Source organism: Vibrio sp. 2CM40D (assembly GCF_023161825.1).
In the GTDB taxonomy this organism is placed as follows: domain Bacteria; phylum Pseudomonadota; class Gammaproteobacteria; order Enterobacterales; family Vibrionaceae; genus Vibrio; species Vibrio alginolyticus.
Window position 1 is genome coordinate 382,131 of sequence record NZ_JALNTL010000002.1, and the last position, 115,343, is coordinate 497,473.

Annotated in this window: 94 protein-coding genes, 1 pseudogene and 1 riboswitch (2 of these 96 cut by a window edge); of the genes and pseudogenes, 49 read left to right on the plus strand and 46 right to left on the minus strand. The window is 45.4% G+C overall.

The features are described from left to right. Together MTF70_RS05125 and MTF70_RS05130 are read right to left on the minus strand one after the other, a co-directional pair. A protein-coding gene (locus tag MTF70_RS05125) for a formate C-acetyltransferase/glycerol dehydratase family glycyl radical enzyme (protein ID WP_205461252.1) crosses the window boundary here: on the minus strand, positions 1-1,399 show its 5' portion. The gene continues 1,040 nt to the left of window position 1, outside the view; the window shows 1,399 of its 2,439 coding nt (coding positions 1-1,399); its start codon is at positions 1,397-1,399; its stop codon lies beyond the left edge, outside the window. A gap of 2 nt (positions 1,400-1,401) precedes the next feature. Beyond that, complete coding sequence (locus MTF70_RS05130; protein ID WP_205461250.1) at positions 1,402-2,343, minus strand: glycyl-radical enzyme activating protein; 942 nt, start codon at positions 2,341-2,343, stop codon at positions 1,402-1,404. Positions 2,344-2,598: 255 nt separating this feature from the next. Here MTF70_RS05130 and MTF70_RS05135 point away from each other — a divergent pair, with 255 nt between their 5' ends. Further along, entirely contained in the window at positions 2,599-3,273 is a 675-nt protein-coding gene (locus MTF70_RS05135; protein WP_025768603.1) for a fructose-6-phosphate aldolase, read from the plus strand. Positions 3,274-3,510: 237 nt separating this feature from the next. Here the strand turns inward: MTF70_RS05135 and MTF70_RS05140 are convergent, their stop codons facing one another. From MTF70_RS05140 to MTF70_RS05155, 4 genes are all read right to left on the minus strand, one after another. Then, positions 3,511-3,939: a DUF2809 domain-containing protein gene (locus MTF70_RS05140; protein ID WP_025768604.1), complete on the minus strand. Its 429-nt coding sequence runs from the start codon at positions 3,937-3,939 to the stop codon at positions 3,511-3,513. Next, positions 3,926-5,266, minus strand: a complete 1,341-nt coding sequence (gene creD, locus MTF70_RS05145) for a cell envelope integrity protein CreD (RefSeq protein ID WP_025768605.1) — start codon at positions 5,264-5,266, stop codon at positions 3,926-3,928. Before creD ends, MTF70_RS05140 begins: the two co-directional genes overlap by 14 nt. A 75-nt stretch (positions 5,267-5,341) precedes the next feature. After that, on the minus strand, positions 5,342-6,784 hold the full coding sequence (gene creC, locus MTF70_RS05150) for a two-component system sensor histidine kinase CreC (protein ID WP_025768606.1): 1,443 nt from the start codon (positions 6,782-6,784) through the stop codon (positions 5,342-5,344). After that, entirely contained in the window at positions 6,784-7,494 is a 711-nt protein-coding gene (locus MTF70_RS05155; protein WP_025768607.1) for a response regulator, read from the minus strand. The genes creC and MTF70_RS05155 overlap by 1 nt, the downstream gene beginning before the upstream one ends. Before the next feature lie 259 nt (positions 7,495-7,753). Here MTF70_RS05155 and MTF70_RS05160 point away from each other — a divergent pair, with 259 nt between their 5' ends. Then, positions 7,754-8,266 carry a DUF2799 domain-containing protein gene (locus tag MTF70_RS05160; RefSeq protein WP_005374970.1) on the plus strand — a complete coding sequence of 171 codons (513 nt, stop codon included), beginning with the start codon at positions 7,754-7,756 and terminating at the stop codon, positions 8,264-8,266. Between the two features lie 34 nt (positions 8,267-8,300). Here the strand turns inward: MTF70_RS05160 and MTF70_RS05165 are convergent, their stop codons facing one another. Together MTF70_RS05165 and MTF70_RS05170 are read right to left on the minus strand one after the other, a co-directional pair. Next, the gene (locus MTF70_RS05165) at positions 8,301-8,759 is read right to left on the minus strand and encodes a GNAT family N-acetyltransferase (RefSeq protein WP_005386911.1); all 459 of its coding nucleotides are present in this window, start codon (positions 8,757-8,759) and stop codon (positions 8,301-8,303) included. 24 nt (positions 8,760-8,783) lie between these two features. Continuing rightward, positions 8,784-9,254 carry a GNAT family N-acetyltransferase gene (locus tag MTF70_RS05170; RefSeq protein ID WP_005386917.1) on the minus strand — a complete coding sequence of 157 codons (471 nt, stop codon included), beginning with the start codon at positions 9,252-9,254 and terminating at the stop codon, positions 8,784-8,786. A gap of 132 nt (positions 9,255-9,386) precedes the next feature. Here MTF70_RS05170 and MTF70_RS05175 point away from each other — a divergent pair, with 132 nt between their 5' ends. The 10 genes and pseudogenes from MTF70_RS05175 (at position 9,387) to MTF70_RS05220 (ending at position 20,593) form a co-directional block, all read left to right on the plus strand. Continuing rightward, positions 9,387-10,577 (plus strand): MFS transporter, encoded by a 1,191-nt coding sequence (locus MTF70_RS05175; protein WP_025768608.1) that lies wholly within the window; start codon positions 9,387-9,389, stop codon positions 10,575-10,577. Then, positions 10,552-11,520: an HTH-type transcriptional regulator YidZ gene (yidZ, locus tag MTF70_RS05180; protein ID WP_205461246.1), complete on the plus strand. Its 969-nt coding sequence runs from the start codon at positions 10,552-10,554 to the stop codon at positions 11,518-11,520. The genes MTF70_RS05175 and yidZ overlap by 26 nt, the downstream gene beginning before the upstream one ends. Before the next feature lie 141 nt (positions 11,521-11,661). After that, entirely contained in the window at positions 11,662-12,531 is an 870-nt protein-coding gene (locus tag MTF70_RS05185) for a DMT family transporter (RefSeq protein ID WP_205461245.1), read from the plus strand. Between the two features lie 388 nt (positions 12,532-12,919). After that, positions 12,920-15,097 (plus strand): FUSC family protein, encoded by a 2,178-nt coding sequence (locus tag MTF70_RS05190; protein ID WP_205461244.1) that lies wholly within the window; start codon positions 12,920-12,922, stop codon positions 15,095-15,097. Positions 15,098-15,107: 10 nt separating this feature from the next. After that, a pseudogene (locus MTF70_RS05195) lies at positions 15,108-16,755 on the plus strand (TolC family protein). Next, complete coding sequence (locus MTF70_RS05200; protein WP_005374946.1) at positions 16,755-16,958, plus strand: DUF1656 domain-containing protein; 204 nt, start codon at positions 16,755-16,757, stop codon at positions 16,956-16,958. Before MTF70_RS05195 ends, MTF70_RS05200 begins: the two are co-directional and overlap by 1 nt. Before the next feature lie 12 nt (positions 16,959-16,970). After that, a complete protein-coding gene (locus tag MTF70_RS05205; RefSeq protein WP_033906681.1) occupies positions 16,971-17,861 on the plus strand; it encodes an HlyD family secretion protein in 891 nt (296 codons plus the stop codon). Positions 17,862-17,877: 16 nt separating this feature from the next. Next, complete coding sequence (locus tag MTF70_RS05210; RefSeq protein ID WP_005374942.1) at positions 17,878-18,564, plus strand: potassium channel family protein; 687 nt, start codon at positions 17,878-17,880, stop codon at positions 18,562-18,564. Further along, entirely contained in the window at positions 18,557-19,705 is a 1,149-nt protein-coding gene (locus MTF70_RS05215; protein ID WP_005386936.1) for an AI-2E family transporter, read from the plus strand. The genes MTF70_RS05210 and MTF70_RS05215 overlap by 8 nt, the downstream gene beginning before the upstream one ends. 216 nt (positions 19,706-19,921) lie before the next feature. Beyond that, on the plus strand, positions 19,922-20,593 hold the full coding sequence (locus MTF70_RS05220; protein WP_017634411.1) for a DUF2057 domain-containing protein: 672 nt from the start codon (positions 19,922-19,924) through the stop codon (positions 20,591-20,593). Positions 20,594-20,652: 59 nt separating this feature from the next. Here the strand turns inward: MTF70_RS05220 and MTF70_RS05225 are convergent, their stop codons facing one another. Next, positions 20,653-21,099 (minus strand): RDD family protein, encoded by a 447-nt coding sequence (locus MTF70_RS05225; protein WP_205461243.1) that lies wholly within the window; start codon positions 21,097-21,099, stop codon positions 20,653-20,655. Positions 21,100-21,279: 180 nt separating this feature from the next. Then, positions 21,280-22,044 (minus strand): ferredoxin--NADP reductase, encoded by a 765-nt coding sequence (locus MTF70_RS05230; RefSeq protein ID WP_005374935.1) that lies wholly within the window; start codon positions 22,042-22,044, stop codon positions 21,280-21,282. A 210-nt stretch (positions 22,045-22,254) separates the two neighbouring features. Between MTF70_RS05230 and MTF70_RS05235 the strand changes: the two genes are divergently transcribed. Next, on the plus strand, positions 22,255-22,707 hold the full coding sequence (locus MTF70_RS05235) for a thioesterase family protein (RefSeq protein ID WP_005374933.1): 453 nt from the start codon (positions 22,255-22,257) through the stop codon (positions 22,705-22,707). A 1,480-nt stretch (positions 22,708-24,187) separates the two neighbouring features. Here MTF70_RS05235 and MTF70_RS05240 read toward each other — a convergent pair. Further along, positions 24,188-24,406 carry a VF530 family protein gene (locus MTF70_RS05240; protein ID WP_025768615.1) on the minus strand — a complete coding sequence of 73 codons (219 nt, stop codon included), beginning with the start codon at positions 24,404-24,406 and terminating at the stop codon, positions 24,188-24,190. 132 nt (positions 24,407-24,538) lie between these two features. On the opposite strand from MTF70_RS05240, the gene MTF70_RS05245 reads away from it, so the two are divergent. Next, complete coding sequence (locus MTF70_RS05245; RefSeq protein ID WP_025768616.1) at positions 24,539-25,462, plus strand: LysR family transcriptional regulator; 924 nt, start codon at positions 24,539-24,541, stop codon at positions 25,460-25,462. Here MTF70_RS05245 and MTF70_RS05250 read toward each other — a convergent pair. Further along, positions 25,459-25,749, minus strand: a complete 291-nt coding sequence (locus MTF70_RS05250) for a putative quinol monooxygenase (RefSeq protein WP_005374925.1) — start codon at positions 25,747-25,749, stop codon at positions 25,459-25,461. The genes MTF70_RS05245 and MTF70_RS05250 overlap by 4 nt on opposite strands. 69 nt (positions 25,750-25,818) lie before the next feature. Further along, the gene (locus MTF70_RS05255) at positions 25,819-26,472 is read right to left on the minus strand and encodes an oxygen-insensitive NAD(P)H-dependent nitroreductase NfsB (protein WP_005374924.1); all 654 of its coding nucleotides are present in this window, start codon (positions 26,470-26,472) and stop codon (positions 25,819-25,821) included. Between the two features lie 167 nt (positions 26,473-26,639). On the opposite strand from MTF70_RS05255, the gene MTF70_RS05260 reads away from it, so the two are divergent. Together MTF70_RS05260 and MTF70_RS05265 are read left to right on the plus strand one after the other, a co-directional pair. Continuing rightward, the gene (locus MTF70_RS05260) at positions 26,640-28,103 is read left to right on the plus strand and encodes a helix-turn-helix transcriptional regulator (protein WP_205461242.1); all 1,464 of its coding nucleotides are present in this window, start codon (positions 26,640-26,642) and stop codon (positions 28,101-28,103) included. Between the two features lie 129 nt (positions 28,104-28,232). After that, positions 28,233-30,890 (plus strand): alpha-amylase family glycosyl hydrolase, encoded by a 2,658-nt coding sequence (locus tag MTF70_RS05265; RefSeq protein WP_162497036.1) that lies wholly within the window; start codon positions 28,233-28,235, stop codon positions 30,888-30,890. 85 nt (positions 30,891-30,975) lie between these two features. Here the strand turns inward: MTF70_RS05265 and MTF70_RS05270 are convergent, their stop codons facing one another. Continuing rightward, entirely contained in the window at positions 30,976-32,133 is a 1,158-nt protein-coding gene (locus MTF70_RS05270) for a D-alanyl-D-alanine carboxypeptidase family protein (RefSeq protein ID WP_005374901.1), read from the minus strand. Positions 32,134-32,343: 210 nt separating this feature from the next. Between MTF70_RS05270 and MTF70_RS05275 the strand changes: the two genes are divergently transcribed. After that, on the plus strand, positions 32,344-33,639 hold the full coding sequence (locus tag MTF70_RS05275) for an alpha/beta fold hydrolase (protein WP_205461241.1): 1,296 nt from the start codon (positions 32,344-32,346) through the stop codon (positions 33,637-33,639). Between the two features lie 464 nt (positions 33,640-34,103). Next, positions 34,104-35,084, plus strand: coding sequence for a rhodanese-related sulfurtransferase (locus tag MTF70_RS05280; RefSeq protein WP_005374899.1), 981 nt, complete (start codon positions 34,104-34,106; stop codon positions 35,082-35,084). Between the two features lie 68 nt (positions 35,085-35,152). Here MTF70_RS05280 and MTF70_RS05285 read toward each other — a convergent pair whose 3' ends face one another. Then, entirely contained in the window at positions 35,153-35,458 is a 306-nt protein-coding gene (locus MTF70_RS05285; protein WP_005374898.1) for a DUF6482 family protein, read from the minus strand. A gap of 108 nt (positions 35,459-35,566) precedes the next feature. Here MTF70_RS05285 and MTF70_RS05290 point away from each other — a divergent pair, with 108 nt between their 5' ends. The 3 genes from MTF70_RS05290 to gbpA all read left to right on the plus strand — a co-directional run bounded on the left by MTF70_RS05290 (position 35,567) and on the right by gbpA (position 39,564). Then, on the plus strand, positions 35,567-37,048 hold the full coding sequence (locus tag MTF70_RS05290) for a deoxyribodipyrimidine photo-lyase (protein ID WP_170893945.1): 1,482 nt from the start codon (positions 35,567-35,569) through the stop codon (positions 37,046-37,048). 80 nt (positions 37,049-37,128) lie between these two features. Continuing rightward, entirely contained in the window at positions 37,129-37,629 is a 501-nt protein-coding gene (locus tag MTF70_RS05295; protein ID WP_005384595.1) for a fasciclin domain-containing protein, read from the plus strand. 272 nt (positions 37,630-37,901) lie between these two features. Further along, positions 37,902-38,002, plus strand: a riboswitch (cyclic di-GMP riboswitch). Between the two features lie 98 nt (positions 38,003-38,100). After that, positions 38,101-39,564 (plus strand): N-acetylglucosamine-binding protein GbpA, encoded by a 1,464-nt coding sequence (gene gbpA / locus MTF70_RS05300; RefSeq protein ID WP_205461240.1) that lies wholly within the window; start codon positions 38,101-38,103, stop codon positions 39,562-39,564. A gap of 53 nt (positions 39,565-39,617) precedes the next feature. On the opposite strand, the gene MTF70_RS05305 is transcribed toward gbpA, so the two are convergent. Next, on the minus strand, positions 39,618-40,490 hold the full coding sequence (locus MTF70_RS05305; protein WP_017634445.1) for a patatin family protein: 873 nt from the start codon (positions 40,488-40,490) through the stop codon (positions 39,618-39,620). A gap of 190 nt (positions 40,491-40,680) precedes the next feature. After that, positions 40,681-41,322 carry a MarC family protein gene (locus tag MTF70_RS05310; RefSeq protein ID WP_005374889.1) on the minus strand — a complete coding sequence of 214 codons (642 nt, stop codon included), beginning with the start codon at positions 41,320-41,322 and terminating at the stop codon, positions 40,681-40,683. A 194-nt stretch (positions 41,323-41,516) separates the two neighbouring features. On the opposite strand from MTF70_RS05310, the gene nfsA reads away from it, so the two are divergent. After that, positions 41,517-42,239: an oxygen-insensitive NADPH nitroreductase gene (gene nfsA / locus MTF70_RS05315; RefSeq protein ID WP_025768625.1), complete on the plus strand. Its 723-nt coding sequence runs from the start codon at positions 41,517-41,519 to the stop codon at positions 42,237-42,239. Positions 42,240-42,308: 69 nt separating this feature from the next. On the opposite strand, the gene MTF70_RS05320 is transcribed toward nfsA, so the two are convergent. Continuing rightward, positions 42,309-43,202, minus strand: a complete 894-nt coding sequence (locus tag MTF70_RS05320) for a hypothetical protein (protein WP_025768626.1) — start codon at positions 43,200-43,202, stop codon at positions 42,309-42,311. A 458-nt stretch (positions 43,203-43,660) separates the two neighbouring features. Between MTF70_RS05320 and MTF70_RS05325 the strand changes: the two genes are divergently transcribed. From MTF70_RS05325 to MTF70_RS05335, 3 genes are all read left to right on the plus strand, one after another. Then, a complete protein-coding gene (locus MTF70_RS05325; protein WP_017820139.1) occupies positions 43,661-44,779 on the plus strand; it encodes a polysaccharide export protein in 1,119 nt (372 codons plus the stop codon). Positions 44,780-44,908: 129 nt separating this feature from the next. Beyond that, positions 44,909-45,349: a phosphotyrosine protein phosphatase gene (locus tag MTF70_RS05330; protein WP_025768627.1), complete on the plus strand. Its 441-nt coding sequence runs from the start codon at positions 44,909-44,911 to the stop codon at positions 45,347-45,349. Between the two features lie 51 nt (positions 45,350-45,400). Then, positions 45,401-47,569 carry a polysaccharide biosynthesis tyrosine autokinase gene (locus MTF70_RS05335; RefSeq protein ID WP_005374875.1) on the plus strand — a complete coding sequence of 723 codons (2,169 nt, stop codon included), beginning with the start codon at positions 45,401-45,403 and terminating at the stop codon, positions 47,567-47,569. 65 nt (positions 47,570-47,634) lie between these two features. On the opposite strand, the gene MTF70_RS05340 is transcribed toward MTF70_RS05335, so the two are convergent. Both MTF70_RS05340 and MTF70_RS05345 read right to left on the minus strand, forming a co-directional pair. Beyond that, complete coding sequence (locus tag MTF70_RS05340; protein ID WP_017634450.1) at positions 47,635-48,006, minus strand: hypothetical protein; 372 nt, start codon at positions 48,004-48,006, stop codon at positions 47,635-47,637. A gap of 7 nt (positions 48,007-48,013) precedes the next feature. After that, positions 48,014-48,322 carry a monooxygenase gene (locus MTF70_RS05345; protein WP_005384613.1) on the minus strand — a complete coding sequence of 103 codons (309 nt, stop codon included), beginning with the start codon at positions 48,320-48,322 and terminating at the stop codon, positions 48,014-48,016. Between the two features lie 109 nt (positions 48,323-48,431). Here MTF70_RS05345 and MTF70_RS05350 point away from each other — a divergent pair, with 109 nt between their 5' ends. From MTF70_RS05350 to MTF70_RS05370, 5 genes are all read left to right on the plus strand, one after another. After that, on the plus strand, positions 48,432-49,322 hold the full coding sequence (locus MTF70_RS05350; RefSeq protein WP_042521726.1) for a LysR family transcriptional regulator: 891 nt from the start codon (positions 48,432-48,434) through the stop codon (positions 49,320-49,322). 280 nt (positions 49,323-49,602) lie between these two features. After that, positions 49,603-50,868, plus strand: a complete 1,266-nt coding sequence (locus tag MTF70_RS05355; protein WP_042521728.1) for a DUF1835 domain-containing protein — start codon at positions 49,603-49,605, stop codon at positions 50,866-50,868. A gap of 389 nt (positions 50,869-51,257) precedes the next feature. Then, positions 51,258-52,562: a dicarboxylate/amino acid:cation symporter gene (locus tag MTF70_RS05360; protein ID WP_169628759.1), complete on the plus strand. Its 1,305-nt coding sequence runs from the start codon at positions 51,258-51,260 to the stop codon at positions 52,560-52,562. Between the two features lie 405 nt (positions 52,563-52,967). Continuing rightward, entirely contained in the window at positions 52,968-53,441 is a 474-nt protein-coding gene (locus tag MTF70_RS05365; RefSeq protein ID WP_232284613.1) for a DUF6795 domain-containing protein, read from the plus strand. Then, on the plus strand, positions 53,441-54,634 hold the full coding sequence (locus tag MTF70_RS05370) for a lipase family protein (protein WP_005374861.1): 1,194 nt from the start codon (positions 53,441-53,443) through the stop codon (positions 54,632-54,634). The genes MTF70_RS05365 and MTF70_RS05370 overlap by 1 nt, the downstream gene beginning before the upstream one ends. Before the next feature lie 9 nt (positions 54,635-54,643). On the opposite strand, the gene MTF70_RS05375 is transcribed toward MTF70_RS05370, so the two are convergent. The 4 genes from MTF70_RS05375 to MTF70_RS05390 form a co-directional block, all read right to left on the minus strand. Then, on the minus strand, positions 54,644-55,018 hold the full coding sequence (locus MTF70_RS05375; protein ID WP_042522180.1) for a YkvA family protein: 375 nt from the start codon (positions 55,016-55,018) through the stop codon (positions 54,644-54,646). A gap of 165 nt (positions 55,019-55,183) precedes the next feature. Then, on the minus strand, positions 55,184-56,308 hold the full coding sequence (locus MTF70_RS05380; RefSeq protein ID WP_042522182.1) for a M20 family metallopeptidase: 1,125 nt from the start codon (positions 56,306-56,308) through the stop codon (positions 55,184-55,186). 9 nt (positions 56,309-56,317) lie between these two features. Then, positions 56,318-56,785: a YjiG family protein gene (locus MTF70_RS05385; protein WP_005374849.1), complete on the minus strand. Its 468-nt coding sequence runs from the start codon at positions 56,783-56,785 to the stop codon at positions 56,318-56,320. Next, positions 56,785-57,525 (minus strand): nucleoside recognition domain-containing protein, encoded by a 741-nt coding sequence (locus MTF70_RS05390; RefSeq protein WP_025768634.1) that lies wholly within the window; start codon positions 57,523-57,525, stop codon positions 56,785-56,787. The genes MTF70_RS05385 and MTF70_RS05390 overlap by 1 nt, the downstream gene beginning before the upstream one ends. A gap of 448 nt (positions 57,526-57,973) precedes the next feature. Here MTF70_RS05390 and MTF70_RS24420 point away from each other — a divergent pair, with 448 nt between their 5' ends. Together MTF70_RS24420 and MTF70_RS05400 are read left to right on the plus strand one after the other, a co-directional pair. Continuing rightward, a complete protein-coding gene (locus tag MTF70_RS24420; RefSeq protein WP_049872671.1) occupies positions 57,974-58,261 on the plus strand; it encodes a hypothetical protein in 288 nt (95 codons plus the stop codon). A gap of 96 nt (positions 58,262-58,357) precedes the next feature. Continuing rightward, positions 58,358-59,074, plus strand: coding sequence for a DsbA family protein (locus MTF70_RS05400; protein ID WP_025768635.1), 717 nt, complete (start codon positions 58,358-58,360; stop codon positions 59,072-59,074). Positions 59,075-59,143: 69 nt separating this feature from the next. Here MTF70_RS05400 and MTF70_RS05405 read toward each other — a convergent pair whose 3' ends face one another. From MTF70_RS05405 to MTF70_RS05425, 5 genes are all read right to left on the minus strand, one after another. Continuing rightward, positions 59,144-61,204, minus strand: a complete 2,061-nt coding sequence (locus MTF70_RS05405; protein WP_042522184.1) for an alpha-amylase — start codon at positions 61,202-61,204, stop codon at positions 59,144-59,146. Between the two features lie 180 nt (positions 61,205-61,384). Then, positions 61,385-62,059 carry a monofunctional biosynthetic peptidoglycan transglycosylase gene (mtgA, locus tag MTF70_RS05410; protein WP_025768637.1) on the minus strand — a complete coding sequence of 225 codons (675 nt, stop codon included), beginning with the start codon at positions 62,057-62,059 and terminating at the stop codon, positions 61,385-61,387. Positions 62,060-62,195: 136 nt separating this feature from the next. Then, entirely contained in the window at positions 62,196-64,439 is a 2,244-nt protein-coding gene (glgB, locus tag MTF70_RS05415) for a 1,4-alpha-glucan branching protein GlgB (RefSeq protein WP_042522186.1), read from the minus strand. A gap of 232 nt (positions 64,440-64,671) precedes the next feature. Beyond that, entirely contained in the window at positions 64,672-66,852 is a 2,181-nt protein-coding gene (gene malQ, locus MTF70_RS05420) for a 4-alpha-glucanotransferase (RefSeq protein WP_005374838.1), read from the minus strand. 117 nt (positions 66,853-66,969) lie between these two features. Then, positions 66,970-69,423, minus strand: coding sequence for a glycogen/starch/alpha-glucan phosphorylase (locus tag MTF70_RS05425; protein WP_025768639.1), 2,454 nt, complete (start codon positions 69,421-69,423; stop codon positions 66,970-66,972). Positions 69,424-70,157: 734 nt separating this feature from the next. On the opposite strand from MTF70_RS05425, the gene malT reads away from it, so the two are divergent. The 7 genes from malT to sstT all read left to right on the plus strand — a co-directional run bounded on the left by malT (position 70,158) and on the right by sstT (position 78,884). Next, on the plus strand, positions 70,158-72,866 hold the full coding sequence (malT, locus tag MTF70_RS05430) for an HTH-type transcriptional regulator MalT (RefSeq protein ID WP_005374834.1): 2,709 nt from the start codon (positions 70,158-70,160) through the stop codon (positions 72,864-72,866). Positions 72,867-73,444: 578 nt separating this feature from the next. Then, the gene (locus MTF70_RS05435; RefSeq protein WP_025998607.1) at positions 73,445-74,362 is read left to right on the plus strand and encodes a DUF368 domain-containing protein; all 918 of its coding nucleotides are present in this window, start codon (positions 73,445-73,447) and stop codon (positions 74,360-74,362) included. A gap of 248 nt (positions 74,363-74,610) precedes the next feature. After that, positions 74,611-75,036, plus strand: a complete 426-nt coding sequence (locus MTF70_RS05440) for a hypothetical protein (protein ID WP_017634464.1) — start codon at positions 74,611-74,613, stop codon at positions 75,034-75,036. 9 nt (positions 75,037-75,045) lie between these two features. Then, the gene (locus MTF70_RS05445; RefSeq protein ID WP_017634465.1) at positions 75,046-75,660 is read left to right on the plus strand and encodes an SCO family protein; all 615 of its coding nucleotides are present in this window, start codon (positions 75,046-75,048) and stop codon (positions 75,658-75,660) included. Continuing rightward, positions 75,650-75,958, plus strand: a complete 309-nt coding sequence (locus tag MTF70_RS05450; protein ID WP_017634466.1) for a PTS transporter subunit EIIB — start codon at positions 75,650-75,652, stop codon at positions 75,956-75,958. Before MTF70_RS05445 ends, MTF70_RS05450 begins: the two co-directional genes overlap by 11 nt. Before the next feature lie 275 nt (positions 75,959-76,233). Further along, on the plus strand, positions 76,234-77,310 hold the full coding sequence (gene rsgA / locus MTF70_RS05455; protein ID WP_054574875.1) for a ribosome small subunit-dependent GTPase A: 1,077 nt from the start codon (positions 76,234-76,236) through the stop codon (positions 77,308-77,310). A 356-nt stretch (positions 77,311-77,666) separates the two neighbouring features. Beyond that, complete coding sequence (gene sstT / locus MTF70_RS05460; protein WP_005374821.1) at positions 77,667-78,884, plus strand: serine/threonine transporter SstT; 1,218 nt, start codon at positions 77,667-77,669, stop codon at positions 78,882-78,884. 65 nt (positions 78,885-78,949) lie between these two features. Here the strand turns inward: sstT and pdxY are convergent, their stop codons facing one another. The 6 genes from pdxY to MTF70_RS05490 all read right to left on the minus strand — a co-directional run bounded on the left by pdxY (position 78,950) and on the right by MTF70_RS05490 (position 86,400). Further along, the gene (gene pdxY, locus MTF70_RS05465) at positions 78,950-79,819 is read right to left on the minus strand and encodes a pyridoxal kinase PdxY (RefSeq protein ID WP_025768644.1); all 870 of its coding nucleotides are present in this window, start codon (positions 79,817-79,819) and stop codon (positions 78,950-78,952) included. Between the two features lie 101 nt (positions 79,820-79,920). After that, on the minus strand, positions 79,921-80,109 hold the full coding sequence (locus MTF70_RS05470; protein WP_005458312.1) for an AbrB/MazE/SpoVT family DNA-binding domain-containing protein: 189 nt from the start codon (positions 80,107-80,109) through the stop codon (positions 79,921-79,923). Between the two features lie 147 nt (positions 80,110-80,256). Then, the gene (potE, locus tag MTF70_RS05475; RefSeq protein ID WP_005374814.1) at positions 80,257-81,567 is read right to left on the minus strand and encodes a putrescine-ornithine antiporter; all 1,311 of its coding nucleotides are present in this window, start codon (positions 81,565-81,567) and stop codon (positions 80,257-80,259) included. 61 nt (positions 81,568-81,628) lie between these two features. Continuing rightward, entirely contained in the window at positions 81,629-83,809 is a 2,181-nt protein-coding gene (speF, locus tag MTF70_RS05480) for an ornithine decarboxylase SpeF (protein ID WP_044129606.1), read from the minus strand. Positions 83,810-84,219: 410 nt separating this feature from the next. Continuing rightward, the gene (locus MTF70_RS05485) at positions 84,220-84,666 is read right to left on the minus strand and encodes a helix-turn-helix transcriptional regulator (RefSeq protein WP_025768646.1); all 447 of its coding nucleotides are present in this window, start codon (positions 84,664-84,666) and stop codon (positions 84,220-84,222) included. Positions 84,667-85,203: 537 nt separating this feature from the next. Then, on the minus strand, positions 85,204-86,400 hold the full coding sequence (locus tag MTF70_RS05490) for an SEL1-like repeat protein (protein ID WP_025768647.1): 1,197 nt from the start codon (positions 86,398-86,400) through the stop codon (positions 85,204-85,206). Between the two features lie 546 nt (positions 86,401-86,946). Between MTF70_RS05490 and pulA the strand changes: the two genes are divergently transcribed. After that, positions 86,947-90,936 (plus strand): pullulanase-type alpha-1,6-glucosidase, encoded by a 3,990-nt coding sequence (gene pulA / locus MTF70_RS05495; RefSeq protein ID WP_169628762.1) that lies wholly within the window; start codon positions 86,947-86,949, stop codon positions 90,934-90,936. Positions 90,937-91,035: 99 nt separating this feature from the next. On the opposite strand, the gene MTF70_RS05500 is transcribed toward pulA, so the two are convergent. From MTF70_RS05500 to MTF70_RS05520, 5 genes are all read right to left on the minus strand, one after another. Next, positions 91,036-92,652 (minus strand): endonuclease, encoded by a 1,617-nt coding sequence (locus MTF70_RS05500; protein ID WP_169628763.1) that lies wholly within the window; start codon positions 92,650-92,652, stop codon positions 91,036-91,038. Positions 92,653-92,983: 331 nt separating this feature from the next. After that, complete coding sequence (locus MTF70_RS05505; RefSeq protein WP_054574871.1) at positions 92,984-94,597, minus strand: alpha-amylase family glycosyl hydrolase; 1,614 nt, start codon at positions 94,595-94,597, stop codon at positions 92,984-92,986. Between the two features lie 120 nt (positions 94,598-94,717). Then, positions 94,718-95,224 carry a hypothetical protein gene (locus MTF70_RS05510; RefSeq protein ID WP_005374788.1) on the minus strand — a complete coding sequence of 169 codons (507 nt, stop codon included), beginning with the start codon at positions 95,222-95,224 and terminating at the stop codon, positions 94,718-94,720. A 316-nt stretch (positions 95,225-95,540) separates the two neighbouring features. After that, positions 95,541-96,350, minus strand: coding sequence for a MalM family protein (locus tag MTF70_RS05515; protein ID WP_005374786.1), 810 nt, complete (start codon positions 96,348-96,350; stop codon positions 95,541-95,543). Between the two features lie 100 nt (positions 96,351-96,450). Next, positions 96,451-97,722 (minus strand): maltoporin, encoded by a 1,272-nt coding sequence (locus tag MTF70_RS05520; RefSeq protein ID WP_005374784.1) that lies wholly within the window; start codon positions 97,720-97,722, stop codon positions 96,451-96,453. A gap of 446 nt (positions 97,723-98,168) precedes the next feature. Here MTF70_RS05520 and glgX point away from each other — a divergent pair, with 446 nt between their 5' ends. Next, complete coding sequence (glgX, locus tag MTF70_RS05525; RefSeq protein ID WP_054574869.1) at positions 98,169-100,160, plus strand: glycogen debranching protein GlgX; 1,992 nt, start codon at positions 98,169-98,171, stop codon at positions 100,158-100,160. A gap of 78 nt (positions 100,161-100,238) precedes the next feature. Here glgX and MTF70_RS05530 read toward each other — a convergent pair whose 3' ends face one another. Beyond that, entirely contained in the window at positions 100,239-101,609 is a 1,371-nt protein-coding gene (locus tag MTF70_RS05530; RefSeq protein ID WP_205461239.1) for an L-serine ammonia-lyase, read from the minus strand. Between the two features lie 11 nt (positions 101,610-101,620). Beyond that, positions 101,621-103,162, minus strand: a complete 1,542-nt coding sequence (locus tag MTF70_RS05535) for a sodium:solute symporter (RefSeq protein ID WP_205461238.1) — start codon at positions 103,160-103,162, stop codon at positions 101,621-101,623. Positions 103,163-103,500: 338 nt separating this feature from the next. On the opposite strand from MTF70_RS05535, the gene MTF70_RS05540 reads away from it, so the two are divergent. From MTF70_RS05540 to MTF70_RS05550, 3 genes are all read left to right on the plus strand, one after another. Further along, positions 103,501-104,796: an MFS transporter gene (locus tag MTF70_RS05540; RefSeq protein ID WP_039840592.1), complete on the plus strand. Its 1,296-nt coding sequence runs from the start codon at positions 103,501-103,503 to the stop codon at positions 104,794-104,796. A gap of 101 nt (positions 104,797-104,897) precedes the next feature. Next, on the plus strand, positions 104,898-105,914 hold the full coding sequence (locus MTF70_RS05545; RefSeq protein WP_005374772.1) for a nuclear transport factor 2 family protein: 1,017 nt from the start codon (positions 104,898-104,900) through the stop codon (positions 105,912-105,914). Positions 105,915-106,091: 177 nt separating this feature from the next. Then, positions 106,092-107,177, plus strand: coding sequence for a porin (locus MTF70_RS05550; protein WP_205461237.1), 1,086 nt, complete (start codon positions 106,092-106,094; stop codon positions 107,175-107,177). Positions 107,178-107,246: 69 nt separating this feature from the next. Here MTF70_RS05550 and MTF70_RS05555 read toward each other — a convergent pair whose 3' ends face one another. The 4 genes from MTF70_RS05555 to hisD form a co-directional block, all read right to left on the minus strand. Continuing rightward, a complete protein-coding gene (locus tag MTF70_RS05555) occupies positions 107,247-107,960 on the minus strand; it encodes an alpha/beta hydrolase (protein WP_025768657.1) in 714 nt (237 codons plus the stop codon). A 1-nt stretch (position 107,961) separates the two neighbouring features. After that, a complete protein-coding gene (locus MTF70_RS05560; RefSeq protein WP_025768658.1) occupies positions 107,962-108,966 on the minus strand; it encodes a cupin in 1,005 nt (334 codons plus the stop codon). 65 nt (positions 108,967-109,031) lie between these two features. Then, positions 109,032-109,766 carry an SDR family oxidoreductase gene (locus MTF70_RS05565; RefSeq protein ID WP_005374763.1) on the minus strand — a complete coding sequence of 245 codons (735 nt, stop codon included), beginning with the start codon at positions 109,764-109,766 and terminating at the stop codon, positions 109,032-109,034. 1 nt (position 109,767) lies between these two features. Then, positions 109,768-111,060 (minus strand): histidinol dehydrogenase, encoded by a 1,293-nt coding sequence (gene hisD, locus MTF70_RS05570; protein ID WP_005374756.1) that lies wholly within the window; start codon positions 111,058-111,060, stop codon positions 109,768-109,770. A gap of 289 nt (positions 111,061-111,349) precedes the next feature. Between hisD and MTF70_RS05575 the strand changes: the two genes are divergently transcribed. The 5 genes from MTF70_RS05575 to MTF70_RS05595 all read left to right on the plus strand — a co-directional run. Further along, entirely contained in the window at positions 111,350-112,099 is a 750-nt protein-coding gene (locus MTF70_RS05575; RefSeq protein WP_205461236.1) for an aldolase/citrate lyase family protein, read from the plus strand. Between the two features lie 150 nt (positions 112,100-112,249). Continuing rightward, positions 112,250-113,206: a substrate-binding domain-containing protein gene (locus MTF70_RS05580; RefSeq protein ID WP_205461235.1), complete on the plus strand. Its 957-nt coding sequence runs from the start codon at positions 112,250-112,252 to the stop codon at positions 113,204-113,206. Positions 113,207-113,473: 267 nt separating this feature from the next. Further along, positions 113,474-114,469 (plus strand): TRAP transporter substrate-binding protein, encoded by a 996-nt coding sequence (locus MTF70_RS05585; RefSeq protein ID WP_025768662.1) that lies wholly within the window; start codon positions 113,474-113,476, stop codon positions 114,467-114,469. 58 nt (positions 114,470-114,527) lie between these two features. After that, positions 114,528-115,091, plus strand: coding sequence for a TRAP transporter small permease (locus MTF70_RS05590; protein WP_025768663.1), 564 nt, complete (start codon positions 114,528-114,530; stop codon positions 115,089-115,091). Continuing rightward, positions 115,088-115,343, plus strand: partial view of a TRAP transporter large permease gene (locus MTF70_RS05595; RefSeq protein ID WP_047102426.1) — the 5' end (the start) only. 1,025 nt of this gene lie beyond the right edge of the window; the window shows 256 of its 1,281 coding nt (coding positions 1-256); it begins with the start codon at positions 115,088-115,090; its stop codon lies off the right edge, out of view. Before MTF70_RS05590 ends, MTF70_RS05595 begins: the two co-directional genes overlap by 4 nt.

The following is a 115,343-nucleotide window of genomic DNA, read 5'->3' on the forward strand; positions in this document are numbered from 1 at the left end:
ATGAAGCTAGCAAGATACGGGCGAAGTTAATGAAGCTCATGCCCGTACAACGGTAACCCCATTTGCCCGGAACTGCGGTCTCGATACAGCCGATAGATGCGTAGTTGTAAGCGTCTTCTTTCTCTACACCAAGCTTGATGAATTCAGGAATAACAATCTCATCGTTGTTGAACGCTGGCATACCGAAGCCGCATTTAATCACTTCAATACAGCCCATTAAGAACTCTTGGTTTAAACCTTCATGGTAACGCACACTCAAGTTAGGTTGCGTCGAACGTAACTGACCACAAGATTCCAGAATCACCCAAGAAAGTGGATTCACTGCATCTTCAGGCTCACCTTTTTCATTCAACTTCTGACCGCCGATACACACGTTTTGATACAACGGAGAACCTGCGGAGGCTTTTGAGTGCGCGCCAGAGCGAATCTTGTTTACTTCAAGCAACTTCAACCAGCAGCTTTGTAGCAACTCTAGTGCAAAGTCTTTTTCAATCGCGCCGTTTTCGATATCGCGAACATAAAACTCGTTGAGGAATTGGTCCATACGACCGAAAGAAACCGAGTGACCGTTCGATTCGATTTGTAGCATCAATTGAACAAAGTAGCTCAATTGCAGTGCTTGCCAGAAGTTTTCTGGAGCGTGGCTCGCGACATGACGACAGTTTGCCGCAATGCTTTCTAACTCAGCTTTGCGCAGCGGGCGTGTCTCTTCTAACGCCATTTTTGCCGCCAATTCAGCGTAGCTCACCATGTGATCTTGAATCGCAAGCAGTACGATTTCGACCGATTTGTAGAACTGCTCTTTCTTCAAGCCTTCAAAGGTCGAAACATCATTGTTAGCACGGTGCTGACGAACATCCTCTAACAAGCCGTTCATGCCTAGCTTCAAGATTTTCTCGTTATCCACCGCAAGGTGCGCGTCACCCGAAGTCATGTTGCCTTCAGCTTTAATGATGGTGCTGGCTAAGATTTCTTGCTGCTCATCAGTGAACAAGCCATAACAACGGTCTTGAACAGTTTTACCGCGCCAATACGGTGTGATGCTGTGGATGCTTTGCTTATCTTCTTCAGTGACCGCAAAGCCTGCACCAGGACGGTCGGCTAGCTCATCAATTTCCGCTTCAATCCAACGCACTGTGTATTCTGGGAAAATAGGCGCAGCGCGTACTTTGCTCGCTTGGTTACCGACGATTAGCTCATCGTGTTTAATCCAAATAGTACGAGTGCGTAAGTGCTCTTGCAGTGCTAGCGCACGTTGGACAATTACAGGTTTGTCTTCGTTTGCTTGATAAGCACGAGTGTATGCCTCTGCACGCTCGGTACAGACAGGTGGCGTTACGATATTTACCAGTGCCGATTTGTGCGCTTTGATACGCTCAGGAAGGTAATTCAGGTCCATAGTTAACCTCTTACAATCACGTTAAGTTGGGTGTTTTCGCTTGCGTATTGCATGGCGCTTTCTAGCAGTTCTGGTTTGTTTAGTGGCTTGTCAGAACACTCGTAAGGCATATCGAGCAAACGGTATTTATTGATGCCGAGCGTGTGGTACGGCAGCAAGTGAAGTTCTTGGCAGCTTTCTAGTGAAGCCGCAAAATCGATGATGTCTTTCAACTCTTCGATGGTGTCATTGAACCCCGGCACAACGGGAACACGAATCACAATGCGTTTCGCGATAGGTGCCAGTTTTCGGAAATTGTCTTTGATGCGTTTCAGTGAACCTTTCGCCCAGCTAAGAAACTTTTCTTCATCAGTGTGTTTTAAATCCGCCAACCAGCAATCAATATGCGGCGCGGCTTTTTCGACATTCTTCCACGGCACATGCATGCACGATTCAATGGCGGTAGAGACTTGGTTGTCATGCAGACGCTGCGCGAGTTCTGCCACCAAATCTGCTTGCATGAGTGGCTCACCACCGGAGAAGGTCACACCACCTTGGCTTTGGTCGTAGAAAGGTTTGTCTTTCATCAAGGTGTCGAACAACATGTCTGATTTCGCCTCTTCACCGCAGACAGTCAGTGCTTGCGTAGGACAGACGTCTCGCAGCGCGATCAGCTGGTCTTCTTTGATGGCTTTGCAATTGATGATGATCTGGTTGTCGATGCGTTGAATACCATCGCTCACCGTTTCACTATCCGCTCTGGATTGAGTTGTGGCTTGATAAGCAGAAACGCACAGTTGGCAACCTTCCATACAGCTTCGCTGATCAAACAACAGTGAATGTTTTTCGCTGCGACTTTCTGGGTTTTGACACCAAGGGCAAGACAAGCTGCATCCTTTAAGAAAAAGAATGGAACGAATGCCATCGCCATCATGGGTAGAGAATCGTTGGATATTGAAATACATCTCTGCTTGCCTCTTGGTCTGTGCTACCGCTGTGTACTTAATCCGTTTCTTGCTGGTTAAGTCTTATCAGCGGCTTTTCTTTGTTCGAACTGAAAGCTTCATTTGAGCGTTTACAAGTTTCACTCAACTTTTCATTTAATGAAATTATTATAGTTTCAAATGAAATTTCAATTGATCAAAATCAAGATCTCGTTCGATTGTCAGATCTATAGTGATCCCATCATCAAAACGAAGATTTTGTTTAAGGTAGAAACCATGATTGAACTTTATTTAGATACTGCTGATGTGGCAGAAGTAAAACGCTTTAACCAGTGCCTACCGCTAAAAGGCGTGACGACAAACCCAAGCATTTTGGCGAAGTCAAAACAGGGACTGAATGAAACCCTAGCAGGCATGCAAGAAGCACTTGGCGGTACACCTCGCTTTCACGCTCAAGTCGTGAGTTCAACCGTCGAAGGTATGGTGGCAGAAGCGCGCCAACTGAATGAATTGCCTTACGATATAGTGGTAAAAGTGCCAGCAACAGAAACCGGCTTAGCAGCAATTAAGCTAATGAAAAAAGAGGGAATTCAGGTTCTCGCCACGGCTATCTATTCAGCTCAACAAGGTTTCCTAGCGGCACTGTGCGGTGCTGACTACCTAGCACCTTACGTAAACCGCATTGATGCGATGAACGGCAACGGTGTTGAAGTGGTCGCGGATCTTCAATTGTTACTCGATCAAAACCAACTACCAGCGAAGATTTTGGCAGCCAGCTTCAAGAACACTCAACAAGCGATGGAAGTGATGAAACTGGGCATCGAAGCCATTACATTGCCAACCGATGTGGCGGCACAAATGTTCGCTCACCCAGCAGTAAAACCGGCGGTTGAGCAGTTCGATAAAGACTGGAAAGAGACGTTCGGCGAGAAACTTTCATTTGAAAGCTAATTAAAAGTAGCAGCTAGACGTCTCAATGAATAATAAAGGGAGTCTTAACTCACCTGTGCGCCGGTGAGTTAAGATTCCCTTTTGTATTTCAGATAGAGAAGTAGCGCTACAGTAGTTCTCTATTGGTCAGTGACCAAAGGTACACGCGCTTGAGTAAACTGATTTTGATCCTTTTACGAATACCTCGTTTGGAATGGCGGAGTCGGTTTGGTAGCGCAATGGCTTTCATCTCGGTTTTCATTGCTTTTCCATCCAACAACACAGTAGACCTCCGATGCTATAAGCCAGCAGATCTTTCCAATCAAATGTGGCGCCCAAAATTACAGCCAGAGGCGATGAAGGTTCGATACCAAGCCAAGCTACGACCTGAAGCAATTGCCCCAACTCGACAGCAAACGCAATCAACACCACCAGTGAAACCAGCCAGTTAACGGGCATGGAGAACAAGCTTGCAAGAAAGTAGTAGAGCCAAACCACAACCAGAACATCACCAAATGTCGGACGAATAAAGCTGTCTCGAATATAGAGCGCAATAACGACCAATACGATAAAACACACCAAGCTTTTCAGTCCATTTTTTGCAGAAAATCGCAGGTGGATAGCGCACGTTTCTTCCACCATATCGCTTGGCTGACCAGTGAGAGTTGCTCGCTTAAATATCTTCATGATTCGCCTTTGCACTTTCTTCTTCTTTCTTATTTCGTGCGTACCAATCGATGTTGCGTGTAATGACCATAGTGAAGCTCAAAATCGCGAAACACAGTAATGTCCCCATAACCAATGCGTAGCTTTCTGCTTGTAGCAAGCCAAACAGTAATCCGTAGAGAGTGAGCAAACACACTCCGAATATCGCGCCGTGTTTGGTGTTGCTCAACATACCGCTCACGTACACACTTAAAAGCCCCGTCGATGCGACTGCCGACACCACATATGCCCAGTTAAAGCCCAGATGTTCACTCATCGAAATCAACAACAGATAGAAAAGCGCTAAAGCCAGACCAATAAAACCGTATTGCACAGGGTGAACCGGACGCGCTTGGAACAGCTCCAGTAAGAAGAAACTCGCAAACACTAATGTGATAACCAATAGTGAATAGTTCACAGCTCGGTGGGATTTCAAATAGTGGTCCACGGGATCAATCAAATCTACGCCCATTTGTCGCTGTTCAAGCTCGTGACAAGCGTGATTCGATGACAAACAGCTTTGGAACAGCTGCGCGATATTGGTAGAGAAGTTATTGCTCGCCCATTGTGCATTAAATCCATCCTCAGAGACTTCTGATGACACCGGTAAGTAATCACCGATAAAGCTTGGATGTGCCCAAGTTGAAGAGAGTTCAACCGTTGTTTGACTGCCGATTGGTGTGACTTGAAGCTGCCCCATCCCTTGTAGCAAGAAGTTAAGATCGAATGCCAAAGGTTGTGCTGGGTTTAGGTCTGCAAGTGTCAGATCACTGTGGAAGCCTTGTGGTAACTGATTTAACCCCGTTCCCGGTGCGACTTCGATATCAGAGCTCGCCATGGTCATGTCATCCAAACGAATCAATCCACGGCTGTCTTCAATGCCAACGACTAGGCTCATGTTGTCAATATCAAGCCCCTGCAATGCCGTGAGATCGTCTGCATCGAAAGTGCCTTTCAGTGCCACTTGTGCTTTGTATAAACGCGCGCGGTAAATGCCTCGGTACTTTTCAAAACTGTCCAGATTCGCGCTCATATCAAAAGTGCTAGGTAGGAGGAATTTACGACGCTCTTTAATCTGTACTTTGTCATCTCGGTAACTGGTTTCGGTGTAGTTAACCATGATGAATGGGCCAATGATGCGCTGTTCGCCGCTGCTGCTGCGTGCGATGTCGTTTCTGACTTCATCTTGGCGATATGAGCGTTCTGAGATCAGCCCTGTGACCATTGAAAGCGGGATTTGCAGTAAGACAAACAAAAACAGCACGAAGGCGAACTTCGTGCCGAGTTGGTTATTGAGGATCTTTTTCATGTTTCATTCTCCATTTGCTGATGGAAGTAATCTAAATCAGCAATTTGGAGAACGAATGGAGCTAATGTGGAGTTTCTATGGAGTTGGTAAAATCAGGGTCACTTTCACGCCAGCATCGACGTTTTCGACTTGCAACTGACCTTTGTGCAGCTTGATCACTTGCTCAACAAAATTCAGCCCGAGCCCAGTGCTCTTAACACCATTTTCCCGAGCGAGGGAGTAGAAGCGCTCGGTTAAACGAGGCAATGCATAGTCGGGAATGTGAGGACCTGAATTGAAAATCGACAGGCACACCTTTTCTTTCGTGACCTCAGTTTTCCATTCAATGCATCCCTCTGAATGAACAAAATCCAGCGCATTGTCCATCAGGTTAAAAACGGCTTGTTTCAGTAAGAAGGCATCACCAAGTACGGAGAGATGGTCATCAATTTGGATTTTGGCAGTGACCGACTTAGCACTCAAACGCGCATCCGCCGACTCAACCACTTCATTGACCATTTGTTCTAGCGAGATAGCTTCGACTTGTTCTAACTCGGGGCGCTTTTCAAGACGAGCCAGTTCGAGCAACTTATCAATCAATGACTGCATGCGGTCGCTTTCTCGCTCAATGTTGCCAGCAAAGCGCGTGACCTTTTCTTCAGGCAACGGCATTTGCAATATTTCACTCGCGCCTTTAATCGCTGATAACGGGCTTTTCAGCTCATGAGTCAGCGTCTGTACGTACTCTTCCACATACTGCTTACCATCGAGCTGATTGCGCATTTTCTCTAATGCATCACTTAGCGTGCCGTACTCATAAAAGATACGAAATGTCGGCTTAGAGACCTTTTTGCCCTCACCCATTTTGGTCGCGTAGTCTTCTAGCTTGTTCAATGCCGAGTGAATTCGCCAAGCAAACAATGCCCCTGCCAATAGCACTAAACCACTCATCCATACCATCCAAAACAGCACATTGCGTTTAGAAAGATCGATGAAGGGTTGTACTGAGCGATTGGATTTTGCCACCGTCACGCTGCCAATGATTTCGCCTTTGTGGTAGATGGGCGCAGCAACGTGCATGACGGTTGAAAGCGGATCTTTCGGGTCTTCGATGGTACTGCGCGCGCCGTATTGACCACGCAACGTGAGATAAACATCGTTCCATTGCGAGTAGTCTTTGCCTACGTCTTGCTGCCAAGAATCCGCAATCACAATCCCTTGTTTATCGGTGATGTAAATTCGATGGTTAATCGCTTTTTTACCGATTTCCCAAATGCGCGCTTGAGGTTCTCGCTGCCCATAAGCCGTTAATAGTTTGGAGAAGCGACTCTCAGACAACTTTCCGTTTGCAACGTCTTCTTCCGCCAATACCGCAAGCAAGTTCGCCATATCCACCAGCGTCTCTTCGGTGGTTTGACGCACGGTTGGCTTAAGTTCTTGGACAACCGTTTTGCTCACCATGTAAGCCGTCATTCCGACTAAGATGAAGTAGAGAAAAAACAGTCTGAGTCCAAGAGGGATCTTCGGCCAGCGGTTCATCATTCACCTTTAATGCAGTAAAAGTAACCAAAGCCACGCTTGGTACAGATGCGTTCAGACATCTCAAACGGCTTCAACTTATGGCGAATGGCTTTGATGTGGGTATCGATATTGCGCTCGTATGCAGCCTCTGGCGCCATGTCTGCCGCGACCATGAGCTGCTCTCGGCTCAATACATTGGAAGAGACGGAAATCAGTTTATCGAGAATCTTAAATTCGACCGCCGTTAACCCAAGCATTTGCCCGCCAACACCATAATCGAAGTTTTGCGCAACCAAACCTTGGTTCAATTGAGGCTGTTCTGGAACAGCTACAGGCTCTGGTTTGTGCTCTATCATTGGCGCTTTAGCTTTGATTCGAAGTTTAATGCGCGCCAGCATTTCGCGCGGGCTAAATGGCTTAGTCACGTAATCATCCGCGCCAATCTCCAAGCCCACGACGCGGTCAATTTCATCGCTTCTTGCTGTGAGAAAGATAATGGGAATATCAGAAAACTCACGGATGGTTTTGCATAATTCAAAACCATTGCCATCCGGTAAGCCTACGTCTAAGACAAGTAACGCGGCGGAGTTGTGCTGCAAAAAAGCTAAGCCCTCTCCTGCTGTTGCAAACCACTCTGCGTGGTAGCCATCCATCTCTAATACATGAATCAGGTTCTCTGCGATAGCAGATTCATCCTCGATAATAAGGACGGTGGGTTGTTCGCTCAATGTCTTAGCCTCATTGACGGTGTTTATCTTTATGTTGGTATTATCACTTAATTTGGGGCCAAGGCTAGTGGATTGATGCAGCAAAGGCGCAGTTCATGGATAATACTAATCAAACACACTTCTATTCAGCATAATAAATTTATCACTTAGATTAATGAGTCACCACAATTGTGAATACAATGATTTCAACCATTGATATGAACAGTGTTCATTTTAAACTCAAGTTATCAATTCGATTTTATTTAAAGGACAGTCACTGATGAAAAGAGCGCTAATTCCCCTGGCTTTACTGACTTTGCTCTCAGGTTGCGCCAGCATGTCTCCGGATGAGTGCAAAACGGCAAACTGGTACAACGTAGGTTATCAAGATGGCCGAGATGGCAACGATCCAAACATTATCAATAGCTATACCGAAGACTGTGGTGAAGCGGGTGTGACACCCGACCGAGCGAAATGGAAAGAAGGCTTTGATAAAGGCACTATCCAATATTGCTCACCAGACAATGGGTACACTGTCGGTATCGAAGGCAAAGAATATTACGGTGTATGCAGCAGCAAAGAGTTTATTGAGAACTACCAGTTAGGTCATCAAGAATATCAACGCCAGCAACGCATCCAACAAATCGATACTGAAATCTCGGTCATCGATAATCAGCTTGATGGCAATCCAGACAAAGATAATGCCAAGAGACTGAAAGAGAAGAGAAAGCGATTGGCTGACGAGCGTTCAAGCCTCTTGTCGCCAACCATCAACTTGAATCTGAATTTCTAAATCGATTGGATTTAGCTTCTAAAAATTCATGGCCCTAGCTCAGTTCTAGGGTCATGAATTGACTGTTCGGATCGAGTTCGTAATCCCCGAACGGCTCGCAGTACACAAAGCCATGCTTTTCATACAACAGGCGCGCTGGTTTAAAAAACTCCATCGAGCCCGTTTCTAAACTCAAGCGCTGCAAACCTTTTTGCTTCGCTTGCTCAATCACATGAATCAATAATTGAGATGCCACACCTTGGTTTCTTGCCGTAGGCGTGGTGCGCATGGATTTCAGCTCCGCGTGTTGGTCATCCAACTCTTTAATCGCCGCACACCCAAGCAGTTGCTCACCTTTCCATCCTGTCCAAAATGTCACTTCTGGCGCTTTGAGCTTATCTAAATCTAACGCATGCACGCTTTCTGGTGGTGACGTGGCGTACATGTCCTGTAAATGTCCTTCCAACAGCGCTATCACTTGCGGCCGTTCTAAATTGTCGATTTCAATTCTCATATATCCATCCTTGGTTTTTCATAGCTAAAGCGGCTGTCTCATAATGTGCTGCGGTCCAACTGGGCCGCCGTGGTAAAGCTCATTGGTATCTTCAAACCCTGATTTTAAATAGCACTGATAAGCAGGTATGTTGCGGCAATTCACGGTGAGATAAAGCGCATCAAACTCGGGATAATGGCGTTTGGCGAAATCGGCAAACTGTTGAATGGCTTGCTTGGCGATGCCTTTGCCTTGATGACGGTGATCCACCAGCAAAGCACGTACGCCTAAGCTGTTTTTCGGGCAAAAATCGTATTTCTCACTGTAAGCTGCATCAAATAGAAAAAAGCCAACCACATCATCGTCTGTCAAAATCAGATGCGGAAGTTCTGTAGGTTCAAGACGCGTAAGCATTTCACCCACATCCGCGACCGTAAACTGCGATTGCTCTTCTAGCACGCTAAGTTCGCAAGTTTGTTCATGTCGCTCAGGCGAATACTTTTCAATAGTAATCATAATCTTCCTTGTTGTTTTTATGCTCAATTCATACAGGGTATGTCGTAAATAGAAATACCTAGTGTCGTATTTCCCACTCGCAGGCAAACGTTTAGCACTCTATTATCCTCGCCATTCGATAGAGAGGTTTCCATGTCCCGTTTTTTACTTTGTAGTTTTGCACTCGTTTTACTCTACCCTACTGCCATTGATTTGTATCTTGTTGGTTTGCCTCAAATTGCGTCAGATCTCAACGCCAGTGAATCTCAGTTGCATATTGCGTTTTCGATCTATTTAGCTGGCATGGCTACCACCATGTTATTCGCGGGGAAAATTGCAGACTCTGTGGGACGAAAGCCTGTTGCCGTCGTCGGCGCGATGATCTTCGTGCTCGCGTCTTTTCTCGGCGGGATGGCTGAGCAACCAAACACTTTCTTGATTGCTCGCTTTTGCCAAGGCATCGGGGCTGGATCTTGCTATGTCGTCGCGTTCGCGATTTTACGCGACACGTTAGACGATGAACGCCGCGCGAAAGTATTGTCGATGCTCAATGGCATCACCTGTATCATTCCAGTGATCGCACCTGTGATTGGTCACTTGATTATGCTGAAATTTCCTTGGCCGAGTTTGTTTACCACAATGGCAGGAATGGGCATTCTCGTCAGTGTATTGGCCATTTTTGGTCTCAAGGAATCACTACCCAACCAACAAGGTGAAGAACAGGCTACGCCAGAGAGCCATCATGAGACTTTCCTCGAGCGATTTTTTATCAGTAGGCTGATCATTACTGCACTTGGAGTGGCCACCATCCTGACCTTTGTTAACGCTTCACCAATTGTCGTGATGAGCATGCTTGGTTTTGATCGCGGTGGCTATTCTTCCATCATGGCAGGGACTGCGACGATCAGTATGTTGATTTCGTTCTCTGCGCCATTGGCATTGGGGATTTTTAAACAGCGAACCTTAATGATAACCTCTCAAGTATTGCTCGCTTGTGCAGGCATCGTGCTCAGTGCTGCCTATTTCCATGATGGACAATCTCATTACTATGTGTTCGGACTTGGGCTGATTTGCGCTGGCTTCGCTTGTGGCTTTGGCGTGGCCATGAGCCAAGCGCTCAGCCCATTCTCTCAACAAGCTGGCGTGGCGAGCTCACTACTGGGCATTGCTCAAGTTTGTAGTTCCGCGTTCTATATTTGGTTTATGGGTTTCATCGGCGTTAGTGCACTGAATATGTTGGTGTTTATCTTAGTGTTAGGTAGCGTAATCAGCCTTGCTCTAATACTATTGATTCCAAAGCCTGTTCACGATACCCATTATGAAGAAATCCCTAGCGCCACTTGATTTAAACTTACTGTTCACTCTGCAATTATTGCTGCAAGAGCAAAGCGTCTCGAAAGCCTCGAAAAAGCTGAACGTTACGCCCTCTACCGTAAGTAAGTCGCTCAACAAACTTCGTCATTGGTTCGATGATCCTTTGTTTGTCAAAACACCTAAAGGTCTTGCGCCAACGCCTTTGGCACAAAGCATGGAGCAAGATCTCGCAGAATGGCTGCAAATTGGCAGCCAAATTGCAGAAAAACGCAGCGATATTACGCCTAAAGGAGTGCGTTTTGATATCACGATTGAGTCGCCATTAGTGCTCACAGTGCTGGACAGACTCATCGTCGCTATCCACCAGCGATACCCTGAAGCGAAAGTAAAAACCAGTAACTGGGATTACGATTCACTCGACGCCATCATTCGAGGAGAGGCGGATATCGGTTTTACCGGCCGAGAGAGTCACCCGAGATCGAAAGAGTCGTTGGATCTTCTGCCGTATTTCTTGGATTTTGAGATTCTATTTTATGACCTGCCGATGGTGTATTTACATAAAGATCATCCGGCATTACAGCAAGAGTGGAATCTCGAGACCTTTCTGAGCTACCAACACATCAATATTGTTTGGGAAAAAAGTGAAACTTGGGCGTTGGATGAAGTATTAACGGAACTAGGGCTACAGCGCTCTATCGGGCTGACGATGTCCAACTTTGAGCAATCCCTTTTTATGGCAGCGCAGCCGACGCATGACATGATCACCACCGCGCCGCACTATTGCAAAAGTTACACAGAAAAGCTGCATCTCGATTTGGTGTGCTTGCCAATTCCATTAGACCAAGCTCAACAAGACAAGTTACTGATTCCATTTACCATGATTTGGCATAAACGCAATCCGTACAATCCCAAATTGCTATGGTTGAAAAACACCATTAAGTCATTGTACAAACAACCTTCCCAACCACAGTAAGACTCAGGCTAAGGTCAGGTTTTCTCTGGTTATTTTTAATGACTTTCTTGCTCTGATAGCTATAACTAATCACTTTATCAACTAATAAAAATGTTCTTTTGGATCTACACTAGCTGTTCATTTACACGCTAAGGATCAAGGATGTCGACCTTCTTACTCACTGCTATTGCAATGCTGGCGTTCGCTGCCAATTCATTATTGTGCCGACTTGCCTTGGCAGAAGGGTTAATTGATGCAGGAAGCTTCACGCTCGTTCGATTGATATCTGGCGCGATTACCTTAATCGCAATGCTTGTCGTGAGAGGTCAGTGGAAAACCGATCGGCCAACTTCTCGCTTTCGCTTTTTTGCTGGCGTGGCGTTATTTGGTTACGCTGCCCTTTTCTCTTTCGCGTACTTACAACTGGCGACAGGAACTGGTGCTTTGCTTTTGTTTGGTGCCGTGCAACTTACATTACTGGCGATCTATTGGTTGCAAGGTGAGCGCTTTCAGTTTCTCGAAATCATCGGTATCGGCCTTTCAATTGTTGGATTTATTTGGTTGATGTTGCCATCTGCCACTCGCCCCGATATTAGCTCTGCACTTCTCATGTTGATTTCTGGCGTTTGTTGGGCTGCGTTTACTGCGCTCGGCAAACAAGCGCCTTCTCCAAGTAGTGGGATCACGTGGGGATTCATCGCTGCATCAATAATTGGCGTGCTCCTTTCGCCATTAATCTTGTCCTCAATCCAACTTTCTTTGAGCGGAATGTTGCTCGCTATCGCATCTGGTGCCATTGCCTCTGGCCTTGGTTATACACTTTGGTACCAAGTCGTACGTAAGCTCTCTTTGCTTCAAGCCGCCGTCAGCCAACTTTCCGTGCCAGCCATTGCTTTGCTACTCGGCAGCATCGTACTCCACGAGCCTCTCTCACTGCATATTCTTTTAACCAGCGGCATCATTCTTGGTGGGATCGCTTTGGTTTTTTTATCTCGATCCAAAAAAACAAACGAACAATCGGCAAGCCGATAAAAAGTAATAACTTTCCCTCTCAAATACCCATTCATCATCTATGCTTTTTAAAGCAGTAAAGCTCATTGCAGATGGTACAAGTGGTCTGCTTTGGTACCAGGCGAAGGATATAAGGTGAGAATTGGCTCACACAACACGACTATTTTGTTTCAAAAGTGAGAATCATCACAGATCGCGAATTTGCTCGTTTTAGGCGTTTCACCAATAACGCCAAGGGCTAGCACGAGATCAAGCCAAATACGCACTTTTTGTTTTGACAAAGGGTTTACAAAGCACACTTTTTCACCCGCTATATTCCGCCCCCCGAATTTATTCAGAATAAGATTCTGATTATTCACATAAGAAATTCATCAACTTATAACGATAAGCCTGAGCAAACTTTGACACTATGAACGACAAAATAAAATTCGCTATTAAAGTATCGCTTAGCCTGACTCTGGCTTATCTGATCCCGTTTGCCATGGGTTGGCCGCAAGCATCGACGGCCGCAACCACAGTGATGCTGATTGCATCCACAGGCAGTCGTCGTGAATCCCTCGCCAAAGGTACCTTACGCGTGTTCGGTACGTTGGTTGGCGCCGTCGTTGGCTTGTTACTGGTGGGATTGTTTGCTCAAGACCGCTTGCTGTACATGTTGAGCGTGTCGGTTGTGGTCTCATTCATTTTTTACTTCCGTAATGCCTATCAAAAAGATCCTACGCTACTCATGCTGACCGGCGTGATGACGTTGATGATGTCCAATGGCGGTGACGCAGAAGGTGCGTTTCTTTATGGCGTTGACCGCGCCTATATGACGGTGTTAGGGGTGGTGGTTTACACACTCGTGGGGACTTTCTTATTCCCGACCAAAACAGAACAAAACCTAAGACAGCTCATCGAACAACTCAACCAAGCACAACGCGCGTTGTTCACCTCTATCTTGCAAAATTTCGAGCAAAAATCGGCAGGGCAAATCTCTCCTCAAAAAGGCGGAGAAGAAAATCCAGAAGCGGAAGAGCCACAACCTCCTAGCGTGGACACTCTCATCGAACAGATGTTTGCCGCCCAAAATGCGCTCGAACAGCGTTTTGCCACGGTCAGTGTGGAATGCAGTGACGTGTCGGCCTACATGAAAGAGTGGCGCTTGGCAGTTCATTTGAACAAGCAGGTAACGCAACAATTGACCGTCGCGGCGCACAGCCACTTTAGCCACCAGCAAGACCGTGAAAGCATCAGCAACTTTGATCAAGCCGTGGCGGAAATTGACGCGCTATTTGATACCTGCCAACAAGTCTGGGACGAAAAAGAACCCGCTTATCGTGCCCAGGAATTCAAAGTCAAATACAACCAAGCGTTGCTTGAAGACGCAGCTCACCTAGAGAAAGGCTCTGCGCTTACGCTTGGTCACCTATTGGAACTGATGCATCAAAACTTGTCGCGTTTAGCGGAGAGCATTAGCTGTATTGACTCTGTGACGAACAATGTCTCCTTTGACGTGCCACTGCCGAAACCGAAAGGCAAGTTTCTATGGTGGGACGCAGAAAACTTTAAAACTGCGGTCAAAACCTTTGTTACCTATTGGGTTGCAGGACTGATTTGGATTTACTTCAATCCACCAGGCGGCTATTCATTCGTGGTCTTCTCGACCATGTTTATGTCTTTGCTGTCGTTCGTGCCTGTGCACCCGATTTTGTTGCTAGTGCTTTTCACTTTCGGCTTCTTGTTCGCGGTGCCTTCTTACGTCTTCATTCTTCCGCAATTGGATCTCGGGTTAGAGCTTGGCCTGTTTATCTTTATCTACACCTTTATCGGTTTTTATCTGTTTAACGGGCCAGTGACGATTTTCTATATGATTGGCTTGTTTGTTCTCGGTTTAGACAACAACATGTTTTATCACTTCGGGATCCTCATGACGATCATGCTGTTGTTCTACATGGTGGTGTTCATGATTATTTTCGCGCACTACTTCCCGTTTAGCTCACGACCAGAACACCTCTTTTTGACCATAAAAGAACGCTACTTCCGACATACCCGAGAGCTGTTCACTACCTATCAACAGCAGTCTAGCTCGGTTATTACGCCGCTCAAACGGGCCTTACACTTGGTGACGCTCAATGTCTCATCGAAAAAGCTCAAAGTCTGGGGTTCGAAAATCAACCACAAACACTTTGATAAAACCACGCCAGAAGCGATTGGCGCGTTTAGCAAAGCGTGTGATGTACTCAGTAATCACATCAACATCTTAATGGCCGCCGAGAAAAAGTTGATGACCAATCCACTAATTACTCAGCTTCGCCAACAGCACCGCGATTCCATCATTCCTTTGATGGCGGGCGCTTTAGCCAGCCATCAAGCAACACAAGAACTCGACTCCGTATTCGACCAATACAGTCAAGATTACCAAACATTCGAAGATAAACTGGAAGATTTTTTTAGTGAGTTGGATTTATCTGACTACGCTTATTCAGAGATAGCCGGTTTTTATATCTTGCTGAATTTAAAACGGAACGTGTTCGAAGCAATCAAGCATTGCAAGCAAACCTACGAGGATATCGATTGGGTGAACTTACAACAGAAGCGTTTTTAAAGGTGGGGATATGATGCTTCCAAAACTAACCAAACCAAGCCTCGCCATACTTTCTTTGCTCGGACTCAGTGCGTGTACCACGGTAGGACCAGATTATGTTCATCCAAAGCAGGCGCCACTGCCAAGTGACTGGTCGGTGCAAAAAACAGCAGCCAAAGATACGCAGCAATCAGAGCAACAGCTACAACAATGGTGGCAGCAATTTAATGACTCAACTCTTAATCAGCTGGTTGAGTTGGCGAGCAAACAAAACCTCGATTTAGAAGCCGCAGGGCTACGAATTGTTCAAGCACGTTCATTCCTTGGTATTTCGACTGGCTTGCAATACCCACAAGTTCAAACCGTGTCAGGAAACCTAGCGCGTGCCTACGTAAATGATCAGGGCGTGAATAACGCCACTTTGTCGTTTGATGCTGCTTGGGAAATGGATGTTTGGGGCAAGTATGCTCGCGGAATTGAGTCGGCAGAAGCGGGTTACTACGCATCCATCGCATCGTATCACGACATCATGGTCACCATAACCGCCGAAGTGGCGCGCAATTACATCAACTATCGCACATTCCAAGAACGTATTTTGCTGTCTCGCCGCAATATCGAGATTCAAGAGCGTGTCGTCCGCATTACACAGGTGCAGTTCGACTCTGGCAACGTTACAGAATTGGACGTTCAACAAGCTAAAAACCAACTCTACACCACCAAAGCAGCGCTACCGAGCCTCGAAGTGGCAATGAAGCAATCACGTACTGTGTTGGCTTTGCTACTGGGTCTGTTACCAGAAGAAGTAGATGGACTGCTACAGTCGGATGGGATGCACAAGCAAATCGCTGAGTACGAAGCCCAGTTCAAATCAACGGGCAGAAAATCGGCGCTATCGGGCACCGACGAGCGCTCCATTGTGCCACGTCCACCGCTTTTGGATACGCAAGTGGATGCTAACTTAGTGATGCGACGTCCGGATTTGCAAGTCTCTGAGATGCAAGCTCGCGCGCAAAGTGCGCAGATTGGCGTGGCAGAAACCGCTCTGTACCCAAGCTTTTCGTTGTTCGGTTCCATCGGTATCGACAGTACGGTTCCCGATGGCAGCAGTTTCAGTTTTAGCGATTCGCTCACCATGGTGGTTGGCCCAACGTTCAGTTGGAACATTTTCCAATACGGACGCGTGAAAAATAACATTCGTTTCGAAGATGCTCGCTTCCAAGAAACGCTGACGAACTACAACAAAAAGGTACTGCAAGCCGTTAATGAAGTCACCAATGCAATCGAAGCGTATGACCTGTATTTGCAGCAAAAAGATTTACGCTTGCAATCGGTCAACTCTTCCATTCGTGCGTTCAACATATCCATGACACAGTACGAAAACGGACAAATTTCATTCGAACGTCTGCTTAACTCGGTAGAAAAAATGACCCGCGCAGAAGACAGCTACGCAACGATCAAAGGTAATGTTGCGAACCAAGTTGTCGCGCTCTACAAAGCCCTCGGTGGAGGCTGGCAAACCCAAACAGGCAAGCCTTTCATCAGTGAATCGATTGCCACGCAGATGACAGAGCGCACTGACTGGGGGAAGTTATTTAAATGAAGAAAACCGCGTATTGCCGCCTTTGCGACTCGAAACTCCGGCTGAGACCAGTGATGAAAACAAAACGGAGGATCGGTAATGCCTCATGAACTCTCTTGGGGAGACGTTTACTTTTCTCCTACGCTACTCGTGCTCTTTCTCGCCGTCACGGCCACGTGGATAACGGTGATGATATTGAACAAGACACGTTTGTCTCGCTTCATCGCTTTTCCGTCTCTGACGTTTATTGCCATCATGGTCGGTTATGTGGTGGCCATCGACAGCTTTTATATTCAATTTTAGGTGCCAAACAAGATGAAAAAACTATTCGTAATCGCACTCAATCTTGTCATTCTTGGTGGCGCAGCTTGGCTCGGCTATCAAAAGTTTGAGGAATACTTTAATAACCCATGGACACGAGATGGGCAAGTGCGTGCTAACGTCATCAAAGTGGCTCCTCGCGTATCAGGCCCAATTGTAAATGTCGCGGTGCAAGACAACCAAGAAGTAAAAACGGGGGATTTACTGTTTGAAATCGACCCTGCGACTTACCAGGTTGCGTTATCTCAAGCCGAAGTAGCACTGGAGCGCTCCATTGTTAGCTCTCGCGGTAAAAAAATCGAATATGACCGCTTAAAAGACATTCGTGCCAAAGACCGTGGCGCGGTTTCTCACAAGGATCTGATTCGTCGTGAAATCGCTTACGAAGAGTCGCTACTGCAAATCAAATCTGCAGAAGAGCAACTAAAATCAGCACGCCTTAATCTCAGCTTTACCAAAGTTTATGCGACCGTCGATGGTTTTGTATCTAACCTCGATATTAGAAACGGTACGCAAGCGGTCGCAAACCAACCACTGCTCGCACTGATCGACAAAAACAGCTTTTGGGTATTTGGTTTCTTCCGTGAAAACCAACTTGCGCAAATCGAACCTGGCAGCCAAGCGCGTGTCACTTTGATGTCTCACCCAGACACGCCAATTGACGCGACGGTTGACTCGATTGGTTGGGGTATTGCGCCCAAAGACGGCACGGTCGGCTACAACCTTCTTCCAAACGTAAACCCTGTTTTTCAGTGGATTCGCTTAGCACAACGTATTCCGGTGCGAATCTCCCTACAAGAACTTCCTGAAGATGTTGATCTTCGATTCGGGCTTTCTGCGTCCATCATGGTGATGAAAGAGTCATCCGCAGAAAGTGAACAATAACTAAGTGAGAAGAGCCATGGTCATTGGTAAAAACCTCAAAAATATTAATGAAGAAAACAACTTCTTCTATCTAACCTTAGCACTAGTGATTTTGTTGCTAGGGAGTGCGATGGCACAAGTCGTAGGTGAAGGGACGATTGAACACATACTTCAGGCTTTCACGGTTCTGACGTTTATCGTCTGTTTTGCGAGCCTTCGCTTTGACAAAACCTGGTCTCGTTTCCTCTACAGCCTGTTTGGTATTTGGGTTCTTGTGATTGTGATCAAGACCGTTTTCGACATCAGAGAGATGAATGTGGTGATGCTTGCCCTCACCTTTGCGTTCTTTTTCGGCACTTTTAAATCCATCGCAAGACAGATTCTTTTCACCGGCCATGTCAACAGCAACAAAGTCATTGGCTCGGTCGCGCTTTTCTTGCTGCTTGGTCTGATGTGGGCGATTGCCTACCTCATTCTGCTTGAGTTTTCGCCTGAAGCCTTTACCGGTATGGAAGCGATTTCTTGGGGGCAGAACTTCTCCAATGCAGCGTATTTCAGTTTCGTTACCTTAACCACGCTCGGTTATGGCGACATTAGTCCTCTAACACCACTGGCTCAAGTCGTGGTGTATTTAGAGGCCATCACAGGTGTTTTTTATATGGCGATTGTTGTTTCAAGTCTCGTCAGTTCTAACATTGATCATCAGGTAAACAAAAATGGATAAACAATCGGTAAAAATCGACAGTAAGCTTTTCATCAGTAATATGGTGGAATCAGCAATACGCATTGGCTTGATCTTTGTCTTGCTGATGTTTACGTACGACATCATCAAACCCTTCATACTTCCGGTTATTTGGGGCGCTATTATAGCCGTCGCTTTAATGCCGCTTACCCAAAAATTGCAGCGTGTATATGGTGGTCGCAGAGGTCTGGCAGCCACAACCATTGCTTTACTTGGTATTGCCCTCCTTGTCACGCCACTTGTTATGGTATCAGGCTCCATTGTGGATGGTGCAACGCACGCGCTTGAAGTACTACAAAATGGTCAAGTGAAAATACCAGGGCCAAAACCTTCCGTAGCGGATTGGCCTATCGTGGGTGATAAGCTCTACGAAGTGTGGACCCTATTCGCTACTAATCTTGAGCAAGCGATTCAAACCTTTATGCCACAAATAAAGGCAGGACTCACATCTTTACTGGGTACACTGGGGGGCGTATTGGGAAGTTTACTGCTTTCAATCTTGTCACTTGCTATTGCAGCAGGTTTCATGACGTACTCTGAATCTGCGGCATCAGGCCTAAGAACCATCGCGATTCGTACCGCTGGTGAAAACGCAAAAAGCTGGACCACGCTTATCGCAGCGACAATTAAAAGCGTACTGCTTGGCGTAGTCGGTGTAGCGGCGATTCAAGCACTGTTGATCGGTGCTGGTTTCTTCGTATTTGGCGTTCCGGCAGCAGGTTTACTCACACTGCTTCTAATGATCTTATGTATCGCTCAGCTCCCGGCGTTGCTCGCAGTGCTACCTGTGATTGGCTTCATGTACATGACCCAAGACACCTCAACAGCAACCATGTTTACTGTTTGGGTCGTAGTTGCGGCTCTTTCTGAAAACCTGTTCAAACCAATGTTAATGGGACGTGGCGTCGACGTGCCAATGCCTGTGATTCTGCTCGGTGCCATCGGTGGTATGCTTTTCTACGGCATCGTTGGTCTGTTCTTAGGTGCCGTTATCCTAGCAATTTGGTATGAGTTATTTGTTTGGTGGTTGAGCATTGAGAAAGCACAACAGCAAGAAGAAATGGCAGAACAACAAGACGCTTCTGATGACCAATCAGAACCTGGACACGGTGCTGGCATTTAATAAATCAATAAGTTAGAAAGAAATTTAATCTATAACTTATGATATCAAACCGCTGCATTTCAGCGGTTTGATTCTATTTGGATCACAGTTTCGTCGTAATAAATGCGATAAAAATGACGTTCTTGTTAAATTTTCATACTTATTACACTTGGGAGTTGCAATCGGGCAATGAACGATGCACTCTCGATGACCACTAATTTGCTTAGGATAAAAACAATGAAATTGATCAAGCCTTTAACTTGTGCGCTTGCTCTCGCAATGAGTGGCATGGCATTCGCAGATGTAACCGTGAGTGTTCCTGACAACGTTTCAGTATTGGCGGCTAACGGTGAAAAAGCAGATCTTTCGGGTGGTTTTTTCGCCTCTGAAAGAACACTGACGTTACCTGATGGCCTTAACCAAGTCGTATTTCGTTTCGCCCCTTACTTCAACCAAGGTAATGACCGTTTAAGTGTTGAAAGCGATGTTATCGTTACACGATTTGACGCGACCAATGCCGAACTCACTCTACAAATGCCAGAATACCGCAACCTACGTGATGCGGAAGAGAAGATCAAAGACTTAGATTGGAAACTGGTTGATGATTCAGGCAACGCAATCGCGGTTGACCAGGACAAGTTGCTCAAACCGGGTATGCAAATCGGTCGTGATTACGTACGTGAAATCGAAGATTATAACCAAGCTGGCGGTGCAGCAGCCGTGGCTTTTGCTGGCGCAGCGACCATGCAGCCAGTCACGCTTCCTGCAAAGGTTCCTGCGGATATGAAGCAAGTGAGAGCAACTGCGGTTAAAGCGGATTCGACAGCTGAAGAGATGCTGCACTTCTGGTACCAAAAAGCAGACGCAGAAACCAAAGCTCGCTTTAAGAAATATGTTAATCAACAGTAAATCTGGTTAACTTTATCGATATTAAAAAAGCCACTTCACGTGGCTTTTTTGATCAAAAATTAGGAAACTTGGACAACTTTAGTATTGGCGATCAAGTCATGCAACAAACGTCGCTCCGGATGAAAGAACAACAATGCCAAATTTACCAACGGGATCCCCGGAATGAGCATCTCCAGCAAGTAGCTAATAACAAGCCTTAACCCTGCTGTAACTTTCGTTGCCTTACTATCATTTTTCATTACAACTTTAATACCAATCATGCGCATACCAATGGTTTGCCCATGACTCAATGCATTCCAGTTGATCATTAAAACCGTTGGTAAAGAAAGCAAGTAAAACGCCTGAGTTTCACGAACAAGCATGAGGTTATCTGCTAAAGAGAGCTGAAAGTCGTTAAGAAAAGAGTTAATACTCAATGCAATTATTAACACTACCACCATCGTAAAGAGCAGGTCGATAAAACCAGCAATGATTCTCTGTTGCTTGCTCGCGATAAAAGCATACATGGACTTCAGTCACCTCAATGTAATTGGTTAAGCGAGAATGACTGAGTGTACAGACGCGCAATGGTGAGCGCAGTTTAGGTATTGCCAACATAATATTCAACTAAGAACATACTAAATCGCGGTCGTATCTCAAAAGTAATCATTACATCTTGAGCATAACCGTATCAATTTAACAAAACGCTACCAGTAACGTTCGTAAATGATATTTCCCCCAGTTTGATGGCGATACTTTTCCAAGCCTAGCTCTTGTAAAACGGGCACGGTATCTTTGATCATTTGTGGATTCCCACACATCATGACAAAGCTACGCTGAGCTGAGAATGGCGCATCAGCGGCGTTGGACAGTAAACCCGATTCGATGAGTTCAGGAATTCGGCCTTGTAATTTACCATCAACCACTTCCCTGCTGACTATCGGTATATACTTTAATCTGCCTTCATATCGTTGCTGAAGCTGTTCAATTAGGTATTTATAAACCAGATCTTTTTCGAAACGAACGGCATGAACCAGCACAATGCGCTCATTGTGAGGCGGTAAGTTTATATCATCCAGCAGCGATAAAAACGGTCCAATCCCCGTACCTGTAGATAGCAGCCACAGGTCATGAGCCTGCTTAGGAATAGAATCATGGATTAAATCGCCATGTGCGGTGGCACCGACATAAATGCTATCACCAGATTTAAGCTTTTGGAGCCGTGGAGAAAGTTGTCCTTGAGGGTCGGCTACTATTAGAAACTCCAACCAATCGAATTGCTCGCTTGGCGCATTAACCACAGAGTAAGCGCGGCTGATCGGCTTACCTTCATCATCAAGCAAAGCAAGCTTGGTGAATTGGCCAGCTTTAAAGGAAAGAGGCGCGCCAGATATTCTCAAACTGAACAGCTCACCTGTCCAATCGATGCGTTTCTCAACTCTTGCGAGGTTGAAACCTTTGAGTTCAATCATGAGACACCTCCTATCTGGTTACTCTTAGTTAAACTTACGCCTTCAACTCGATTATGTAAAGTTTCTGGTTTACATAATCAAACCACTATTTCATTTCACATTTTAAAAACAATTTTATTACATATTAAATGATTACATCTAGAATAAATGCTCAAAGTGATAAGTCGTGTCGCAATTTGTGGCAAAGCAGATGAAAAAGGAGCAATAAAAATGGACACACTGTTAAAGGACTTTCCCGTTATCACAGAGATAAAAGTCGCATGGGGTGAAATGGATGCTCTGCAACACGTTAATAACGTGGTCTATTTTCGCTACTTCGAGACCGCACGTTTAGATTACTTCAACAAAATTAACCTGCTGGTCGACCTGCAGACCTCGCAAATTGGGCCAGTACTGAGCGAGACTCAATGCCGCTACAAATTGCCTGTTACTTACCCAGACACGCTATTAGTCGGTTCTCGCGTAATCGACATGCAAGAAGATCGCATCACGATGGAGTACCAAGTGCTGAGTAAGAAGTGGGGTAAAATTGCGACCATCGCGACCGCCACTGGTGTGATGTTTGATTTTAAGAACAACGTTAAAGCTGCGATTCCAGATCACGTTCGCCAGTCGATTTTAGACTTGGAAGGAACCGTGGGTAGTACGCATCACTTGGAGTAGCAAGAAACGAGAGATTAAAGGCGAGGTTCCCGACAGCGCTTCTTCATCGCTATCGGGAATGATGCTGAGGTACCATTCCAACTTACGCAATAAGAAAACTCGCGTCATTCTAATGAGCCTAAAGTGAATCATTCGAAACCTCGCTAAACGTAACAGTAGAGCGACTCTTTCAGCCTACGCGATAAGAAAAGCTACGTCATTCTAGCGAGCCATAGCGAGACTAAGAATCTACTTACCGCTTGCAGCAGACCATAAAGCCATGAATAAACTCAATACAATCTGAGAGTAGATTCTGAATCACGCTCGTTCCTCGCTGTTCAGAATAACAGTTCGAGTTTGGCTCTGATCTCTACAAAACCATCTAAAAAAGCGATTGCAGACAAGCCTATATGACCATCCGGAATTTCGCTTTAGACGTAACAGTAGAGCGACTCTTTCAGCCCACGCGATAAGAAAAGCTACGTCATTCTAACGAGCCAAAGCGAGACTAAGAATCTACTTGCTGCTTGCTGCAGACCATAGAGCTATGAATAAACTCAATACAATCTGAGGGTAGATTCTGAATCACGCTCGTTCCTCGCGGTTCAGAATGACGGTTCGAGTTTGGCTCTGACCTCTACAAAACCATCTAAAAAAGCGATTCCAGACAAGCCTAAGTGACCATCCGAAATCTCGCTTGAGACGCATCAGCAGCGCGACTCTTCCAGCCTACGCGATAAGAAAAGCTGCGTCATTCTAGCGAGCCATAGCGAGACTAAGAATCTACTTACCGCTTGCTGCAGGCCATAGAGCTATGAATAAACTCAATACAATCTGAGGGTAGATTCTGAATCACGCTCGTTCCTCGCGGTTCAGAAGGACGGTTCGAGTTTGGCTCTGACCTCTACAAAACCATCTAAAAAAGCGATTCCAGATAAACCTATGTGACCATCCGGAATCTCGCTTTAGACGTATCAGCATAGCGACTCTTCCAGCCTACGCGATAAGAAAAGCTGCGTCATTCTAGCGAGACTAAGAATCTACTTGCCGCTTGCTGCAGACCATGGAACCATGAATAAACTCAATACAATCTGAGGGTAAATTCTGAATCACGCTCGTTCCTCTCGGTTCAGAATAACAGTTCGAGTTTGGCTCTGAGCTCTACAAAACCATCTAAAAAAGCGATTCCAGATAAACCTATGTGACCATCCGGAATCTCGCTTTAGACGCATCAGTAGAGCGACTCTTCTAGCCTACGCGATAAGAAAAGCTGCGTCATTCTAGCGAGCCAAAGTGAGACTAAGAATCTACTTGCCGCTTGCTACAGACCATAGAGCTATGAATAGACTCAATACAAGCCTGAGGGTAGATTCTGAATCACGCTTTAAACGTAACAGCAGAGCGACTCTTCTAGCCTACGCGATAAGAAAAGCTACGTCATTCTAGCGAGCCATAGCGAGACTAAGAATCTACTTGCCGCTTGCTGCAGACTATAGAGCGGTTAGCAGAATGTCTCGATGTACAGCGCTTCGACTTTGTCTCTTGCCCATTGCGTTTTACGCAAAAACTTCAGAGAAGATTTGATCGACGGATCTTTCTTAAAACAGTTCACTCGAATGCGCTCATACAGGCCATTCCAACCAAAGTGTTCAACTAGTCGGGTGACGATTTTTTCTAAACTCAACCCGTGAAGTGGGTTATTCGGCTGCTGTTGGCTCATGCTATTGATCCGGTAAAGTGAAGTTTCGCGCTAATCTAACTCAAACTCGCCGTGCAACCTAATGTTTTAACCTTGAATTGGCCTACGACTCTCCCCTATAGTAGCCCAAACTTCTTAAAAGCCCTTTTCATTATGAAAGCCCTCAACGACCTCAATATTTTTGTCGAAACCGCGCGCCAAGGCAGCTTTTCAAAAGCCGCTAACAGCATGGACATGACACCTGCCGCCATTAGCGCATCGATTAAGCGTCTTGAAGGGCAAATCGGTTTCCCACTGTTTGTGCGTTCCACCCGAAGCCTGCGTTTAACCTCAGAGGGCGAACTGTTTTTAGACAAAACCACGCAAGCGTTGGCAACATTGCAAGAGGGGTTGGATCAGATCTCAAGTGCGCGCGGGGAGTTGTCTGGTCAGCTGCACATTACTGCACCCTCCGATTTTGGTCGCAATATGTTGCTCGATTGGGTGGATGAGTTCATCGATCTCTACCCAAATGTTTCCATTAAACTAGAGCTGTCCGATAGCTTGACGGATATGTATACCAAGCCTGTCGATATTGCGATTCGCTACGGCGAACCGGCCGACTCCAATCTGGTCGTATTGGCATTGTGTGGGTCAAACGAACGGATATTATGTGCATCGCCAGAGTACGTAGCTACACATCCAGAACTCACCTCTCCTGCCGATTTAACGCAACACAATTGCTTGTGCTACATGGTCGCGGATTCGGTCTACAACAAATGGACGCTCACGCGTGGCAGCGAGAAAGAACAAATCGTGGTCAGCGGTAACTTGTTGAGCAACGATAGTGACTTGCCACACCGGTTAGCGATCAAAGGCAAAGGCATTGCGAATAAATCATTGATGGACATTAGCCGAGACTTAATCGAGGGAAGATTGGTGCGAGTGTTACCAGAGTGGGATTGCGGCCCAGTGCCGCTCTACATGGTATGTGCCGATCGTCGATTATTGACGCCAACGATTCGGACTTTCCGCGACTTTATCCAACAAAAATGCTGCCAGCAACGCGCCAACGTGCTGGCAACCTTCTGTCATTAGGCGATAAATCGAAGAGGACGAATCTGGGTATATTCAACCCAATCATTCTCTTCCAATGTTTCAAGAAACGTCGCCATATGCGGGCTTTGCAAATGCTTATCCAAGGCCTCTTGCGATGCCCAGATTTCTTGGAACATAAATAGGCCATCAACTTTTTCGTCGAGATACAACTCGTATTGGCAACAGCCTTCTTCTTTACGAGTTGGCTCTAGTAAACCAGCAAGCAAATTCACCACCTGATCCTTACTATCTGGATAGGCTTTCACTTCTGCGACTAAGTGGATCATCGTTTTATCACTCTTTTGCGATTTATATATTGATTACGGGGTTCTACGTCACCTGTAAGTAAGCTCGAATTAGATCTCGGTGAATACGGTTTCTGCGTCCCAGCGAGACTTTGGCGTTTTCGCGTTGAAGTCATCTTCCGCGTGGTAGCCAAGCGGCACGATCACAACACTGGTATAACCTTTTTCACGCAAGCCAAATTCTTCATCCAGCACTTTTGGATCAAACCCTTCAATTGGTACTGCATCGATTTCTAACGTCGAAGCACCCAACAGCAACGTACCCACGTTGAGGTAAACTTGTTTCTCCATCCAATGGTTTGCATCTTTCAAATCAAAACGGTGCATGTTCACAAAGTAGCTACGACCACCGCGCACAGCCGCTTTCGCTTCTTCAGTTGGGAATCGACCATCTTTTTCTTCTTGCACCATTAGCGCTTCAATGTAGTCGTTATCAATGCCTGTTTTTGCACAAAACACCAATACGTGAGAAGCGTTGAGAATCTTCGCCGCGTTAAACGCGTAATTCTCTTGCGCCGCTTTAGCGATGCGCTGCTTGCCTTCTTCTGTGCTTGCCAGAATGAAATGCCAAGGCTGGGAGTTCACACTCGATGGACTAAAACGAATCAGCTCTTTAACTGCGTCGATTTTTTCTTGAGGTAGCTTGCGCGTTGGGTCAAACACTTTCGTTGAGTAACGAGATTTTGCAGCTTGTACGATATCCATGAGGTTCTCCAATTAATGAATTTAAGCTGTGTAACAGCATAACCTCATGAGATAAAGGGAAAAACCGATTTCGATTAAAAACATTTTCAAAATAAATTTGAAAATAAAACGATAAGAAAGGCTTTGAGCGTTCTCACTGAACTTCTTCATCTTTTCAGCAATAATGCATGTTTGCTCGCAACCAAACTCAACTCATGCTGCCTCAAGATAACGTTATTACATCCTTTCTGTGCAAAAAGCTCGGTCACAATCACCTTCGAATTGCCGGCGAATATTGGCACATTGAGAAGTTGGTGGCCTTGCAATGCATGATGTTGAAAGAAGCGCCTAACCTCCAAGAAGGGCTGCTTTGGTGGAGTAAAAGTGTTTCATTATTCGACCGCCGTTTGTACGTCACATTGCAACATGGTGATGCCCCAATCCATCTGCAGGTAGAATGCAGAACAGCCGATATGCCAAATTGGGCGGAGTCGGTGTTTGGCTTGCTCAAAATGCAGTTGGAAATGCTTGAGCTAAGCGAATCAATACAGGTACAAGTTCACGCCAACAATCCACTCGCGGCCGATATTTTTCTAGAGGAAACGCGAGATTCTAAAACGAGTTCAAGCGTGTTTGAACTGGTGAAACATGTTTATTTACTGCTTTCTCACCAACCCATTGAGCAACCCGAATTGCTGAGTGTTTTGAACGCCTTGTTCATCAAAAACAGCAATTACGCGCTCAAGTTAGAGCAAGCGGCAAGGCAACTGGGCGTCTCCAAACGCACCTTGCAACGTCGACTGCAAGAGAAGCAAATGAGCTACTCTCAATGCGTTGATTTCGCTAAAAGAAAGCAAGCACTCACTTTGCTTGCCGACACCCAACTCACAACGCAGCAAATCGCCTATCAACTTGGTTATGAAGAACCTTCGAACTTTCACCGGACTTTTCGTCGTTGGTATCCGTTTTCACCCATGCAATATCGCCAACAATGTTTGGATAACCGAACTCAACTAAATCAACAACCGATCCGCTTGTACTACGCCAAAGCGAATACTTTAGCCGATCACGACATTGACCAACCCGTCGGTAGAATCTGGATGGAAGTAGACAATATTGCGTTTGAAAAAGTGGTCTCAGTTGAGTGTCGAGACCGTGATGGTGCATGGCGGCGCTATCCCGCCTTCTTCGAGCGTTTTTTAAGTCATGGCACCGAACTATGGGCGACAACAGAGCTTCCTGTCGCACATCCACTGACCTTTAGACTGTGTTATGAAGTCGATGGTGAGCGCTACATTGATAACAACCACCAGCGTGATTACGTGGTCTCCAAGGGGCTTTTAATTGGCGCAACGGAATACATTGTCCCGACAAAACAACTTATCCAACTCGGTACACAGTACACCTTGTTTGTGGAACTCGCATGTAGATTAAAAGACGTGGCGAAGATCGATTGCTACGTGGGTGATGCGCCAGCTCCGCACACAATGAGCCAAACTCAGAATGCAGAAGATTACACATGCTGGGCGCTACAACTTCCCCTCACCCAAACGGCTAAACAGTGTCGATTTCGACTCTATGATCATTCTGGTAATGAGTTAGCCAAAGACCATTACCCGATTCAATACCCAATTATGCAACCACTCAGTTAAATATGTAGCACAGTTCAAATTCAGCACTTCGTGACATCATTTCACGTCTTTTTTGGCGTGAAATGACACTCTCAATTTCAAACCTTTGATTTATCGTTTCCGCATTGCTGCACAACGGAGACAAAAACCGTGTTTGAAATCTTACCTAACCCTATGAATAAAATAAAAATACTCCCTATAGCGATCGCCCTAGCTCTTTCTGGCTGTGGTAGCGATGAAACTACGCCAACCGATACAGGAAGCCACGTGGCATCTCCTGATTGGCAAGACCAGATCATTTACTTCTTGATGATCGACCGTTTTAACGACGGCGACAACACGCTTAACGATCAAGGTCAGAATGAATACGATCCTACCTCAGACAAGAAATTCAGTGGTGGAGACCTGGTTGGTGTCAGTGACAAACTGGGCTACATCGAAGACCTAGGCGCTACCTCTATCTGGATTACACCGCCAGTGGCAAACCAATGGTGGGATGCAGAGCAAAACTACGGCGGCTACCACGGGTACTGGGCGCGCGATTTTCAAAAAGTGGATGAACACTTTGGTGACATGGAAAGCTACCAAGCGTTAGCACGCGAAGTGCATGCGCGTAACATGTTCTTAATTCAGGACATCGTGACCAACCATGTAGGCAACTTCTTCACCTACGATGATCCTTACAGTTATGATCCAAGCCTACCTTGCCAAGGCTTCCGTTTGATTAAAAATGCGCTACCCGCCGGGCAAGAACTGCCGTACCCACTCAACATGAACGAGTGTAAAACAGACGGCACAGGCAGCTACCACTGGACGCCGACCATCACCGACCACAACGATCCAGTACAAGAAAAAACCTGGCAGCTCTCTGATTTGGATGACCTTAATACGTCCGATCCTGAAGTACGCGCTTATCTAAAAGAGAGCTACCGAAAATGGATTCGCGAAGTCGGCGTCGACGGATTCCGTATCGATACGGTGAAGTTTGTTGAACATGATTTCTGGAATGACTTCCTACACGCCGACGATGGTGTGATGACGCAAGCGGTTGATACCGGTCGTGACAACTTCCTCACTTTTGGTGAAGTCTTCGAAACATCTACGCCTTACCACACCGAAGGCGAAGAGAAGATGCTGACTTACATCGGCGAAAGCGGCTCGCCGGAGCAGTTAACCTCGGTGTTGAACTTCCCATTGCAAGCAACCATGACTCGCGTGTTTGCAGCAGGACAACCGACCGATTACCTACGCTTCCGTCTTGAAAAAATGATGGCGATGTTCCCGAATCCATACATCATACCGAACTTCATTGATAACCACGATATGCCACGTTTTCTATCGCAAGGCAGTGTCAACGATATGAAGCAAGCTCTGATCACAATGATGGCGGTACCGGGCATCCCTGTGATTTACCAAGGTACAGAGCAAGCGATGTCAGCGGCGCGTGATGCGATGTTCGCCGGAGGGTACCGTGAAGATGGCAACTACGTAGACTCATTCGACCAAAACAGCGAGATGTACTTGTTCATCCAAGAGCTTGCTAAGTTACGTACCGAAAACAAAGTCATGACACGCGGCGAAATGAAAGTCATTGGCAGCGATAAAGCTGGTGCAGGTGTGTTCGCCTTTACCCGCACTTTGGATAACGACGAAGTCTTAGTGGTAATGAACACATCTAACTCCCCAATGTTGATGAACCAACTCGATGTAGAGCAAGCGGGCGGCACCGTCTTCCAACAACAAATCATGTCGAATTGGGCGGACGCTCCAGAGCAGTTAATCGCCGATGAAAACGGTCACGTAACCCTTGAGTTGCCAGCCAAGTCAGCAGTGATTTACTCAAAAACAAGCAGCAATCAATCTGTAGATACCCCAGACCTCAACATCCAACTAGCGCAGGATTGGGAAGGACAAACCATCACTGGTGATATTGTTATCGCGGGTAGTGCGAACGCCAACGAGAAGTTGAACCTCGTCGTCGATGGTAACTTGGAAACAGCGCAAACCATTACTGTAGGTGCTGATGGTCAGTTTAGTGTCACGCTGTCGACTCGTCATTTTGCGATTGGCGAGCAACAGCACCGCTTCGCGATTTATTCCACCGAGAAAAAAGCAGGCATCGAGGACGTGAATTTTGTCTCCAACCTAAGCTGGTCAAACACGCCGGACGACACCATTGATGACGCAGGCGATGCGCAAGATGGCATGGGCGGTCCTAACGGTAACTACTCGCTACCAACGGATCCAACGTTCGATAAAGATAACAGCCAACTCGCAATCAACAAAGCTGAGGTATTTACCGTTGGCAGTAACGTGCGCTTGACCTTCACTATGGACAAGATCACCGATACTTGGTTGCCACCAAACGGCTTTGACCACGTTGGTTTCACCATCTTCATTGATTTACCGGAAGAAGCGGCAACCAACCTAACGGAACTGCCTAAGATCAACGCTTCTATGCCAAGCGGAACATGGAGTCGCAATGCCGTGGTCTTCGGCTGGCAAAGTTCGATTTACAACACTCAAGGCGCAAACGCGACAACATGGGGTGAAGCGGTGACACCAGCACCAATGGTCACGGTAGACAAAGCCAACAACACCATTTCGATGGACTTTGCTAGCGATGCACTAGGCCGCCCAGATTCGCTCGATGGTATCCGCTTCTATGTCACGACTTGGGACTTAGACGGTCTTTCAGCAACTTACCGTCCGCTAGAGCAAGACAAAGGCCCTTGGAACTTCTCCGGTGGCGCATCGGATGAAAGTAAGATTTGGGACGATTTACCAATCATCACCTTGTCGGAATAAACCGTTAAATAAGACACCGCCCAGCGTTATAGCAGGGCGGTCATCAACAAAAGAATGCAGAAAGACACTTCTGCTCGTTTTTATTCTAGTTAAAGAACGATTTCACCCACAGCACCAGACTGTCCCAAAGCTGACCGAACCACGAGCCCTCTTCTACCGCTTGGCTGCTGACCAAGGGATAACTCGCCACGGTACTGTCATCGCTTTTCCAAACGACCTTACCAATCTCATCCCCTTGCGCTATCGGCGCAATCAACGGTTCATTTAACACCACACTCTTATCAAGCCCAGCCGTCATTGAACGAGGCAGAGTGAGATAGGCATCTTTAGCGAAGATCGCCTCAACTTGATTGGCATTACCCTTCCAAACGCGAACTTTAGACTCAACTTGGCCCTGCTTAGCAACTTGCTTGGTGTCATAAAAACGAAAACCATAGCTGAGTAGATTCTTCGATTGGCTGATCCGAGCCTGTTTACTTGGCGTGCCCATCACCACCGAGATAAGGCGCATTCTTCCTTCTTTGGCCGAGCTCACCAAGCTGTATCCGGCATTGCTGGTGTAGCCGGTTTTTCCCCCGTCGACATCAATGGAATTGTCCCACAACAACTTATTGCGGTTGTACTGCGTAATGTCGTTCCACTTGAAGACTTTCTCGCTGTATAGCGCATACACATCGGGAACATCGCTGATGATCGACTGCATGAGTCTTGCCATATCGGTTGGTGAGGTTTGGATGCCATCACTATCAAGACCATGGGAGTTCACAAAATAGGTGTCTTGCAGTCCTAATTTCTCCGCCCAACCATTCATCAAGGCAACAAAGCCGCGTTCACTGCCTGCAACATGCTCAGCCAGTGCAACGCACGCGTCATTTCCTGATTGGATGATCACGCCGCGCATTAAGTTCGCAACACTAATTTCATCTTTCGGTTTGATGAACATTTTAGAAGAACCGGGAAACTTGGCCGACCACGCGTTTTCGCTCACGGTGACAACATCATCCCATTTCAAACGCCCCGCTTTGATTTCTTGTCCAACTACATAAGCGGTCATCAACTTGGTTAAACTCGCCGGAGCAAGGCCTGCTCGCCCGTTATACTCGGCAATAATGGCACCGGATTGAAAGTCCATTAATACGTAGCCTTTTGCCTGTAACTGAGGTGGGTTGGGCGTAACAACGGCAAAAGTAGGTACGCTTATTAAACAAGTCACAATTGTCCATCGAGCCAGTGACACTTTCATCCGACTTCCTCCATGCTCTTACTTTGTCGCAACTCTATTGAGCATAGCTCACTCAACCAGTTGCACCAGTCGCTAATCGTTTCATTTTCTTGAACTTACATTGATTTGACCAAGGTATAGAACTGAAGAGGCAATTGGGAAATAGCGTTGGTTCTTCGCGCCATTCGCAGTAAAGTAGCGCTACCCCTCAATAAGGAAATAAAGATAACAATGAACGCTCAATCATTTATCGACGCAGGATTGCATTACACTCCCCACAGTTTTACCGTTCCTCTGGATTACCAAGACGCAAGCAAAGGCACCATTAGAGTCTTCGCCCGTTCGGTTTGCCTAGTTGGCGATGAAGAATCGACCAAACCTTGGTTGGTTTACTTTCAGGGCGGGCCTGGCTTTCCCTCTCCACGTCAAAACGGCAATAATGGCTGGGTAAAACGCGCCCTGCAAGAGTACCGAGTTTTGCTTCTCGACCAGCGCGGTACGGGCAACAGCAGCGTAATTAATCACCAGACGCTTGCTCACCTCACGCCAGAGCAACAAGCAGACTACTTGAACCACTTCCGAGCGGATAACATCGTGCGCGACGCGGAATACATTCGTGAGCAATTTGGCGTCGAAAAATGGGCGATCTTAGGTCAAAGCTTTGGTGGTTTTTGTTCCCTCACCTATTTGTCTTTGTTCCCAGACAGCTTGCTGCAAAGCTACATCACGGGTGGCGTGCCATCAGTCTCGCGTCATGCCGACGATGTGTATGAAGCCACCTTCAAACGCACCATGGAGAAAAACCAAGCATTCTTCCAACAATTTCCCAATGCACAGCAACTTTGCCAAAACATTGCGAATCACTTGCTAGAAAATGAAGAGTACCTACCAAATGGTCAACGCTTCACGGTGGAACAATTTCAACAAATCGGCATCAACTTTGGTGTGAGTGATACTTTCTTACCAACTTACTATTGGCTAGAAAGCGCGTTGATTGAAGTGAACGGCAAACCACAACTTCGTTATGAGTTCTTAAACGATATGTTGGCGCAGCAAAACTTCCAAACCAACCCGATCTACGCCATTTTGCATGAATCGATTTACTGTCAAAGCTTCGCGTCGAATTGGAGTGCGCACCGCGTTCGCCAAACCCGATCAGAGTTTAATTATGAATCTGGCAAGCCATTTTACTTTACGGGGGAAATGGTCTTCCCATGGATGTTCGACCAATACGTTAACCTCAAGCCACTAAAAGACACCGCAGAAATATTGGCAGCGAAAGAAGATTGGGCTGCGCTGTACGATCAAACACAATTGGCTCAAAACAAAGTGCCTGTCAGTTGCGCCGTTTACGCCGATGATATGTTTGTTGAAATGGATATCAGTCGAGAGACGCTCGCGTTAATACCAAATTCAAAAGCGTGGATCACCAATGAGTACGAGCACAACGGTTTACGTGCCGACGGAGAACGTATTCTCGATAGGCTCATAGCCATGGGCAAACAGACCGCAGCTACGTTGAAATAAGCACGGCAGACGTTAGAAAAACGCCTTTTCAGTATGTGGTGAAAAGGCGTTTTATAGCGGTTTATGAACAATGGCGATCAGTCATTCACTCTTTGTCCCTAAACCTTTATCCCTCACAACCTCATGTATAAAACTGCGACATGTCCTTTCCTTGTCAATGACTCCGGTGATTACTTGGTGCTTCTTGCGCCTAACTTTTTTGAAGGGCCTAAAAGAGAATAACAGCATAAATTTAAACCAAAAGTATCGGCTCCAACCTACCTAACCCACTATAATTAATGCTTATAATTTGAACACATAGCGGCTTCACCTGCGGACAGGCTCCCCCTATCAAAGACCGCCAGGCCCCGCCTACTCATAATATCCGTATAATTTGTCCGTATTTCCGACTAGTTTAGTCAGGTATACTTCGTGCCGCTAAAATTTTAAGGTCGTTGACCACCTGTATTTTTAAAGGAAACCTCATGAGTCAGTATGTAGTTTGTGCGCTGTACAAGTTTGTTGAGCTGAATAACTATCAAGAGCTACGCGAGCCATTACTTGCGTTGATGGAAAAACACCATATTCGCGGAACATTACTACTGGCAAGTGAAGGTATCAACGGTACTGTTGCATCTGATCGTGCAGGTATTGATACGCTACTGGAGTGGCTAAACAACGAACCTCGTTTGACTGGCACCGTATACAAAGAGTCGTATTCTGAGACCCAGCCATTCAATCGCACCAAAGTGAAACTGAAAAAAGAGATCGTAACATTAGGTGTTGAAGGTATAGACCCTCGCCACGTAGTGGGTACTTACGTGAAACCTCAAGAGTGGAACGATCTTATTGCTGATCCTGAAGTGTTTGTTGTCGATACACGTAATGATTACGAAATCGAGATCGGGACATTCAAAGGCGCTGTAAACCCAAATACTGAAACCTTTCGTGAATTCCCAGACTATGTAAAAGAAAACATGGACCCGGCAAAACACAAGAAAGTTGCGATGTTCTGTACCGGTGGTATCCGCTGCGAAAAATCAACGGCTTACATGAAAGAACAGGGCTTTGATGAGGTCTACCACCTAGAAGGCGGCATCCTTAAATATCTTGAAGAAGTTCCTCAAGAAGAGAGCATGTGGGAAGGCGATTGTTACGTATTTGACGGGCGTGTTGCAGTGAACCACCAGCTAGAAAAAGCAGATTACGATTTATGTAACGCTTGTCGTCTACCGATCACTGAAGAAGACAAACAGTCAGAATTGTTCGAGCAAGGCGTGAGCTGTCCAAAATGTCACGGCACACACTCAGAAGAACAAATTGCTCGATTCCGCGAGCGTGAAAAACAAGTTGTTCTTGCAGAGCAGCGAGGCGAGCAGCATGTTGGTGGTGAAAGTGCCAAGCAAAGAGAAGCCCGACGTGCCGCTAAGTACGCGCAAAAAGAAGCGCAGCGTAAACAAGACTAAGCCCAACTCTCCTTATATTTAGCGAGCTGCCGTAAGGTGGCTCGCTTTTACTACGCACCAATACTCTTTCAATACAATTTTGTATCCCTCACCAATACCTCTAGTTGATTGTCTCTTTTGCCTTCGGGTAGCCCCACCATTTCATCATAAGCACTTTGATGCACTAGAACCTGCTTATTTGCTTTGATATTCCTGCACTTCTTTTGCATCTCGATCAGGGAATGAGCCCTCAAAAAGATACCGTTGTCATCAGTGATAAATTGCGCTTCTCCATCAATCACGACAGATGCCTGGTACAATGCGAGATCAAGCGAATGAATGACCAATTTGTCTACATAGAAGTATTTTTGTAACTTACTCAATGGTATTGCCATGTGTCACCTCCCTGAAAGTTACCTCTACGTTTTGTAGAATAAAACCGATCATTGGATGAGATTTCTTCGGTTTACTTGCGTACAACATCGGAAACAAAGAGGATTCCGATGCAAACAATCAATGTCGTGTGGTTAAAGCGAGATTTAAGGCTGACTGACCATCAACCACTAACTCAAGCATTATCAACAAAGCACCCAACTGTGCTTTTGTATATTGTTGAACCATTGCTATTGAACAACCCACACTATTCTGAGCGCCACTGGCGATTTGTTTGGCAATCACTGCAAGACATGGATGAAACGCTCAAAGCGTATGGGCATCGAATCACGGTGCTGTTTGACGATGCCTTAGCATGTTTCCAATCAATTCAAGCGCAATATCAAATCAACGCTGTTTTTTCTCACCAAGAAATAGGACTCAACTGCACCTTTGAGCGCGACAAACAAGTTGCCGCTTGGCTGTATGAGCAGAACATCGACTGGTTTGAGTTCGAACACGGTGCTGTTATCAGAGGTGCAAAAAACCGGCAAGGTTGGGACAAACATTGGGACTCTGTCATGAGAGCCTCAATAAGCCCTATTGAGCTCCAAACCGACTTATTGCATTCATTGGATGCAGAAGCTCTCGGCTGTTCGTTTTCGCCACCATCATCCTGGCTATCAAAATGCAAAGGAATGCAAACGGGAGGAAGCCGGCTCGCTTGGAAAACACTAGAGGACTTTTTCCATCGTCGAGGTCGTGATTACTATCGAAGCATTTCTAGTCCCACAGCCTCACGCACAGCCTGTACTCGACTTTCTCCATATCTCGCTTGGGGTAACATATCCTTGCGTGAAGTTTATCAATACCTTTTGAAACACTGGCAAGTCGCTGGGTTTCGTCGCAGCTTAATTGCATTGTCTTCACGGCTTCATTGGCACTGTCACTTCATCCAAAAATTCGAATCGGAATACGACATGGAGTTTTACTGCGTTAATCGGGCTTACGAACCATTGATTAAACAAAGTAGTACTTTCGATGAAGAAAAGTTAGCAGCATGGAAATCCGGGCATACTGGCGTACCTTTGATTGATGCCTGCATGCGCTGTTTGCACCACACTGGTTACATTAACTTTCGCATGCGTGCCATGCTGGTTAGCTTTCTTACTCACCACATGAACATGAATTGGCGAGTAGGTGTAACGCATTTAGCGCAACTGTTTCTCGACTTTGAGCCCGGAATTCATTACCCACAATTCCAAATGCAAGCAGGAGTAACCGGGACTAACACAATCCGTATTTATAATCCGATCAAGCAAGCCCAAGAACATGATCCTGACGGCACGTTCATCTACAAGTGGGTACCTGAATTGCAAATGGTTCCTCCCCCTCTTTTATTCGAGCCTTGGACAATGACCCAGATGGAAGCTGTCATGTATCAGTTGCAGCCAGATAGCCGTTACCTTGCACCTATTATCACACCAGACAACGCAGCTAAGGCAGCAAGAGAGCGCTTATGGACGTGGCGGAAACGAGCCGATGTGAAACAAGAAGGCAGACGAATTCTTGCGCGACATGTTAGACCCTCAAAAGAAAGTAGGACGCGATGATCATCTCTCAATCACAATGCGTACAAATGCAAACACACTCCAGGGAACCCGTTGTACCCTCAACTAGTAAGGAACACATTATGTTCAAACGTATCTTAGTTATCGCGGCGACACTGATGGCGACGTTATCTTTTATGCTTCCCGTCAAGGCTCATGAGCATGGCATGATGAAAGCCGATATTGTCGACGTTGCCGCTGAAAACGGCTCTTTCAATACGCTTGTTGCTGCGGTAAAAGCAGCGGGCTTGGTTGACACTCTCAAAGGGGAAGGCCCATTTACTGTTTTTGCACCAACGGATGACGCTTTTGCAAAACTGCCAGACGGCACAGTCGACATGCTCTTAATGCCGGAAAACAAAGACAAGTTAGTATCTGTTTTGACTTATCACGTCGTCCCAGGGAAAGTGATGGCTGCCGATGTTGTTAAGCTAGACAAAGCGACTACGGTTCAGGGGCAAGATGTGATGATTAAAACCATGGGCGATAAAGTCATGGTTAACGATGCAAATGTCATTGCAACCGATGTGAAAGCTAAAAACGGTGTCATTCACGTGATTGATACTGTCATCATGCCGAAATAACACCATTCAAAGGGCGGTACACTCCGCCCTTTAGACAGAACTTCTTCCACCCTTAGCACGATTCCTCTCCACTTATCCCCAACAAACCCCCACTCATTCACGATGACTATAAAAAAGATAAAAACAAAATTAAAATCAATATCTTGCAAGACAACACTGCACAATATTGACGAGGTTAAGATATCGTTATCTTTCAATTTGAGAACAGGATTCCATGTCAGTGACGTTTACTTTTCCACATGTAAATTCTTAAGCTAAATTTTGGCTGCTCAATCACATTTCGGCAAACCATTCGAAAGGGTGGGACGCAAAGCTTCCGGTCTGTCAGCATTTAAAAATCTAAAAGAATGCTCATGATAGCGGGGTTACCATGACGCAGTGTTACAGAAGTCCAATTTCTGTAGCGTTGCTTTATGCTCAGCATGCGCCGGGGTGTGACACTAGTTTGTCAGCCATAACAGAGGACATGTGATGAAATCATTTCCAACCAAATCCGTACTCGCGTTAGCACTTGCAAGCATTAGCTCAGGTGCTGCGGCTCACGGTTATGTATCAGAAACCAATGGTGGTGTCGCTGCAAGTCGCTCGGCACTATGTAAGTATCCAACGCCAGATACTAACGAAAAAAATAATAACTGCGGTGCGATTCAATATGAACCGCAAAGCGTTGAAGGCCCTGATGGCTTTCCCGAAACAGGGCCTCGCGATGGTAAAATAGCGAGTGCCGAAACCGCTTTAGCAGCTGCCCTTGATGAGCAAACTGCCGACCGTTGGGTAAAACGCACTATTCAAGCAGGTACACAAACTTTTGAATGGACATTTACCGCTAACCACGTGACGCGCGACTGGAAATATTACATCACCAAGCCTGATTGGAACCCAAACGCTTCACTATCACGAGACTCTTTTGATCTAACTCCTTTCTGTGTCGTCGACGGCAATATGGTTCAACCCCCGAAACAGGTAAGCCATCAATGTAATGTGCCTACTCGCGAGGGATACCATGTCATCCTGGCAGTATGGGATGTTGGCGACACTGCAGCCTCATTTTATAACGTGATCGATGTGAAATTTGATGGTGACAGTCCCGTTATTCCAGATTGGAAGCAAGGCGGTCAAATTATTCCTACAATGGATTTAAATATTGGGGATTCGGTTTATACACGCGTATTTGATCAAGCAGGTGAAAACTTGGCGTATAGAACTGAACTAGAAATTACCGATGCAGCAATGGGCCAAGCGAAAAACTGGTCTTACGCACTCGCGACTAAGCTAAACCAAGAACAAGCAAAACTGCAAGCCGGGCAGTATGCAGAGGATAAATTCACTCCTGTTTATGGTACTAATCCGGTGTATCTGCAAGCAAATAGCGGCCTTGAGCGAGTAGAGATCGGCTATAACATTGAAACTCCTGTCCCAGAATACTCACTCACAGTAGATGGCTTAGCAGACGAGTATATCATTGAGTCAACACCGACAACGTTGGATCTGACACTAACTGCTGAAGGCGATTTAAATGCAGAACTCACCGTTTACAATCACCATCGCGAACCACTTGCAAGTTGGGCAAACGAAATGAAAGACGGCTCGGTAGAGGCGATATCGCTCGCTTTAAGTAAATCGGAGCCGGGTCACCATATGCTCGTAACACGTATTAAGGATAAAGATGGCAACTTGGTGGATCAGCAAACACTCGACTTTCACTTAAAAGAAGAGTCAGTTACTCCACCACCATCTGATGAGTACGATTTTGTCTTCCCTGAAGGACTATCTAGCTACACGGCGGGCACAAAAGTGCTTGCCAGCGACGGGGGCATTTATCAATGTAAACCTTTCCCATACTCTGGTTACTGTATGCAGTGGAAAGAAAGCGCAAACCATTACGAGCCTGGAATAGGTTCACACTGGGAGATGGCTTGGGATAAAGTCAACTAAATCACCCTTCGAACGTTAAGTAAAAAGAGCCTCACTATGAGGCTCTTTTATAATCAAACGCAAAAATGACAATTTTCCCGGTCTAAACCATGAACACCAGATAAACTAGTGAGATGCGCTCGCCCCTCAATCAGCCCCATTTCATACCCTTCTAGTAAAACGGATTGTCGCATTGATAAGCGCTGAACATGAAAATTATCTGGTGGGGCAATCACCCTAACATGTGTTCCTGGTGGAGGGTTACGAATAAACTCTAATGATTGATTATAGTTATCTGCACGTCTTAACATCGCATCCGCCATTTTGGGGTGCTCCGCAAACAGTTTCTTCATCAGCCATGTGGTCTTAACTGGCTTTTTGGCATAATTCAGTGGGTGAGAGAGTACTACGGTTATGTCGCGAGCCCCTCGACGATAAGCCTCACGCACTGGGATAGAATCAGCGACCCCACCATCGGTATAACAACCACCAGAAAAACAAGGGGTATGCTTGTAGGCAATCGGTAATGCTGTTGTCGCTTCAATCGCATGGTGAAAATTATCACGTGTCACGCGATAGTAATCTGCCTGCCCTGTATCTACATTTGTTGTCGCTGCGAGAAAAGGAACGCCATTAAACAGTTTATTTTCATCGACGGGATACAAGCGATTAGATTCTTCAAACAACCACTTCACATCGATGAGATCCCCACCTTTAACGAAGCGAGTCGGGTCAAAAAAGCGTTTACTTGTGGCCAGCTTAGTAATGACGTTAATACTGCGATGCGGGTAGTCGGTCAAATACCCAATCAAATTTGATGCACCAGCAGATACACCGATTGCAAAATCAAACGGTTTATAACTCTGCTCTAAAAACGCATCTAACACTCCGCTTGCGAAGACGCCTCGCATCGCGCCACCTTCTACTACAATTGCTTTTGTTGCCATATTTCCCCCATTCTCCTTGCCAAAAGAGTAATGAAATTCGTGCAATCACAACAATTGAATATTCTTATTATTGAAATAGGTGAAGTCTATTTATTTCTCTCTTAGAAAATGAAAACTAAAGTTCAAAAAATCCGTACCCGTTAGAAATGTAATTGCGGGCTTAACCAAGGTGGCAAGGTCTAAGAGAAATCTAGGAGAAAACCGTTTTATAGGCTTCGCCCGCGCCATCAATGAACATTTGAGTACCAATAACCGCTAGAATTAAGCCCATCATTTTAGTCACAACATTTAGAGCACTTGGTCCAACCGCTTTGACCAATTTGTCTCCAAACAAAAACAGTACATAGGTGATCACACAAAGGACAGCGAAAGAAACGATAGTAATAATGGTTTGATCGAAACCACCCGCTGTCGCAAAGTTCATCGCGGTAGCAATCGTTCCAGGCCCAGCTAATATTGGCATCGCCAGTGGAGACACTGCAATACTCAATGCCGCCCGTTGCTGAGCTGGTGAATACGCCTTCTCTTTGGTTTTTTGATGCGTCGAATCACCTTGAAGCATGTTAAAACCTATCAAAAACACCAAAATACCGCCTGTTATTCGCAATGCATAAAGCGTGATACCAAACAAATCAAAAATTAACTTACCGGCAATAGAAAATATCGCGATGATAATAAATGCAATAAAAACCGAGCGGAGCGCAATGGAACGGATGGTTTCTTTATCTTCATCAGCAGTTAAACTCAAAAAGATGGGAATATTGGCGATAGGGTTCATGATGGCAAAGAAGCCCATAAACACCGTAACTGTATGAACAATGAGTTCTTTCATATTTTCCACTGCATTTAAATTATTGATTCTAAAAACAGTATATACGCTCTCAAACAGAACGAGTGGTGTATTCTCTATTCGTCTTCACACTTATGCACCAAGCATTGTTTTTCTTTTGAGATAGTTTACCGACTCATCAAATGTCGCTAAGGTGAGTCTTCAGCCTTTAACGTAACAGGGGATGTTAAGTCACCATGAACAGCACGATTCAAACAATTCTCAATCACCGCTCAATTCGAAAATTCACCTCACAACCGATTGAGAGTGAACAATTAGATGCCATTCTTCAAGCCGGCCTTGCGGCATCCTCATCAAGCATGTTGCAAGTCGTTTCAATTATCCGCGTGACCGACAAAGAAAAACGCACGCTATTAGCTCAATATGCCGGAAATCAAGGGTACGTTGAAAGCGCGGCTGAGTTTTTGGTGTTTTGTATTGATTACCAGCGCCATGCCAGTATCAACCCAGATGTTCAAGCTGACTTTACCGAGTTAACGCTAATAGGCGCTGTAGACTCGGGCATCATGGCACAAAATTGCTTGCTTGCGGCGGAGTCGATGGGACTAGGAGGTGTGTATATTGGTGGTTTACGAAACAATGCCCAAAAAGTAGACGAATTATTAGGTTTACCTAAAAATACCGCCATTTTATTTGGTATGTGTCTTGGTCATCCAGATCAAGCCCCTGAAGTAAAACCTCGCCTACCTAAGCATGTCGTGGTGCATGAAAATCAGTATCAAGACCTAAACTTGGATGATATTCAGACGTATGACCAAACTATGCAAAACTACTATGCAAACCGTTCGAGCAATCAAAAACAGAGTACTTGGTCACAAGAAGTCACCAGTAAACTGGCTGGGGAATCACGTCCGCATATCCTGCCTTACTTAAACAGTAAAGGACTCACTAAAAGGTGATGACCACAACACGATAGGATCAAAAAAGGCCTCTGAAGAGGCCTTTAGAATTTATCAGCAAAAACTTGCTTAGTTACCGCCTGTCGCGCCAGTGCCTGGACCCGGTGGATCTTCAGGTTCAATTGGCTCACCGACTTCCGCATCTGGAATTTGTGGTACGTCAGGTTCGATATCTTCTAATGGAATGTCGTTATCGATAGCCTCTTTTACATCAGCAACAACTTTCTGAGTATCTTCAGCTGGAATCGTTACGTAGATAACGTCACCTGAATCATTCTCAGGATAATTTGGGTTCGCCGCGATTACATCTTCTGTTATTGCTTTTGCAGCAACAGCTACAGCTTCAGGCGAAGCTGTTGGGTTCGCTTTGATGATGTCTGATACAACGTTTGCTGTTGCAACTAGCTGAGTAGCAAGTGCGCTGTTACCACCCTCACTGCCAAGTCCTGCTACTACAGATTCTGTATCACGAAGGATTTCGTCAACTGTTTTACCACTTGCATTGATATCGATACCCAAATTCTCGAATACTTTTTCAGCGATATCAGAAGAGTATACTTCACCATCTTTTAAAGAGTTAGCAACCAAAGTCGTAAATGGAGAGCCTGTTACCAATGAATCCGCCTGGGCTAGGCCTTGAGGGATTTTGTAGTCAGATGTAATAGGTTTGCCATTTGACGCGTCTTTACTATCTTCTGTGTGCGTTAATACGAAAGCACAATCACCTGGCGCATTTACAACGTTGATATTTTCAAAACGCGCTTTACCAACCATACCTTCATAGTTTGTTGTATTTTCAATCGCGTCGTATGTCTCACCACCACATACTGCTTGAACTTTCATGCCGATAACAGCTGGGTCATAAGCCTGAACTGAGTATCTTTTTACCTCAGGGTCGCTGTCACTACCACAACCTGCTAGTAGGACTGCTGCCACACTTGCCGTTAAAAGTTTGATTTTCAAAATTAGCTCCAATATTTGTTGTTATATCCGACCGCAACAGGAAGCATAACGGCAGTTGCATATAGTGTAAATAGGATGCATACAACTTTGGCATGAGTTTTTTCACATTCTTGCCTGTTTGCTTGTGCAAAATCATGCATTCATCTCAATAACGTTAAATAGACACAATTTTGTCATGTATTCGTCAGTATTTTTTCAAGTAACTTGTTGCCTTTATTGCAACCAGATGGATAATAGTTGACTATTTTTTGTGGGTCGGATTTTCACACCTTCATTAATGAAACTAAGAGCTCTAAGTCGCTAGCAGCCATTTGGAGTGTTTATTACACAAATAATTCTGAATGGACTCGCTTTCTAAAGGCTTAAAACTGCAGTAAATCATCAATATTGATGAAATGCAGTTCAATTAGAATGAATCAATTTCAGTCGGCAAACTTTCTTTCGGTAGTTATAAACCAATGAACACATTTAATAAATTTTTGGGGATATCAGTACTTCCTATCCTTCTTACAGGGTGTACTTTGCCTGGTAGCCACCTTTCGGTCAGTGACAAAACAGTCATGAGCACTGAATCGAGTGATATAGAGTCTCAGGTTACCGTTTATCCCTTAACTTTGGAGCGCGTAACGTCTTTAAATTCAGTGGACCCTTTTTCAAAACCAAACCCAGAGTTAGATATTGAAATCGCAAAATATGAATACGAAGTAGGACCTGGCGATATCCTAAATATCACTATTTGGGATCACCCAGAGCTAACGATCCCAGCGGGCTCATACCGAAGCTCAGCCGAAGCGGGTAACTGGGTGCATTCGGATGGCACGATCTTCTACCCTTACATAGGTGTCGTACATGTTGAAGGCAAAAACGTACGTCAGATTCGTGCAGACATTGCAAGCCGCCTTGCAAAATACATTGAGAGCCCACAGGTCGATGTAAGCGTTGCGGCATTTCGCTCTAAAAAGACTTATGTAACTGGCGAAGTTAACAAGCCAGGACAACAACCAATTACAAACATCCCCCTTACACTTCTAGATGCTGTGAATAGAGCTGGCGGACTGGCTGCCGAGGCTGATTGGCGTAATGCGACACTGACACGCAATGGCGTTGTTGAAAACGTCTCTTTGTATGCTCTGATGCAACAAGGCGATTTAACTCAAAACCGCCTTCTAAAGCCTGGCGATATTGTTCATATTCCTCGAAACGATGCGCAAAAAGTATTTGTTATGGGCGAGGTTAACGATCCGAAATTACTCAAAATTGATCGTAGCGGCATGAGCCTTACTGAGGCTCTTAGCAGCGTTGGTGGTATCAGTGAAATCTCCGCAGATGCTACCGGTGTGTTTGTCATCAGACGTTCAAAAGAAGAAGCTAAAATGGCGGACATTTATCAGCTAGATGTTTCTGACGCTTCTGCTTTGGTGATTGGTACTGAGTTTGATCTCAACCCTTACGACATAGTCTATGTGACGGCAGCACCTGTTAGTCGTTGGAATCGTGTGATTGCTCAGCTCGTTCCAACCATTTCCGGCTTTAATGAACTAACCGAAGGTGTACTACGAGTACGCACTTGGCCGTAAAACAACGTGCCGCAAGAAAATTATCTCTTGCGGCACGTAATCGATAGCTACTCAGCTCAATTGCGCAATATAAAGAAGCCAGCAATTCAGTTGAGATCATAAGCATACAACTTAAAGTAGGGTAAGCATTTGTTTTCTAATATTCTTGTCGTCTGTGTCGGTAATATTTGCCGCTCTCCAACAGGAGAGCGGCTTTTGCAGTCTTTACTACCAAACAAACATGTCGCATCAGCAGGAATCGCAGTAGATAAGAGCCATCTAACGGGAAAAGCTGCTGACGAGATGGCAACCACTATCGCGAACGAACATGGCGTAAGCTTAGATGGACACGAAGCACGACAATTAACACCTGAGCTTTGCGCTCAATACGATCTGATATTGGTTATGGAAAAAGGTCATTTAGAAGCCTTAACCAAAATCGCTCCTGAGGCACGAGGTAAAACGATGCTGTTTGGACAGTGGATAAATGAAAAAAGCATCCCTGATCCATACAGACAAAGTAGAGAAGCTTTCGAACATGCATATACGCTTATAGAAAAAGCAGCAAAAGCGTGGTCTCAAAAACTATAAGCCGCAAGGCTAAATAAACGCCAATGGCAAGGTATTTAAGAAGTTAAAGTAATGACAACACAAACTATTAAGCAATCACGTCAAGCCGACGATGAGATCGATTTGGGAAAGTTATTTGGGATCATTCTCGATGCCAAATGGCTCATTCTATGTACCGTAGTCCTATTTTCAATTATAGGCGTCGGCGTTGCCATTCTATCAACACCTATCTATAAAGCTGACGCTCTTATCCAAATCGAAAGTAAGAGTTCAGGTGGTATTTCAGCGATGGTTGGTGATATGGGAGAGCTGTTTTCAGCAGAATCATCAGCGACAACAGAAATAGAGATCATCAAATCTCGTATGATCTTGGGCGGTACTGTTGATAAGTTCAACTTAACGACTGTCGTTTCTCCAAACTACATGCCAATTATTGGTAAAGGCCTAGCTCGACTACAAGGTGAGCAAATCAGTCTGAGCGTTTCACGATTTAATGCTCCTTCTTACGCAGTTGGCGTTCCTTTAACTCTTGAAGTTATTGATTCTGAAAAACAGACGTTCAGGCTCTTAGAAGATGACAATAACGTCATTCTAGAAGGTAAAGTTGGTGAACTGCTTGAGAAGAATGGATACCAGTTTTTGGCGACTGAACTTGTGGCTCAAACTGGTGACTCATTCACGGTCAGCAAAATCAGTAAATTAGATGCAATTAATAAACTTCAAGAAAACTTATCGATTAGCGAACGTGGTAAGCAAACCGGGATTATATCTTTAAGCTTCTCTGGTGAAGACCGCGCTAAGATTCAAGATATCTTGAACGACATTAGCCAAAACTACTTCTTACAAAACGTTCAAAGAAATTCTGCAGAGGCAGAGCAAAGCCTCGAGTTCTTGAAAGGTCACCTCCCAGACATCAAAACAAAACTGACCGCTTCTGAAGACGTTTTAAATCGGTTCCGTCAAGAAAATGAATCTATCGATTTAGGCCTTGAAGCTCAGTCAACGCTGAAAGTAATGGTTGAGTTAGAAGCACAGCTAAATGAGCTTACATTCAAAGAAAGTGAGATCAGCCAACGCTTCACACAGGATCACCCAGCTTATAAGTCGCTACTTGATAAACGTGAAACACTACTAAAAGAGAAAGAACGTCTTAATAAACAAGTTCAAAAGTTACCGAAAACACAGCGTGAAGTTCTACGTATGACACGCGATGTAGAAGTAAACCAACAAATCTACATCCAACTATTGAACAAGGTTCAAGAGCTCAACATTATTAAAGCCGGAACAGTTGGCAACGTTCGAATCTTAGATAACGCTCAATCTTTCTCTAAGCCAATCAAGCCGAAAAAAGCGCTTATCGTTGTGCTAGCAACACTGCTTGGCGGTATGGCAGGCGTGGCTTTCGTATTAATTCGTGCAGCATTCCACCGTGGTGTGGAAACACCAGATCAAATTGAACAGATTGGCATGCCAGTTTACGCAAGCGTTCCAAAATCTATTCAACAACTGGAATTTGCAAACAAGCTTAAGCGCAACAAAGGCAGCAACAATGAGCTAGTCCTTCTAGCGGAAGCTAACCCAGCTGATCTTTCCATTGAGGCTCTACGTAGTCTTCGCACTAGCTTGCACTTTGCAATGATGGAAGCGAAGAATAACGTTCTTATGATTTCAGGTCCTGCACCATCTATCGGCAAAACATTTGTATCGACCAACTTTGCGGCCGTAGCTGCGAAAACCGGTCAGAAAGTGCTGCTTATTGATGCGGATATGCGTAAAGGTTATTTGCAGCAATGCTTCGGTCTACGTTGGGACAACGGTCTTTCTGATTACTTGAGCGGTAAGACATCCCTTAGCAACATCATTAAATCTACATCCATTGATAATTTAGATGTTGTGACTCGCGGCCAAGTACCACCAAATCCGTCAGAACTTCTTATGCACCCTCGCTTCAAGAGCTTTGTTGACGAGATGTCTGCACAATACGATCTAGTCATCATCGATACACCGCCTGTACTCGCAGTTACCGACCCAAGCATTGTTGGCGCGCTTGCAGGAACAACTCTGATGGTCGCTCGTTTTGATCAAACGACTTTGAAGGAGATTGAAGTCGCGCAAGGTCGCTTCGAGCAATCAGGCGTTGAAGTTAAAGGTGTGATTCTCAATGCAGTTGAGAAAAAGGCATCTAACTCATACGGCTATGGATACGGCTACTATAACTACGCGTACAAAAGCGAATCATAAGTTGAATTTAGATCGCTAATTAAACCAAATATGACAAAGCCCTGCTAGAAACAGCAGGGCTTTTTCTATTGCACTCTTAATTGCTTGTACGTAATCAAACTAAGCAAGACAAAGAATATTGGGTCACTCCAACCAAAACCGACAAATACTCCGATAATGCCGGCATAGGTAGTAATCACTGCCCCTAAGCCATTAGTAATCAATAATGCTTTAAACAGCTGTTTCGCAGTATGCCCTGATTCCACATTACGTAACATCAAACTCACCGCAGCGATTCCACCTAAAAAGATCGAAGTATGCTGCGATAAAAACAGCGCGTACTGGTCGTTAATTTGTACTCCATACATCGGCCACATTATGGTTGGTACAAAAAACAACGCAAAAGCGAATACCGTATATACGACACCATGAACGGTTAGAAAAGTGCGGTTGGTCATCATCTCCTTATCCTCTAATAGGCCCTTGATTGAGCGTCGTTAACGGCACATTGATATCGAAAATTTGACCTCGTACTTCGACTACGCCCATTTTTCGTAAGCGTGCGGCATGCATTTCGAGATACGCTTGCGCCGTGGCTTCATCTTCAAAAAGATAGATACCACCACCGAGTTTGTCTTTTTCGCTTTCCGTCCAGATTTTCCAAATCATGCCCGACTCTTGGTTAATCGACTTAGCTAAGTCGACCAAAGCATTCGACATCTCTTCACCAAACGGACCATGAAATTCAAAATCAACTTGTAATAATTTCGCCATCTTGAGTCTCCTCTTCTTATTGACTCGTTTTCGATGACAAGATTATTACCTTTATAAAACTGACAGAAAAGTTCATAATTTCGCCATTAACTGTCTAAAAAATTGACTCATGAGACTAAAAACGACCTTAGAACAATGGCAAACGCTACAAGCGATTAATCAAGAAGGCAGCATTCAATCCGCAGCTTTACTGCTCAACAAGAGCCATACCACATTGATCTACTCGGTGAGGAAGTTAGAAGACCAACTTGGTATTCAACTTATCGAAGTACGAGGGCGCAAAGCGGGTTTGACAGAGCACGGCAAAACCATACTGCGTCGTGCACAATCCATGCTTGAACAAGCGCGGGAACTAGAAGTCATCAGCGAGCAGTTAAAAAGTGGGGTGGAATCTCAAATCACGGTCGCAATAGATCATCTTTGTGACCCTTGTTGGCTTTATGCACCACTCAGTCAATTTTTGGAGGACAACAACACGACCTCCGTTCAAGTGGTCGAAACGTCACTGAGCAAAACAACCGAAATGGTCGTAAATGAGCTCGCTGACATCGCAATCATCAACTTACCGATAACCAACTACCCTGCCGAAGCATTTGGCGTAACAACCATGCTGCCTGTAATCGCAGCACACCATCCACTCGCTAAAAAGCCGCATGTTTCCATCGACGATTTTGCAACCACCAGCCAAATTGTCATCCGTGACTTAGGTGATTCAGACAAAACGAAAAGAGATGTGGGTTGGTTACGCGCACGTCAGCGTATTACCGTCGATAACTTCGACCACGCTTTTCACGCCGTAGAGCAAGGCGCTGGATTTTGTCGGCTACCAGCGCACTTAGTCGCAACCCGCAAGAGCGATAAAATTAACGTATTGGAGATCGAACACTCCCATCAATATCAAGTTGCGCTGCACCTCACTTTGCCCAAAGGAGCCAAAAGTGGTCCTGCGACTCAAGCGCTTTATCGTACTTTACTCAAAAGTGTAGAAACTCGAGTCTAGCAACAGTGGTATTGAGTTGAATCGCTAGTGTTATCGGCTATTGATTCTCCCTAAATATAGAGAAACGGCCATTTTGTGACGCTACACTCTCACAAAAGGTTGCACGAAGGATAGCGACCACCTACTATCACTCTGCTCATGCCTAAAGCACCCAACACTCGCGGAAAGAACTCGGTTCACGGCAATATCCTCACCTGCTTGGTTTAGCAGGCACAATCTGTTTTTACCTTCTTTTTTGCTTCTATATAGGCGAGTGTGGAAGACATAAGAAGGGTGAAATATGAACTCTACAAATAGCTTCTCGATCAATATCAATCAGCAAAAATCCATTGCTAAAAAAAGGCTCAAAGCTATCCGCCTATACGATGACGCTACGTTGGAGTTAGTTAAGCGATTTCACTCCAAACCAGAATCTTTGGCTCCCAATACAATTCAATTGGCTGACGTTCAACATGCACTCGCAAGAGAACTTGGCTTATCCAGTTGGAGTAAACTAAAAGCTCATGTCGAAGAGCTAGAAGCGCACAAACTAGCCATCAAACAACAAAAACCGCCCCTAGATGCGAAAGTAAAAACGCTACACGTTCGTTGCGGTCACGATATACAACAACAGCTTAAAACCAGTGGATTTGAAGGGACATTTTTAGCCCTGATCGATCCGCTTTGTATTGGCCCCATACCAGCAACACCGCAGAACTTCCTTGCCATTCGTGCCCAATATGTCGTAGAGACTCTGCTGCCTGTGATGAAGCGTGAAGACTCGGTTCAAGATATAGTCACATTGGAACAATCAAACCTCGATCTGTTGCAAAGTGATGTATTTGAACGAATCGTCTTTTGGGTCGAACATGACAGTTATGATCAATTGATGCTAATTCGTGCTCTAACACAGTTAGAGAATGTAGAGAATAAAGTGATAGAGATCATTGAGTTGAACCAGTTCCCGGGCACTGAACGATTCATCGGCTTTGGGCAGTTGCCTGAAGAAGCTATTCGTTCTTGTTGGCGATACCGTAAACCTGTGACAGCAAAATTATTCAGTCAGGCTAAACGGTGTTGGCACGCTATTACATCACCAACACCTATTTCCATAGTTAATTTAATTCAGCAGCATAACCTGGATTGCTTGCCCAATATATTCAACGTGCTTAAACGCCATTTGCAAGAGTTACCTAATTCACAAACTGGATTGAGCTTGACACAACACCTCGCACTAAAGGTCTTGAGCTCGCAAAATCGTTCAATTCCCATCAAAGATTGGTTTGAGCAATATCAACAACTAGAACCTCTTCCTTACCTAGGAGACGTGATGTTTTACGCGTTACTCCTCCCTCTAGCACAGTGTCAAACACCTTTGATCACGATTGAGTCACGTGAAAGGCACTGGTGGGAACAAAGCGTCCGTATCACTGAGGCTGGCAAGCAGTGTTTGGAAGGCTTAATACGAGCGAAACAATGCTATTGGGTTGGAGGGATTAAAAATACCAGTCAAAGTTATTGGAGCTGGGATCACCTCCAACTAACTACACTTGCCAACCATCATTGAATTGACAAATATGAAAGCATAAAGGGTTCGTTGGCTCTGATGAACACTCAATACTAAATTATCCCTAAAGAAGCGACCGCTAGCCTGAATATAACTTAAATAGTTATGCAGAAATGCATCCACTCAAAGAGAGTATGCACTCTATCTCTTATTAAAATTTATTGTAAATCCTCTTTGTTATCGGTTGTATATTCGATAAAAGTGTTAAAATACAAACTTTTCATCCGGCCAATTCGTTAATATTTGGTTAAAATCCCATTTTTATTAGTGATAAAGTTCACATCTATTAACCATTTAGAGGATTATTCTTTCGTATTTTCTCACTCCGCTGCTAATCTGCTCGCCGCTTTGAAGTGAACTCAAGGTGCATAACTATAAGGAGTGTTCTCATGAATACCAAGAAACCGATGTCGCTTACCAGCCGCGTAATTTTAGGTATGGTTGCGGGTATCTTGACAGGATTTGCAATTCGCACACTTTTTGCCGACAACGGATTTGTCGACGCATACATTGTTAATGGATTATTCGAAGTTGGTGGACAGATCTTCGTTGCCAGCTTAAAAATGCTTGTTGTACCGCTAGTATTTGTTTCGTTAGTTTGTGGTACTAGCTCTCTCAAAGACCTCTCTACACTGGGTCGCATGGGCGGTAAAACCCTCGCTTTCTACGTTACGACAACGGCTATCGCGATTACGCTTGCTCTAACTATGGGTACTCTATTCCAGCCAGGGGCAGGGGCAGATCTAACGGCAGCAAGTTCATTCAAATCAGCCGAAGCGCCATCTTTAGGTCAGGTGATCATCGATATGTTCCCGACCAACCCAATCAGCGCAATGGCAGAAGGTAAAACTCTGCAAGTTATCGTGTTCGCCGTGCTATTCGGTATCGCGATCAGTGCAGCGGGTAAACCAGGCGAACGCATCGCAGCATTCTTCTCTGATCTGAATGAAGTGATCATGAAGCTGGTCGCGATTTTGATGAACTTGGCGCCTTATGGGGTGTTCTTCTTAATGGCGAAGCTATTCACTGGTCTTGGTCTGGGCGCGATCGTCAATCTGGCAGAGTACTTCTTAGTACTGGCTGGTACGCTTGTCCTACACGGTCTAGTCACTTACAGCTTGATGTTAAAAGGTTTCACTGGTCTAAACCCAATTACGTTCCTACGCAAGATGGAAGACGCGATCATGTTTGCTTTTTCTACAGCATCATCGAACGCGACGATTCCAGTGACAATGGAAACAGCAAAGCACCGCATGGGTGTTGAGAACCGTGTATCATCGTTCACTGTTCCTCTAGGTGCAACTGTGAACATGGACGGTACGGCGATCATGCAGGGCGTAGCAACTGCGTTTATTGCTCAAGCTTTCAATATTGATTTAACTATGGGCGATTACATGATGGTTATCATGACCGCAACACTTGCATCTATCGGTACTGCGGGTGTCCCTGGTGTTGGCCTAGTAATGCTTGCTATGGTATTGAACCAAGTTGGTCTGCCACTTGAAGGTATCGCGCTCATCATGGGTGTTGACCGTCTTCTTGATATGATTCGTACCGCGGTAAACATCACTGGTGACAGTGCAGTAACCGTCATCGTTGCGAAATCAGAAGGTGCATTGGATGAAGCTCGCTTCAACGACCCAATGGCAGGCGTTGCCGAAGAGGAAGTGCATCTGAAGCGCGCGGAAGCTTAAATACTTCCAAGTTAAATTATCCTGTCTAAGCAAAAACCACCTTACTCTAAGGTGGTTTTTTATTTCCAATTAACCCGAAATCAAAAAGGTTTAGATAAAATTCTCGTCCCCCCGAAGGTTGTTTCAATTACTAATAGGTCAGTAGTTAGATTCTATATTAGTTCATCTAGAGGGTTAAGATAACTCGCCTATGTTTATCACTTTGAAAATGATATAAGGGACATTTTCATCATATAGAGATACAAATTCCATTATCAAATTAAAGTTCAAAACCAAATCGCGATAGATAGTAGTCTGATAATTAAGTTGGTACTAAGATACATACATCATAATTTCATGTTTAAAAATAGTCTTTTTTTATTCATATTCTCATTTCCAATACTTGCATTAGGTTTCAACGAAAGTATGTTCGATTTTTTTAAGAAATTTAAATATACATTAAGCCCAGAGATAAAAGGTACTTTAGTTCTTGATCAAAGACCTCTAAAAAATTTAACCGTTTACTTAGAAGCTAATTTTTTAAAGAATGCTTACAAAAGGAGTTCAATTACTAATGAGTTAGGTGAATTTCACTTTAAGCCAGTCATACATTCTCAACGGTTTAAAGAATCAGCTTTGAATCAAACATATTCATATATCGGAATATATACCTATATAAATGAAGAAAAGAAGTACATTTGGGAGTCTCAGTTAAGCTACGTTTCACCGCCTATATTTATAAAAGATAACTTAAATAACCTTTACTGTGAGCTTAAAAATAAAGAATTCCGATATTTTTTCAAAAATATCAATCTAGAAAGTGCTCGAGATCTAATGGTTATTAGCAACTGCAATTTAAATGGATTTTTATATAAAACAGAGTTTACGGAGGATACATAATGCCGTCTTTAACACCAAAACTTGCATCAGAGATCGCGAACATACCGTATGGAGTATACCAGGGACAAGGGAGACTAGCGTTTAGGGGAGAAGGAGGTTTTGAAAAACACTTTGCATTTTCGCAGCAAGATGTTTTTAGTGGCCGAACTGGAGGCATCACAGGATTAGATCGTATACCATTGTTTAGAAAAGTGGTACCTGGTGTAATGAGAACATCTGAAGCATTTGCGGTAATTGGTATTGGGAAAGGAAAATATAAGGGAGATTTAGTAATTTCCATTAGAGGGACGCAAAACGCCAATGATTGGGTAACCAACCTAAATGTCGGCCTTAAAGGCTCTCCAAATGGCTCTATCGCTCATGCTGGATTTATTAATTCATTTTCAAGTATCAAACCAAGCATAAAACAATATTTACAGCAATGCCAAAATTTACCTAACCGTATTCATTGTGTTGGGCATAGCTTAGGAGGAGCTCTGGCTTCATTATGTTCTGATTGGCTGAGAGAAGAATATTCATTAAGAGTGAATTTATATACTTTTGGCGCACCTAGAGTTGGTTTAGAACAATATTCCCGTAAATCTAGTAAAAGCAACGACAAAGTATACCGCTGTACTCACGGCGCAGATCCTGTGCCTAAAGTACCTGTCTGGCCATTTATTCATGCTCCACATAATGGCGATGAGTACCGCTTAGACGCTAGTACTGGCTTTAATTTAAATGCTCATAGTATGTCTAGCGAAACAAGCTTAGGGTATTTAGATAATGCTAACTCCGAAACGTGGGGAGCAATAAAAGTCAGATCTAACAAGTACTTGTATACACCTACTAGATTTAAGTTTGAGCACAGAAACCAAGCATCATTTACAGAATATTGGTCAGAAAGAATTCAAGCAGCATTAATAACCTTATTAAAAGATACTGGCTTGTTTGCAGCAATAGCAGCCCAAGCCACAGTATCTACTGGAATGACATTTTATGATATACTCGCCAGAAATATAGAAAAAGTAGCTAAAGCTTCTAAAGTAAGAGAATCACAAGTCAAAGGGCTGTTAGGCCATATGCTGGTGTTTATTGGAAAACCAGTAACAGCAATTGAAGATATGTCTGCAAAGTTTATTAGAAACGTTTTTCTTATGGTATTTGGAAAACTTTATCGAGCAGCACAAATGGCTATTAGTGCTGTAAAATAAACTTTCAACTTAATCAGACATCGAATTCAGTTTTTCTCTGGCTTGTGCTTCGTGTTCTTTAGTGATGGCATTACCGACTGAGTTCGCGGCTAAGGTAAGTGCCGCCATATCATCGGTAAAACCGACGCCAGCTAGTACGTCTGGCACCATATCTGTTGGTAGGACGAAGTAAGCCAGCGCGCCACCTAGTATAGCCTTGTGGCGAACGGCGGTGTTGGAATCTGTCATCGCGAGCCATGATTTTATGCCCATTACGGCAATTTCTTCACCCGCTTTCTTAACCGACCCTTTCATTTTTCGCCAGAATGTTTTCTCATCTGGCGCTTGCATCGTTTGATCTTTGGCGTCTTTCGGCGCCGATTTTACAGACATTGTTGTGCTCATCGTTGCCTCCGAAATTTATGACTGTGGCCAACATATTAATAAATCGAACCTGAACGCAAGATTAATAACAAGAAATGATAGTAAAGTGAAACAAAAACACAGATAGAAAAATCCCCAAACCGAAGTCTGGGGATCGTGATGTTGGGAACTAAGTTGCCGAGGGCGCTACTGAGCTATCTTCTCCAGTACACGCATCAGCATTTTGATACGTGGTTCGATAGACTCAAGCAACAAGTACTCTTGGTCACTGTGGAAACCTGCACCGATAGGTCCTAGACCATCCAAAGTTGGAATGCCAAGAATTGCCGTATTGTTTGCATCAGAGCCGCCACCCACTTCTTTCCAGTTGATGTCGATAGCCAGTTCACTTGCGGCTTCTTCAACTAATGCCATCAGGCTTTCCGTTTGCGCACTTGGCACCATAGAAGGTTTGTAAGCTTCACGAACCAACTCGATACTCACACCATCAACGAATGGTGTTTCCAGCATGCCGTTTAGCTTGCTGTCGACATCATCGTATTCTTCGTTGCTCCAGAAACGTACATCCACGATCGCTTCAGCGTGCTCAGGGACGATGTTCGCACCGTTGCCGCCAGAAATAATACCGACGTTCAGAGTAGTACCAGATTCAAAGTTGGTCATTGCATTGACTGCGAGAATCCAATTCGCCATCTCAGTGATTGCGCTGCGACCGTTTTCTGGCTCGTTACCTGCGTGAGCAGCAACGCCATTAAAGGTCATTTTGTAGCGAGCCATGCCTTTGCGCGCTTTCACTAAACCGCCATCTGCACGTGCTGCTTCTGCAACCAGTACATTCTTAGCGTTTTTCGCTACTGATTGAATCCAATCCACAGAGTCCAGAGAGCCCGTCTCTTCATCTGGGTTCATGCAGATAGCGATAGACAACTTATCCAACACCGCTTGGTCGAGGTTACGCATCGCGTATACGATGTTCAGCAAGCCAGATTTCATGTCCGAGACGCCCGGACCGTAAGCTTTCTCTGCATCTTGAGACATTGGACGAAGCTCAGCAGTACCCACAGGGAACACGGTATCCATATGACCAATCAGCATCACGTCGATTTGCTCAGCTTCCGGCTTATTTCGAACTTCAAGACCGATGCCCGCTCTGCCACAGTCAATGCGTTTTACGCTCCAACCTGACATCGCTTGGTACTTCTCTTCAAATTGAGAAGCGATGTACTCGATACCATCAGTGGTGTAAGTACCACAATCCACATTCATTAGCGGACGTAGCTCTTCTAGATATTCATTTAGAGAGAATTGCATAACTCACTCCTAGACAAACAGATTCATCACCAGCATTGCGCCAAACGCGTTCAATACTGAGATTGCAATCATAACTGGGATATAACGACCTTCAGTGCCGATTGGGCCCATGATACGACCCATGTACTGAACTTGAGAGCCCATTAGGTAGATAGCAGGCGCAAGAATCGCAATGTGCGTACCGTTCAGGATACCTTGGTCAAATAGCGTAATAACTACGCCCACCGCGCCACCCATCGACATCCAAGCACCGATCAATACCGCTGCTGCTTCACCCGGAAGACCAAACACCGCCATGATTGGAGAGAACACCGTGCCCATCAGATCCAGTGCTCCCGTGATTTGTAGCGCTTTGATGATAACAAACGCCATCAATACGTTAGGCACCGTAGAGGTAGTCGCAATCACCCAACCTTTCTTAGCACCTTCGACGAAGATATCCGTCACCATTGGTTTTTTCGCTTTAACGTCACCCATTATGCCGTCTCCTCTTTTAAGTTCCCTGATTTGTTTTGGTCTTGCTTGTCTTCTTTACCTTCCGTCATGTTCAGGTAGATACGGAACAGGTTCGCGCCGATGATCTTAAATGCGAACATCACCACAACTGCTAAACCAATAGAAGACGTTACTGCTAGAGAGCCGTCAGCCATCGTCAGTGTGAACAGCACAGCACCCGATGAGAAGAAGTTCACGATGGTTGCACCTGCAGTGAACTGGAACATGGTAAATACGTCCGTTTCACGCTTAGTTAGGTGACCTTCATCTTTTAGCTGACGCGTCATTGCCGCACCTGCATCGGTACTTTGTAGAGAAGCAATTAAAGCCAGACCAGAGTTACCAGGGATGCCCATTAGAGGACGTAGAAGAGGAGTAAGAAGCTTACGAGCTGCTTCAAGTGCACCGTAGTGCTCAAGTACGTTGATCATACCTAATGCGAACATAACGGTTGGAATCAAAGTAAGTGCGAAAATGAAACCGTCACGAGCACCGCTACCGCCAGTACCACGGAAAGATGTGGTCGCAGCTTGTACCTCGCCATCCGCACCTTCCGTTACGCCGTAAGCCACTTTACCGAAAGAGCCATTAAGCGTTGTAAAATCGAATACACCGTACCATTCGCTAGATTGCATCAGGCCAGAAAAGAACACAACCGCAAACGCCAGAGCAACGTAGCACCCCAGTGTAACTTTACGCTCAGTTTGAACAGGAATTTTCATAACATTACCTACACATGTGGAACTTAACACATATGTTCACCTGAATAATGTGCTAGAGAGATGATCAAAATCAATCCGCCTGCCGAACATTATCGCGACTCAGTTATGAAGTTTTGTTTTATGATTCCAATCACAATTGAAAGATAATAAAAATTTGTGCTAACAATTAGGTATATTAATCTATGTCGATAGCTCACGACTTCTTCATCAACTCAACAAATGATTCTGACGAATATTGCTTTCTACAACATTCATGACGTACTTCATACTTTGGCATTGAGGCAATATCGATTAACTCGAAAGTAACATTCAGCCACGAAATTTAGGTTAGGATGGCCCGGTCATATGTAAACGGTATAAACCAGAATTAACAGGACTATACGACCCATTGTTACGCTCACAATATAAAATAGCCAAATGGACACTCGCCCTCGTTCTTTGGGTGGTGATGATATGCTTAAGCCAAAATTCTGGTTTCTCGAAAAGCTGCCCGAAGGCTCACCAAATACAGAGTCAGCAAGATGAAAGCGTGAATTTATCACCATCTTGCGACCTTTCAGAAAAGCTGGTTCAAGCTTACCAACATCAGTTTGATCATATTCTTATTCCATTTTTTCTGTTTGCTTTGATTGTGGCGCTGCCGATGACAACCACAGCAATTCGCTATCTGGAATACACAGAACCGATACCGGAAAAGTATCGGGTTCACCTAAAACTTTGCGTGTTTAGAGAATAAAGCCAGCAAGGCGAGAGACCTTTCTGCCTGACTTTTGTACATATTTTATTCACTTCACATAACAAACAACGAAATTTAAAAGTTTTAGGAAATATTATGACATTCACTCGTACACTTTTGGCGTTAACGATGGCTATCGTATCTGCCGTATCTTTCGCATCAGAAAAGACCGCAGAACAAAAGCTAGAGGAAGTTACTCAGATACTAAAAGAAAACCCTCAAATTCTTGATTCATTGCACCAAAACCTTCAAGAGTACATTGCGTATCAACAGTCATTTGGCGACACCTTGAAGGAGGTTCGTCAATATCTAAGTGATGGCAAACATTCCTCTTTTGGTGCTGAAAACCCTGAGTTAACCATTATTAACGTAACAGACTACAGCTGCCCTTTTTGTAAACGTTTAGAAGGAGAGCTGGTCAAAGTTGGTAAGGAATATCCGCAGGTAAAAGTGCTTAACCTCAATGTCTCTTTTAAAGAACAATACGAGAAAAACGGCTACAACTCGGCAAGTTACGCATTAAATGTTTGGCAAAACCAGCGAGATAAGTACGAACAAGTGCATGAGTTATTGGTGAAAAAACCGGGCGCACATGACGCACGTTCCTTAAATCAAATCGCGAAAAAAACGGGGACAGAAGCACAGCTTGTCGACGACAAAGAGACCAAAGCGTTGCTTGATAAAAACTATCAGTATTTCACGCAACTTGGTTTACGCGGCACGCCTGCGTTGATCATTAATGATCAAGTCATTCCTGGCTATGTGCCGTTTGACGAGCTAGAAAAAGTCATCGACCAAGAACTGGCGAACTAAAACAACAAAGCCCTTCCCTGATAACTCAAGGAAGGGCTTTTTCTATCTAGGCTTAAAACGAAGTTCTAACTACTTGTCGCGACCCACAAACGCCACAACGACTTTGTCATTGCCAAGCGAGCGAGAGAACACGTACGCGCCTTCTTGTTCAATTACTTGATGCTGACCCGCACCAATCGCTGGGTGCGCTTTACGGAACTGACCAAGAGTTTGCCAGTGTTTGAGCAGCGCTTGCTTCTCATCAGATAGCTTCCATACCATGTCAGAACGAGTGCCTTGGTGGAAATCGTCCGCGTAAGGACCAATGTTACGACCAACTTCATCACCATAATAAACCTGAACAGCACCAGGACTCAAAAGCAGTGCATTCGCGGCGTTACGCTGCATACCGTAATCTTTGAAGCGAGAGAAGAACAGCTCGGTATCGTGAGAAGACATGTAGCTCACAGGGTTAAAGTCTTTCTCATTGGCGATAGTGTCCGCATAGCTTTGGTAAGTGTCTGCCATTTGGCTGAAACACGCCGCGCCTTTGTCTAACTTCTTCTGCATATCGAAGTTAATCAACGCATCAAAGCCGTCGTCGAAGTAAGGGCTGCGATATGCGGTATGTCCCCATACTTCACCCATCATCCAGAATGGCTGACCTGACTTACCGTTCTCTTTACGCCACTGCTCAAGGCTGCTTGATGCCTCTTCTTTCAAGCGTTTCCACACATCGCCTTCAACGTGCTTCACCGTGTCGACACGGTAACCATCAATACCAAAGCGTTTCACCCAATCAGTTTGCCACTCAATTAGGTAGTCCGAGACGGTGTAATTATCACGCTCCTCAACGCGAGTGCCAGGGTTATCCAATAGCCATTGAGCTGGCTTCACGGCTTTGTCTGATTCAGTGATAAAGTCTGGCAAACCCGCCAATGACATGGTGATATCACTGCTGCCCGGAACTGGGTATCCCGGTAGACCTGTTCTTACCCAGTCACCGCCCCACCATTTCGCCCAGTTTGGACTCTGGTAATCAATATTCTGGTGGTAGCTATGCCAGTTTTCGCCCGCTTTTGGTTTCCAATCCCCCCATTTCTTAGGTAGGTCAGCGTTTGGTTTTAACACCTCAATACCGTCAAATTGCAAATCGGCTAACGTTGAGTAACCAGTGTGGTTGATTACTGCGTCCATCAAGACTTTAAGGCCACGTTTATGTGCCTCTTCCACCAGCTTTTTAAGATCAGCTTCGTTACCGAAGTTCTCATCAATCTTGGTAAAGTCACGCGTCCAGTAACCGTGGTAAGCGTAGAATGGGAATGAGCCGCTATCGCCGCCACCCACAAAGCCGTGTACTTGCTCAACGATTGGCGACAACCAAATCGCATCGGTACCTAGGCTCTTTATGTAATCTAGCTTTTCGATCACACCTTTTAGGTCACCACCGTGAAAGGTACCAATCTCTTCTTTACCGTCTTTCTTGCGACCATAGCTGTTGTCATTGCTCGTATCAGCATTATTGAAACGGTCGACCATCACGAAGTAAATGTTGGCATTGCGGTAATCAAACGGCACTGCTTCTTTGGTTTTCTTCACTGGCTCTAGTAGCACCAAACCGCCTGAATCTTTGCTTGGTGTCAGCGATACTTGCTGATCTTTTACTTCGACCATCTGACCAGAATAGGCATCACGCAACTTGGTGCCATCGGGGAAACTGTCACCCAGCGCGATGGTGACTTCGCCGCCTTGGTAAACCTCACATTGCACTTGTGGGATTGGGCGTTTAAATTCTGTCTTGGCAGCTTTCTTAGGCTCTCGCTTGAAGCGTAGAGTTTTGGCTTCCGCATCAAAAGCAAAAGAGTAATCGCCAGTAAAACGGATTTTTAAAGGCAGTTCTGTTGGCTTTCCACAGTTCAGCGCGATAGGTTTGTTGAATTTGACCTTCTGACCATCAGGCGCGACACAGTCGCCTTCAATACCCGTGATTTTGAGCGTGTATCCGTCTTTGGTTAAGGGCACAACCAAAGGCTGCTCTGCACTTAACGGAAAGTCACGGCTGTTGGTCGTGGTAGCAATGGTGATGTTTGGCTCGGCGATGGCACTTGCCGATGCAAGCAATAAGGTAGTCGTAATCAGATTCAGTTTCATCGTTCAGTCCATTGGTTGCGCATAGGCGCAGTATTCGTGTTGTAGTTTTATTCACACTAATAGTAAATGGATGAAAAACTGAGCACATCATTCTGAAAGGCTACGCCCTAAAGCTTGTGACGCTTCACATTTTGCTTTTATGGGGGCGTAGTTCTACTTATGAGCAGGGTAAAAAGGAGTTTAAAGCTGAATGCTACCAAGGTTACGCATTTGTCTCATCGCCCAATTGACGCGGCTGATGGTGTAAGAAGTCTGAGGGTAAACTTTGATGCGATACGGATTTGGCAGCACCACCGCAAGCCTTGCTGCTTGGCGTGTTGAAAGTTGTTTAGCAGGAATACCAAAGTAGTTTTGCGCAGCGGCTTCCGCGCCATAAATACCTGGACCAAACTCCACCACATTCAAATACACTTCAAGAATGCGTTTTTTACTCCACATTGCTTCCATCAGCAGAGCAAAATAAAGCTCATACGCTTTGCGCACATAAGAGTGTGAAGGAAACAGAAACACGTTCTTTGCAGTTTGCTGAGTAATCGTGCTCGCACCGCGAGAGGGACCGTTCTCGCCAGACTCTGAGATCACTTTAAACAAGGAATCAAAATCCACTCCGTAATGGGTCGGGAACTTTTGATCTTCTGTCGCAATCACGGCCAGTTGAATGTGTTTAGAAATATCACTCAAAGGCACCCATTCATTTTGACTCTCTTCAGGAAATCCTTCAGGAGGAGAAATCATGCGGCTGATCTTCCATCCCCAAATTGGTGGATCGATGTATTTCACTATGCCAACGAGCATCACTGGTAAAAGCAAAAGCACCAATAAGATATTGAACAGAAGGGATTTAATCTTTCTCAAAGTCCGACCTAGCCTGATTTAACAAAACAATATGATGCAAGTATAGAGTATGCAGTCTGTTTATCGTTAGTGAAAACTTGGTCAAAAAAAGCCCGATTTACAATGTAAAACGGGCTTAGAATTTGATTAGACTAAATTATTTGTGCAGCTTGTAGAACACGGTTGAAAGTGGAGGTAAACGAAGCTCAAGTGATTGAGGCAGTGATTCACTTTCAACTTTTTCCGTTTTCACAATGGTCAGCACTTTAAAATCGCTGCCGCCGTATTTGCTGTCGTCTGTATTCAGTAGCAGTTCGTATTGACCTGCATTTGGAACACCTAAACGGAAACGCTCGTGTGGTACGGGCGTAAAGTTGGTGATGATCAGAATACGCTCACCTTCTTTACTAATACGCTCGTGCGCTAGGATGCTCGCATCCGCTTCGTCTTGTAGACGCCACTCAAAACCAGCAGGAACACAATCTTGATCGTGCATCGCCGCTTCATTTCGGTATAAGTGGTTCAAATCTCGCATCAGCTTTTGGACACCTTGATGACGCTGATATTCCAGTAAGAACCATTGCAACTGATCATCGTGGTTCCACTCCGCCGTTTGGCCAATTTCCGCGCCCATAAAGTTCAGCTTTTTGCCCGGTTGACCATACATATAACCGTAGTATGCTCGTAGGTTTGCGGTTTGCTGCCATTCATCACCCGGCATCTTGTTATGGATAGAGCCTTTGCCGTACACCACCTCATCGTGAGAGAGAGACAAGACGTAGTTCTCGCTGTGCGCATAAACCAGCGGGAATGTGATGGTATTGTGATGGTATTTGCGGTGAACAGGATCTTCTTTGATGTATGAAAGACTGTCGTGCATCCACCCCATATTCCACTTGAAGCCAAAACCTAAACCACCCATAAAGGTTGGCGCAGACACGCCCGGAAACGCCGTTGACTCTTCCGCAATCGTCATCGCATTCGGGAAGTGCTTGTACACTTCTTCGTTCATCCATTTTAAGGTTGCGATTGCGTCGTAGTTTTCGTTGCCACCGTCGACGTTTGGTACCCACTGATCGTGACTACGTGAATAATCGAGATAGAGCATCGACGCGACAGCGTCCACGCGAATGCCATCGATATGGAATTGTTCAAACCAGTACAGCGCATTCGATACAAGGAAGCGACGCACATGTTCACGGCCTAAATCATAGATGTATGAGTTCCAGTCTTGGTGCCAACCGCGACGCGGATCTGGATCATGGAACAGAGGCGTACCATCAAAGTTCGCTAAACCATGATCATCCGATGGGAAGTGCGCCGGTACCCAATCCAGCACAACACCGATACCAGCTTGGTGACACGCATCCACGAAGAATTTGAAATCATCAGGGGAGCCAAAGCGGCTAGTTGGTGCAAACAAGCCAACAGGTTGATAGCCCCATGAACCATAGAATGGATGCTCAGACACAGGCATAAGTTCAACGTGGGTGTAGCCCATATCCACAAGGTATGGCACCAACTGCTCCGCGAGTTCGCGGTAGTTCAGGAAATCACCTTTCTCGTCGCGCTTCCATGATCCAGCATGTAGCTCGTAAAACGATAACGCTTCATCACGCTTTTGCGTCACTGCACGGTTTTGCCATTTCGCATCTTGCCATTGGTAACGCTTGTGATCGTAAGTAATGGACGCGAACGATGGGTATTGCTCAGAGTAGAAACCCCAAGGGTCTTGTTTATGAGGAAGCCCTTCCCCATTTGGCCCTTTGAGCTCAAATTTGTATTGTACCCCCTCTTCCAGACCAGGAATGAATAGGCCCCAGATACCGTAGTCTAGGCGTTGCATTGGATGACGACGGCCATCCCATTGGTTGAAGCAACCCACAATGCTAACAGCCGATGCATGTGGTGCATAAACAAGGAAACGCACACCAGAGATGTTTTCACCGCCACGTTCTAGCGTGACAAAGTGTGCGCCCATGTAGTGATACATGTCTTTTGGCGTATGCAGATGCTCGTACTCTTGGTAGATATTGTGGTACTGGTACGGGTCATCAATAATTTGTTCAACACCATTCCAATCGACCGCTAAACGGTAGTGGGTCAGGTGTAAATCGCGTTGCTCTTTTAAGATGAAACCGCTGTCGCCATCACGCTCAAGCGCCACACGAGGTTCACCATTAACAAGCAGTTCAACCTTGTTTGCGCCCGGCATCCAAACTCTCAGCGAAGCTTCGTCGTCAATGAAAGGACCCAGCGCCGCAAATGGATCTGAGTAAGCCGCCTCAGCAAGCAGTTCGTATGCGCGTTCGTGTTGTTTCTTTATTTTCTTGGTTTTGGTGGTTTTCAAATCTTTCTCCCTAGAGCCAACATCCTTTTCAAGACCAGAGATCTGAATCAAACATCGGTTTCTCCACAGCCAACGTTGTGAACTCACAAAAAGACTCCGCTTCTCACATTCGTTGCGTAAACGGCGTCAAAATACAAAAATGCCCGCTATTGTCGCGGGCATAATAACGGTACTTCATCCTAACGGATTGTGTTTTAGGAATGAGTGACCTAGACGGAACTTTCGTACCTCTGAGCTAACAAAATTGGTAATCAGCTCGTCCATCTACGCCACTCTAGGCATCTTACTTACTCGCCTGTGCACGAACTTCAGTAAGGCGTTTAGAAATACGATTCACATCTTCACGGCTGAAGATTTCATCTAGGTTCATCGACAATTTACGACGCCAGTTTGGATACTCATCCACCGTACCAGGAATATTGACCGGTTGATCCATTTCTAGCCAGTCTTCAAGCTGCACACTAAGCAGTGCAGAGTCACCCGCGGCTACGTGCAGTTGCAGCGCTTCGCTTAGGTATGAATCCATTGGCACGTACTGAGCATCATGACCAATGCCTTCTGGCAGATAGCCATGCCAGCGAACACTGTCTAGAATGCCTTGTTTGCACTTCAAGCGGTCAGCGAATAGGCCTTCCAACTGCTGCTCATCAGGGTACAGACCAATCTCACGCCCCATCTTCAAGTCATCACAGTGCCAGAAACCGCGTAGTGTTGGCATATCGTGCGTACACAGCGCAGCCATAGACTGCTCAGCGTAGTGCTTCGGAGAAATAAAACCGCCGTCGTCTTTTGATGTTTCGAAGAAGAAGACTTTGTACGAATGCACACCCGCATCACGAAGGATATCAACGATTTCATCAGGTACAGTACCCAAGTCTTCACCGATTACAGAACACTGATGACGGTGAGATTCCAACGCTAGGATTGCTAGCATGTCTTCAACTGGGTAGTACAGGTATGCGCCTTCTGTCGCTTTCTCGCCTTTTGGAATCCACCAAAGGCGAAGCAGGCCAAGTACGTGGTCGATACGCAATGCTCCACAATGCTTCATGTTAGCACGTAGCAATTTGATGTAAGCGTCGTAGCCAGTCGCTTCTAAAACCTGAGGGTTAAGCGGAGGCAGACCCCAGTTTTGGCCTAGTGGACCAAGTACATCTGGTGGCGCACCGATGCTTGCATCCAATACTAGCGCGCCTTCGTCAGCCCATGTTTCGCTGCCTGAATCTGCAACACCAACCGCAAGGTCGCGGTACAAACCCACAGCCATGCCTTTTTCTTCGGCTAGCGCTTGCGCTTCTTTGATTTGATCGTCTGCGATCCATTGCAGGTACATGTACAAGTGAACACGATCTTGGTTGTCCTTAATGTACTTCTGAGTACCGGCTGCGTCGAATGTGCGGTATTTCTCAGGGAATACTGGCCAGCCCCACATGTTTGCATCTTCTGCATGTAAATCAGCATGAAGTGCATCGAATGCAGCTTGGTGTAGCAAGCTGTCGCCGCCTTTTTCAACAAAGTCCAAGAAGGCACGAGCGCGATCAGTGTTCTTGTCTAAATGGCGAGCTTTAAACTCACTGAATAGCAACGGAAGAACGCTCATTTTTAGTTGCGAAACTTCGGTGTAATTCACCCAATGAGAGTCTCGCGCTTTTTGTAAACGTTGTTGGAACTCTGCACTACCGACACGTTGTTGTGCTTCTGCACTTAGCGCGAACTCAGGTACAGAGCTTACGTCGATGTACATGATGTTCAACCAACGACGAGAAGACGGGCTGTATGGGCTTGCCCCTTCTGGATTCGCAGGGAACAGCGAGTGAATAGGGTTCAAGCCAATGAAGTCACCGCCACGAGAGGCAATATCACTCACCAGTTGTTTTAGGTCGCCAAAATCACCGATGCCCCAGTTATGCTGAGTACGCAGTGTGTAAAGCTGGATACTAGGACCCCATAGCTTTTTGTGTTGGTTTAGATCGTCTTGTTTGAAACACGCTTTCGGCGTAATGATCAATGACATCTCGTAAGGTGTTTTACGACGCTTACGACTGATGATCAGTTTGTGATAACCCCAAGCCAAGTTCTTTGGCAATGCAAACACTAGAGGGCCACCCTCAGCACGCTCATCACGAACAATTTGGGACTGAAGATAGCCTTCAAGTACCTCTCCTTGTTCTGTTTCTAAACGCCAGCTGAATTCACTCTCACGAGCACTCGTACCTAGGTTTAGTTCCACTTCGACTGGTTCGCCGTCGCGTAAAACAAGAACAGGGGCTAGTACGTCTTTTTTATGTTTCTTTTCAGCAGAAGCCAGTAGTTTTTCATCACTGCTAGTATCGTAGCCAAGCGAAGCGAGCAAGCGGCGTAGCGTCTCCTCAGACACTTTCGCCTCATCTCCCCAAGCACTGACATAGCTATCAGCCAATCTCGCCATTTCCGCGACTTTCTTTAATGCTGTTTGTTCTTTCATCGCTTTCTCCGAAGGTAATACCAACACCTTCCATGTAGGGTTTTATTGTTATCAATAACTTCTTTTGGAAAATGACCAAAGGTAGCGCTTGGCTACCTTGGTCTTAACTAGGTTCTATTAGCGTTTCACCGCTTCAAGTTTCCAGATATTGTTCACGTAGTCGCGGATTGAGCGGTCTGACGTGAACTTGCCAACAAGGGCGGTATTAAGAATGGCCTTCTTCGCCCAACCAGCTTGATCTTTATATTGTTCGCTCATGTCTTCGTGCGCTTTCACGTAAGATGCAAAGTCCGCAAGACATAAGTACGGGTCACCGCCGTCTAGTAGGCTGTCGTATGTGGCACGCAGTAAGCCCGGTTGGCCTGGTGTGAACTCTTCACCCAATAGCAAGTCCATTGACGCTTTGAGTAAGTGATCCGCATTGTAGTAATCAAATGGGTTGTAACCTTGAGCTTTCAGCGCTTTCACACCTTCAACATCTAGACCGAAGATGTAGATGTTCTCATCGCCTACTTCCTCACGAATCTCAACGTTTGCACCATCCATTGTACCGATAGTTAGCGCACCGTTTAGCGCCATCTTCATGTTACCTGTACCTGATGCTTCTTTACCCGCTAGCGAGATTTGTTGAGAAACGTCAGCCGCAGGGATAATGATTTCAGCCATGCTCACGCGGTAGTCAGGGATGAATACCACTTTCAGCTTGTTACCGATGCGAGGATCGTTGTTCACCTTGTCTGCAATCTTGTTGATTGCGAAGATGATTTCTTTCGCTAGGTGGTAACCCGGTGCTGCTTTTGCTGCGAAGAACACAACGCGTGGCGTACACTCAAAACCTGGTTCATTAAGAATACGATGGTACAGAGACAGTACGTGTAGCAAGTCTAGATGCTGACGTTTGTACTCGTGCAGACGCTTGATTTGAACATCGAAGATTGCATTAGTATCGAGCTCGATACCCATGTTCTCTTTCACCCAAGTTGCTAGGCGTTCTTTGTTCTCTTTCTTCACTGCCATGAATTCTTTTTGGAATGTCGCGTCAGTAGCGTACTTCGCAATACCTTCAAGTTGCTCTAGTTTCGCTGGCCATTCTGGGCCGACTTTCTCAGTGATAAGCTGAGACAGACCTGGGTTACAGAACTTCAACCAGCGACGTGGCGTAATACCGTTCGTTACGTTGTGTAGACGTGTCGGGTACATTTCGTGGAACTCTGGGAATAGGTCTTTCTTAACCAATTCAGAGTGAAGTGCTGCTACACCGTTTACTGCGTAAGAGCCGATTACACATAGGTTTGCCATGCGAACCATGCGGTGGAAACCTTCTTCGATGATAGAAAGCTTCTGTTGCTTCGCGACATCACCCGGCCACATTGCACGTACGTCTTGTAGGAAGCGGTGGTTGATCTCGTAAATGATCTCCATGTGACGTGGTAGCAGGTGCTGGATTAGCGACTCTGGCCATGTCTCTAGTGCTTCTGGAAGTAGCGTGTGGTTGGTGTACGCAAATGTCTTAGAGCTGATTTCCCAAGCCGCTTCCCAAGCTAAACCTTTTTCATCCATCAGGATGCGCATTAGTTCAGGAATCGCAATCGTTGGGTGTGTATCGTTAAGCTGGATAGTCTCTTGCTTAGGTAGATCCGCTAGCGGGTAGCCCGCAGCTTCGTGGCGACGTAGGATGTCACGTACAGACGCTGCTGAGTGGAAGTACTGCTGCATTAGACGCAGTGTTTTACCTTTCTCGTGGTTGTCATTCGGGTAAAGCACTTTAGTGATGTTACCTGCGTCGATCAGTGCGTGCTGAGCTTCGAAGTAATCACCATTGTTAAAGCTTGCTAGTGAAAATGGTGCAATCGCCTGACATTCCCAAAGACGTAGCGGGTAAACCGTGTCTGATTCGTAACCCACAATTGGAAGATCCCAAGGCATTGCTCTTACTGTCATGCCTGGTACCCATTTGCGAACCTCTTTACCGTTCTCGTTAATCACTTCAACGTGACCGTAGAAACCGATCTCTTGCGCAAGTTCTGGACGCGCAATTTCCCAAGGGTAGCCTTCTACACCGCGCCATGCGTCAGGTGCTTCTTGCTGGCGACCATCTTTGAATGACTGTTTAAATAGACCGTATTCGTAATGTAAACCATAGCCGACAGTTGGGAATTCTTGTGCCGCACATGAATCCATGAAACACGCAGCCAGACGACCAAGGCCACCGTTACCCAATGATGGGTCGCGCTCTTCTTCTAGCAGATCAGTTAGGTTGTAACCCAGTTCAGCCATTGCTTCTGTTACTTGTTCATACAGACCCATGCTGATTAGGTTGTTACCCGTCAAACGACCGATAAGGAATTCTAGCGAAAGGTAGTTAACGCTCTTCGCACTTTTAATGCGTGGATCTTCTTCTGTCGCAAGCAAATCTAGAGTAGTAAATTCAGCCAGAGCATGCCCCATTGCTAGGTACCATGCGCGGCTGTCTGCGTTTTCAATCGTATGAGCGTAAGTTACAGATAGGTGTTTCTTTACGCTTTCTTGGAACGACTTCTTGTCAAATTGTTTTTGTTGAGTAGGTTTCATTACGAAATTCTCACGTCTTTTGGTAATTCATCTGCCATACATCGTGCATTTACCTCTGTGAATAAACATCCTCCTAATTCTCATCCTTTGAAGGAGGAGGGCTGAGGGCGTAGAGGGGGTACCATTGCTAGGTTAGTGATCCAAATCTCAACAAAGTGAACTTTGCACCAGTTCTTAGTGATTTTGATCACAATGGAATGTGAGAAAGGTTAAAACCCGTTCATGACGCTTTTTATAGTCCACTCATCTGATGATGTGAAAATTGTAATATCGGTCACATTAACTCGGTCAGCGTAGAAGAACTTTTCGTAATCTATGTGCAACGCGATCTTAACGCTAACGAAACAAACGATATTTAAGTGACGACAATCACAAATAAAGGGCGTAGTTGATGGTAAATCCATCAACCCTTGAGAATTAGGAAGTGGATCAAAGTAACGAACATTTCTGATGTCGTAACATCCCACTCAGCTCACAGGATTGTACGCTTTTTATACAAACTAGAATTAGGCGATGTGAGTTATTTCTAGTTTTCGCTAGCTTTTATATCTAAGTGACCGTATGGAATGGTTTTTCAGACGGACGCAAGCCCCAACAGTAGCGACATTATCCGGCATTCAAACAGTGTTTTTGATGCTGATGACATCATTCAGTAAGACGGCTTTCAAGGGGGCTTTACAAGAATGATCACGTTGCTGTCATTTGGGTATACATAAATAAGGACATAACTACTAATGTGGATTCCATCTAAGCTTACTCGACCAGGACGCCTGCACAATGCCATCGTGCGCCCACGAGTGTTGGACTTACTACAGCAAGCGCCTTACTACAAATTGGTTTTATTCCGATCCCCAGCAGGTTACGGAAAAACGACAATGGCAGCGCAGTGGCTATCCGATAAGCCAAACGTCGGTTGGTACAGCATTGATGACAGCGATAACGACGGCTTTCGCTTTGTAAACTATCTGCTTCAAGCATTAAACAAAGCCACCAACTTCAGTTGCGCTAACGCACAAAAACTGGCGGAAAAACGTCAGATCTCGTCTTTACGCTCCCTATTTAGCGAAGTATTCGCTGAAATGGCTGACTTTCATCAAGAGTGCTACGTGGTACTTGATGACTACCATTTAATCACGAATGATGAAATCCATGAATCCATGCGTTTCTTCTTAAAGCACATGCCAGACAACCTCACCGTTGTGGTAACCAGTCGTGCAGCGCCGCCTCTGGGCACTGCAAACTTACGTGTTCGTGATTTAATGATCGAAATCGGCAACGAGATGTTGGCGTTTGATACCGAAGAAACCACTCGCTTCTTTAACCAGCGTATCGCCGATGGTATTGATGAAGACATGGCGAACAGCCTAAGAACCTATGTTGAAGGTTGGCCATCGGCGATGCAGTTGATCGCATTACAAGCCCAACATCAAAACCGCACATTGGCACAAACTGTAGAGTCGGTATCGCAGTTCAATCACGCGCACTTGTGGGATTACTTGGTCGAAGAAGTGTTTGACTTACTCGATCACGAAACTCGTCACTTTTTAATGCAAGTATCCGTGCTTGACCACTTCAATGATGAGTTAGTGTTTGCCCTTACCCAACGCGAAGACGCACTGGGAATGATTGAATCGCTTAACCGTTACGGCTTATTTATTTACCCGCTCGAAGGGGAACAGAACTGGTTCCGGTTCCATAACTTATTTGGCGAGTTTTTATCTCATGAGCGCCAAGCTCGTATTCCTCAGCAAGAAAAAGATCTCCACCGCAATGCTGCTATCGCTTGGTTACAACAAAAAGCACCACACCAAGCGATTCATCATGCACAAAAATCGAATGATAAGGACTTAGTGGTAGAGATCCTAAACGAATTCGGCTGGAAGATGTTTAACCAAGGCGAACTCAGCACACTGGAAAGCTCAATTAACAAGTTGGACGATGATCTGTTGTTCAGCCACCCAAAACTTACGATGCTCCGAGCATGGTTGGCTCAAAGTCAGCATCGTTATAACCAAGTGGGCCACCTGCTTGAAGAAGCGGAAGAGGAACACAAAAAGCGTAACATTGCGTTAGATATTCATTATCAAGGTCAAGCAAACGCGTTGCTTGCTCAAGTGGCTATCAACAGTAACCAACCAGAAAAAGCTCTCGAATTAGCGGAGCTAGCGCTTAGCCAACTTGATAACACAATTTACCGTAGCCGAATTGTGGCGACTTCGGTTGTTGGTGAAGTTAACCACGTGCTAGGTAAACTAGACCGTGCTTTGCCGATGATGCAACAAACTGAAAAGCTAGCTCGTCAGTATCAGGTATATCACCAAGCGTTATGGGCAATATTGCAGCAAAGCGAGATTTTAATTGCACAAGGTTACGTGCAAGCTGCCTTTGAACTACAAGATTCCGCATTTCGTCTGATTGAAGATCAGCAGCTTCAGCATGTTCCTCTTCATGAATTTTTGCTGCGTATTCGCGCGCAAGTACTTTGGTGCTGGAACCGACTTGATGAAGCGGAAGAATGCGCGTACAAAGGTCTGCAAATTCTCGAAAACCATTCACCAAGCAAGCACTTACATAGCTATTCGATGTTGGCGCGTATTGCGATTGGACGCGGTGAATTAGACAAAGCAGGTAAATTCATTGAGCATATACAGCACTTGATGAAACAGTCGACTTATCACGTAGATTGGACTGCAAACGCTTCACTATCGTTGATTCTATTTTGGCAAGCGCGCGGGAATACCGATGCAATGCAAGAATGGCTCAACACTGCGGTTCGTCCTGAATCGGCATGCAACCACTTTTCTCAATTGCAATGGCGTAACATTGCTCGCGCCCACATTAATTTAGGCCAATATACCGACGCTCGTGCTGCGTTAGATTTTCTCCAAGGTGAAGCTCGTCGCACTAACCTAATCACAGATACTAATCGCAACTTAGTGGTTGAAGCGGTCCTTTCTGCTCGCCAAAAAGATGAGGAGCAAGCCAAGGCTCTGTTAAAAGAAGCATTAGTAATGACGAACCAAACTGGCATGGTCGGAAACTTCCTGATTGATGGTGCAACCATTGGCGGTCTGCTGGAGAAGTTGAGCCTCCGCCATGAACTGGGCGATCTTGAGCGTCACCGTGCTCAACAGTTAATGAAGGACATTTCATCGAATCAACGTAGCCGGTCGATTCACTTTGATGAAGACTTTATTGAAAAGTTGGTGAATCACCCTAATGTGCCAGAGCTAGTACGTACCAGCCCATTAACACAACGCGAATGGCAGGTTCTGGGACTGATTTATTCAGGCTTTAGTAACGAGCAAATCGCACAAGAGCTGGATGTGGCAGGTACGACAATTAAAACCCACATTCGCAACCTGTACCAAAAGCTTAATATTGCTAATCGTAAAGAAGCCATTGTGACAGCTGAAAATTTGCTACAGTTAATGGGATACTGAACTGCTAGATAAACGGGTTAAAACGTAAAGTAAAACACAAGGGTTGGCGTAACACGTCAGCCCTTTTTTATGACTGACAGTAAGAGAAGTGCAATTTGCAAAGCACGTAAGTAACGTTGTTCATATAAAAAAATAGCCAACCGCAATAATCGCGATTGGCTTATATTTAGTGTGAACAAATTGTATTCACTAACAACGTCAGTTGGCTAGGTGACCCTCGGCTTAAGAAGGGTCGAGCAGTATTATGCATTAATCATGCCAAAATGCAAAGACTTATTTTTGGGCACAAGATCTCATATAAGCTGGATTTGTTCACGCGCAAATTATCAAAATGCAACTTTGTAATGCAAATTGCAATTGCATAATGCAACCAAGACTGATAATTGATAGTAGAGTTAATCATCTCAAAAATGTAAACCAAGCATTAAAAGCTCGTTACGGCGACATTGTCTCTTGGCGGGTAATAAAGATAGGCAATAGATTGGATATAAAACCAAGTAGTTACAGCACTATTTCATACTTTTTTCATCGCAATGTTTGTATACTCTCTGCCATCGAAACGACTTAGCATTAGAGCAATGAACTACTTAATTACTTTCTTCAAGGGAATCGCCATGGGTGCAGCAGATGTTGTACCTGGTGTATCTGGCGGCACCATCGCGTTTATCACTGGTATTTACGATACGCTGCTTGAAAGCATTCGACGCATTAACCCCTCACTTTTCTCTATCTGGCGAAAAGAAGGGGTTAAAGCCGTGTTTAATCACATCAACGGATTCTTCCTTATCGCTCTGTTTGCCGGCATTTTCACCAGTATTGCAACGCTAGCAAAGTTGATTACTTGGCTTCTTGACACACACCCGATCCCACTTTGGTCATTTTTCTTTGGTCTAATTTTGGTCTCTGTGTATCACATTATTCGTCAGGTTGAGCAACGCGATCTTGTCCGCTTTGTCATTCTGCTCGTTGGTGTCGGGTTTGCTTATAGTATTACTGTGCTCAAACCTTTACACATGGAACCAACGGCCATTAACACCTTATTCGCTGGAGCTATCGCGATTTGTGCAATGATCTTGCCGGGTATCTCTGGCAGTTTTATTTTGCTGCTGATTGGCATGTATGCTCCTGTATTAGCCGCAGTGAAAGGTTTTCAAGTCGATACATTAGCGCTATTTTTGTCTGGCTGCGTGCTCGGTTTACTGTCCTTCTCTCACTTATTGTCGTGGTTACTACGCAAGTTCCGTGATTTCACCCTGATGTTTTTGACTGGATTAATGATTGGTACGTTGCCAAAGATTTGGCCATGGAAAGAAACCATCACTTGGCGCACCAATTCGAAGGGCGAACAAGTGCCATTGCTACAGCACAACCTATCACCATTTGAATTTGAACACGTGACATCACAACCTTCTCAGTTAGTACTTGCTGTCGTGATGATGCTTGCAGCCATTGCTCTGGTTTTGGGTCTAGAGAAATTCGCAGATTCAGATAAATAACTTTGGTATCAAACACATACTGAACCAAATAAAAACGGAGCCAATTGGCTCCGTTTTGTTTTTATCTATTGGCTAAGGGCAAAACATCTCAATTGAAAACTCTGCTGTATTTGATGCAATAAAGTCCGTCGCGTTACTAAGAAGCTGGTCACCGAGGTATAACGCACAATTTACCGAGGTCACGAGTTGGCGAGCGGCGCATCTGTGCTACGATGCTCGTAATGTTAAGTGATAAATGCTGAACCTTAATGAAACTGTTACAAATCGCCGCTGTTTCAGCCGCATTAGTTGCGGGATTTTATGCCCCGACTCTAATAAAAAACTTTTCTTCTTCCACTCAAAGCAAGTCAATAGATGAATACTGCTTTCTCTCTACAACCTCTTGCGTCCAAGAAAATGTTACGATGACGCTAAACTCAGAAACTGCTCAACCCTTGGTTCCTACCACTCTAAATGTTGAGTGGCATACAAGCGATGCTAAGCAACTCATCCTAAGTCTTTCAGGAAGAGAAATGGAGATGGGTGAGCCTAAGTTTTTGCTGAAGCAAATCGCTCCTGGCCAATATCAAGGTGACATCATTCTCCCAGTTTGCACGGAGGATGCAATGACTTGGGTTGGTGAACTCAGTGATGGAGAGAATACCGTTTACCCTGCTATAAAAATGCAAAGATAAGGAATCGTTATGAGCCGCAATTGGTCCCTATTTCTCGTAGCTGCTTTCGCACTCGGGTTTGGCGTAAAGAGCTATTTAGATAATCAGAAAACGAAGCCAGAGCAAGTGGACAGTTCCACCTCTCAACAAACAGTATTGTTTGGGGAAAATAACCAAGCCATCAATATCTTCGATGTGAATGACCCTCGCATCCGAGTCGTCTATTTTGGCTTTACTCGCTGCCCAGACGTTTGCCCAACTTCTCTTGCAATGCTGGCAGGAGCACTGAATCAAATTGACGACGCGCAAAAAGCACAACTACGCCCGATGTTCATTTCTTTAGACCCAGAGCGTGATGAGGCCGATGCATCAGCAAAATATGCCCATTACTTCCATCCAATGATTGAAGGCCTATCGGCACCACTTGATGTAACGACACCTTTGGCACACAACTATGGTGTCATTTTCCGCAAGACAGAATTGGAAGGCTCGGAACTAAAGTACACGCTGGATCATAGCTCTTACTTTTACTTCTTGAAGCCGGATGGCACGTTAATCACTAAAGTACCGCATACGCTCTCGCCGGCACCGATTGTTGAAGCCATTTCAAAACTAACGACCGAAGGCTCTTCAAATGACGGTTAAGTCAGCGCTGAAGCAATTTTTCAATTTCCTAACTCATACCAACCCCAATGTCGAACAAGACGTCGATACGATCATTGACGCCATTGGGGGCATAGAGAACCTGCTAGAAACTGGTGCATGTGCGACTCGGCTGCGTCTTACCCTCAGAGCGACGTCCGTCATCGATAAGAACGCACTCAAAAATCATGGCGCGCATGGCGTCGTGATATTGGATGATCGTCATGTCCAAATCATATACGGCTTAAAAGCCAACACGTATTCGCAAATTATGGAAGAGCGCATCACAAAACAAAGTTAATATTTTTGCAGTATAGCTACCCTCTTTAAAAAACGGCGGCTATACTCTTTTGGCTTAATTAACTCACTTATTTATTAACCAACGAAGAGGACACAAGATGATTGTATTGAATAACACTAACTGGGCATCGCAAGGGTAACCCTAACAGCACCAACTCTGTGGCATAGCCACAACTCCCCTTCTCTGCCCGGTCTTCACCGGGGTCAACTCTATCCGAATTAGACCCTAATGCGATTTGTATTAAGGCGCTTTGTTGCGTCTGGGATAATTCAATGATGAATCAAACACATACTTTTTGTGACACATTAGTTTCAACTTCAAACCCTCTAAAACAATTGGGTTGGAAACCATTTTTTCAGCAACAACTGACATTAGACGATTACGACAACACTATCTTTGCTCGTGTAATTGCGCATCACCGAAGTGGTTATTTATTGGCAACAGAAACTGGGCAAGTTCATCTTAATGCCCACCATTCTTTACCCAATATGACCGTCGGAGACTGGGTAATCTTAAATGAAGATCAGCAATTTGTTCGCCTACTGGATCGCTTGAGCCTCTTTAGCCGCAAAGCCGCTGGCAGCAAAGTGGCAGAGCAACTCATCGCAGCCAATGTGGATACAGTGTTTATCGTCTGTTCCCTTAACGACGACTTCAATTTAAGTCGTATTGAACGTTATCTTGCCTTGGCTCATGAAGCCGAAGTCGAACCCGTCATCGTGCTTTCCAAAGCCGATTTGTGTGACAATACTGATGAACTAAAAAGCCAAGTACAGAAGCTCGACCCTCTATTAGCGATAGAGACAGTCAACGGCTTAGAAATAGAGAGTGCTTCTAAACTCATGACCTGGTGCAAAGAAGGACAAACCCTCGCTTTTATCGGTTCTTCAGGCGTTGGCAAATCAACTCTTGTTAATGCATTACTCGGGCAACAAGAACAGGCAACTGGGCATATTCGTGAAGACGATAGCAAAGGGCGACATACAACTACATCGCGCTCTATCCATCTATTACCTGATGGCGGCATCTTGATTGATACTCCGGGAATGCGCGAGCTTCAACTAGCAGATTGTGAATCGGGGGTCAGTGAGGCATTTTCTGATATTGAGGCTCTCGCTCAGCGTTGTCGCTTTGGTGATTGCCAGCATCAAACTGAGCCGGGTTGCGCAATTCAAACTGCGATTGAAAATGGCAAACTGGAAGTTCGTCGTTTCAATAACTATCAAAAACTATTGCGAGAACAAGCCTTTAACGGTGCGACTTTGGCAGAGCAACGAGCTCAAAGTCGACAGTTCGGGAAACTCACTCGAAATGCCATGAGTGATAAGCGCAGGCGCCAACAAAGTTATTAATTTGTTGCGTTTGAGTTGTCAATAAAATCAAAGGAGACGAAAGTCTCCTTTTTAACAACTTTATTAAAAACCATTACTCATAACTAATGATAATTTTCAACATAAAAATCTTATTTAAATAACATTGAGCAAACATTTAATCCAAAAACAAACTAAAACTAGACACAAAATATTACCAAGCTAAGATATGTGATATTCAGCAAGAAAATGGCTGAATTTATAAAAACAGGATAATTGATAATCATGTGTCTTAGTGACCAGAAGCAATGCTCACCCCTTGCAATACAAGGGCATTATCGCCGTGTAATGATGGACTATTGCCCTGCCACTCTGGCATAAAATTGCAGGAATGATGTATGCAACACAACAGCCTCGTTGCCCGATATGCTCGTGGTAACCTCGTCGTCCAGATCCTTGTCGGTATCGTCTTTGGTATTTTGCTCGCGACAATTTCTCCAAGCCATGCCGAAAGCGCGGGATTAATTGGTAGCCTTTTTGTCGGTGCGCTTAAAGCGATCGCGCCAATTCTTGTGTTTATTTTGGTTGCCGCTTCAATTGCAAACCAAAAGAAAAACCAACACACTTACATGCGCCCAATCGTTGTACTGTACCTGATGGGTACATTCTTCGCGGCGCTATCAGCAGTGGTTCTAAGCTTCCTTTTCCCGACCAATTTAACGCTTGTCACCGGCGCTGAAGGTGCAACGCCTCCTCAAGGTATTGCTGAAATTCTACGCACATTGTTGTTTAAACTGGTCGACAACCCAGTAAATGCACTAGTAGAAGCAAACTACATCGGCATTCTTGCTTGGGGTGTGGGTCTGGGTCTTGCACTACACCACGCATCGGCAACAACGAAGGCCGTATTTGAAGATCTAAGCCACAGCGTGTCTCACATTGTGCGCTTTATCATTCGTCTTGCACCATTTGGTATCTTTGGCTTGGTTGCTTCAACGTTTGCGACAACGGGCTTTAGCGCACTAGCAAGCTACGCACACCTTCTGGCGGTTCTTCTTGGCGCAATGATGATCATCGCACTCGTTGTAAACCCGGCGATCGTGTTCGTTAAAACCAAACAAAACCCTTACCCACTTGTATTCCGTTGTCTACGTGAAAGTGGTGTAACTGCGTTCTTCACTCGTTCAAGTGCGGCGAATATTCCAGTAAACATGGCACTATGTGAGAAGCTAAAACTGGACGAGGATACATACTCAGTATCTATCCCTCTAGGTGCGACCATCAACATGGCTGGTGCTGCAATCACTATCACAACGCTAACGCTTGCAGCTGTGCACACTATGGGTATCGAAGTTGATCTACTGACTGCGCTACTGCTCAGTATTGTAGCTGCGGTTTCTGCATGCGGCGCATCAGGTGTTGCAGGTGGCTCTCTACTACTTATCCCACTTGCGTGTGGCCTGTTTGGTATCTCAAACGACGTAGCAATGCAGGTTGTAGCGGTTGGCTTCATTATCGGTGTGATTCAAGACTCTGCAGAAACTGCGCTAAACAGCTCAACAGACGTTGTATTTACGGCAGCAGTTTGTAAATCAGAGCAGCAAAAAGCTCAGTAAGACTGACAGAACAAATAGAAAGGGGAGCCGATGATGGCTCCCCTTTTTTGTTTAATTGCGCTCAATTACGCGGTGACCAAAGCCACCTCTTCAATTGAGAAATGCTTACTTGGCTCAACAAACTCTTGCTGCGCAGCAATAGTTTGCAGCTCCCATTCGCCTGCATGGTACGTTGCACTTAACACCCCGTAGCATGCGTCATGACAATGTTGGAAAGCTTGCTTGGGAGACCAGCCTTTTAAGAGTCCCGCGGTAAAGATAGCTGAAATAAGATCGCCCACGCCAACAGGTTGTTTAGCAAACTCAAATTGAGGACGCTTCGCAAGGTAAATGCCTTCTGGCGTAGCCAGTAGCATGTTAAAGCTGCCATTTTCTAGGCAGTAAAGGTGCTTAACTAGCACAACTTTTGGACCTTTCGCTAGCGCACGCTGGCATGCGGTGATCGCATCGTCTAGTGAGTGGATTTCCATCTCAGCAAATTGACTTAGCTCGAATTGGTTCGGAACGATCACGTCCGCCATTGGCATCAAACGAGTCAAAAGATTTTCAGCAATACCCGGAGCCACAATGCAGCCTTTGTCTGGCGCGCCCATCACAGGGTCGCAAACATAAAGTGCGTTCGGATTCGCTTGCTTCACTTTCGTCACGGTATCTTCAACAGCAAGGCACTGCTCTGCGCTGCCTTGGTAGCCGGTCAACACCGCTTGGCATTTTTCCAATGCACCGATGTTTCCAAGACCACGAACTAACTCGCTGATGTCTTCAGCCGCAAACGCTCGCCCAGTCCAGCCTTCTTGATACTGCGTGTGGTTAGAAAATTGAACGGTATGAATTGGCCATACTTCAAAACCCATGCGTTGCATTGGGAAAACGGCACTGCTGTTACCAGCATGACCAAAAGAAACATGAGATTGTATAGAGAGGATACCTTGCATAGTACCTTACCTCTTATTGTTGTTATCGATAGTTCAAAGACAGCGGCAAGCGCCAGTTTTGCGAAACCAGTAGTGTATCCGACAAACCAAGATTCTCTAACTCAATTCTCCTCAATATCTTCAGAGTAAGTTGGAGTGCTGGTTTTCAACACCATCTTCTTAATTTCCATTTTGTCTTTATTCAGTGCGATTTCTAGGGTATCTCCTTCCCTTATCCCGAGCTGAGCCAGGATTGCGCTTGGAATGACTACGGCGGTATCGTCACCGATTTTAACAGGTTGACTTATCATCTTTCGTCCTCCAAATGTCGAAAATGAGTTTTCACGTCATTGGATGTCTAGCCTCAAATACTTTGAGCTGACTTGGATTTGGCGTAAATGCCTAAAAACAAAGAGCCTTCCACACCGCGTTTGGGAAGGCTCTTTCAGTATTATTTTTTAATTTGCTAAAGGCTCATGCTTCGCAGCAATCAGACCGTAAGCACTCCAGCCAAGGAAGGTTACGATAGAGCCCCACATCATCGCTTCGTAGCCGGAGCCGTAAAGCGCGTAGAAACTGTACAGAGAGCCAATCAGAGCGATAACGTTGGTGGTTTTCATCTCGCGCTCCGGCACGTGCGCCACTTGCTGCATGATGAAGATTGCGCCCATACATAGAATGTAAGGAATAACGTTTGTTACTACCGCTAGGTTAACCAGCGCTTCGAACTGCTCGTTCAGCGTTGGAGAAATCGTCATTAGAGACAATACAGATTGGATAATAGTAATCGCGATCATACCTTTGATTGGCGTACCACGTTTGTCCACTTGAGAGAACAATTTAGGGAAGAAGCCCGCATCAGAAGACGATTTGAACACTGACGCGATAGTGAATTGCCAACCCAATAGAGAGCCCGCACAAGCCAATACCGCCATACCCGCAACCACTTTACCAGCGGCAGAACCTAGCATCACTGTCCATACGGTTGAGAATGGCGCTGTAGAAGCGGCAAGCTCAGAGTTTGCAACGATACCAGAACAGATGTTTGTCGATACAATGTAAACCACAGCCGCGATTAGCGTACCACCTAGCACTGCGATTGGTACGTTCTTCTCTGGGTTTTCTACCGCTTCAGAGTTCGCACAAGCTGATTCAAGACCAAGGAATGCCCATAATGTCATCGCAATAGAAGCACTCACTGCCTCACCAAATGGCAAGCTGTGTGGGTTCCAAGCTTCAATGTACATGGTTGGGTTAAACCAGAACCAACCAACAATACCCAATGAACACACTGGTAGGATTACGCCCCACACGGTGAATGTACCAATTTGACCTGTGATTTTCGCACCACCGAAGTTAGCGAAAGTACAAATCCAAAGAATGGCGATGGTGTACAAACAGGTTTCGACCGGAGATAGGGTCACTTCAAAGAATGCGGAGCCGTAACCCACACAGGTAATCGCGATCGCAATATTCGCAATAAGGAGCGACAAACCGTAAGTCCAGCCCGCCATAAACGCACCCGATTTACCGAATGCGTAAGACGCGTAACCGTTCATACCGCCGTCTCGTTTACTAAAGCGACCACATTTTGCAAACACATAAGCCAACGCCAAAGAGCCCGCCGCCGTGATCAGCCAAGACAACACTGAAATGGTACCCACTTGCGCCAGTTTACTTGGCAGCATGATAATACCGGAGCCAGCCATATTGATGAACGTCAGAATGGTTAACTGCACCACCGACATTTTTTTAGTTTCAGTACTCATAAATTATTCTCCACGAATAAGCGGTTCGCACCGACGCCGGAGCGTGGTGCGAACGGGTAGATTAATCTTTTAGGACATAACAATGTGCGGTAGTGCGACCGTTAACATCTTCAAGGTACACACCTTGAATTTCTGGCGCGAAGCCTGGGAAGCGGTTAATGCCTTCTTCTAGAGATAGGAAGTAATCCACCACCTGTTGAGTCCAGACTTCACCAGTGATCACACAGATAATGCCTGGAGGGTAAGGAAGTGCGCCTTCAGCGGCTACGCGGCCCACGGCCTCTTTAAGTGGTAGGTAATTGCATTCACCACGGAAGTATTTGCGTGTTGCTACGTCAGGTTTGTGAACCATTTGTGGGAAGTACTCGCTGCGGAACATCGCTTTTTGTAACTGTTTCACGTTCAGCTCTTTGTACATGTCATGCATTTCCTGACATAGCTGACGGATGGTGTAGCCACGGTAGCGTTCTTTATTCGCTTCGTAGACGCTTGGAAGTACGATACTTAAAGGGGCATCATCACGGATGAATTTTTCGAATCGGTTAATTTGAGCCACAAGGTGACGGATCTTACCCATATCTTCCGCAGGAGTGAGTAGGAACAAGATAGAGTTCAAGTCGCACTTTTCAGGGATGATGCCATTTTCACGAAGGAAGTTCGCTAAAAGCGTTGCAGGAATACCAAAGTCTGCGTAGCTGCCATCTTCAGCAATACCTGCTGTGGTTAGTAGCAATTTACATGGGTCAACGAAGTATTGACCTTCACCGTACCCCTCGAATTTGTGCCAGCTTGCGTTTGGCTCAAACATGAAGAATTTCTTGTTCGTTGCGATCACGTCAGTGTCGTAGCCGCCCCAAGGTTGGCCTTCGACTTCATCTGGAATGAACGGACGAATCAATTCACAACTCTTAAGGATTTCTTTACGCGCTTCGATACCTGTCTTAACCGCATCGCGCCATAAACGCAGACCTGCTTCGCCGTCGTGGATCTTCGCGTTCACATCAAGCGCAGAGAACAGTGCGTAGAATGGTGAAGTCGATGCGTGCATCATAAACGCGTTGTTAAAGCGTTTGTGGTTACAGTAACGAGCTTGACCTTTGATATGGCGGTCTTTTTTGTGGATTTGCGATGTTTGAGAGAAGCCAGCTTGTTGTTTGTGAACAGACTGAGTCACGATCACACCTGCGTCTTCTGGTTTCAAATCCAGCAGCAGTGGTGAACAGTCTTTCATCATCGGGATGAACTGCTCGTAACCAACCCATGCAGAGTCAAACAGGATGTAGTCACAAAGGTGACCTATCTTATCCATTACGTAGCGAGCGTTGTAGATAGTACCGTCATAAGTACCAAGTTGGATAATAGCAAGACGGAAAGGACGTTCATCGCGTGCACGTTCTGGGTCCACTTTCGCGATTTGAGCACGAATGTATTCTTCATCGAAACAGTGTTCATCCATACCACCGATAAAGCCCCAAGGGTTACGCGCCGTTTCTAAGTAAACTGGCATACCACCCGCTTGGATTAACGCACCGTGGTGGTTCGATTTGTGGTTGTTACGGTCGAACAGTACCAAATCACCTTCAGTTACCAGCGCGTTACAGACTACTTTGTTTGAAGCAGAAGTGCCGTTAAGTACGAAGTAAGTTTTGTCCGCGTTAAATACTTTTGCAGCGTGCGCCTGCGCTTGATGTGCAGAACCTTCGTGGATCAGTAAGTCACCTAAATCCACGTCCGCATTACACAAGTCACTACGGAACAGGTTTTCGCCGAAGAAATCGTAGAATTGTTTACCCGCTGGGTGTTTTTTGAAGAACTGACCACCTTGGTGTCCCGGACAGTCAAACGCTGAGTTACCCATCTCAACATAGTGCGTTAATTGCTTGAAGAAAGGAGGAAGCAGACGACATTCGTACTTGGTTACTGCTTCGTTGATTTGACGACAGTAGTACTCAATAGATTGTCTTTCTAAATCGATAACGCCAGTTAGCCAAACGTAATCTTCAGCCGAAACTGGGTTTGCATCCGTTACTAAGAAAACTGGAATACCGTAACCCGTTTCAGAAATCATTTTATGCAGACCTGCTTTAATGTCTGCTGAAGTAATAATAGCCGCACCAACGTCGGTTAATTCAACTTGCTCTAAAGGTTGTAAATGACGATTAAATTGTTCATCTAAAGATTCAGCTAATAAACTGAAGTCTTCTGGCATGTAATTACTAACACCTATAATTAAACGTTTCATTTGGAATATCTCTTTTTTGTTCTTTAAAATTGACAGGTACAGATATTACAAACGAAAAAGATATTTAAAATTCAAAAAACAAATTTCGTGATTAAATTTTCATATTTAAAAGTCTTATTTTCTCGAATTAAAATTTCGCGATCTTCATCACTTTCCAATTGATAGCCCAATGATATTGAAACCAGGCTTAAAAGGAAAAATAATTAAAAATTGTGTGACCACAGCCATTGTTGTTAGAAATAAAATATCAAGAAAATAATTTTTTGAGATTTCCATCACTATATAATTATTAGGACTATATTATTAGGAATGATAAATATTTTAATTTTAACTAAATTTAAACACATAATAAAAAAGCCATCAACACATGTATTGATGGCTTTTTACTTTAGGTGCAAAGGAAACACAATTCAATTAAATAAATGACTATCTAGTTTGACTCCATCATTCGACCATTGCTGATAACGTTTTACAGACATGCCTGACGAGTACATAGTGTGTTTACAATCCATGCACTCGACAAAATACAAGCCACTCATGCCAGCCATAACGTGCAGTCTACGGCTATCGCAACGCTTACAGGACAAGCGTTTTACTTTGGTATTGACGTCAATACGACGAGCAAAGTTTAACGTTTCGTGAGAACATAAAGCCTCAACAGCACTATCTTTAAATGGATGTTCACTCAACAAGTAATTAATGGCGTAATCATACACCGGGGGGATTGAAGATTTTCCACTTTCAATATTACTTATTTTAGCGACGGAAACACCTAATAAAGAAGCGAACTCAGCCTTACTGTACTCTAAGATAAACCTTGAAGAGATAAATTTATCTGCACTAATGATTCTCAACATACACAAATCTCTAATATAAATAAAAACAGAGATAAAAAATTATCTCTATTTATTATGAAACATGTAATGAAAAAGTTACTTCCTAGTGTAATTCTGCATATTAACTATGCTATTTTATTTTTACGTTATCTTGCGCCTAATTAATCATAAAATCAATAATCGACACCTAAATATAAAAGAACAATTTAAGATTTATAATACATTTTTTAATTTACATTATTAGATAAAGTAATGAGTACTATTCACCTATAAATCGGGGCATCAAGTATTGCTCTTCAATCATTATTACTATCAATTGAAAAGGCTTGATCTAAGCCCAATAGCGGAAGTAAATAAAGAGGGAAAAACCTCTTTTTTAAGGTAAACAGATCCCATCTTAGTTAAGTACTAAAAATATGTTGAAAAATCGCATAAATAGTATGCACATCAGTAAAATGACTGCTTAAGTAAGTTTACATTCTGTTGTCGTGACTGATAGAGATACTGGCAAAAGAGCAAAAGAAAAGCCTCACTCTTGAGGCTTCTGGATAAGATAGGTTATGGTTGAAGGAAGTTTTGAGTGAAATCGAGCGCCTCTTTAGAGAGCTTTTTTTCGTTGGGCGATGTGCTTGCCTGGTCTTCTGCTGTTACCGTTGTCATGTTAGGCTGAAAATCTAGTGTTGATGCCTCCTCCCAAGCTTCGGAGGCGTCTTTATTCTCATCATTCAACACCGCATTGAGCTCCTCTTCCGCAGGAAAATACGCTTCGCGTTTGTACACTTTGTTAAGGGCTCGAATAATAGAGTGCTTTCTCACCATTCCTGATGCCAGCTTTCTTTGCAACGGCTTCGCTATGGACTGCAATCCAACGACAACATCAACACCAATATTGGTTGCCACTTCATCACGCAACGTACGTGCAGGTTGGTAGCCCATATTGGCAGCAAGAAACAGCCAAACGTAAGCAATTGCATTACCCGTTTTACCTTTATCCTTCCACGCTTCGCCAGCATGATACATCGCTTTAGCACTGCCACTTTCCGCGGCCCGTTCCAGCCAGTAGCAACCTTTAACCATGCTTTTTTCTGTACCAATGCCATTTAGGTAACATAAGCCGACTTGGATCTTGCCATCCGCACTGTCTTTTTCCGCCGCTTTCATAAACCAGTAAAGCGCATCTGCACTGCGTCCTGCACTATTGTCTGGTGAAAGCTGCCATTCCCCCATATAAATCATGGCATCAATGCAGCCTTCTTCGGCGGCAGTTTCAATCAGTTGGTTACCTTTTGGGATATTTTTTTCAGTTCCTCGACCAAAGACCAAGGCCTTGCCCGTCGAAAATTTCGCTTCGGTATCCCCTTCCATTCCCGCAATTGCGGTACGCCAGAAGTTTGCCTGCTCTTTTAAAATCACATCTTCGCGCATGCGTTCACTTAAGCGAACAATGCCGTACATCCCCGTCACATTGTCTAGTTTAGCGGCTTTATCATACCAATACAGCGCTTGGCGAATGTTGTCCTTTTCGGCTTCTTTCGCTAGAAATAAAATGGTGGGGATATGCCCGGTTTCTGCTTTGAACTCTCGCTCTTTACGCTCTTGCTCTCGCGCTTTATGCATCGCCTTTCGATAAGCGGCTTCGCGAGCTTTCCTCTCTGCCTCGAGTCTCTGTTTCCGCATCGACAACGAGATCATCCACACAAATATCAGGACGAGTGAAAGGCCAGTTGCCGCAATGGCAATGCCCATACTACTCATAAATAGCCTCTTTTGGTTTCAGGGCCCAATTCAACTCCCTTTCAGGGAAATCTTATGATTACGCGCCGACATAACGCCGACTACCTTCATTATATAACGACCACTTAGCGAAAATCTGAAGCTTGCGAAGACTTAATGGCGGTATTTTATTCAACATCACTGCAACTTATTTTTAAAAGAAAAATATAGCCCTCATTTTTATAGAACTTAATCACGGTTTTGGGGCTGAGGCATTCTCATCCCCTATCATCCCCCCTTACTCATCCCATAAAAATTTACATTTTAATGATGTGCAGAATCTCTCACTATGCGCCTGTTTTATTATTTAATTTGTGAACAAAATCGACTGTGACAGAAAATTTGCATCTGTAAAAAACTTAACAGCCTGCTCTCACATTTTGCTGATGATTCAGTGTATTAGCATCTAATTGAACATTTCCTTTTTTGGCATCTGCCTTTCTAGCGTGTGCAAAACCTTCTTGATGATTGAGTCAGCGAAGGCAGCGCGCAGCTCAATATCAATTCAATAACAATGGATTTGTAAACGTGGACAATAAGACATTTAAATTATCAACAATTGCCAAAACCGTACTGCCTTTGATTTCCGTCGCGGTAATCAGCGGTTGTGGTAGTGATAGCACGAACGAAGATACGACGAACCCTGGCTCAGGCTTGTACCCTGCGGGAGAGAACGAAGTCGTCATTTATTACAAACGTGATGTAGCATCAGCTTCAACAGCAAGCGACTACGAAGGTTGGGGCTTGCACCTATGGAACGGTGAGGGCTGTACCAGCACAGATTTAGACGCAATGGGCATTCCGGGAACAGGAACGGATTGGTCTGCGCCACACCCATTCGATGGCATCAACGACACCTACGGTGCTTACTACGTACTGAAAGTGAACCCAGATGCCTCTGACCCACACGAATGCATGAACTTCATTCTGCACAAAGGTGATGAGAAAGCATTCGGCAGTGCAAACTCAAAAGTGGAGCTGACGAAAATCGGCGAATCTAAAGGGTTGTTTGGCTTCCACGGCAGCAGTGAGCTTTACTACGAGCCAATCGAAGAACGCCCTGTTGATATTGATGGTCAAAAAGCGCATTGGCTAGATGCCAACACCATCGCGTGGGAAGCGGCGGCCAATGCGGATTCCATGAAGCTGTTCTACAGCCTTAGCAATGACATCAAAATGGATGAAGATAAGCAAATCTCTGGCGGTACAGCGGTTGAGCTGACAAAGGCTGGTGAGTTGTCTGATGGTCTGAAATCACGCTTCCGTCACCTTGCTAGCCTTCAAGCTGCGGGTATCGATGTCGATGACGCGACCTTGCGTACGATCCTGAAGTCACAAATCGTTATGGTGGCTTACAACGCAAATGGTGACGTCATTTCTGCAACTGAAGTGCAAAAACCGGGCGTTTTGGATGCGGTGTTTGCCGATTCCAAGACAGGTAACGCGATCGGTCAAGAACTCGGTGCGATTGTGGAAGGCGGTGCCGCAACCTTCAAACTATGGGCACCAACTGCCCAAGATGTTGATCTGATAATCTACGATGAAAACTTAGCAGAAGAAGCGACCGTTGCCATGACGGAAGACCCAGCAACAGGTATCTGGGTTTCTGAGGCACAAAGCAACGTTGTCAACAAATATTATCGCTACCAAGTTAAGGTATACCACCCAACAACTGGCGTCGTTGAAACGCGTTTGGTAACAGACCCATATTCAATGAGCTTGTCTAAGAACTCACGATACTCGCAAGTGGTTGATTTAGATGATCCAAGCTTAATGCCTCAAGATTGGAAAAACTACGCACGCCCAACGGTTAAAAAAGACGAAGACCACGTCCTTTACGAGTCACACATTCGTGATTTCAGCTTTAACGACAGCAAAGGCACACCAAGTCTTGATGGCAAATATCTGGCGCTTACAGAACCTGAGCGTGAGTCTGTATCTCACTTACAAGCTTTAAAAGATGCTGGCCTAACAACGCTACATATCTTGCCAGCATTTGATATTGCAACCGTGGATGAAGACGCTGACAAGCGAGTCGATATCACCGACACCGTGGGTAAACTTTGTGGCATCAAGCCAGAAGCCTCCATTTGTGAGACCGAAGATGACGGCAAAGTAATTGAAGAGGTATTAAATAGCTACGACCCAACAACGGGCAAAGCACAAGCGTTGATGAACGATCTTCGCATGCTAGACAGCTTCAACTGGGGTTACGACCCTTACCACTACACCGTGCCGGAAGGCAGTTATGCGACCGATCCTAACGGGTCTAAGCGTATTCTTGAGTTCCGCGAAATGGTTCAAGCGACGCATAAAATGGATCTGAAACTGGTCATGGACGTCGTGTACAACCACACAAATGCATCTGGTGTGAACGAAAAATCAGTACTGGATAAGATTGTCCCTGGGTACTACCACCGTCTAAACGTCAACACTGGCGGAGTCGAAAACTCAACCTGTTGTGATAACACCGCAACCGAGAACTTGATGATGGGTAAACTAATGGTTGACTCATTGATGGTATGGGCGGATGACTATAAAGTCGATGGTTTCCGTTTTGACCTTATGGGCCACCAGCCGAAAGATGTGATGGTTTACGCACTTGAAAAAGTCCGTGAAATTGACCCGAATACCTTGTTCTACGGCGAAGGTTGGGACTTTGGTGAAGTCGCGCAAAACGCTCGCTTCGATCAGGCGACACAAGTCAACATGGCGGGAACAGAAATCGGTACTTTCTCTGATCGTCTGCGTGACGCAGTTCGTGGCGGAAGCCCGTTTGATGGCGGTGTAGATTCTGAAGGTAAGCACCCACTTCGCTTTAACCAAGGCTTTGGTAACGCCGCTTACCCTAACGAAGAAACCAAAACTGACGCAGAGTCGGTGAATGGTCGTTTACACAACCAAGATCTGGTTCGTCTAGGTATGGCTGGTAACTTGGCTGACTACATCCTTCTTGATTACAAAGGCGAAACCAAGCTGGGTAAGAACGTTGATTACAATGGTGCGCCTGCAGGCTACACAAAAGTGCCATCAGAGAACATCTCTTACGTGTCTAAGCACGACAACCAAACATTGTGGGATAACAACGCCTACAAGATTGCGACAGGCACTTCATCTGCCGAGCGTGCACGTATGCAGTCTGTGTCCCTATCAACGGTGATGCTTGGTCAAGGCATTCCATTCATCCACATGGGTTCTGAGCTATTGCGCTCTAAATCTATGCAGCGCGACTCGTACGATTCTGGTGACTGGTTCAACCGTGTATTCTTCGACGGAAGCGACAATAACTGGAACGTTGGTCTACCACGTGAAGACAAAGACGGTGCAAACTGGGAGCTGATCAAAACCATCGTTGGTGACAGCACGGCGAAACCAGACTCAACCGACATCGAGCTGACTAAGCAACAATTCCTAGAGCTACTAAAAATCCGTAGCACAAGCGAACTGTTCCGCCTAGATACCGCGCAAGAAGTGATGAACCGTGTGGACTTCCGCAACGTAGGGAAAGACCAAGTGGAAGGCTTGATTGTGATGTCTATCGACGATGGTACATCAGCGGGTGCCGATTTGGATTCGAACTACGATGCTGTCGTGGCCGTTGTGAACTCAACATCAACTGAGAAATCTTTCAAAGTTGCTGGCGCAACTGGTTTCGAACTGCATGAAGTTCAACAAAACTCTGCGGATGACATCGTCAAAGGTGCAAGCTTCACCAATGAAACGTTCACAGTACCAGCACTGACAACAGCGGTATTCGTGCAGCCACAAAACGGCGCGCAAGGTGCTGGCCTACCAGTAAACACGGATAACAAAGACGTATCGAGTATTCCTCCTTACGGCGAAACTGTTGTTTACGTGAAAGGCACGATGAACGAGTGGTCTGATAGCAGTGATTGGGCGATGACCTTTATTGGCAACGGTATGTACTCTGTAACTGGCGTTCTTGAAGTTGGTGAACACGAGTTCAAATTCGCGGACTCTGGTTGGGCAAATCCAAACATCGGTTGTGATGCTGCGAATATAGCTTCTGGTTCACTAGAATTAGGTTCAGAAGGTAACTGTAAGCTGTCTGTTGCTGAAACAGGTAAGTACAACTTCACTCTGAACGCGCTGCATGTTCAAGATGAAAGCGTAGAAAAACCGGTCGTGTCAGTGACCAAGTCAGCAGATGCACCAACATTCGGTGAAACAGCACTTTACTTACGTGGCACTATCACTACATGGGATGCTCCAGCACAAGACTCAACAGCGAAGTTCAGCTATGTTGCAAATGACGTTTATTCGCTAGACATTGACCTAGCGGCGGGCAACTACGAGATGAAAGTTGCGAGCGCAGACTGGGCAGCAGACACCAACTTCGGTGGCGAAGGCAGTGTTGAGCTTGGTAAAGCGCTAACGATGGAAGTCGGTGGCGGTAGTGCAAACCTGAAAATTGCGATTGCAGAAGCAGGAAATTACAACTTCCACTTCAACGCGGCTGACAAGTCGGCGCCAATCGTGACGGTAACGAAAAACTAGTTTCATTTAAAAACATCCGTAATGAAAAAGGGGAAGCATCACGCTTCCCCTTTGTTTTGTTGGCGTCACTAAATGGTGGATACCAAAATCAAAAAGGTGTTAGTTTCCCCAAATCTGTTCAACAAACTCAGGATGATCAATGAATGGATTACGATTGCCCTGAAAATCAAACACTTGTTGATTGCGGTTTCGTTCTTTTTCACTAACGGGATCATTTTTGTGCCAACGTTTCAGCATGTTTAACATCCAAGGTTCAAAAACCGTCGAACTTGAACCATCAAGGACAGCATCCGCATTGCTTGAATTGCCTTCCCAGTTACCTACAATATTTTCATAGCGGGTTGCCATGTAGAAATAGGCACGAGCAAAATCGCCTTTAAACTCATCGATCGGCTCAAACACCGTACCGGAGTAGCCCAGACTAGTGCTTGCTTGGCCAAGTTTAGAGCCATTACTAGACACGTAGGTCGCGGTGCCCACTTCACCAAATGGCCAATTACTGCGCTTCGCGTTTACATAACCATCAGTTGCAAACAAGTGATGACCGTCTGAGTTCATCGGCTCAACCTTACCGCCAAACCAGCTTTTCGGAAAAGAGTGCTCACGGTTGTAGCAATCCCCTTCCGTTTTGTATTGGCCACATTGGTCTGTGACTTTGGTAAAGCTTACTGTATCGCTACCAGATGGCTTTTCAGAATACATATCGAGAATAGAGCCATCATTTTCGTAATAACGATCAATATCGGCATCTTTTACCAAGGTCCAGACCGCAGAATAGCCTCGGCTGGAGTGATTATTGATAATGTTAAACAACGCTGTTTTTAGAGCGTATCCCGTCTTACCAGATGCCGCTTGATAGTAACCATCAACCACTGGTGGGGTCGTCGTTGTGTCACCTAAGTTAAAATTGGTGGTTTCACTTTTCGAGAATTCAGCGCCAGAAGCAAGAGTCTTATCTCCCACCTTCAACGCGTAAGACCCCGAACCATTGCCACAGCAAATGCCGTCGCCATAGCTGTCTTGAATCGTAAATTGGTAGTTACCATCGGCCAAACACATGGTCTTTTCAACAGAGGTTGACGACTCATACCCCTGACCAGAGAAAAGCACTTGCGCTTGGCTATTTTTCAACTCCCAGCTAGTTTCTGAGCCATAGTTGTCCGTCGTGAGTGTAAGAACCACCTCATGATCACTACAACTTTCTACAGGAGGTTGTGTACTCGTCTCAGTCGGTTGAAAATTATCGACGTAGACAACTTCTGAGCCATCAAAACTGGCTTCATCGTAAAAACGCAAACCGACGTTGATGGTCTTGTTCGAGCTCGCTGTGTAGTTGTGCGCGAGCTCTTGCCACTGGTTTATCTGTTGTGGGTTCGAGTAATTGTGATAACCATCAACCACCAGACGTGCTTTTACATTTCCTTCGGTATGATAAACCGAGACAGAAAACGGATAGGTTTTCCCTTGCTCCACATTAATGGTTTGCAAAAAGTCGGTGTTGCTTTGGGTACCTGTATTCACGACGACCTGGGCAGCCAGACCACCCGATTTGATTTGCTCGCTGCTTGGCGACACTGTAATGCCCGCGTCAATCTCTGACCACTGCGTAGGTACATTGCCATTCCACTGCTCAAAGTCACCGTTGATAATTTGGCTATATGCAAACGGAGAGCTAACAGCAGCAAGGAGACAGAGGGAGTTCGTTATGGATTTCATTATACTTTTCCATTAGTTATATAAATCCCAAACACGATAAACATATTAGTGGGGCATAAGTAATCCTTCAGTCACATTTTTACGTTGCACAAGTGTTAATTTACTTTTTAATGTGCAGCTTATCTCACAAATATCCATCTGCTGAAAACAAACGCCAATACAAAAAGCGAAGCAACTTGTTGGCTACATCGTCGCAAAACCATTAAGGGAAAAGTAAAACAGACAGAAAAAAGCCAAGTGTGCGCCTATGGGGGTCAGCAACAACACTTGGCTTGTTTATAAGAAAGCTTGTGGTCAGCTCAACTGGTGAGCATCAATTCTGAATAATTCCTTAAGGTTTTACCGCAAAGAATCGTCCTTGTAGTGGCGACATCAGAATCTGATATTGACCATTACTCGGAGTAATTTTTTCATTCGTGAGCAAATCCACCAACTCACCAGTACCAACACTCTCCTGAGTAAGAGTGACGCTTCTAGCGCTCTCTAAGGTATTTAGCGCAAACAAGACTTTGTCCGAACCAGATTGTTTCAAATCCACATAACTGCCGTTACTCGCAACTAAATTCGTGCGTGACCCCTGATAAAGTGCAGGATGCGCATCGCGCATTGTCATCAGCGATGTCACATAAGATTTGAGATCGGCTTGGTTTGCATCAAGCGTCGCCGTCACGCCTTCAATTTTCGCACTGCTGCGCGCAACGTGATCATCGCACAAACCTTGAATGGCGCAGGTGCTGTTGTCTTCTTTTACGGCAAAACCATCCACTTGATCCCCGATTTCATCACCGTAGTACAACGTGATTGGCCCTGTGTACGCCGCTTGGAAAGCAAACGCGGCTTTATGGCGTAACCAATATTCTGCATCATTCATATCCGCCAAGTTTCCGCGCTGTAACAAGTCACCAAAGCGCACTAAATCATGGTTGCCGATCATCAAATTCGGCTGCGCATGTGTTGGATATTGGTTGTGTGTGCTGTAGCCGTTGTCTAACCAATCCGCACCGCGACCACCCACGCCGCTCTCATTCACGGCCAAAGTTTCAACGATGCGATATCGCATAGGGAAGTCAAACGCAGAGCACAATGCTGGATCGCTGTTCGATCCATACGCCTCATTCGCGATTTCAGACTCCCCTTTCCAAATCTCTGCCACCATGTAACCCAACGGATTCACTTGTTCGCCTTTGCTATTGGTGTACGTCACACTTTGTGAGGCTTCATCGACGGCTTTACGAAGTTGTGTCCAAGCGTCTGTCGGAACTTGATAGGCTTGATCTAAACGCCAGCCGTCAATCTTCAGTTCTTTGATCCAATACGTTGCCACTTCTTTGTAGAAATCGAGACTGGCCGGGTAATCAACGGGATTGCTCGATCCCGATGGCAACAAACCGGAAGGAGATGGTTTGATCAAACCATCTTTGTGATGACCAAATACACCATCAAAAAACACGTATAAGCCGCGTTTGTGTGCTTCCTCGACCAAGGTTCTCGCCGTTTCTAAATCACCAAAACGTGGATCAATGGTGAAGTAATCCGTTGCAAAGTAGCCCGTGGCATCCAGACGATCGGCCCAGTGTTCTTGGCCCGCTATCGCTTCCGATTCAAAAACTGGCGTCAACCAAATCGCGTTCATCCCTAAATCTTGGATGTAATCGAGTGAATCAATCACTCCTTGCAAATCGCCGTTATGATGGCTGGTGCCATAACCTGTACCGTGACCAATGTTCGCATCACCATCCACAAAACTCTCTACCATGATTTGATAAGTACGAAGTTGGTTACTTTGCGCCATGACATTGGCTTGGCAAGCATAACTGGTATCCGGTAGCGGAGTGCTGCTATTAGTGTCGCCACCACCAGAAGAATTACACGCAGATAAAGCACCAATCACACTTAACGCAAGCAACGATCGAGACAGGCGATGGTTACGTAGGATATTAAGCATTTTATTCTCCCTAACTTACTCAAATAAACTACGGAAATTTGAGTAATAAAATTAACCCCGACATGTGTTTCATGCAGGGGTTAATAAATAAAAATAGATTTTAAATAATTGAATTGAATATTATTGGCACTTATTTACCATGACATGAACAGGTTTGCCTTTTCCTTCAAACTGAAGACTCCATACATATTTACCATCTTCTTTAATATCAACCGAAGTATCCGTACCGTAACCACCAAATGTTAATGGTGTTAATTCACCAACGTTCATTCTATTACCTTTTGCGGTAAATTGTGGGAACCACAACTCGGTCGCATACTGCATTTTGTAGGAGCCTACTTTTTCTTGAACCACGGCTTGGTAGAAATTATTCCCTTTGTAGGTGTATTGACGCTGAGGCACGTGTTTCCAATCGGAATCCGCAAAAGTACCCACCACAAATAGTGGTTTAGAAATAGGTCCTTTCGCTGTGCTATCTGGGTTGTCACACGCTTTCATGAAAGCAACCACTTCGTCTTGAGACATATTAACAACAGGCTCTGCGGCCGCTTCTGGTTCTGCAGTCGATTGACAACCCACTAAGGCAACAAGTAGAGCAGCAGCAAGAGAGGTCTTCATCATGTTCATTTCACGTAATTCCTTTTTAGTATATCCAAAGCAAAATAAACTCAACGGTTAAAAGAAATATTAATCGTTATTAAAATGGAAATATCAAACGCCAAATAAATATCGTCAGATTGTGAATTTAAATCACTTCGAGAAGTTTGTTTATTTCCTAAGTACACAAAATAAATTAGGAACTGCCATTAATTATTGATCCAACCTATATAAAAAACAAAGTAATAAAAATAATTATGTGAATAAGGTAACTCTATGTAGGGGTATTTTTATTGGTTTATTTTCTATGAAAAAGGTCAGCATTTCGCTGACCTTTTTTATCTGATTATTTTCTATTTACGGCTTTCACAAACACTTGTTGCGCACCTTCGATACCCAGTTCTTTTGCTTCATCAAGCAAAGTGAGCGCTTTCGGAATATCATTCGCTGCGACTGCTGCTTCAATTGAGCTGTAGTAGTAGCTAGTAAGGTCCGTACCTTGGGGAATGTTATCGTTTTTCGCAACAATCTTAGTATTCACAATATCATTCGCGGATACCGAAAAGCGGAACTGACCAAGTGGGCTATGTTTCGCTAGAGGGTCTGCAATATCTGGCGGCTGAGTGTGGCGCGCCATGGCGAAGGCTTTTGCAGGGTGTAAAACTTGTGTACTTCCTTTTAGATCGGCGGAAGTCGTGTAAACCAACACATGCAGATCGTTACCTGTCATGTCTGGAATCACATTGAGATCAAGTACGAATTTATCATTGTCCAACAGTTTTGCTGGTTCGTACTTAAACTTTGAAAAATCTGCTTGGTAAATGGTTTCTCCTGCCGAGTTCATCACTGCGACATTAGGAGCATAAAATTGAAGTTCTTTACTTACGAATGTCTCTAATTTGATATCGAGACTGCCACGGTTACCTGGAAGAGCAAACGCTGCAATAGCGCCAGCACTGTTACCATCCAACAACATTTGGCTTTTATCAGTCAAAGCGAATTCAGTAACCACAGGCACGTTAAGCGGTACCCATTGAATATCACCCGATTGCGTGATCACTTGTTGCTGACCTTTTGGACTCATCTCTACTTGTTCTACAGACGCACAACCAGTAGCCAACATGCCCAGCAGTACGGGAGCAAGCCATTTTTTCATTACTGTCTACCTCGACTCTTTATTGTTTTTTAAATAAATACAGCCAGATAAGTTCTGGCTGTATCATTCTAGGACAATTTAGGACTTAGTGGTTAGATGATTACCACCAAGCTTCAGCTTGTACACCGAACTGGAACGTATCGTCTGAACGACCGTTGTCAAATGTGTTTGAATTGTCTTCTTTGTCAGCCGTTAGGTAAGAAGCGTAAACACGGATTTCAGGACGAGCCCAGAAGCTAGAGCCAGCAGACCATGCTTGAGCAACAGTTAGCTTACCGTATTTGTTTTCTTCGCCGTCGTTATCGTCGATAGCGTAACCAGCTTCGAAGATAGTTTTGTGGTTGTCATCCCATTTGTACATTGGACGAACAACAACAGACATTGTTTCCCACTTGTCTTGGCCAGCCCACATGTCTTCACCAACACCGTACACTAGCTGGTGACCCATTTCCCAGCTGTCGCCCATGCCGATTACACCCCAGTTGATTAGGCGGTAACCAGATGCACCGTTATCAGCTTCTGCGCCGTACCAGCTACCGTCGCCGTAGAATGCCATTGTTTTTGAGTAACCTTCAGTACCGTACTGAAGCACTGTTTTGTTGAAACCAGCGTCTAGACCTTGAGTCAATTCTGCTGTGAACATTACGCCGTTTTTCGCATCTTTAGTGCCGTTTGGCGCAGCGTCAGTTTCGTTAAGAATTGCGTAGTTCAAGCCCATTTCTAGAGAGCCGTTGTCCCATAGAGGAAGACCTGCGTAACGTACGTCTAGAGTGTTTACGTTTGTTGCGCCACCATCGTTGCCTGGGTCAGCGATATCGCCGCGGTCGTTACGAACCCAAGCGAAAGAAACTTTACCAGGACCAGCTTCGATACCTTCAACACCAGCGCCCGCGCCAGAGATGTTCCAGTAGTAGAAGTCAGAGATATGAATGTCGTGACGTTGGTAGTAGCGTTTACCTGCCCAAAGCGTTGCTTCAGGAGCAAAGTTTAGTAGGCCTTTAGCTTGAACGTTGAACTGACGTAGTGCGAATTGTGCATCGTCTACACATTTCACTTCGCCGTTATCCAAACCACAGTTAGCAGAAGTGCTTTCCCAGTCGTTTGAACCGTTAGAAGTCATTGCAACCATAGAGTCTACGTAGAACGTTTTGCCGTTGTTGTTGTAAACTTCTTTACCTAGTTGAATCTCGCCGTAGATATCGCTTTCATTACCTAGACGACCGATCTTGTTCTTTTCGAATGTTAATTGTTGACCACCGTCAGCGTTCACGCCAACGCCAGCACGCATGTAACCGTGGAAATCCACTGCGAATGCAGAACCAGCAGCTAAAGTTGCAGCTACAGCAGCAGCAATTGCACTTACTTTTTTCATTCTTAACTCCATTAAGGGTATTTATAATTCTGTCTTCCCTGCTCACTCTTTTAGGTGAATATAGGCAGTAAAAACACACCTAAAGAAAGAGAGGTAAGATGGGAACGAATCCCCGTTTGTTTCAACAGTTGTGAGATTACCCGAGGCGTACAAGGATGACTTCCTCCGCCCTAAACTAATTTAAGGGGGATGAGAAGGGAGTAGAAAATTTACCGAATGGTGTTTTTTCGAGTCAGATCACCAATCTAGGGAGGAATTAGTAAGTTTGTTCGGTTTTGAGCCGCTACAAAGTGATAGCCATTTCATATTTTTGACTCTAAGCCGTCACATAAAGTAATTAAATTACACGAATATTTTTATATTTAGGGTGGTTGACCTTAGTAAGACAAAGTTTTTAACTTATAGTTTCCTAAAGGTAGCAATAAATATTAAATAAAGTATCTCCGATGACACGACTTCTCTCTCGCCCCTACCCCCTGGGCGCAACATTGAATAAAGAAGGCTGTAACTTCTCTATTCATGCTCCAGGCGTAAAAGACATTCAACTGGCATTGTTTGCAGACGATGGCAGCTACGAGCTTCACGGTTTACCGAATGAATACGCTGGCATACGTCATACTTTTATTCCAGATATTAAGCCGGGGCAAAAATACGGTTACCTTGTCTCCCACAAGGAAGAGCCACTGTTAATTTCTGATCCGTACGCAAAATCAATAGATAAAGCCCTCCACTATCACCCTCCGTACTCTCCAGCCAAAAGTTTCGATATGCCGAAGTGCGTCGTTATCGAAGATGATTTTGACTGGCAAAACACGGATCACCCGCGTATACCCAGAGAAGAGATGGTGTTGTTTGAGACGCACGTCAAAGGGATTACCCAACGCCACCCAGAGGTTGAGGACAAGCTGAGGGGGCGCTATTTAGGTCTTGCATCACCTGAAATGCTGGCCTTTTACAAACAACAAAACATCAACACGCTGCAATTGCTACCTGTCGCAGCATGCATGCATGAGCCTCACCTACTAGAGATGGAAAAGGTCAATTATTGGGGATACAACCCTTATCTCTTTATGGTGCCCGATCCGCGCTACGCAGAACAAGACGCCGTTACGGAATTAAAAACAACGATTCGCGAATTGCATAAAAACGGCATCGAAGTGATTCTCGACGTGGTTTACAACCACACTGCTGAAGGTGGTGAAGGCCCTACAATCTTCAACCTGAAGGCCCTCGATTCCTGTTTTTACATCAAACATGGCAACCACTTCGCCAATTACACTGGCTGCGGAAATACAGTGGATCTCACCTACCAACCAGCCTTAAACCTTGTGATGGATACATTGCGCTACTGGGTTAGCGAATTTAAAGTCGATGGCTTCCGTTTTGACTTGGCTGCAACGTTAGGTCGACAGGGCGATGATTACACCCCAGAAGCAGCTTTCTTTAAAGCCGTTGCGCAAGACCCAATTTTGCGTGAAACCAAATTGATTGCCGAGCCTTGGGATATTGGTCCAAATGGCTACCAAGTGGGTAACTTTCCATTTGGTTGGAACGAATGTAATGACAAACTGCGTGATATTTCCCGCAGTTTTTGGCGCGGTGATCAAGGCTATTTAAAAGAGTTTGCCACTCGATTAATGGGCTCTCGTGACATTTATAGTGCAGCGAACTGGCCATACAAACTCACCGTAAATTACATCACGTATCACGATGGCTTCACACTGCAAGATTTAGTGTCTTACAAGCACAAACATAACGAAGCCAATGGCGAAGAAAATCGCGACGGTCACGGTGACAATCGTTCAGAAAACTACGGTGTTGAAGGCGAGACGGAAAATCTGATGATTATCGCCACGCGTGAAAAGCAAAAACGCAACCTTATTGCTAGCTTGCTGTTTGCCTTCGGTATCCCACACATTCTCACTGCTGATGTTCTGTCTCACACCCAAGGCGGTAACAATAATGCCTATTGCCAAGATAACGAAACCAGTTGGCTGAACTGGGAAGAGACAGAACGTAAGCAACATTTCAAAGCATGGATGTCACAAATGGTCGCCAACCGAAATCAATACATGGTGCCATTTATCCGAGCTTTCAGTGGCGAAAACCGCAATAACAACCGTATTTTCTGGCGCCGTACAGACGGTCGCTTAATGGAGCACGATGATTGGAACCGTTTAAGCTCTGTCGCACTTCACCTTGGTATCGGTAAAGAAGGGCAAGAGCTGGTCTACCTCATCAACCAAACTAACGCCACAGCGCGCTTTAAGCTCCCCAATGAGCGAAAGCAAGAATGGGTGACGATCTGTGATACAAACGTACGTAACCTCAACCCAGGACATGCTGAAGGCGAAGTCTTGCTGTCACCCACCTCGATGGTGATTTTGCACTATCAACCAAACCAAAGCACACCAAAAGGTGAGCAAACGCATAGCTAAGTTATAAACGTTCCAAAAAAGAAAAGCCGATGCATCTCAGTGCTTCGGCTTTTTTGTTGGTTAGATGTGCCTAACTCATTATTCGCAAGGCGGTGCTAGGTGGATCAAAGCCAATCCACCCAGTGACGTTTCGCGGTATTTCTTGTTCATGTCCTTGCCCGTTTGGTACATGGTTTCAATCACCTTATCCAACGAGATCAAACATTTACTATTACGCTTTAGTGCCATGCGAGATGCATTGATCGCTTTCATTGCACCCATTGCATTACGCTCAATACACGGTACTTGCACTAAGCCACCAATTGGGTCACAAGTCATGCCTAGTGAGTGCTCCATGGCGATCTCGGCCGCAATACAAATTTGCTCATTGCTGCCACCACGTAGCGCGGTCAAGCCAGCTGCCGCCATAGAAGAAGAAACACCGACTTCGCCCTGACAACCCACTTCGGCACCCGAGATAGACGCATTGGTTTTGTACAAAATGCCAATCGCACCGGATACAGCAAGGAAGTCTTTAAGCTGTTTAGTATCGAGCTCTTTGATGAAGCGATGGTAGTACATCAATACCGCCGGAATCACACCCGCCGCACCATTAGTTGGCGACGTTACGACTTGTCCACCAGCCGCGTTTTCTTCACTCACCGCAAAAGCAAACAGGTTAATCCAATCCATGATTTCCATTGGATCGTTTTCGATTGCTGCATTTGCTTCAAGCTTCTTCAGCAAGTTTGGCGCACGGCGGGTCACGTTCAAGCCGCCATCCAAGATACCTTCTGTCTCGAAACCGCGTTCCATGCAACGCATCATCACACGCCAGATCTGTTCTGCACGTTGATTGATGGCTTCCATATCCTGAAACGCTTGTTCGTTTTTCAGAATCATGCCGCCGAGGCTCATGCCGTTCTTCTCAGCCTGTGCCAACATTTCGTCCGCGCTGGAGAATGGGAACTCAACTTCTACGGGTGCAGTCGCATTGCCATTTTGCAATTCATCCGCCGTTGCGATGAAACCACCACCGATAGAGTAGTAAGTTTCAAACCCAACCTGATTGCCGTGCGCATCTAACGCAGTAATCGTCATTCCATTCTCATGCAAAGGAAGGTTCTCTTCATGGAACAACATGTCCGTTTTGTAGTTGAATTCGATTTCATGACGGCCATCGACAGACATCATGCCCTCTTCAATCGCCTTGCGCATCGCTTTGTTCGCAGAAGCGATTTTGATGGTATCTGGTTTGTTACCCAACAGACCCAAAATCGTTGCACGGTCTGTATGGTGACCAATCCCCGTTAACGAGAGTGAGCCATATAAATCGATTTGAATACGAACCACTTTTGCCAAGTTCGATTCAATCAAACGAGTGAAGTGGTAACCCGCGATCATTGGACCATTTGTGTGAGAGCTAGAAGGGCCCACACCAATCTTGTAAATATCAAAGATGGACAGCATAAACTTACCTATTACGACAATGCAGCATAAAGCCAATCAGGGAGAACCATACAAGCGGCGATGGTCGCCACAGCGAACACCAATAGCCCGTAATGGCTTGCGGTTGGCTTTGCAAAAAGATGTTTTTGATTATTGATAAAGATTTGTTGCTCGGCAGTCACAGCGCCCCAACGACGGCTCACTAACACACCAAACAAAAGGAAGACGAACGTACCAATTGGCGCGAACCACGGCCAAGCCACGTCGAGATACATGGCAGTAAACACCGCAATCACACTCATGATACTGCCAACGATCACGCCTTTCTCATTGGCTTTCGCCCAGAATAAACCAAGCACGAATGAACCCAAACGGATACCAACGAAGATGGAAGTCAGACTGGCGATGGTTTTGAGTACCGATTCATTCGATACCGCCAGAAGAGCTGGCACTACCACCATGGCCGCAGCAAGCAAACTCATCTTTCTTGCGACTTTTTCGTAGTGCTCATCATCGGCACTTTTGCGAACGAAGCGCTTGTAGATATCGAACGTTGCGACGGTCGCCATCGAGTTGTAGGTCGAATCCAAGGTCGACATTGCGGCCGCTGCCAATGCGGAAATGATCAAACCAACCACAATTGGGTTAGTGTGGTTGAAGACGAAATCCAAAATCACTTCGTTGCTGTTTTCAAACGATTGATCTTGATAGAAAACACTCAAAAGAACACCGAGTACCGCGAAGAACAAGTACACGAAAAACGCACCGTAACCACACAACAGCATCGACTTCTGCGCCGTCTTTTCACATCTCGTCGCTAGTGTGCGTTGGATGATCAATTGGTTGGTGCCGTACACACTCAAATGCAAAAAGCTCACGGCAACCACGCCAGCCCAGAGTGCTGTATCCACGCCCAAATCAAAGTCTAAGTTGATGATATTCAAGTGATCACGAGAAAGGTAATCTGCCGCATTAATCTCTGTCATTAGAATGGCAAAGATAGCGATGCTGCCTGCTACCAATACTGCAGATTGCAGCATATCGGTCCAGATAACCGTGGAAATCCCGCCCGCATAGGTATAGCAAGCGGTGAAAATACTAATGTAGATAATGGCTTCAGAAATACTGATAGGCAGAACTTGCACTAAGATCAGCGCCACGGCATACAAAATCACACCCGCAGAGATACATTGAACCACAATGAACACAATCGAGTTGATGGTTCTTGCATACACCCCAAAGCGGTGCTCAAGGTATTCATAAATCGAAGTCAGACCCAGCTTATAAAAGACAGGTACAAAGAAAATAACAGTGAAAAAGATAACGATGGGATAGTTAAGGTGAATACTCATCGCTTCCATGCCAGAGCTATAAACCCAACCAGGCATCCCTACAAACGTCATCGCACTAATGTAAGTCGCAAGTATCGAGACACCTGCCGTAAACCAGCCAAATTGCTTTCCACCGGTGGAAAAGTCGCCACCATTGCTGTAGCGCTTATTCACTAAATAGCTGATTAGTATGGTAATTGCTACATATAACGCAATTACCACAAAACTTGAGTACGTAACCATTTTAAGGTTTTCCTAATTCTGGGTAGCTAATTATTATGCCCAGATATTACTGTAAAAAGGCATTTTTAAACGACAATCCCACTGTAAGTGTGATTATTATCACCAATATAGGCGAAAATGTATTCAAAATCGCCAAAAACGCCGATTAGTGAGATCCTTGTCACTAAAACCCACAAAATGGGTACGCATTCATTTTAAAATTGATTTTGATCACGGATCTAATAACCTTAAAAAAACTATGATTCATCCCGACACGAAATCGAAGATGATCCAAATAAGATCGTGTTCATTAAGTTTGAATAGCAACAAATCCTAAGTGAAATAGAGGTTTATCGGTCATGAATGCCAAAAGACACATGAGCGAAGTTCCTATGATTCAAAGGGTAGCTGCCTATCTAGCGATACTGGTTGGTTACTTTTTCTATTGTTATAACTTTGTAATTATTGACTACGTACGCCCATACATCGTTGAAGCGTATGATGGTATTAGCCTGTCAGACACTGCCCAGTTCTATACGTGGCAGTCGGTTGGTGCACTTATCGGTGCATTGAGCTGTGCTTGGTTCGCAACAAAATTTGGTAAGAAATCCACTCTTATTACCATCACAGCCCTAAACGGTGGCGCAACGATCATCAATATGATGTTCACCGACTACACAACATGGGCAGCAATGCGTTTCATCATTGGTTTGTCACTGGGTGGTTACTTCACCGTGGCAGTAAGCCTTATGATCGGCCTATTTACGCCAACGGTACGTGGTAAGTTGACGGCATTCGCGTCTTCTATGTTCTCTGTAGCACTGATGGTAATGGGTGCGTATGCAGCATTTATTGCAAGCATTGATGCACCATGGGAAAGCCTAATGCTTGTAGGTGGTATCCCACCATTAGCAGCCGCTGTGGTCATGATCTTTGTACTACCTAGCGACAGCAAAGTGATCGCTTACGGTGAAGAAGAGCAAGCAAAAGTAGAAGAATCAAATGCACCAGCGAAAAAAGGCTCTTGGGGCGAAATGCTAAGCAAGCCTTACCGTAAGATCACACTAACGTGTCTATTACTGGCTGGCCTTAACTTCTACGGTTTCCAATTCTTTGGTGGCTTCGTAACCACATACCTACGTGATGTACGTATGTTCGACGGTGCAACCATCGGTCTCATCTTCTCTATCTCAGCATTTGGTTCACTGTTTGGTGCGTGGTTCTGGGGTTGGGTAGCTGACAAATTCGGTCGTAAGGTGAACGCGTTTGGCTTCATCCTAGCGGGCATCATGGTTTCAATCTTCTTTGTTGCACCTGGCGACATGGTGATTGGCGGCCTAAACATGCTGGCTCTACTTGGTCTGATTTACAACTTCGGTCTGTCTTCTTCAGCGGTATGGGGTGGTTACTTCTCAGAACTGTTCCCAGCACACCTACGTAGCTACGGCGCAGCGCTATTCCACGGCGGTCGTATCCTCGGTATGTGGGCACCAATGGTACTTATCTTCATCCAAGAGCGAACCGACCTACAAACCGCAATGTGGGGTTCACCAATCGTATGGATCCTTGCTGGTCTTCTATGGCTATCACTGCCAGAGACACTAAAAGGCGGCGTGTTCGATAAGAGCAAAAAAGCCGAAGCAGCAAAAGCGTAACTGAATTTCAAAAACTCCGGCTGGCTCCCCGGCCGGATGAAAAAACTTAATTTCGAGTCCTGTTCCCAAAGCCGACTCGACAGCAAATAAGAGAGTTTATTATGTCTAAATATCAAGAAGCGAAACGCGTTGTACGTGAATACTTCAGCGCAATGGAAAACGCAACTCACGAGAACGTGGCAGAAGTACTAAAAGCACACACTTCAGAAGATTACCTATGGCGTGGTGTTTACCCATTCCGTGAGCAACAAGGCGCTCAAGCAGCGGCTGACGTTTTCTGGGCTCCTTTGATGAAATCAATGACTCGCATGCAGCGTCGTCAAGACATCTTCATCGGTGGTGAGAACGAAGTAACATCAGGTGAAATCTGGGTAATGAGCATGGGTCACTTCATGGGTCTATTCGACGCTGAATACCTAGGCATGCGCCCAACTGGCAAAATCATGAACATCCGTTACGCAGAATTTAACTGTGTTGAAAACGGCAAGATCACTAAGACTGGCCTATTCCTAGACCTTCTAGGCGCGATGGACCAAGCGGGTTGTTACCCACTACCACCATCAACAGGTAAGCATTTCGTATACCCTGGTCCTCGTAACCACGACGGTCTACTGTTCGAAGACGCAGCACCAGAAGAAGGCGTAGCAACACTAGCACTAGTGAACAAGATGGTTGATGACCTATCTGCACTGAACGACAGCGGCGCTATGGGTTGCCCACCAGAAGTTCTTGAGAAGAGCTGGTCTAAAGACATGATCTGGTACGGTCCATGTGGTATCGGTGCGTCTTACACAATTCCTCGTTACCAACAGCAGCACCAATTGCCGTTCCGTAACAACCTGAAAGACAAGAAGTTTAACGGCCACGTATGTCGTTTCGCAGAAGGTAACTTCTCTTGTTTCTTCGGCTGGCCAAACCTATCTAACACGCCAATCGGTGGTTTCCTAGGTATGACTGGTGGTGAAGTACGTGCAGACATGCAAGTGGTTGATGTTTACTACCGTGACGGCGACAAGCTATCTGAGAACTGGGTACTGATCGACCTACCTTACTGGCTAAAACAGCAAGGTCTAGACGTGTTCGAGCGTACTCAACAGATCCTAAACCCTTCTCTATAAGAAGTCCTAGGGGCGGACTGTAAACCCGCCTTTATGTTGCCTGAATCCCCTCTCGGTTCAGGCGACATGCTCCCAACTCGTGCCTCAAGGATGGGGCACAACCTCAAGATAGAACCCTTATTCAAAACGGGCATGAACGCACGGTGGCTTTCTGCGCCCTGAATAATGAGATTGATGATGAAAAAGTCGACCCTTTCTGCAGTGATTTTAGCAGCGCTTACTTCTAGCTCAGCCTTTGCTGCACACACTTTTGTTAATGACGCTGGCGACAGCCTAACCATCGATGGCCGTTTCGATCTTCGCTACCAAGACCGTGGCGGTGATGACAACGGCGAATGGAACAGCGGCAGCTCACGTTTCGGTTTGAAAGGCCAAATGGGTCTGGATAACGGCTGGACTGGTTTCGGTCACGCGGAATGGGGCTACAACTCTGGCGCGAACGGCGACAACATTTACGACCGCTTGCTATACGCAGGTGTTGATCACGAAAAATACGGCAAGATTGCTGCGGGTACTAAGCAGTGGTCTACCTTCTACGACGTAGCATGGTACACCGATTTAGGTCGTGTATTCGGTACTCGTGGCTCAGGTGTTTACAACCTAGCTGACTGGGGTATCGCATCCGGTGCTGGTCGTGCAGAAAACTCAATTACGTACCGTAATTCAATCAATGAAAAAGTGAGCTACGGCTTTACTTACCAAACCACGCGTGAAGATGTTGCTCTAGCAAGCAATGCGACAGCCTCACTGAAAAACGGCATGGGTGCGTCGATCACTTACAAACCGGTTGATGGCGTAACACTTGGTGCGGCTTACCATCAAAATGAAGTTGCGGATCTAGACGCAAGCGTGGTTAGCGTAGAAAACGGCGACAACATGCGCATCATGCTATTGGGCGCAAACTACAGCAACGGTGGCTTCTACGCGGGTGCGACATTCCACGTTGGCGAAAACTGGGAAGCAGTGAGCCAAGGCGGTACGGACGTAATGTTCGATACCCTAGGTGGCGAAATCTACACTTACTACCACTTCGATAACGGCCTACGCCCAACGTTGAACTACAACTACATGGAAGATCGTGGTGACGAGACACAAGGTTACGAGCGTAACTTGCTGATCCCTGGTCTTGAATACCACTTCCAGAAGAACAAATTCCTAGTTTGGACTGAATACCAGTTCGACCTAGGTAAAGATCAGTACGATGGCAGCAAATTCGAAAACCGTGATGATCAATTCGCGGCAGGTATTCGCTACTACTTCTGATAATACTCATCGCTCACCACCTATACCCAAGTAACCTTAAGGTGGTGAGTGATGAAGTTCTTATCAACACTAAGCAAAGTTATCTTGAAGCCAAGTAGTCATCACTTCACTAATAATTAAAGGCTGCTCAAGCGTAGATAGATGCCCACACTCAGGGATAACATGAAGCGTGACGTTTGGGATGCATCGCTCCATGAGCAGATGATTGTCTAGCGGACAAAGCTTATCTTCTTTACCTGTTATCACCAACGTAGGAGCTTGAATGTCCGCCAATAAAGGTCGAGCATCCGGGCGAGTTGCTAACGCTTTAGCATGTGCTTCAAATGCCTCCAAACCTACATTGACCGCCATGCCTTCTATACGCTCAGTTAACGCTTTGTCTTGCAAACGGCTTGGATGAATCAGCACAGGCATTAGAGTATCAGGCGTAATGCTTTCAAATTCACCACTTAACGCTCGACTAACCAGTGCGTCGCGCTTTTGTGTCACCTCTGGCTTTTCATCCGCCGCGTTGGTGTCCATTAGCACCAAACCTCTGACTCTATCTGGCGCTTGGCGGTACACCTCAAAGGCAAGAATCCCACCCATTGATAGGCCACCCAAGACAAACTCCTGCGGTGCGTCTTGCAACACTTTCTGCGCCAGCTGTTCCATTGACGGCAATGAGGCCAGCGTCGGGCATGAAGGCTCAACCCAACTTGGCAACGCTCGGTTGACTTCCTCAAACAATGTGCCATCACAAAGTAGTCCGGGTAGCCAAACTAACGAGGTGGGTTGCGTCATTTTATTCTCCTGCCAGCGGCTTTGGTTGATCAGACCCAAGAATGCAATACGTCAAACTATTACCACGCAAGTTCGTCAGTGAATAAGACGCACCTTCTGGAACATTCAGCACATCACCGCGCGTTAAAACAACATTAGCTTGTTCGCCTTGATGCGTGAGGACCACCTCTGTATCGCCATCAAAGTTGATAAGTACTTGTTTTTCTTCTCGGCAGTGTTGAGGAATCGAGCCACCTTCAGAAAGCTCATAAGCCATGATGCTCACTTCATCTTCACTCTTTACTTGGAAGTCATAACTCGCCAAAGGATGACCCGTTAAGGCGTATTGTTTCACGTTGCTTCCGCCGAAATCGCCTTTGATTTCACGATAATCTTTTTGCAGAGCGACAAATGGCATCATCTCTTCTGCGGTGTAGGTATCGAAGGTCGCGAGCTCTTCTTCGGTAAGCAGCGGCATCAATTCTGATTCTTGTGGCACCGGGTCGCCATTAATGGTGTCCACGAGTGTGCCATCGGCTTTGAGGTATAAACCATAACCTTGACTGTCTTTAATAACGTTTGGATGCCAAATAACGCCGCCACCTGAATCGTCGCCGCCAAGTACCGAGAACATAAAGCCGTAATCGCGGCCAACCACTTCAAATCCACGGAAGAGATTGGTTGGAATCGAGATGACGTCACCGTGAGACAACACCGCCTCATGCTCTCCATCGTTCCCCCAATAAAAACGGAACTGACCTTTGAACACCAAGAAAAGCTCGGCGGTACGATGAGAGTGCAACGAATTTTTGATGCCCGGCGGTTGGCCTGCGGCACCAATGTTAAAGCCCGCCGTATCGCGAATATGAACATGTTGACGACTGCTTTCTGCCACCCCAGCACCGATAATGCAGAAGTTATCTTTCAGATCACTGCCTGGCGTGCGCGCATCAATAAACGCACTCGTACCCGGAATCAGTTCCATGTAGCGGACCAGATTATTATTCATTTTAGATTGTAGAGTCATTGTAAATCCTTGTTGTCCTTGTTTGGACCTAGCCTTTGAATTGTTAGTTACAAACCGAAAGTGTGTTACAGACCTAAAGGTCGCCCACCATCAACCGCGATGGTATTGCCTGTCGAGAAGGTAAGAAGATCTGCCACGGCGTACACGGCTTGAGCGACTTCTTCATCATTGGCTAAACGCTTAAGCGGTGTGGATTGTTCTTGTTGATTACGCCATGCGTCATCCAAGCCTTTGACAAACTCAGTGTCGACAAGCCCTGGAGCAACAGCCAGAACTCGAACCTCGGGAGACAGAGCGCGAGCTAAAGAACGGGTCATGTTCTCCGCGGCAGATTTACTTGCACAGTAAGCAATGTTGCTCCCCATCGCAGTCTGTGCCGCGATAGAAGTAATGTTCACCACACAACCATTGGCTTGCTTAAGCCAAGGCTCAAACGCTCGAACCATGGCAAAAGGCGCACGGACGTTCACTTGGAAAATTTGGTCAAACAGCTGGTCATCTAAACTTTGCAAATCAGAGTGCGCGACGAATTTCGTCATCCCCGCACAGTTGACCAACAAATCCAGCTTGTCGCTTATTTCACTGACTTGATGTTTAAGCTGTTCAATCGCACTAGAATCTGCCACGTTCAATTTGAATGCTAGATGCTCGTTACGTGGCAGCGAGGAAAGCACATCCTCGGCCGCTTTCTGATTACTGTTGTAAGTCAGAATTACGCGATATCCCGATTCAGCTAGCTTGCGACAAATGGCGGCACCCAGTCCGCCACTGCCGCCTGTGACTAAGGCAAGTTTCGACATATTACGCCTCTTCCACTTTGCCTTTGTAACGGCGTACACGAATATCCGCTTGCTCTTTGTGACCGGCAAAACCTTCTAGTGCACACAAGCGAGAGCAGTATTCACCGACTTTTAAGGATGCCGCTTCCGTTACACGCTGGTAAGTACAAGTCTTGATGAACTTACCTACCCAAAGGCCACCGGTGTATCGCGCCGCTTTCTTCGTTGGCAGTGTATGGTTGGTACCAATACATTTGTCGCCGTAAGAGACGTTGGTTTCACGACCTAGGAACAAGGCACCGTAGTTGGTCATGTTATCTAGGAAGTACTTAGGATCTTCCGTCATCACTTGTACGTGTTCAGAAGCGATATCGTCTGCCACTTCCACCATTTCTTCGTAGCTATCGCATACGATCACTTGTCCGTAATCTGCCCACGCTTTACCCGCAACTTCAGCCGTTGGGAGAATGGTTAACTGACGTTCGATCTCTTTAATGGTTTCTTGCGCAAATGTTTCGCTATTGGTCAACAATACAGCGGGAGAGTTGTAACCGTGCTCAGCCTGACCAAGCAAGTCTGCCGCTGCCAATTCCGGGTCACAGCCTTTCTCATCAGCAATGACCAAGGTTTCCGTTGGCCCTGCAAACAAATCGATACCAACGCGACCAAACAACTGACGTTTTGCCTCTGCTACAAATGCGTTACCCGGCCCTACAATCATATCGACTGGCGCAATAGTCTCCGTGCCCAATGCCATAGCTCCTACCGCTTGAACACCACCGAAGCAGTAGATTTCATCCGCACCCGCCATTGCCATCGCAGCGACAATCGCGACGTTCGGCTGGCCGTTAAACGGAGGCGCACAAGCAATAACACGTTTTACGCCCGCGACTTTCGCCGTCAGTACACTCATGTGAGCGGATGCAACCAATGGGTATTTTCCACCAGGGATGTAACAACCCACGCTGTTTACTGGAATATTTTTATGCCCCAGTACCACACCAGGCATGGTTTCTACTTCGACGTCTTTCATTGAGTCACGTTGAATTTGAGCAAAGTTTCGAACTTGTTGCTGAGCGAACTCGATATCATGACGAGTCGATTCATCAAGCGCATCCACACAGGCTTGGATTTGCTCTTCTGACAGGCGGAATTGCTCCGGCGACCAGTTATCAAACTTTTCAGACAACTCACGTACAGCGCTATCACCTTTCGATTCAATATCAGCAAGAATGTTTTCGACAATCTGACGCACTTTTGCGTCATTTGATGCTGATGCTTCTTCAGTGATTCCGTTTTTTAAAATGCGTGCCATTGGGTTTCTCCTTGAACATTGAGGCTGACGAACGGTTATTTTTATGCTTTTGGATACGAATGCAAAATCAGATTAAACACTTAATTAACATTTGACAAGTTAAGTCAACAAACCACAAAAACAATCCTTAAGCCTTTGTATTTATTAGCTTAAACAAATAAAAGCAAGTAATAAGGACCTTAATTAAGTTTAATTTTCAATCAAAAATGAGTTTTAGATCACATCATTTTTACTCATCATTTACATTTCTACATGTTAGTTTTTGCATACCTTTGCAAAGGAGAGAATCATGAGCAATTTTAAACAACGTCTGAAGCAAGAAACGATATTAGGTACATTTGTTAAAACCCCTCACCCTCACATTATCGAAGTATTGGCACTGGCAGAGTTGCCTTTTGTGGTACTGGATGCAGAGCACGCACCTTTCGATCGCTCCTCGCTTGATCTGTGCATCATGGCGGCCAGAGCGAATGACCTCGCGTGCGTGGTACGAGTACAAGACAACGCTCCTTCAACCATTTTGAACGCGCTTGACTGTGGCGCGGCGGGTGTACAAATTCCCCATGTTTGTACTGCTGAGCAAGCGACGCAACTGGCGAAAATCTGCCATTACGGAGAAGGTGGCCGAGGGTATGCTGGTTCCAGTCGAGCAGCGCAATACGCCACTAAGCCCATGGTTGAACACTTAAAAGACAGCCGTGCGAATACGATTGTCATTGCACAAATTGAAGACCCTCAAGGGGTTGAAAATGTTGAAGCGATTGCCAATGTTGAAGGAATTGATGCGCTCTTCATTGGCCAAGTTGATCTCACTGTCGCTTATGGTGCTGATAGCGTTCATGATGAGAAAGTCGCACAAGCAAGTATGCGAGTAATCGAAGCGGCCAGAGCCGCCAATAAACCTGTTGGCATGTTTGTCGCGACGGCTCAACAAGCTCGGGAATGGCGTGAACTCGGCGTTAGCTTCTTTTGTGTTGGGTCTGAACACAAAATGATCATTGATGGCTTCAAACAAGAGAGAAATGTGATGAATTCTTGAGTTTTCTCTGATATTTACGCCTTATCAATGTAATGCTCTAGACACAGAAATCCCCTAGCCCATACACTCAGCACGTATGAGAAGGTTCAATGGCCTTAAATAAGGAGTATCACCATTAAAGCGAAAGTAACTTCGATCGACGTCGCGAAGATGCTCGGCGTCTCTCAATCGACGGTATCTAGAGCATTCAGCCCGACTGCGAGTATTAGCGAGAAGAAACGCAAAATGGTGATGGATGCCGCAGCTAAGCTCGGATACACACCGAATGCCATCGCCCGAGGTCTGATTTCGAATCGTTCAGGCTTAGTGGCGATTGCGTTAGATAGCGAATCAAACCCAATGTATGACATGCAATCTCGTGCTTTGGCTGTCGAAATTCAAAAGCGAGGCGGACAAGTTGTGCTTTGCCCTATCGACAAAGACGACCTCGATCTCGCCATTTCACGCGCCATTGAATACCAAGTGGACGGACTCGTTATCGCCACCAGCCGTTTAACCTCACGCGCGTTTGCCCAATGCGAAAAGTTTGGCGTTCATTTAAGCTTGATTAACCGCTACGCCGAGGGTATTAATGCCAATAGCTCTGGTATTGATAACCGATTGGCGGGCCAACAAGCAGCCGAGTATTTAACGCAGAAAGGCGCAAAACAGTGTGCTTATATCAGTGGCGATGCTGGCTCCATGACCAGTGAAGAGCGTTGGCTGGGTTTCTCTTCAAAATTGCAAGAACTCGGCTCCCCGTCACCAACCTTTATCCAAGCCAAGTACAGCTTTGAAGCAGGCTTAGAAGCGGCGAAAGCGATCTTGTCGCACACTAGCAAACCCGATGCAATTTTTTGTGCAAACGACATCCTCGCCATGGGTGTGATGGATGGCTTGCGACAAGCCGGAGCAAAGATCCCCCAAGACTTCTCTGTGATGGGTGTAGATAACATTCCGATGTCTGCATGGCCGAGCTATGATTTGACCACCATTGCTCAACCAGTCGACAAAATTGTTAAACGAGCGGTTGAAGATTTGATGAATCGAATCAACGGCAACCTGGATGCAACTGGCGAATACCTTTTCGAGCAAGGCACCTTGCTCGAACGTAGTAGCACCACTTAATAAATCCATTTTTATTCATTCTTCATAAACAAAATGTCTTGCTTTCGAGTAAGGCACTTTCTGTGATCACGATTAAATTTTCACCAATCGTTATTTAATTCCTCATCAATTCATCAATCTTGTTATTGACTTGTTACTTTAATGTTTTATTTTGGATTCGTATGCAAAATGGATATGAATTGCTCAACTAATTTATAAAAACATAAAAAGTTGTGTGACTTGCCGACGAATGCCCATGGCAGGTCATACCAGAAACAAGGAAGAACGATGAAGAAAGCAATCCTTACTTCACTTACCGCACTGGGACTTGCATTTAGCAGTATGAATACGTTTGCAACCAGTGTTATTCGTCTTGCTCATGACAGTCAAGAAACCTCTCCCGTACACAAAGCAATGCTCTATTTCGAACAAGAAGTGGAAGCTCGCTCAAACGGTGAGATAGAAGTTGAAATCTATCCGGCAAGACAACTAGGCGATGTGCGTGAGACGACTGAACTCGTGCAGCAAGGCAACTTACAAATGACGTTTGGTGCGTCAGTTTTACTCTCTCCCTACGTCCCAGAGTTTAACGTGCTCGACGTGTTCTACCTTTTTGATAGCGAAGAGCAAGCACACAAAGCGCTCGACAGTGAGAAGATCGGACAACCATTGTTGAATGCTATGGAATCAAAAGGCTTTCATGGACTTGGCTTTATGGAGGTCGGCTTTCGTAGCGTGACCAACAACAAACAGCCAATTGATAGTATTGAGGACCTGAAAGGGCTAAAGATTCGCTCGGCATCTAACCCCACTCAAATAAGCGCGTGGAAATCTATTGGTACTGCGCCAACACCTCTGTCTTGGGGAGAAATTTTCACCTCGTTACAACAAGGCCTGATTAACGCTCAAGAAAGTGCTATCTACTCTATTTATGCCGAACGTTTTTACGAGGCACAAAAGTACCTCTCTTTAACTAACCATATATACACCAACTACGTGTTGTTCATGAACAAATCGTTTTGGGATTCACTGCCGGCCGCACAACAAGCGCTGATCAGTGAAGTAAGCAAAGAAACCATCGCAAAACAGCGTGAGCTCGCCGCTAAGCAAAACCAAGAAGTAATCAAAGAGCTCGAAGCAAAAGGCATGACGGTTAACATCGTCCCAGACGAGGTACGCAGCATCATGAAAGAAAAAATGAATGCAGCCGTGTACCAAGATCTGCGTAGCAAGACAGGTGAAGACTTGTTTGACAACGTGATTGCCGAGATAGAACGCCTATAACTCCCACTCTTTTGCACGATCTGGCAACAGGTCGTGCTTTCTCGTTTTGGAGGTGAACATGAAGTGGTTTCGCTTACTAGACAAATACCTAGAACCTACCCTTATCGTTATCGCGATCTCGACGATGACAACTTTACTGTGCTTGCAAATCGCACTACGCCTATTTGACGCAACGATCGCGTGGGCTGAAGAGCTGGCACGTTATTTATTCGTATGGGCGATGTACCTGAGCATCAGCTATTGTATCCGAGATGATCGACACATCCGCATTCGTGTGTTCATCGATAAACTTCCGGGCAATTGGACGCAATTCAGTTTGATTGTTTCTGATCTTATCTACCTTGCCTTTAGTGCCACTGTCGCCTGGTTTGGATTTAAGGTGATCAATCGCAGCCTGCAACTCGGTCAGATTGCACCCGCAATGGAAATTCCTATTGCGTGTTTGTATGCCTCTGTTTTAGTTTGCGCACTATTAAGCTGCGCGCGCCTAGTGACAAGCATTTATCAACGTGTGAACGCGTGCTCCACCAGCAATGAACGAGTTCGCTTTTCTCGCCAACGCTATCGCCATATCAAAGCAAAGTACCGTACTTCTAACCGACTATTGGAGTTTAACGCATGACGTCTGCACTTTTGTTTGGCAGCTTTGGTCTGCTTCTGCTCATTGGCGTTCCGGTCGGTATTGCTCTGGCGGCAGCCAGTATGGTCGCGATACTCAGTCTGCCGTTTCTTAACATTGAGTTTTTAGTCCAAGGAATGGTAACAGGGCTCGACTCTTTCCCTCTCCTCGCCGTCGTTCTATTTACCTTGGCAGGTAACCTTATGAGCCAAGGAGGGATCTCAAAACGATTATTACACGTGGCGGAGGTCTTCT

Bases quoted from the DNA above. Each gene is read 5' to 3' on its own strand.
- MTF70_RS05490 (WP_025768647.1), bottom strand. From the start codon at position 86,400: ATGAGTAGTATGGGCATTGCCATTGCGGCAACTGGCCTTTCACTCGTC.
- MTF70_RS05535 (WP_205461238.1), bottom strand. From the start codon at position 103,162: ATGGTTACGTACTCAAGTTTTGTGGTAATTGCGTTATATGTAGCAATT.
- yidZ (WP_205461246.1), top strand. From the start codon at position 10,552: ATGAAGAAATCCCTAGCGCCACTTGATTTAAACTTACTGTTCACTCTG.
- MTF70_RS05260 (WP_205461242.1), top strand. From the start codon at position 26,640: ATGTTTGCTCGCAACCAAACTCAACTCATGCTGCCTCAAGATAACGTT.
- MTF70_RS05240 (WP_025768615.1), bottom strand. From the start codon at position 24,406: ATGAGCCAACAGCAGCCGAATAACCCACTTCACGGGTTGAGTTTAGAA.
- MTF70_RS05500 (WP_169628763.1), bottom strand. From the start codon at position 92,652: ATGAAATCCATAACGAACTCCCTCTGTCTCCTTGCTGCTGTTAGCTCT.
- MTF70_RS05230 (WP_005374935.1), bottom strand. From the start codon at position 22,044: ATGATTGAACTCAAAGGTTTCAACCTCGCAAGAGTTGAGAAACGCATC.
- MTF70_RS05435 (WP_025998607.1), top strand. From the start codon at position 73,445: ATGAACTACTTAATTACTTTCTTCAAGGGAATCGCCATGGGTGCAGCA.
- MTF70_RS05505 (WP_054574871.1), bottom strand. From the start codon at position 94,597: ATGCTTAATATCCTACGTAACCATCGCCTGTCTCGATCGTTGCTTGCG.
- creC (WP_025768606.1), bottom strand. From the start codon at position 6,784: ATGAACCGCTGGCCGAAGATCCCTCTTGGACTCAGACTGTTTTTTCTC.
- MTF70_RS05425 (WP_025768639.1), bottom strand. From the start codon at position 69,423: ATGAAACCTACTCAACAAAAACAATTTGACAAGAAGTCGTTCCAAGAA.
- MTF70_RS05235 (WP_005374933.1), top strand. From the start codon at position 22,255: ATGGACACACTGTTAAAGGACTTTCCCGTTATCACAGAGATAAAAGTC.
- MTF70_RS05290 (WP_170893945.1), top strand. From the start codon at position 35,567: ATGCAAACAATCAATGTCGTGTGGTTAAAGCGAGATTTAAGGCTGACT.
- MTF70_RS05585 (WP_025768662.1), top strand. From the start codon at position 113,474: ATGAAGAAAGCAATCCTTACTTCACTTACCGCACTGGGACTTGCATTT.
- MTF70_RS05225 (WP_205461243.1), bottom strand. From the start codon at position 21,099: ATGTATGCTTTTATCGCGAGCAAGCAACAGAGAATCATTGCTGGTTTT.
- malQ (WP_005374838.1), bottom strand. From the start codon at position 66,852: ATGAAAGAACAAACAGCATTAAAGAAAGTCGCGGAAATGGCGAGATTG.
- MTF70_RS05515 (WP_005374786.1), bottom strand. From the start codon at position 96,350: ATGAAAAAATGGCTTGCTCCCGTACTGCTGGGCATGTTGGCTACTGGT.
- MTF70_RS05350 (WP_042521726.1), top strand. From the start codon at position 48,432: ATGAGACTAAAAACGACCTTAGAACAATGGCAAACGCTACAAGCGATT.
- MTF70_RS05130 (WP_205461250.1), bottom strand. From the start codon at position 2,343: ATGTATTTCAATATCCAACGATTCTCTACCCATGATGGCGATGGCATT.
- MTF70_RS05440 (WP_017634464.1), top strand. From the start codon at position 74,611: ATGAAACTGTTACAAATCGCCGCTGTTTCAGCCGCATTAGTTGCGGGA.
- MTF70_RS05590 (WP_025768663.1), top strand. From the start codon at position 114,528: ATGAAGTGGTTTCGCTTACTAGACAAATACCTAGAACCTACCCTTATC.
- MTF70_RS05555 (WP_025768657.1), bottom strand. From the start codon at position 107,960: ATGACGCAACCCACCTCGTTAGTTTGGCTACCCGGACTACTTTGTGAT.
- nfsA (WP_025768625.1), top strand. From the start codon at position 41,517: ATGAACAGCACGATTCAAACAATTCTCAATCACCGCTCAATTCGAAAA.
- MTF70_RS05470 (WP_005458312.1), bottom strand. From the start codon at position 80,109: ATGATAAGTCAACCTGTTAAAATCGGTGACGATACCGCCGTAGTCATT.
- MTF70_RS05520 (WP_005374784.1), bottom strand. From the start codon at position 97,722: ATGAAAAAAGTAAGTGCAATTGCTGCTGCTGTAGCTGCAACTTTAGCT.
- MTF70_RS05325 (WP_017820139.1), top strand. From the start codon at position 43,661: ATGAACACATTTAATAAATTTTTGGGGATATCAGTACTTCCTATCCTT.
- MTF70_RS05545 (WP_005374772.1), top strand. From the start codon at position 104,898: ATGTCTAAATATCAAGAAGCGAAACGCGTTGTACGTGAATACTTCAGC.
- MTF70_RS05485 (WP_025768646.1), bottom strand. From the start codon at position 84,666: ATGTTGAGAATCATTAGTGCAGATAAATTTATCTCTTCAAGGTTTATC.
- MTF70_RS05135 (WP_025768603.1), top strand. From the start codon at position 2,599: ATGATTGAACTTTATTTAGATACTGCTGATGTGGCAGAAGTAAAACGC.
- MTF70_RS05390 (WP_025768634.1), bottom strand. From the start codon at position 57,525: ATGAAAATTCCTGTTCAAACTGAGCGTAAAGTTACACTGGGGTGCTAC.
- MTF70_RS05305 (WP_017634445.1), bottom strand. From the start codon at position 40,490: ATGGCAACAAAAGCAATTGTAGTAGAAGGTGGCGCGATGCGAGGCGTC.
- MTF70_RS05185 (WP_205461245.1), top strand. From the start codon at position 11,662: ATGTCGACCTTCTTACTCACTGCTATTGCAATGCTGGCGTTCGCTGCC.
- MTF70_RS05560 (WP_025768658.1), bottom strand. From the start codon at position 108,966: ATGACTCTACAATCTAAAATGAATAATAATCTGGTCCGCTACATGGAA.
- MTF70_RS05400 (WP_025768635.1), top strand. From the start codon at position 58,358: ATGACATTCACTCGTACACTTTTGGCGTTAACGATGGCTATCGTATCT.
- MTF70_RS05280 (WP_005374899.1), top strand. From the start codon at position 34,104: ATGAGTCAGTATGTAGTTTGTGCGCTGTACAAGTTTGTTGAGCTGAAT.
- MTF70_RS05220 (WP_017634411.1), top strand. From the start codon at position 19,922: ATGAAATTGATCAAGCCTTTAACTTGTGCGCTTGCTCTCGCAATGAGT.
- MTF70_RS05310 (WP_005374889.1), bottom strand. From the start codon at position 41,322: ATGAAAGAACTCATTGTTCATACAGTTACGGTGTTTATGGGCTTCTTT.
- pdxY (WP_025768644.1), bottom strand. From the start codon at position 79,819: ATGCAAGGTATCCTCTCTATACAATCTCATGTTTCTTTTGGTCATGCT.
- MTF70_RS05550 (WP_205461237.1), top strand. From the start codon at position 106,092: ATGAAAAAGTCGACCCTTTCTGCAGTGATTTTAGCAGCGCTTACTTCT.
- gbpA (WP_205461240.1), top strand. From the start codon at position 38,101: ATGAAATCATTTCCAACCAAATCCGTACTCGCGTTAGCACTTGCAAGC.
- MTF70_RS05540 (WP_039840592.1), top strand. From the start codon at position 103,501: ATGAATGCCAAAAGACACATGAGCGAAGTTCCTATGATTCAAAGGGTA.
- MTF70_RS05140 (WP_025768604.1), bottom strand. From the start codon at position 3,939: ATGAAGATATTTAAGCGAGCAACTCTCACTGGTCAGCCAAGCGATATG.
- MTF70_RS05165 (WP_005386911.1), bottom strand. From the start codon at position 8,759: ATGAGAATTGAAATCGACAATTTAGAACGGCCGCAAGTGATAGCGCTG.
- MTF70_RS05205 (WP_033906681.1), top strand. From the start codon at position 16,971: ATGAAAAAACTATTCGTAATCGCACTCAATCTTGTCATTCTTGGTGGC.
- hisD (WP_005374756.1), bottom strand. From the start codon at position 111,060: ATGGCACGCATTTTAAAAAACGGAATCACTGAAGAAGCATCAGCATCA.
- MTF70_RS05510 (WP_005374788.1), bottom strand. From the start codon at position 95,224: ATGAACATGATGAAGACCTCTCTTGCTGCTGCTCTACTTGTTGCCTTA.
- MTF70_RS05370 (WP_005374861.1), top strand. From the start codon at position 53,441: ATGCCGTCTTTAACACCAAAACTTGCATCAGAGATCGCGAACATACCG.
- MTF70_RS05340 (WP_017634450.1), bottom strand. From the start codon at position 48,006: ATGACCAACCGCACTTTTCTAACCGTTCATGGTGTCGTATATACGGTA.
- MTF70_RS05345 (WP_005384613.1), bottom strand. From the start codon at position 48,322: ATGGCGAAATTATTACAAGTTGATTTTGAATTTCATGGTCCGTTTGGT.
- MTF70_RS05450 (WP_017634466.1), top strand. From the start codon at position 75,650: ATGACGGTTAAGTCAGCGCTGAAGCAATTTTTCAATTTCCTAACTCAT.
- MTF70_RS05380 (WP_042522182.1), bottom strand. From the start codon at position 56,308: ATGCAATTCTCTCTAAATGAATATCTAGAAGAGCTACGTCCGCTAATG.
- potE (WP_005374814.1), bottom strand. From the start codon at position 81,567: ATGAGTACTGAAACTAAAAAAATGTCGGTGGTGCAGTTAACCATTCTG.
- MTF70_RS05250 (WP_005374925.1), bottom strand. From the start codon at position 25,749: ATGATCCACTTAGTCGCAGAAGTGAAAGCCTATCCAGATAGTAAGGAT.
- MTF70_RS05360 (WP_169628759.1), top strand. From the start codon at position 51,258: ATGAATACCAAGAAACCGATGTCGCTTACCAGCCGCGTAATTTTAGGT.
- MTF70_RS05565 (WP_005374763.1), bottom strand. From the start codon at position 109,766: ATGTCGAAACTTGCCTTAGTCACAGGCGGCAGTGGCGGACTGGGTGCC.
- MTF70_RS05580 (WP_205461235.1), top strand. From the start codon at position 112,250: ATGCTCGGCGTCTCTCAATCGACGGTATCTAGAGCATTCAGCCCGACT.
- MTF70_RS05245 (WP_025768616.1), top strand. From the start codon at position 24,539: ATGAAAGCCCTCAACGACCTCAATATTTTTGTCGAAACCGCGCGCCAA.
- MTF70_RS05295 (WP_005384595.1), top strand. From the start codon at position 37,129: ATGTTCAAACGTATCTTAGTTATCGCGGCGACACTGATGGCGACGTTA.
- MTF70_RS05215 (WP_005386936.1), top strand. From the start codon at position 18,557: ATGGATAAACAATCGGTAAAAATCGACAGTAAGCTTTTCATCAGTAAT.
- MTF70_RS05170 (WP_005386917.1), bottom strand. From the start codon at position 9,254: ATGATTACTATTGAAAAGTATTCGCCTGAGCGACATGAACAAACTTGC.
- MTF70_RS05385 (WP_005374849.1), bottom strand. From the start codon at position 56,785: ATGGGTGACGTTAAAGCGAAAAAACCAATGGTGACGGATATCTTCGTC.
- MTF70_RS05375 (WP_042522180.1), bottom strand. From the start codon at position 55,018: ATGAGCACAACAATGTCTGTAAAATCGGCGCCGAAAGACGCCAAAGAT.
- MTF70_RS05285 (WP_005374898.1), bottom strand. From the start codon at position 35,458: ATGGCAATACCATTGAGTAAGTTACAAAAATACTTCTATGTAGACAAA.
- speF (WP_044129606.1), bottom strand. From the start codon at position 83,809: ATGAAACGTTTAATTATAGGTGTTAGTAATTACATGCCAGAAGACTTC.
- rsgA (WP_054574875.1), top strand. From the start codon at position 76,234: ATGAATCAAACACATACTTTTTGTGACACATTAGTTTCAACTTCAAAC.
- MTF70_RS05190 (WP_205461244.1), top strand. From the start codon at position 12,920: ATGAACGACAAAATAAAATTCGCTATTAAAGTATCGCTTAGCCTGACT.
- MTF70_RS24420 (WP_049872671.1), top strand. From the start codon at position 57,974: ATGATATGCTTAAGCCAAAATTCTGGTTTCTCGAAAAGCTGCCCGAAG.
- MTF70_RS05355 (WP_042521728.1), top strand. From the start codon at position 49,603: ATGAACTCTACAAATAGCTTCTCGATCAATATCAATCAGCAAAAATCC.
- MTF70_RS05270 (WP_005374901.1), bottom strand. From the start codon at position 32,133: ATGAAAGTGTCACTGGCTCGATGGACAATTGTGACTTGTTTAATAAGC.
- MTF70_RS05405 (WP_042522184.1), bottom strand. From the start codon at position 61,204: ATGAAACTGAATCTGATTACGACTACCTTATTGCTTGCATCGGCAAGT.
- MTF70_RS05275 (WP_205461241.1), top strand. From the start codon at position 32,344: ATGAACGCTCAATCATTTATCGACGCAGGATTGCATTACACTCCCCAC.
- MTF70_RS05160 (WP_005374970.1), top strand. From the start codon at position 7,754: ATGAAAAGAGCGCTAATTCCCCTGGCTTTACTGACTTTGCTCTCAGGT.
- MTF70_RS05530 (WP_205461239.1), bottom strand. From the start codon at position 101,609: ATGCTGTCCATCTTTGATATTTACAAGATTGGTGTGGGCCCTTCTAGC.
- MTF70_RS05445 (WP_017634465.1), top strand. From the start codon at position 75,046: ATGAGCCGCAATTGGTCCCTATTTCTCGTAGCTGCTTTCGCACTCGGG.
- MTF70_RS05210 (WP_005374942.1), top strand. From the start codon at position 17,878: ATGGTCATTGGTAAAAACCTCAAAAATATTAATGAAGAAAACAACTTC.
- glgX (WP_054574869.1), top strand. From the start codon at position 98,169: ATGACACGACTTCTCTCTCGCCCCTACCCCCTGGGCGCAACATTGAAT.
- sstT (WP_005374821.1), top strand. From the start codon at position 77,667: ATGCAACACAACAGCCTCGTTGCCCGATATGCTCGTGGTAACCTCGTC.
- MTF70_RS05175 (WP_025768608.1), top strand. From the start codon at position 9,387: ATGTCCCGTTTTTTACTTTGTAGTTTTGCACTCGTTTTACTCTACCCT.
- MTF70_RS05335 (WP_005374875.1), top strand. From the start codon at position 45,401: ATGACAACACAAACTATTAAGCAATCACGTCAAGCCGACGATGAGATC.
- MTF70_RS05200 (WP_005374946.1), top strand. From the start codon at position 16,755: ATGCCTCATGAACTCTCTTGGGGAGACGTTTACTTTTCTCCTACGCTA.
- creD (WP_025768605.1), bottom strand. From the start codon at position 5,266: ATGAAAAAGATCCTCAATAACCAACTCGGCACGAAGTTCGCCTTCGTG.
- malT (WP_005374834.1), top strand. From the start codon at position 70,158: ATGTGGATTCCATCTAAGCTTACTCGACCAGGACGCCTGCACAATGCC.
- MTF70_RS05365 (WP_232284613.1), top strand. From the start codon at position 52,968: ATGTTCGATTTTTTTAAGAAATTTAAATATACATTAAGCCCAGAGATA.
- MTF70_RS05255 (WP_005374924.1), bottom strand. From the start codon at position 26,472: ATGGATATCGTACAAGCTGCAAAATCTCGTTACTCAACGAAAGTGTTT.
- MTF70_RS05575 (WP_205461236.1), top strand. From the start codon at position 111,350: ATGAGCAATTTTAAACAACGTCTGAAGCAAGAAACGATATTAGGTACA.